The sequence below is a fragment of the Haloterrigena salifodinae genome (assembly GCF_003977755.1).
In the GTDB taxonomy this organism is placed as follows: domain Archaea; phylum Halobacteriota; class Halobacteria; order Halobacteriales; family Natrialbaceae; genus Haloterrigena; species Haloterrigena salifodinae.
In genome coordinates this window covers 1,002,320-1,116,906 of record NZ_RQWN01000001.1, presented here as the reverse complement: position 1 = coordinate 1,116,906, position 114,587 = coordinate 1,002,320, and the positions used below count along the sequence as shown (strand labels likewise).

Sequence of the window (114,587 nt, the reverse complement as noted above, 5' to 3'; positions counted from 1 at the left end):
GCGGACCTGGTTGCCCTCCACGCCCTCTCGGTTCCATACCTCTTCGCCTGCGGGGCCATCGGGCTGGTCGTTTCCGTCGTCGTCGACCGCGTCGGCATCGCCCAGCGGCTCGCCCTCGGGATCACCTTTGGGCTGTTCATGCTCGAGTCCCTCCTGACCGGCACCGACTACGAGGCAATCGGCGCCATCGCCCCCATGCGGTACTTCGATCCCAACGCCGTGTTGCTCGAGAGTTCGGTCGATCCCGTCCACGCCGGAATTCTGGTCGCGATGACCCTCGTCCTCGTCGTCGCCAGCCAGCGCTGGTTCGAACGGACCGATATCACCTCGTGAGAGGGCTCCTTCTCCGACGTTCAGGAGAGAACACGTCTAGAACACTGCTGTGTCAGTAGACGACGAACTGGAGTACCGCTCCGGACGAACACAGGATTGCACTACCAACAGCAATCACAACGTTTTGACCAGATTTGAGTTCTGCGGACTCCGCGACAACAAGGGAGTAGCCAGCGTGTACAAGAAGAACGAGAGCACCGACAGCCATCAGCGACGCTCCGAGGTGAACTCCCTGTGTGAGAATATGGATGAATTCGGCGAATCCAACACTCAGGCCGACGATTCCCATCGAGACGTGATAGAGCTGTCCCCTGTTCATGTCCCCAAGTTTACCAGTTATATACATATGGTTTTGTCTCCGGCGGGGACGCTACTATGTGGAAGGCTACCGCGTTCTCCCTCGAGTGAGCGGTCAAGGCGACGAATTCGCTCCCGAGAAGTGGGACCGGTTGGTTACCGAAACCCTACCCCAGTCGCTCGAGGACTGCGCTGCCTTCGAGGTAGGCGAAGTCGTGTCGGTTGGCGTAGGCGCGGGCGTCGGCGGGCGAGAGCGCCGCGCCGGTCTCGTCGTCGAGCATCTCGCAGACGACGACGGCCGACGGAAGGTCGGCGGCCTCGGCCAGCGCCAGGCCGAGTTCGGTGTGACCCTCCCGCTGTGCGAGCAGGTCGGGCGCAGCCTTCAGCAGGTGGACGTGGCCGGGGACGCGGAACTCGGCGGCGAAATCGGTCTCCGCGGGCGCGGTGGCGGCCTCGCCCAGCGCGCGGATCGTCGTCGAGCGGTCGTCGTCCGTGATCCCGGTGTAGGTGTCGCGGTGGTTGACCGTCAGCGAGAACGACGAGCGCTCGTCGTAGCCGAGTTCGTGGTCGCCCGTCGCGGGGTGGTCGACTTCCTCGGCGTAGAAGGGCAGGTCGAACGCCTCGGCGACCTCGTGGCCCAGCGCGACGCAGACGAGGCCGCCCGCGTCGTTGCGCAGGCGGGCGACGGCCTCGGGCGTGACGTAATCGGCGTGGTAGATCAGGTCCGTCTCGCCCTCGCGATCGGCCGCGTCGTGGACCAACACCGGCTCGCCGGCCCGCAGCGACTCGAGGGCGTCGTCGACGGCGTCGGCCCGCGCGGTCCGACTGGCACCGCCGTCGGCGCTCGCGTTCGGCTCGCCGTCCGCGGTCGATCGCGGCCCGGCGTGGTGACCGGTCATTCGCGACCACCCACGTAGACGACGACATGATCGTCGTCCTCGAGGCCGAGTTCCTCGCGGAGCTTGTGCGGGGCGATGACCTCGAGCTGGTCCTCGTCGTGGTGGGTCCGCTCGGGCGCGATGATGTGTGCGGTCTCGTACTGGCGGCCGTCGGCCGTCTCGATCGTCGCGGGATGGCAGACCGCGGGACCATAGGTGCGGTCGTCGTCCTCCCAACCGTCGATCGGCACGGGCTCGAGCGACGACATGGCGCCGCGCCGGCGGACGCTGTCGTCGCGCAGGTCGACGTTCAGCGTGCCGGGGAACGGCTCGTAGCCGAGTCGGTCCTCGAACTGGCGCTGGTAGCCCGGCAGGGAGATGTAGTGGCGGCCCTCGCCCATGCCGCTGGTGACGGTGCCGTCGAGTTCGATCTCCGAGTCCGTCTCGAAGATGCGGCGGTAGTCCTCGTACTCGGCGTGGAGCGCGTGTTCGCCATCGTCGGTGATCGCCACCCATTGGCCGTCGCTGACCGTATCGCGCTCGAGCAACTCCGCGCTCTCGAGGCGCTGGAGCCGGCGCGAGGCGGTCTGGTTCGACGCGTCCAGTCGATCCGCGAGGTGAGAACAGGAGATCTTCACGTCGCCCTCGAGACCGCCCTCGAGCGCGAGTAGTTTGAGCACGGCGAGTTCGTCGTGCCCGACGGCGGACTCAGCTGAGACTGACATACCCGATCCTATGGGCGGATTCCCTAAAAGCATACCGAATATGGTATGCGTACCAAAACTGTGATGGCGTTGTCGAGCGTTTATCGCGTGTCCTGTAATTCCGCGCCCGGCGCAAAAAGCCACCGGTCCCCCCGAGGTTTTCGGACTGATTTCCCTGCTCGACTCGCACCGCCGAAATTCGTGGCGTTCGACATCTCGACGGCATTCCTTGCACAATGCAAGCCGTCTGGTTTTACCGCGGTCTGTTGAGCGTTTAGGCGTACTTGCATGAAGCGTTTCGTCGAGGCCCTGTTCGGACTGGTCGCACTGACGGGCCTCCCGTACCTGATCTACCTGGGAGCGTACTATCTCCGGCGGCCGTCTGGCACGCCGGCGAACACGCGGCCCCGCGAACCGTCGGTTAGCATCGTGCTGCCGACGTACAACGAGGCCGCCATCGTCGAATCGAAACTCGAGGAACTGGTCGAACTCGACTACCCGATGGAGAAGGTTGAAATCGTCGTCGTCGACTCGAGCGACGACGGAACGGCCGAATTAGTCGAGACCTTCTTCGCGGGCCGTCCGGAGCCGGAACTGACGCTCATCCGCGAGGACGAGCGGCGCGGGCTCGCGACCGCGCTGAACGAAGCCTACGCCGCCGCGGAGAACGAAGTCGTCGTCAAGACCGACTGCGATTCCCGGCTGGCGCCCGACGCCGTCCGGAAGGCGGTCGCGAACCTCGCCGATCCCGACGTCGAGGCGGTGACCGGACGCAACGCCGACGTCATCGGCGGCAGCGAGGTCGAACAGAGCTACCGGGATATCCAGACGATGATCCAGATCCTCGAGTCCCACATCGACTCGACGCTGATCTTCCACGGACCGTTCTCGGCGTTCGAGCGCGACGCCATCGTCCCGATCGACGAGGATTCGATCGCCGACGACAGCGAACTCGCCCTGAAGATCCGACGTAACGGCGGCCGCGCCGTCTTCGATCCAGAGATCCACTACAAGGAGGCCGCCCACTCCGAGTTCGGGAAGCGCCGCGAGCAGAAGGACCGCCGCGCGATGGGCCTGTTACGCCTGCTCTGGCGCCAGCGCGACGCGCTCGGTCGCCACGGTAATTACGGCCGCGTCGTCTTGCCCTTCAACTGGTGGTTCATGATCGTCTCGCCGTGGCTCGTCGGCGCCGGCCTCGCGCTGGCGACACTCGGCTCGCTGGCGGTCCTCGGCCCCGCCGGGCTGCTCACGCCGGCCGGCGTCCTCGCCTTTACGGCGCTGGGGTCGCGGGACGCCCTCGGGCCGGTCCAGCCACTGTACTCGCTGTTCGACACCCAGATCTCGCTGCTGCGCGCCAGCGTCTCTCTCATCCGCGCCCGCGCCGACGGGGACGAGGAAACCCACGACGGCACCTGGTCGCCCGACGACGAACTCCGGGAGGTGTTACAGTGACCGACGCTGGCACCGACGCGAACGTCGCGATTCTCCACGACCGGTTCCCCGGCATCGGCGGCGGCGAGGAGTTCGCCATCGAGGCCGCCCGCGTCCTCGAGGCACCAATCTACACGACCTACGTCGCCGAGGGAACCGAGATCCCCGACGACGTCGAGGTGATCCCGTTCCAGCAGGCGAAGTACACCTCGCTGCCGTGGCGCCCGTTCCTCGAGTGGAAGAACGAGGGGATGAACCCCCTCGAGACGCTCAACGTGGCGCTGGACATGACCGACGCCCACCCCGCGTTGACGGAGTACGACGTGATCCTCGAGAGCGCGCCGCTCTCGAAGTACTACGTCCCCGAGGTGGGCCAGCGGATCGTCCACTACCCCCACAGCCCGCCGCGGTGGCTGTACGACCTCTATCGGGACCGGCTCTCCGGGTTCGACGCCCCGTTCGTCCAGACCGGGCTCAAGGCCTACGCCAAGGGCTGGCGGGCGCTGGACAAAGAGGCCAACGACTACGTCGATCAGTTCGTCGCGAACAGCGAACTCGTCCGCGACCGGATCCGGCGGTTCTACGACCGCGACGCGACGGTCGTCTACCCGCCGGTGACCGGCGACTGGCGCAACGAGGGCGACGACGGCTACTTCGTCACCTGGTCCCGGCTCGCCCCCGAGAAGCGGATCGACACGATCGCGAAGGCCTTCGCGGGGCTGGACGAACGGCTCGTGATCGCCGGCGACGGCGAGCAACGTGAGCAACTCGAGTCCTTCGCGGCGAACTACGACAACATCGAGGTTCGGGGCTACGTCGAGGACATCGAGTCGCTTGTCGCCCGGGCCACCGCGGTCGTCTACGCCCCCAAGCAGGAGGACTTCGGCCTCGTCGGGGCCGAGGCCATGATGGCCGGCAAACCCCTTCTCGGTGTCAACGAGGGGTTCACGCGCTATCAGGTGCAGGGCGCCCGGACGGGGCTGCTCTTCGAGCCGACCGTCGAGTCGATCCGCGAGACGGTTCGCCGGTTCGATCCCGACGACTTCGACTCGGCCGAGATCCGCGCGGAGGCCCGACGATACGAGTACGACCGCTTCGCGGCCGGGCTGCGCGAGGTCGTCGCGGAGACGGCGGCGGCCGAGATCGACGTGCCGGAACCAGCGTCGGAACCAGTGTCAAGGTCCGTTCCCGGATCCGAATCTGGGGCCGGACGCACGGATGACACTCGACGAGTCGAACAGCAACGCGACGATGAGCGCGCCGAGGGGGTGGCCGATCAGTGACGGCGAGCGCGACCGCTCGCGATCGGGGCGGCGACTCGAGGATGCGAACGGACGCCGAATCCACACGTTCGCGGGGAACGAAACCCGGCGACTGTTGTCTCCTCTACCAGAACAGCGACGCCCACCCCGCACACCGCGTGTTCGCCGACGCCGTCGGCGCCGACCGTCGCCACTTCGAGACCGGCGTCCGTCCGTCCGAATCGAACGGCAACACCGAGCGGATCGTCGACCGGATTCGGACCGGCGTGACGCTTCCCGCGTACGACACCGTCATCGCGGAGGGGAGCGCGCCGCTCCAGACCGGGCTCGCGTACAAACTCCGCCGGCCGGACGCGACCCTCGTCTACCTCGCCGCGGACGAGACCTTCTACACCCTCTCCGAACGGCCGACGCGCTACCTCTGGCGCGGGCTCGAGCCGCTCTCGAGGCGGCTGCTGGACGGCGTGATCGCGGTCGGCAGGGACGCCTACCGCTGGGCGCAACCGTACCTCGGCGATCCTCCGGTCGCCTACGTCCGGCCGCCGATCAGTGATGCGAAGTACGAGCGCCTCGCGTCTCTCTCGCCGAACTCGCCACGGGAGCCGTTCACGATCCTTTCCGCCGGCGAGGCCAAACCGGCCAACGGCTACGACCGACTGGCTCGAGCGGTCGGCAGATTCGCCCGAACCGTCGACGCCGACGTGCGACTGGTCATCCTCGGCGAGGGCCACGAGGCCGAAGGCTACGCGGACAGGTCCCACGTCCTCACGCCCGGCTTCGTCGACCTCGATACCTTCGCCGACTGGTTCGACCGCGCGAGCGTCTACGTCCAGTCCTCCCGGGGCGACGCCTTCCCCGTCGCCGCGCTCGAGGGGCTCCTCTCGGGCACGCCGACGCTGGTCACCGAGGCGACCGGCGTCCGGGAGCTCCTGCCGCCGCGGCAGGTCGTCCCGTCGACTGAGGCGGGTCTGTTCGAGGGACTGTGGGACGTCTTCGAGCGACCGCCGCACGAGCGACGGGCGGTCGCGAGCGAGCAGCGAGACCTCGTCGCCGACCTGACCGAATCGAATCAGGGCGACCGCTTCAGCGCTGCACTCGAGGGGTTCGCATGACCGGCAATCGCCAACCGAATATCGTCGTCCTCTGTCTGGACACCGTCAGAAAGGATGTCTACGACCGATTCGCGACCCGTCTTCGGGAGCGGGCGGCCGTCCGCTTCGAGGGAATGCGCGCGCTCGGCGGCTGGAGCGTCCCGAGCCACGCCGGCCTCCTGACCGGCTCGGTCGCATCGGAGACCGGCGTCCACGCTCACCAACGTCGGTTCGATCGGATCGACGCCGAAGACACCTGGATCGCGCCCCTCGAGCGACAGGGGTACGAGTCGGTCTGCGTCACGTCGAACATCTACGCCAGCCCCGTCTTCGGCTTCGACCGGTTCTTCGACCGGACGGTCCCCATCTCGCCGAGCCGTCGGCTGCCGGCGGGGATGGACGTCCAGGAACACATCTCCGACCGGTCGACCGACGGCGTCGAGGCCTACGCCGACTTCGTCCGCGAGGCCCTCGCCCACGACCACCCGCTGCGCTCGCTGGCCAACGGCGTCCTGCTCAAACTCGACGACGTGAGCCGGAAGCTGCCGATCGAGAAGCCGACTGACTTCGGCGGCCGGGCGATCGCCCGCACCCTCGAGCGGGAGGTCGCCGAGCCCGACGGGCCGGTCGTCGCCTTCGCCAACGTCATGGACGCCCACGGTCCCCACACCGCCTTTCGCGGGCTCGAGGAGTCAATTCACGGCGTCTCCGCGGACTTCCACTCGAGTTCGTTCCGGGACTCGGACGTCAACGTCGCGGACGGCCTTGGCGAATACGCCTCGGACGTCGAGCGCGTCCGTCGACTCTACGCCGCGACGGTCGACTACCTCGATCGGGTCGTTACCGACCTCCTGGACGCGTTAGCGCGCGAGGACGACCGCGAGTCGATCCTGATCGTGACGGCCGACCACGGCGAGAACCTCGGCTACGAGTCGGACGGCTACCTCATGAACCACATGAGCAGCCTCTCGGAGGGGCTGTTACACGTTCCGTTCGACGTCGTGGCCACCGACGACAGCGCCCTCGAGCTCGCGGTCGACGATACTTTCCGTCCCGTCGACGTCGACGGGCTCGCCTCCCACGCCGATCTCAGCGACGCGGTCCGGTCGCTCGCGGGCGAGGAGCCGTTCGATCCGTTCGCCCTCGAGCGCAAGCGCGCTCGCGCCGAGATCGTCGGCTCCGGTTCCGGCATCCCGGAGGGCGGGGACGAGTCCTACTGGGATCGGGGCCAGCGGGTCGTCTACGAGGGCGACCGGAAATACTACCGCGATCAGCTCGGCGACGAGGCCGTCTACGACGTCTCCGGACCGCCGTCGAAACAGGTCGAACTGCCTGACGAGACGGTGCCGGACGGGCTCTTCGAGTCCGCCTTCGGCGACTGGGTTACCGATGAGACGCGGGACGGTCGGGACCACGCCGAGGCGGTCGACGCGGCGAGTCGCGCCCGACTGGAGGATCTCGGATACCTATGAGCAGCCGATCGCTTCGCGCTACAGACGGAGGCTACGAACCACGCACATGACGGAAACCACCCTGCTAGTTACGGTCGATTCGCTCAGAACCGATCACGTCCAGTACATGCCGGAGACCCTGGCGTTTCTGGACGACACCCACGACGCCGCGTTCGCCACGAGCACCGCGACGCCCGGCAGCTTCCCGGCGATCATCGGCGGGGAGTATCCGGCCGGCAACGGCCTCGAGTCCGAGGCCAGCGTCGCCCACGAGTTCGACGCCCCCAGCGTCGGGGTCACGACGAACCACTTGCTCTCTCAGGAGTACGGCTACGCGGCCGGCTTCGACTCGTTCACGTCGCCGAAGGGTGGCGGCGAGTCGCTGAAGGACAAGGGCGCGATCCTCCTCGAGCGCGGCTCGCTTCCCTACAAGGTCGCCAGCTGGGGCTACAACCGCTACCAGCAGCTCCGGAGCTACATCGAGGAGACCGAGAAGTCGTTCCGCCCCGCTGCGGACGTCGTGGACCAGTTTCTGCACGCAGTCGACGGCCGCGAGGAGTGGTTTGGTTGGCTGCACTTCATGGAGCCCCATCATCCGTACGACCCCGATGGTGCGAACGTCGACCGCGCGACGGCCCAGCGGGTCACCCGCCGCGTCCTCTCGGAACGTGGCTCCGAGGAGGACGAGGCCCTCGTCCGAAATCTCTACCGGCAGGAGATCGCCGAACTCGACGCGGCTCTCGAGCCCCTCTGGAACGCGATCCCCGACGAGACTCGGGTCGTCTTCTGTGGGGACCACGGCGAGTTGCTCGGCGAGGACGGGCTGTGGGGCCACCCCGGCGAGATGCGCCCCGAACTGCTAAACGTCCCGTTCGGCACGCGGAACGCCCCCGACGTCGGCGAGGTCGTCTCCCTGATTGACGTGCCGACGGTCCTGACCGGTAGCGAACACCGCCAGGGCACGTTCGACCGCGACACCGCCTTCGCCGCCTACGGGGACCAAAAGGCCGCGATGACCGCCGAACACATCGCGACGGCGGACGGCACGTACCGACTCGACAACGGCGAACCGGTCGACGACCCCGGACTCGAGCGGGAACTCGAGCGGTTCGATCCCGCCTACGTCGTCAAGGAAGAGGCGCTGCAGGAAGACCTGGAGGACCTGGGATACGCATGACCGTCGTCGTACTGGCGCTCGACGCGCTCGATGCCGGACTGATCGACCACTTCGATCTCGACTCGTTCCGCCTCGAGTCGGGCGGCGAGATCGAGACGTTCGCGAACACGCAAGACGTCCCGTACACGCCGGAGGTCTGGGCGACCGTCGCGACCGGGCTCGAGCCGTCCGAACACGGAATTACGGGCGGCGGCACGAGCGAGTGGCAAAACCCCGCACTCGATCTCGCCTCGACGGTCACCGGTCACCTCGACGAGTCGACGCGGGGGACGCTCGGCAAACTGGTCCGTTCTCGAACCGGCACGCGCGAGCGCATCGGTGAGACGGATCGCGAGTCGATGTTCGACGCCGACGACGCCGTCGTCCACAACTGGCCGGGCGTCCACGACGGGACACCCCTCCAGCGGGCCTGGGACCTGATGAACGCCGTCGCGGAGGGGATGCCCCGAAGCGAGTTCGAGCGCGAGCTGTTCGGGCTCTGCGCCCAGCAGTTCGGCTGGGCTCGCGAGATGCTCGCACACCCGGTCTCGATCGCCGGCGTCCACGTCCACACGCTGGACGCGGCGGGCCACGCCTACGCCGACGACGAGGCCGCGCTGGGCCGCGCTTACGAACGCGTCGGCGAGTTCGTCCAGGAGATCGTCGCCGCCCTCGGCGAGGACGACGAACTCCTCGTTGTCAGCGATCACGGCATGCGAACCGAGTTCTACCCGCCCGACGCCGGCGAGAAGCCGGCGAGCCACTCCTGGCGCGCGTACGCGAGCTCCACGGCGGACACGTATCCGAAATCGGTCTACGACGTGCGCCGGTGGGTCGAAGAACGCGCGGCAGAATCCGGTGCTGGTGCGTCCGACAGCGACGAGGGGATCGACATGCCGACCGAACGCCTGCGTGAACTTGGCTATCTCGACTGATTGCTACATCGCACCGCATAGTGCTCATCGTCGCGATTCGTGCAATCGACGAATTCCACTCGGTATGGACGGGTGTCGTCTCCCCCCGGATCGACCATCCAACCTACGGTAGCGCGCGCTGACGGCTGACCGAGCGCGAGCGAGGACAGCCGTCGATACTGTGCGAGATCTTTGCGAGTAGTGCGGGACCTCCGGTCCCGCATATATGCGAACGGGCGCGAAGCGCCCATGTGCAGATAGTACGAGCGAATGGCTTGGAAGACGCGAAGCGTCTTCCAATGGATGCGTGAGCGACTGTCAGGAGCGAACGAATCGGCTGAGGAGGCCGTGGCAATTCCCCGCCGCCACGATAGCAGGGTGTTCCTCGTCACGGTTTGCACGGTACTGCTTCGCCGTTCCGCGTCGTTACTCCCTCGAGTTCATCGTTTCTGTGCGATACCACGAGTTACTGTTCGCCTCGAGAACCAGTGGGAGGTAGATTTGAACTACGCCGACTTCGGTCGCGTTGCTCCCTCGTCGTCTACCTCAAATCCACTCGTCGAATTTTCAGGGAGTCAGGACTCATTCCTCGCTTCGCTCGTCGTTCGTCGTTGAATCCCTGAAAAGTAGCGAGAGGTAGATTTGAACCACGCCAGCACTTTCGCTTTGCTCGAGCGCTGTCTGGTTCAAACGGCCACCGTGCTATGGATGGCGCTCACGAGTTTGTTCGCGCCAAAACATAGCGGGAGGTAGATTTGAACTACCGGTCTGCGGGTTATGAGCCCGCCGGAATCTCCTGGCTATCCCATCCCGCTATCTATCCCTCTCTGCTGGTCACGATTAAGGCTTGGTATTCGTCCTGTCTCGAGACGATTAGCTGACACTCGTCGCGTGGCCCAGTACGGAGACGTCAGCAACGGATTACCGTCTGCAATCTCCCACGGACCGTTCCGCTCGATGCAATTCGACTCGAGATCGGCATCTCCAATCCGCCATCCGGCGCCGAATCGGACTGTTGTATGACCGTAGTCTCCCCATAATTATGCCCTATTCCGGTGGAGACGGGCGCAATGAGAATCCTGCTTTTGCGGACGTGGACGACGAACATCGGGAACGGATTCATCGACTACGGGGCGAAGGCGATGCTCGAGCGGGCGTTTCCCGACGCCGAAATCGTCGAGACGGGCGGCTACCCGAACCACGCGGCGGACACCGCGGCGCTGTGGCGCGGGACCCGAAAGTTCGAACGGATGGCTGGCCACGGGGCAGACTACGAGTCGCCGACCCACCAGATTCGGCAAAACGTGGTGAACGTCAGCGAACTGATCGACGCCGATCTGGCGGTCCTGCCGGGCTGCGTGCTCTCCCGGCCGACGTTCCGGAAGTACTTCGATACGCTCACTCGCCTCAGGGAGCGAGATATTCCGATCGTTATCGTCGGCGGGGGCGGCGAGGAGTACGACGAGGCCGAGCGCAAGGACGTCGAGGCCGTCTTCGACGCGCTCGACATCGAGGTCCTGCTCACGCGGGATCGAACTGCCTACGAGGAGTACGGCGACCTCGTCGAGTACCTGTACGACGGCATCGACTGTTCGCTATTCTTGGGCGACGCTCACCAGCCGCCCGAGGCGAACCGGCAGTTCGACGTCCACACGTTCGATAAGGGTGGGGAGCCCGATATCGACGGCGCGTCGTCGACGATCATCAGGCCCGATCACGCGCCCTTCGACGAACCGTACCACTTCCCGGTCGGCGAGCGAGCGCGAGAGCTGCTCGGCCTCGAGACGCCGCTGTTCGAGGCGGAGAACGTCTTCATCTCCGATATGGTGACCGACTATCTCTTCCTCTACGCCAACGCCGACGTGGTGCGATCGGACCGGATCCACGCCTGCCTGCCCGCCCTGACCTACGGCAACCGGGCGCAGTTCTACTTCGACACGCCGCGGGCGAACCTCTTCGATCGGGTTCCAATCGACGGCGACGTCACGAGCGAGCCGGTCCGGTTCGACATGGACGAACTCGAGCGCGAGAAGGACGCACAGGTCGAGGCCCTCGAGGAAGGGGTCACGACGGTTCTGTGAGCGTGACCATTCCGACGACCGGCGGACGGACGGCTGACGATCCCGCAGTCGAGTCCATTGCCGGGACTAGGTTCTTTGGCGGAGGGCTGGTAGGATGAACGGACACGCAACCATGGGAGACGAGCCATCCATCGCCCTCGTCGTGCTCGATACCCTGCGGGCGGATTCCTTCGACGAGCACTTCGACTGGCTGCCTGGCGTGCAGTTCGCGAACGCGTGGAGCACGAGCCACTGGACGGCTCCGGCCCACGCCTCGCTGTTCACCGGCCGGTACGCGAGCGAGGCCGGCGTGACGATCAAATCCCAGGATTTCGATCGGGAGGCGACTCGCCTCCCCGAACTCCTCCAGGGTCGTGGCTACCGGACGCGGGCGTTCAGCTGCAACGTCAACATCTCGGAGCAGCTGGGCTGGCACCACGGCTTCGACGAGTTCGACGGCGGCTGGCGGCTCAGCGGCCTCGGCGAGGACGTCTTCGATTGGGACGAGTTCATCGCCGAACACCAAGCTGACGGCCCCGAACGGTATCTCCGGGCGCTCTGGCGGTGCGTCGACGGCGACTGCGATACGACCCAGTCGCTGAAACAGGGCGCCCTGATGAAGCTCCGGGATATGGGCCTCAAGGGGCGCCACCCCGACGACGGCGCGGCGGAGTTCCTCGAGTACGTCCGCGACGAGTCGTGGGCCCGGGACGGCGAGTTCCTCTTCGCGAATCTCATGGAGGCGCACCTGCCGTACGACCCGCCCGACGAGTACAAGACCTATCCGGACGAGGAGTCGCCGCACTTCGACAGCGTGAAGGCCACGCTCGGGGAGCCGTCGGCCGATCCGGAGCGGATCAGGACCGCGTACGACGACGCCGTGCGGTACCTGTCGGACATCTACCGCGACATCTACGCGGAACTCGCCACCGAATTCGACTACGTCGTGACGGTCGCCGACCACGGCGAAGCGCTCGGCGAGTACGGCGCGTGGCAACACGGCGGCGGCCTCCATCCGCCGGTGACCCGCGTTCCGCTCGTCGTCTCCGCACCCGGACCGAACGCCGACGACCGAACCCCCAACGCGGACGGCGCGGAGCGACCGACGCGGGACGCCCTTGTGAACCTGCTGGACGTCTACGCGACGGTGCTCGACCTCGCCGGCGTCGACGCTGCCCACCGCCGCGGCGAGTCGTTCCGGCCGCTGTGCTCGAGCGACCCGATCGACACCGAGTCACACTCGAGCGACACCGTCATCACTGAGCCGCGGTCGAGCGCGCTGCTCGAGTTCCACGGCATCTCGAAGCGACGCGCGCTCGCGCTCGAGGAGGACGGCTACGATATCGGCCCCGTCGACCGCGAACGCCACGGCGTCGCGACGACCGACTGTTACTACTTCGAGGGGCTGTCCGGGACCGAGCTGCTCGGCGACTGCGATCCAGCAACCCTCGAGTCGACGCTCGACCGGCTGATCGACGACCTCGAGCGCCGCGAGGGGCTCTCCGAGGCGGATATGGACGGTCTGGAATCCCAGCTCGAGGAGCTGGGATATCTGTGACGGTGGTCGCGATGCGAGCGGTAGCGATCGATCGACCGACGTCGGTTCCCGACGCGATCGAAGCGTTCGATTCTGCCTGTTTCCGCCACCATGAGTGACGCGACCTCCGTCAGTCTCGGCGGCGAGACGCTCAAAGCGACGGCCGCGAAGTTCTCGATGGCCGCGATCGGGTTCCTCGGAACGATCGTCTTCGCGCGGGTGCTCGGTCCGACCGGATTCGGCGGTTACTACCTCCTCTTCTCGCTGGTGAAGATCGCCGACCGGGCGGTCAACGGGTGGGGAACCGCGGTCAAGAAGCGGTTCTCGGAGTCGGATACCGAGGCGGGCGAACTGGTCGGCAGCCAGGCCCTGTTCACGATCGTCTGGATGGTGTTCGTCTGTGCGGTGACGCTCGTCGTGTCGAACCAGCTGGTCGACTACACGGGGCTCCCCGAGGCGCCGGTGTTGTTCGTCGTCCTGCTGTTCGCCGTCACCCTCTTTGAGCCGCTGGATCTGATGGTGCAGGCGCGGGGCCGCGTCGGGGCGTCGATGTGGACCGACGCGCTCCGGTCGCTGCTGACCTTCCCGCTCCAGTTGGGGCTGATCCTGCTCGGGCTCGGCGCCGCTGGCATGGCCTACGGGCTGGCCGCGGCGACGTTCCTGACGGTGCCGATCCTCTGGTACTTCGTCCGCGTGCGGCCGGTCGCGCCGGGTCGCGAGACCGTCGAAAACCTCTGGTCGTACGCGAGGTTCAGCATTCCGAACTCGCTGCTCAGTCAGGCCTACGACCGGTTCGACATCATCCTGCTGGGCTACCTGTTAGCGCCCGCCGCCGCCGGCCACTACGAGGTCGCGCTCAAACTCACGGTGCCGGCGACGTTCGTGACGATGGCCGCCTCGAGCAGCCTCATGGCTCGCGTCAGCCACAGACACAGCAAGGGCGAGGAGCTGGGGACGGACGTCTCGAACACGCTGGCGTTTACGAGCATCGTCGCGATCCCGATGTTCTTCGGCGCCGTCGCGATGCCGGAACAGCTCGTCGTGACCTTCTTCGGCCCGGAGTACGCCGAGGCCGCCGTGCTCCTCGTCGGACTCGCGCTCTACCAGATCGCGAAGACCCAGGCCGGCGTGCTCACGAGCGTGATCGACGGGATCGATCGGCCGGACATCAACACGCGCGTCTCGGCGCTGACGCTGGGGATCAACATCGTCCTCGGCGTCGCGCTGACGCTCGTCTACGGCGCGATTGGCGTCGTGGTCGCGACGGCGATCGCCGAGACGCTCCGGTACGTCTGTTCGGCGGTCGTCATCAAACGGCAGCTCCCGTCGGTCGTCCTCTTCCCGCGGACGCTCGGCGAGCAGTTCGTCGCCGGACTCGCGATGTTCGCCGTGATCGTCCCGGTCGAACGCGCCGTCGCCGTCGACCACTGGTACCAGCTCCTCGCGATCGTCGCGCTTGGCGCGGTCGTCTACGCCGTCACGCTGGCGGCGATCAGCCGAAAGCTTCGCATCACGATCAGGGGCGTTGTCCACAGCTCCCGCTTCGAGATCTAGTCTTCAGGGCATGCCCAGCGGACGTCCCGACAGCCAATCGGCGATCAACTCGCCGATCGCTGCAACCCGGTTCGGATCCGCCGTCCAGAACCCGTCCCAGACGCGCGGCTCGGTCTCGAGGCAGACGAGCGCGGCGGTGCTCGAGCGGCGTTCTCCCGTCAGCAGGGTGGCGTCTTCGGAACGACTGTCGACGGAGTCGGGGATACTCTCGACTCGTATACGTGGTTGTTACGGCTAATGTCTCCATAGGCGAAACGCTCTTGAATGTGTTCGATGGACATTTCCATGTGATATGCTACCACTAATCTTTTCCCAGTGGAATCGAGACACGCCGCAGCAGGGACGCACCGACGATCCACGAAGACAACCGTGTCCGTAGCTCGTCCAGACCCGCGACGCCGAAGCATCGAGGTCGAGTACTGGGTAATCGACGACGAGGGTCGGCTGACCGAGCCGGGGGAACTTGTCGCGGCGTCGCCGGGCGCCGAACGGGAGTTCGTCGAACCGGTGCTCGAGATCAAGACCACGCCCTGCGAGACGGCGTCCGAACTGCGCGCGGAGCTGTTCGACCGGATCGGCGCCGTCCTCGAGCAGGCCGATGAGCTCGAGAAGGGTCTCGTGCCGCTGGCGACGCCGGTGGGAGACGAGCGGATTCGCGAACTGCCGAGCGATCGGACGCGGATCCAGAACACGGTCGTCGGCGAGGACTTCGAGTACGTGCGCCACTGCGCGGGGACCCACGTCCACGTCGAGCAGCAGCCCGGACGCGAGATCGATCAGCTGAACGCCCTCGTCGCGCTCGACCCCGCGCTCGCGCTGGTCAACTCGTCACCGTACTACCGCGGGCGTCCGATGGCGGCCGGCGCCCGGTCGAAGTGCTACCGCTGGCTGGCGTACGACGACGTTCCCCACCAGGGCTGGCTGTGGCGCTACGTCTCGGATCGCGCGGAGTGGACGCGACGACTCGAGCGACGGCACGAGGAGTTCGTGACCGTAGCGACCGACGCGGGGGTCTCGCGGCGGACCCTCGAGTCGAACTTCGATCCCGAGAGCGCGGTCTGGACGCCCGTCCAGTTTCGCTCGTCGTTTTCCACCGTCGAGTGGCGCTCGCCGGACACCGCGCTGCCGAGCCAGGTCGTCAGCCTGGCGAACCGTCTGGCCGACCTCGTCGGGGACCTCGAGAACACCGACGTACGCATCGACGGCCAGGAGGGCCGCGTCACGGACGAGACGATCACGCTCCCCGAGTTCGACGCCGTCCTCGAGTACACCGACTCCGCGATTCGGTCGGGGCTCGAGTCCGACGCCGTTCGATCGTACCTCGAGCGGATGGGGTTCGACGTCGACGCCTACGCGCCGCTCTCCCACGAGATCGGCGGCCGGAGACACGTCGGACCCGACGCAGCGCGAGAACTTCGGCTCGAGTACGCCGAGCGACTTGAGCGGGACGTGCGGCGGGCGAAGCCGATGCACAGCGACTGAGCGCTGTGGCAGGTCCAATAACTGGAGCGATAGTCAGCACAACAATAGCTCCGACGGCTCGAGCTCCGGTCGATACAATCGCGTCGGCGACGCGACCGATCGACCGCGCGCTCAGTCGCCGACGACCGGATCACGCTCCCAGAACTCGCTGCCCTTCTTGAGTTTGGGAACCCAGGTGTCCTTTTGCTTCGCGAGGAGCGCGACGCGGGACTCTGGCACCCCTTGAGACTCGGTGAACTCGGGCATGTACGCCTTGACCTCGTCGGCGAACGCCATGACCTCCTCGTGGTCGGGCATCGCCGAGCGGTCGAGCCGGCCCTGCGAGTGGCCGACGTGCATGTACGCCTTCAACTCGACGAAGTCGGGGTCGGCCTGCTGGTAGAAGCCGGCGTACCAGTCGGGGTGGTGCATGTTCTCGCCCTTGACGAGGGTCGTCCGGAGGACGGTGCGGGTTTCGTCCTTTTCGGCGAGAACGTCCATCGTCTCGAGCAGCCGTTCCCAGGCGTCCTCTTCCGTCGCGCCGACGACCTGATCGAAGGTGTGGCGCTCGGGGGCGTCAACGCTGACGTACAGTTGCGTCGGATCGCACTCACGGAGCATCTCGGGCCGGGTACCGTTGGAGACGAGGAAGGTGGTGATATCGCGGTCGCGGAAGGCCTCGATGAGTTCGGGCAGATAGGGGTAGAGCGTCGGTTCACCGTCCAGCGAGATGGCGACGTGTCGGGGCTCCATCGCCTGCTCGAAGACCTCGCGGGGCACCTCGTCGTTGCCGCCGAAGCCCGAGAGCAACTTCTTCTGGAGCCGGATCGAGGCGTCGACGACCGCTTCGGGGTCGTCCCACTCGACGTCGTCCATCTCGTAGGTGTGGCCCTGGTGGTCGCGCCAGCAGAAGACGCAGCGCTCGTTACACCGGACGACCGGCGTCATCTGGATGCAGCGGTGGGACTCGATCCCGTAGTAGATGTACTTGTAACACTTCCCCTCGCCCCGGACGGCGTTGGCCGTCCAGCCGCAGGTCTGGGCGGCGGTGTGGTTCTCGCTGTGGTAGTCCGGACTCGAGACCTGCATCGCGCCGCCGTCTGCACCCTCCTCGCGGTCGGCGTCGGTGTCGGTCCCGCCCTCGACGCCGGTGTCGGCGGAGTCGCTCATGTTGCCCCCGCTTGGACGGGGTCGACCAAAAGGCGTGTGGTGTCGCGCGTCGAACGTGGCTGATTTCGCTCGCGGGACTAACTCGAACGGCGTCTACGTATTGGCCGTCTCGAGCGGCGCCTATTTGTGTGGTAACTTGCCCGGTTCGGCCGGCTCGTCGTCCTCGAGCGTGACCTCGCGTTCGAAGCCGTACAGCACCAGCCCGGTGTTGGCGGTCATGATCGTGCCGGTCGTCGGAGCGGACGTGAACAGGAACAGCCCCGCGCCGACCGCGACGGCGCCCCCGGAGAAGGCGGCCCACAGCAGGGGCCTCGAGACCCCGTTGGCCGTGGCGTCCCGGTAGGTCCAGGCGAAGAGCCCGATCGTCCCCACCACGCCGACGACGGCGACGAGGGTGTCGACTACCATACGTGAGCCTTCGTCGGCCGAAAGAAAAGCGTTCTGAGTGGCTCGTGGTTGGCCCCGCTCGAATCAATTGTTCGTCTACTCGCTCCGCTCGAGGTATCTCTCTGCGGTGGCGCACGCTGGATCACGGTGACCGGCGAGGGAACCGTGATCCGAAGCCGTGCGAGGGATGAGTGAGTGACCGATGGGAGCGAACGAATCGGCTGGGGAGGGCGTGGCACTCACCGTTGCCAGCGTGACGTTGTGTTATTGCTGTATTCGATCTCTGGAAGCAAGGAGTTCCACATTCCCCTCAGCCGATTCGCTCACCGTGATCCGATCCACTGCACATGATTCGATCGCTCCGAGATGAGTTAGTCGACCGACCCGCGAACTCGCTCGAGCACGGCCAGCGTGCCATCGGCGTGAACGTCCTCGAGCACCTCGTCGGCCGCGTCCCGCGCCAGGTCGTCGGCGTTGGCGACGGCGAAGCTCCGGCCGACGGCCTCGAACGTCGAGACGTCGTTGATCGAGTCGCCCACCGCGACGGTTCGCTCGAGGTCGATACCGGCGTGCTCGGCGATCGTCTCGAGGCCGTCGCCCTTGTTCGGCGCGGCGTCCTTGACGTGGTAGGCGTAGCCGGTGTCGATCACCTCGAGGCCGTAGTCCGCGGCGATCTCGCGCAGGGGTTCGACGGGCTGGTCGAGGTTCACGGCGATCTCGGTCTCGCGCCACCGATTGACGGTGTTCTCCGGCCCCCAGCCCGTCTCGTAGCCGGCCGCGCGGTAGTCCTCGAGGACGGCCTGGGCGGCCGCGCGGTCGGCGGTGAAGAAGACGTCGTCGCCGGTGTAGACGACGCCGCCATTCTCGGCGACGACGAGTTCGGGGATGCCCACGAAGTGACAGAGGGCGACGGGGTAGGGGAAGGCTTTCCCGGTGGCGATCACGACGGGCGCGTCCCAGTCGCGGAGGGGGTCGAAGACGCGCGGATCGATGCCCCACCCCTCCGGGCGGGTGAGCGTGCCGTCGATGTCGAGAACCAGCGGCGGATCGTCCGTCATGGCCGTCACTCGAGGGCTGGGCGACCTAAAGGAGTCGGTTCAGTGCGCTCGAGACCGAGAGATCGGTCAGTGACGACGTCCGGTCACCCGGTCTCATCCGAACGCCTGCCCGAGCAGTAGATCGGAGCGTGGTTTCGTTATTCATAGCCCTGTCTGAAACTGAATCGGGGCGGTTCGCTAAGTACGTGTATACGCTGACTGATGCGGACGCAACGGCGACATCGTGGCAGTCCGCACCCATCTACTCGACGGCTTCACGCTCCGAGCTGTGAATCCGTTCTCTGGTCAGGAGGCTCATATGAAGGATCGAAACCGTCTAAACGACGCTCATCGAGTCGAACCCGCGGTCACACAGTACTGTCTCGATCGGGACGTGCTTTTTCGCACATCGAACCAACTGCCGGTGACTTCGATCCCGAGTATCGGTAAAATCTTGATGAATCGAATCCTACAGGGGTGTCCCCCGAGGCAATTCACCTCGTTGCGTCGTGACGAACGAGCGTATCGTCAGCGAGGTACCGATCGAGGACGTGAGCGTCCGCTTCGAGCGTCTCGAGATGGCGGCGCAGGAGTTCGCTCGTCGCCGTATCCCCGAGTCGGTCCGCCAGTTCGATGTGTTCGCGCCACTGCACTGCGAGCGTCGCGTACCCATCGAGGTCACGCTCGAGCGACGACCGGATATCGTAGTGATGGGCGTCCTCGATGTATATCGGCGCGTGTTGGCGGATACCCATCGGCCCGCAGGCTGGGACACCGCCGAGCGCGGTGATCCGAATGGCGATGTCGTCGGTCATCTCCGTGAGACGGTTGGCAGCATCCTCGAGGAAGTCACTGATCGGCTTCGATTCGGTCCCCTCGACGAGCCAGTAATGCTTGCGCACCTGGTTGAAGAGGATATACAGTCCCGATACTTCGCTGTTCAAGGCCCTGACCAACTCTTCGGCAACGTTCTGTTCGAGTCGGAGCCCGTTGTCAGCTACCGTGTCCCATTCCTGACGGATGTGAGACGAGTCGGGGCTCCAGAGATGGGGTGTTCTCATCATCGTTCCTTCAGCACCTCAGCTCGAACGAGCGTGTCATCTTCGAGTAATTGCTCGATGATGTGAGCGTCCTCTTCGAGGCCTTCGAGGCGGTCACGGAGCAGTTCGGCCGTGCCCGGGTCGGCTTTCTCTTCCGCAAGAGCGACGTGTTCACGCATGCTGACGATCAGGGTCGAATATCCCTCGAGATCGCCCTTCAAAGAGGCACGAAGGTCGTAGAGATCCTCGGCCTCGAGGTGGACTTCGGCCCGTTCCTGCAGTGTCGGCGGTGTGTTCGGGGGAATCCCGCCCAGTTCAACGATCCGAATCGCGACCTCGTCGTTAACCTCGCGCACGCGCTTGTACGCGTCCTCGAGGAAGGTAGCAACCGCCTCGTGTTCGGCACCTGCAGCAGTCCAGTAATGCTTGCGAAGCAGGTAGAACAGGTTGAACGATCCCGCATGGTCGATGCTCAAGGCGTCGATGATCACCTCGGCATCGGCGGGGTGGATCCGGAGTTCGTTTTCGGCGATAGTGCCCCACTCTTGACGGCGCTCGCCCGTATCGGGTTCCCGAACGAGTCGGCCTTGTTTTTGTGCCATTTCGGTCACCTATTCAGTGAGTGGCACTCTCGAGGACCAGCGTGTCGTCTTCGAGGTAGTGCTCGAAGTGGTGACCGTCTTCCTCGAGGTGGACGAGGATCTCACGTAACATCTCGCCGGTCGCAGGGTCACCGAGGTTCTCGGCGAGTTCGATGCTGTCGCGCATCGACTCGATGATGTCGCCGTACATTTCAAGATCATTCTCGAACATCGTGCGGACGTCGTAGACGTCTTCTCCCTCGAACTCGACGGTGGCGCGGTCCTCGAGGTTTGTTGGGCCCGAGACGGGGACGCCGCCCAGCGCCTGCGCACGCTCGGCGATTTCGTCGGCCCCCTCTTCGACGTGTTCGTAGGCGTCCTCGAGGAACTCGTGAAGCGGGAGGAACTCTGCGCCTTCGACGACCCAGTGGTGTTTCTTGAGTTGGTGGTAGAGGACGTACGAGTTCGCCAGTTCGGAGTTTAGCGCCTCGACGACCTGCTCGGCTTTGTCTTGATCGAGTCGGAGAGCGTTTTCATCGACGGTGCCTGCCTGTTGACGGACGGTTGTCTCTTGGGAACTCATTGCATGGATGTAATCGCTCGACCTTCATATACCTTTCAGGTACTGAATACTTTTGGGGAGCCTAAATCTATTTTGTCGGTCCTGTACTATCAGAACACCTACTGAATTCCCCGGGATGAGTAGGTGTCCGCTCCCTCACGCGCTTCAAAATACACCGTAACACTACTGCTAGACCAGTGCGATCACGATGACGGTACTTCCGGCGGCGCCGGCGAGAACTCCGACTACTCGTGCTAGTTGCTCACCCCACGCGACCGTTCGCTCGAGCGAGAGCACGACCGCGATGAGCGCCATCCAGACGATATTCATCGAGCCCACGATCACCATGAATGCGAACAGCGCCCAACAACACCCGACGCAGAAGACGCTGAACTGCCAGCTCATCCGAACGGCGCCGCGCACTCCCGGTTGGTGATGACTCATGAGGAATCCGAGCGGCGACCGGCAATACCGCAGACACCGGTATTTGTACGGCGAGAGCTGGTACCCCGACAAGAGGAGCAACGACCCACCCATCAGGAGCCCGCCGTGGGCGTTCGCGAGGGTGACGATCGGTACCACCGCGTTAACGACGAGCGGGACGATTCCTGTCAGTGTCCACACGAGCGCGTACGTTCCGAGAAACGCCCCGACCCGTGCTCCTTTCCCCGCTATCGTCGTCCCCTCGAGCGTCTCGGCGTACAGCCGGAAGAGCGGGACCGACGAGGGGTACATCATGGCGATCATCATCACACCCCACATGAGCAGGTAGAGGCTGATACCGGTCAGCCCGTTCGAGACGGCCATCGCTTCCGGTGCTCCCGGGTCGGACATCTGCAGCCCCATCCGTCCGCCGGACATCGGGAGCCACCGACCCACGACCGCCGCCCAGGCGAGTAACGCGAGTACGTACGTGACGAGCGCGACGATCGGAACGCGTCGACGGGTGAACCGGTTTCGAAACGAGTCGTGTCTTCCCATGGTAGATCGTCCGTATCGCCGTCGTTCCGTTCTCAGGAGTTCGCCAGTTCGAAGTCCCCGAGGTAGGCGTTGTTCCCGGAAACGTCCCACGTAAACTGATCGTCGTAGGAGACGGTGGCCGTGGCCGACTTGCCGGTCTGCACCTCGAGGCTCTCCGTCAGCGGGTGGGGAGAGACCGTCCCGACCTCCTCGTTGAATCCGACCGCGCCGCTCGCGTCCATCTCGACGGCGTCCCCGATCTCGACGGAGAAGTCCGATCCGTCCCGCGAGAAGCTGATCGGAACGGTCGCAACGTCGGCGGACCGGACGTGCGTATCGGCGACGGGTGCCCAGATCCCACCGGCGCGGCCGGAATAGATGTCTTCGATGGCCTCGCGCTGGTCGTCATCGGCCGTTTCGTCGACGAGTAACACGATATCCCACTCCGTCTCGGGGGCGAACATGACGCCCTCATCGGTCGAAATGAGCATGCCGACATCCACCCCGCTCAAGTCGACATCGCCGTAGCTCCCTTCCTCGATGTGCCACGCCAGCGAGACGGTACAGACGTCGTCGTCCGGTGGTTCCATCCACACGCACTGACACGCGACGTCACAGTTGCAGGCTTCGACGTAGTCTCCCTTGATGATCCACTCGTTTGCCATTGCTGAACACCGTGTTATACGGCAGCAAGTGCCACGATAAAGCTATCTAGTGAAACTAGCCCACCCGATGAAAGCGCCGAGTTGGCCGTCCGATACGCGCCGCTCAGAAAACAGCCTCGCTCCCGTTGAGCGTCAATGGTACCGGAACCCAAATAGTATCCAGCAGAGTTGAAAGGCAGACCGCAGTCGAATTTCGGATTCCCTCAGAGCCCGAGATAGCCCGAGTTGGGGAGTAGCCCAGCCAGATACAGGAGGCCGAGGACGAACATGAACGCCGCGATAGCCATCGCTGGCGGGTCGACGTGGGTCCCGGAGTGCGAGTAGAACACGCGCTGGGACACCTCGCCGATGAGGCCGCTGATCGCGCCGAACGCGCCGGCAACGAGCAGGGCGATCGGTTCGCTCCCGATCGCGGGCATCGCGATCACCGCGCCGACGGCGCCCAGCAGCGTGATGTGGTGGGTGACCGGAATCTTCTCGACCCCGAGGTTGAGGAAGAGCAGGCTCATCGCCGAGATGCCGTAACCGAGGAAGATGCTACCGGTCTCGAGCCAGATGAAGCCGCCGAGGATCCCGCCGACGATGCCGATGGCGGTGACGCCGGACCACTCGTACTGGTGTGGCAGCCAGGGCTCGGTCGCCAGCCGGTCGGTCTGGGTCCCGCCGTCAGTGGCCATGCGCTTCTCCTCGCGCTCGAACGGGGACATGTCGAGGACGCTCGAGCCGCCGACCCGGCCGACTATCGGATAGCCGAAGGCGAGTCGAGCGAGGAACGCCGTCGCCACGACCGAGAGCGCGATGTTGTCCGTCGGGAAGCCGAGCCCGCCCATCACCTGGGTGATGAGCATCCCGAGCACGCCGAAGAGCGCCCCGACCGCGAGGATGTCGGGTTTGGTCCCGAAGGCGTAGAGGATGTTCTTCCCGAAGTGGTAGTCCCAGTCGGCGGGATCCATTTCGGGATACTTCTTCCCAGCGTAGGCCGTCGCGGCGACGCCGCCGGCGAAGGCGATGTGCGGCCCGGTGACCGCACCGAAGCCGATTACGTCAGTGATGCCCGTTGCAATGTCGCCGGCGCCGATCGCCTCGGCGGCGCCGATTTCGCCCTCGAGGACGGCGAGCCCTTCACCGAGGAAGACGACGAAGCCGGTGAAGACGAAGGAGGGAAGCGCGCCGAGAGCCGCGCCGAACGCCCCGCCGGCGAGCGCGGCGATGAGCAGGACGGCGAACGCTTCGGTCTCCATGCCGATAATCGGAATCTGGAGTATGGTTCCGAACATAGCTCACTCCTCGTCGTCCCGCGCCCAGTCGCGCGCTCGGTCGACCGCTTCCGTCCAGCGCGCGTAGCGGTTGTCGGCCCGGTTAGCGTCCATCTCGGGTTCGAACTCGCGGTCGATCTGCCAGTTGTCTCGCAGGCTGTCGACGTCGTCCCAGTAGCCCACGGCCAGCCCGGCGGCGTACGCGGAGCCGAGTGCCGTCGTCTCGTCGACGACCGGGCGGACGATCTCCGAGCCGATGATGTCGGACTGGAGCTGACAGAGGTAGTTGTTCTTGACCGCGCCGCCGTCGACCTTCAGCGAGGTCATCTCGATGCCCGAGTCGGCCTCCATCGCCTCCGCGACGTCACGGGTCTGGTAGGCGATCGACTCGAGGGTCGCCCGGACGATGTGTTCTCTCCGGGTGCCACGGGTCATCCCGACGATGGTGCCGCGAGCGCGCTGATCCCAGTGGGGCGCGCCCAGTCCGGTGAACGCGGGGACGACGTAGACACCGTCCGTCGAGTCAACGCTGCGGGCGAGTTCGGCCGTCTGGGCCGGGTTGTCGATCAGCGAGAGGTCCTCGAGCCACTCGATCGCCGCGCCGGTGATGAAGATCGACCCCTCCAGCGCGTACTGGACGTCCTCGCCCGAGCGCTGGAACCCGATCGTCGTCAGCAGGCCGTGGTCGCTCGTGACGGCCTCGCTGCCTGTGTTCATCAGGAAGAACGAGCCGGTGCCGTAGGTGTTCTTCGCGTCGCCGGCGTCGAAACAGGTCTGGCCGAACAGCGCGGCCTGCTGGTCGCCAAGCGCCCCTGCAACCGGAATCTCGTCCTCGAGGAAGCCGTCCGGATCGGTCGTCCCGTAGGTGTCGTCGTCGCTGGACGGGCGGACCTCGGGGAGCATCTCCTTCGGGACGTCGAACTCCGCGAGGAGGTCATCGTCCCACTCGAGGTCGTGGATGTTGTACAGCATCGTCCGCGAAGCGTTCGTGACCTCGGTGATGTGCTCGCCGGTCAGGTTGTAGATCAGCCAGCTATCGATCGTGCCGAACAGCACGTCGCCCTTCTCCGCGCGGTCGCGGATGTCCTCGGGCCGGGAGCGCTCGAGTTTGATCGGGTCGGCGTTGTCGAGCAGCCACTCGGCTTTCGTCGCCGAGAAGTAGGCGTCGGCCTCGAGGCCGGTCTTCTCGCGGATCGTCTCGACCTGTCCCTCCGCTTCGAGTTGCTCGACGCGGTCGGTCGTGCGCCGGTCCTGCCAGACGATGGCGTTGTGGACCGGCCGGCCGGAGTCGGCGTCCCACAGCAGCGTCGTCTCGCGCTGGTTGGTCACGCCGATGGCCTCGAGCTGATCGGGACTGATCCCCGCCTGACCGAGCGCCTGCGTGATGACGCTCTTGGTATTCTCCCAGATCTCCATCGGGTCGTGCTCGACCCAGCCGGGTTCAGGATAGATTTGTTCGTGCGTTTCGTAGGCGTTCGCGACGACCTGGCCGCCGTGATCGAACACGATAAAGCGCGTCCCGGTCGTCCCCTGGTCTACCGCACCGACGTACGTGGATTCTGTCACTGGTGATCTCCCTCGTTGCTCCGCGCGATGTCTTTACCGACGATCGCACGATACTGGTAAACAATACCTACTATCATTATAAAATTTGTTGAACTCCTAAATTGTATTTCATATACTATCTGATACCACCTGGCCAATTACCCCTGGTAATCGTCCGTTTCGGCTATTTTCAGGCTTCTCGACCGTTTCGGATGGTCAGTCGGCGTCACGTCGTTCGAGCGGCAATCTCGAGGCAACCGACTCGTTACGGACGTTCCGGAACCGTCGATAAAATAAAGGTCCGGGAGAGAGAGGGTTGAACGAAGGCATGGCAACGGACACCGAGGTCCTCGTTCTCGGAGGCGGGTCGACGGGCTGTGGCATCGCGCGGGATCTGGCGATGCGCGGCCTCGAGGTGACCCTCGTCGAGCGAGGCAATTTGACCGACGGCACGACCGGCCGTATGCACGGCCTGCTCCACAGCGGCGGCCGCTACGCCGTCTCTGATCGCGCCAGCGCGACGGAGTGTATCGAAGAAAACGAGATCCTCCGGGAAATCGCCGGCCACTGCGTCGAGGAGACCGGCGGCCTGTTCGTCCAGCGCCCCGAGGACTCGGACGACTACTTTCAGGAAAAACTCGAGGGCTGTCGGGACTGCGGGATCCCTGCGCGCGTCCTCTCGGGGCGGGAGGCCCGCGAGGTCGAACCCTACCTCGCGGAAGACGTGAAACGAGCCATCGAGGTCCCCGACGGCGCGGTCGATCCGTTCCGGCTCTGCGTCGCGAACGCGATCGACGCCGAGGCCCACGGCGCGCGCGTCGAGACCCACGCGGAGGTGGTGGACCTCTTACGAGACGGCGACGACGTCTACGGCGTCGAGGTGCGCCACGAGTCGGGGCCCGGCAAGCGGACGCACGCGGCGGCCGGCACGACCGAGGAGATCACCGCCGAGTACGTCGTCAACGCGACGGGCGCGTGGGCGGGGGAGATCGGCGCGATGGCCGACCTCGAGATCGAAGTTCGCCCCTCCAAGGGCGTCATGACCATCATGAACGTCCGGCAGGTCGACACCGTCATCAACCGCTGCCGGCCGAAGGGCGACGCCGACATCGTCGTCCCCCACGAGACGACGGCCATCCTCGGGACGACCGACGAGGAGGTCTCCGATCCGGACGACTTCCCCGAGGACCAGTGGGAGGTCGACCAGATGATCGACACCCTCTCGGAGCTCGTTCCGATCCTCGAGGAGGCGCGGACGATCCGCTCCTTCTGGGGCGTGCGCCCGCTGTACGAACCGCCGGGGACCGGCACGCAGGACCCGACGGACATCACGCGGGACTTCTTCCTGCTCGACCACGCCGACCGCGACGGCGTCTCCGGCATCTCGAGCATCGTCGGCGGCAAGTTCACCACGTACCGCGCGATGGCTGAAGAGATCTCCGACCACGTCTGCGAGAAGTTGGGCGTGAACGCGTCCTGTGCTACCGCCGACGAACCGCTGCCTGGGAGCGAGAACATCGAGACCCTCGAAGCCGGCATGGACGATTTCGGCCTCCGGTCGCCGGTCGCGCGCCGGAGCAAACAGCGCCTGGGGAGTCGGGCGAGCGAGGTCCTCGAGACCGACGAGGCAAACCCCGTGGTCTGTCAGTGCGAGGGCGTCACGCGCGCGGAGATCCGCGACGCGGTCGACCAGTCGGGGACGGACCTGAACGCGGTCCGCATCCGTACGCGGGCCTCGATGGGCAACTGTCAGGGCGGTTTCTGCTGTCAGAACATGGCCAACGAACTCCACCCCGAGTACGACGAGGAGACGGTCCGCGCAGCGCTGGACGAACTCTTTCAGGAACGCTGGAAGGGCGAGCGCCACGCGCTGTGGGGTGAACAGCTCTCACAGGCCATGCTCAACTACGCCCTCCACGCGACGACGATGAACCGGGATCGGGATCCCGCGGGCGAACCGACGGCAATCGAGTTCGCCGACTTCGACGGAGGGGCCTGAGATGGCCATCGAAGACGACGTTCTCGTGATCGGCGGCGGCCTCGCGGGCGCCACCGCGGCGCTTGCGGCCGCAGATGCCGCGCCCGACGTCCGCGTCCGACTAGTGACGTACAAACAGAGCACGCTCCGCCACGCCAGTGGACTGATCGATATCCTCGGCTACGCGCCTGGCTCGCCCGAGGAGGGACCGCTCGTCGATCCCTTCGACGCGCTTTCCGACCTCCCCGAGGGCCATCCTTACGAGCGCGTCGGGAGCGAGGCCGTCCGCGAGGCGCTGGCCTTCTTCGACGACGTCGCGGGCAACGCCTACGCGGGCGACCACACCGACGCGAACGCGCTGGTCCCGACCCACGGCGGCACCGTCAAACCGACCGCGCGGTATCCCGTCTCGACGGCCGACGGCCTGGCCAGCGACGACCGCGACGCGCTACTGGTCGGCTTCGAGACCTTGCCGGACTTCGAGGCGCCGCTGGCCGCCGCCCACCTCGAGGCCGCGGGCGCGCCGTTCTCGGCCCGCGGCGCGACGATTCCGTTCCCCGGAATCGTTCGGGACGACGCGAAGGTGACCCGCTACGCACACCTGCTGGATCAGGACGAGACCGTGACGACCGGCGCGCGCGAGGCGCTCGCGACGACGGTCGCCGAACGCCTCGCGGACGAATCCCGCGTCGGCTTCCCCGCCGTGTTGGGTGACGAGCACGCGGCCGAGGTCCGCGCCGACCTCGCGGATGCACTCGGCGCCGACGTCTTCGAGGTCCCCATGGGGCCGCCCAGCCTCCCCGGCATGCGACTCGAGGACCTGCTGTACGACGCGCTCGAGGACGCGGGCGTTCGCGTCACGTCGGGCGTGCCGGTGATCGATTACGAGACGGCCACCGAGGCGGACGCGGTGGCGGCAGACGGCGGCAGCGGCGCCGACCGCATCGATCGCGTCGTCGTCGACCGCAACGGCACCGAGATCCCCCACCGCGCCGACCAGTACGTCCTGGCGACGGGCGGGCTGGTCGGCAAGGGCGTCCGCTCGGAGCGCGAGCGGGTGTTCGAGCCGATCTTCGACTGCCACGTCCCCCACGCCGCCGACCGTTACGACTGGTTCGTCGACAACGTCTTCGGCGACCAGCCCTACGCGCGGTTCGGCCTCGCGTCCGACCGCGACCTCCGTCCGCTTGACGCCGGCGACGAACCGGAGTTCGCGAACCTGCGGGCCGCGGGCGCAGTGCTCGGCGGCTACGACTTCGCCGCCGAGAAGTCCGGCGCGGGCGTCTCGCTCGCGACGGGCTACGTCGCCGGGACGCGAGCCGGAGAGGAGGTGGGTGAATAACGATGACCAACTGGAGAACCGACGACCGGCCGAGCGACTCGAGAGCGAGCGAGACACGACGACCACGACTACACTCATGAGCGACGCAGAGCAACCGACCGACGATCACGTACCGGGAGCCGAAGAGGAGGAGTTCGAACCCATCCAGGTGTTCCCCGAGGCCGAGGAGATGGACCTCCGGCCGGGAGCTGACAACTGCTACAAGTGCTCGACCTGCGACACCAACTGTCCCGTCGCCGAGGTCGACGACGAGTTCCCCGGCCCGAAGTTCCAGGGCCCCGAGCAGTGGCGGCTCAAGCGCCAGGACGACCACGACGTCGACGACTCGGTGATGAAGTGTTCGAACTGCATGCGCTGTGACAGCGCCTGCCCCTCCGAGGTCCCCCTCTCGCAGATGCACAACACGGCCCGCGGGGAGTACGTCGAGGAGCAGATGGAGAAATTCTCTCGGGAGTACCTCCGCAATCGGATCCTCGCGAACTACCGGCGACTCGCGCCGCTGGCGGCGGCGTTCCCCCGCACGGCGAACTTCGTGATGGGGCTGTCCGTCACGAAGTGGATGGGCGAGAAGCTCCTGGGAATCACGAGCGAGCGGGAGTTCCCCGAGTTCGCGACCGAGACGTTCCGCGAGTGGTGGACGAAGCGCGGCGGCGCGAAGGTCGAAAACCCGGACAAGCGGATCGCCTACTTCCACGGCTGCTACTCGAACTACAACACGCCCGAGGTCGCGAAGGCGCTCGTCCGCGTCTACGAGCACTTCGGCTACGAGATCATGGTCCCCGACCAGTCCTGTTCTGGGACGCCGATGTTCGCCAACGGCATGCTCGAGGACGCACGGCGGGCCGCCGAGACCAACGTCCGCGAACTCGCCGCGGCACTGGAGGACGGCGCCGATATCGTCGCCTCCTGTAGCTCCTGTTCGATGTCGCTCCGCCAGGAGTACCCCGAACTGTTCGATTTCGAGAACACCGAGACGGTGGCCGAGAACACCTGGGACGCCGTCGAATACCTCCGAGTTCACGAGGATCTCGAGAGCGAACTCGAGGGGCGCTCGGTCGAGGGTGACGAGTTCGACGACTTCGCCTATCACGCACCGTGTCATTCACGTAACCAGGGGCTCGACGGACAGACGATCGAAGTGCTCAGCATGATTGACGGCATCGAGGCCCACGACGTCGGCGACTCCTGTTCGGGGATCTCCGGCACCTACGGCTGGAAGGAGGAGAACTACGAGACGTCGATGAAGATCGGCGAGGAGATGTTCGAGCACATGGACGCGGCCGACGCACAGACCGGGCTGACCGAGTGTCCGACCTGCTCGATGCAGATGGAACACGGTACCGGCTACGAGATCAAACACACGCTCGAGGTCCTCGAGGCGGCGCTGGTCGGGTCCGGCTCGGCTGCGGGCGGGCGCCGGGAGGCCGGGTAGATGGAGCTGCGGGAGCGCATCGCCCGACGACGATCGGCGCGACAGGACCGCGAGATCCTCGTTGACCGGGACTATCTCAGTCCGGTGGTCCACCCCGCGGACCCGATCGGTCGCGGCCCCGTCTTGGAACAGTTGCTCGACGCGCTCGAGGCGGTGTTCGACGGCGAGTTGCCGCCACCGATCGCCGTGGTCGGCCCGGCGGGCGCGGGCACGTCCGCGATCGTCACCGCCGTCTTCGACGCGTTGAACGAGCAGCTCGGCGAATCGTCTCGGTCGATCGGCACGACGACCCGGGCGGGTCGGGTCGGGTCCTCGACGTGGTTCGTCTACGTCGACGGCCGCCGCGTCGAGAGCGCCTTCGCCCTCTACCGGACCGTCCTCTCGGTGCTCTCGAGCGAACCCGTCCCCGAGAGCGGCGTCGGGACCGACGACCTTCGCGACCGACTTCAGCGGCAACTCGCGCGGCCGGATCGCCACGCGGTCGTCGCGGTCGACCACCACGACGAGCCCGAGACGCTCGCCTACGAGCGAGCCCGCGAGTTGCTCGCGCCCGTCACCGATAGCGTCTCGATCGTCGCCGTCGGCCGGGAGGCCCCCGACGAACTGGCGGCCGAGCAGCCGACCGTCACCGTCCCGGCCTACCGCGATCACGAACTCGTCGAGGTGATCTCCGATCGCGCGTCGACGGGGCTCGCCGCCGGCGCGCTCGATCACGAGTCCGTCCGCGAGCTGGCGGCGTGGGCCAACGGGAACGCCCACGACGCGCTCGCGGCTCTGTTCGGCGCCGCCGTCGTCGCGAGTCGGGACGGGAGCGACAGGGTCGCCGCGGAGCACCTCGAGCAGGCGAAAGCCGACGTTCCCGACGACTGCGTCCACCTCGATCGGGTGCTCTCGCTGTCCGAGACCCGCCAGCGCGTGCTGCTCGATCTCGTCGCCATCGACGCCGCCGACCGCCCGATCCGTGATCTCGCGACCGAGATCGCCGACCGATCGTCGCTGACCGCCGGCACCGTCAAACGATTCCTCTACGAACTCGCCGATCACGGCGTCGTCGAACGCGTCCCGCTCTCGACGACCGGGAGCGGCCGCCGCCCCAGCACCCTCGCGGTGCGGTTCCCGACGATCGCGTTCCGGACGCTCGGACCGAGCCCCAACGAAACCGACGAGCCCGCGGACGGGGACGATACTGCACCCGCGTCCTGATCGCTCCGCTCGAGTCTCCGCTGTCGAACCGAATCCTCGCTATCGTATTGGACGCTCCCCACCGAAGTCAGGTTCGCCGTCGCGGTCAGTTATCGGGCGGTATCGAAAATCAGTGCCGCTCCGTCTCGTGTTTCTCGTCGCCGCTCAGTACTCGAGGTCGTCGGTGTACCAGTCGACCAGTAACACGGCGCCAGCGCCGACGAACGCCATCGCGACGGCGATGCCCGGCGTTCCGAGCGACGTCTCGCCGAGGTTGCTCAGGACGCGCTCGACGGGCAGTCGCAACGCGCCCACCATCAGGCTCACCAGCGCGGCCAGCGTCGCGGCCCGGTAGTGCTCGAGGGCATAGCCGACCGCGTGGGCCATCGTGAACAGGCCGACGACCGCGCCGACGCCGAAGACGACGACGACCGTTCCGGTCTCGAGGACGGGCGCCAGCGCGCCGCCGTCGAGCAGGCCGAGGAGCGCGTCGATGAACCCGCTCAACGTCCCCGTCATGTACTCGTACTGGCCGAGGATCAGGAGGAAGAACGCGCCCGACACGCCGGGGAGGATCATCGCACAGATGGCGACCGCGCCGGCGACGAGGATGATCGGCAGCCCGTGCGGGACGTTCCCCGCGGTCGTCCCCGAGACCGCGAACGCGAGCGCGATCGCGCCGACCGAGATCGCCACGCGGCCGACCGTCCACCGGTCGATCTCGCCGTAGAGGACGACCGCCGACGCCGCGATCAGCCCGAAGAAGAAGCCGTACGTCGCCACCGGAGACGTCGTCGCCGCCTCGTGCATGAGACTCGAGAGGAGCACAATCGCCGTCCCGACGCCGAGTCCCAGTGACAGCAGAAACGGGATCTCCATTCGCTCGAGTTCCGTTCGGAGTTGCGCTCGAGCCTCGGGATCGTGAGGCCGCAACGCCGGGCGAAAGGCCCGGGGATCGATGGCGGTGATCGCGCGGATCAACCGGTCGTAGATGCCGACGATGAGCGCGATCGTCCCGCCCGAGACGCCGGGGACGACGTCGGCCGCGCCCATCGAGAACCCCTTGCAATACACGGCGAGAAAGTCCCGCATTACTGGAGCTATTTCGGACGGGGAGAAAAGCGTTCTCACTTCCGGAGGTCGCTGTAGGAGGTCGGATTTTGCGACGCGAATTCCGTTCGAAAATCGACTGCGACGACGGGGCTCGGGTCGCCGTTAGTTGTCCTCGGTTTCGGCGCCGTCGTCGGTTTGGTTGCCGTCAGTCTGGTTGCCGTCGCCGGTCTGGTTTCCGTCGGCAGTTTCGTTGCCGCCGTCAGTTTCGTTGCCGTCTGCCGAGCCGCCGTCGGTTTCGTTCCCGTCGGTCTCGTTGCCGTCCGACTCGTCGGGGTCCTCGAGTTCGGTCTGCTCGAACCCGTCGACGGTGATGGTCTCGCCCTTGACCACTTCGGTCTCGGGAACCGCCGTCTCCGTTGCGTAGCCGGTTTCGCCCGGCTCGCCGACGGTCACCTCGTACTCACCGGTCGCTTCGACGGAACTGTTCGTGTAGCCGTCCTCGACGCCGAGTTCGTCGTTGGTCGCGTAGGGGACGGTCAGTTCGAACGAGCCGTCCTCGGCGACCTCGGTCTCTTGGGTGTAGTTGAACGTCCGACCGGCGTTCGTCTCGAGTTCGACTTCGACGCTGGCCGTCGTCTCGTTCCCGAGCACATCGGCGTCGTCGTCGACGGTGCCGGTGAGCGTCGCGCCCTCGACGCGCTCGAACGTCTTCACCGCGGCGGCGCTTCGGGCGCCGAGCAGCTGCTGGGTCGGGTTCTGCTGGATGCTCTGGATCCGCTGGAAGCCCATCTGTTGTATCGCCACCGACGGCCGACCCTCGCCGGGAGCCGCGAGCTCGCCGTCCTGGTAGTAGATCACGTCGCCCTCCTGGTAGCCCAGTTCCTGCAGTTCCTGGCCGGCCTGTCCCTGAATCGCGGGAGTATACACCTGCGCGTAGGCGACGATCGTCGCCGTTCCGGCGTCGGCGTTCTCGTGGACGGTCCGGTAGTGCTCGAGCCCGTCAGCGTCGTCGAAGTACAGCTGGGACTGCATCGTGTCGTAGTACGGGATGGAGCCGTTCTGGTAGTCGTTGATGTTCACCGGTTGTCCGTCCTCGTGGCCCTCCGGCGTCACGTAGTGTTCGTAGTTCGGCCCGGACCACGCGGTGATCGCGGAGAACTTCCCGGCCGCCATCTCGTAGTCGATCATCACGTACCGCAGTTCCTCGTTGGTGGCGCCCTCGGACAGCGACTCGAGTTCCTCGGTGGACTTGTCGGCCGGGTTCTCGCCGGCGGCGATGGTATCCAGCACCAGTTCGCCGCGTTCCTCGGACTCGGCGGTCAGGAACGACGAGGCGGACGGCGCGTTCTGCTGGAACGGGTTCGCGTGGGGGATCCGCTCACCCTGCGTCGTTATCAGGTGGCCGTAGTCCCACCACGACATCACGCCGTAGGCCCCGTCCGGATAGTCGTAATCGCCGTCGGCGGGCGCTTGATACGTTCCGAAGTACTCGAGTTGATCGGCGTTTTCGTGCTCGCCCCAGTTGCCCGGCGCGGGCGTGTTGTTGGCGAGCCACTCGTTCGACCCCTCCCAGACAATCGTCGCATCGCTGGAGGGAGCGGTGTTGCTGGCCTGCTCCCAGCTGGTCGAGCTATCGGCAGCGATCGGCGGGAGCAGCGGCGCGAACAGCAAGATTACGACGAGGAAGAGCACGATCACCTGGTAGGTTTCGATCTGGCGGAAAGAGTCGATCCCACCGCGGATATCGAGGTTGAAGATCTCAACGACATCCGCGATGAAGACGGCGTTGACAACTGCGACTGCGAGCACGAGATAGTAGGTGAAACGAACCTGCGTCGCCGTCATGCTGATGAGGAACAGCGACCAGACGATGACCAGCGTGTACTCAGCCCGGAATTCGCGGTCGCGGAGCGGACGGGCGACGAGGAGTGCGAGTCCCACGAGCATGGAGTAGAAGGCCATGCCGAACTCCTCACGTACGTGATTTCCGAAATTGTCTGGTGGCTGTGCTTCTGAAATCGTGAGCGTCCCTGAACTCGGGTTCAGTGGGAGCAGTCGGCTCGTGAGGTTTCCGATTAGCGTATTGTATAGCCCGGGCAGCGCGAGCCACATAACGAGCAGAATCGCGACGGCGATACCGCCGATCGCGACGGGATAATATTGGCGCTCTATGCCGCGATTGTTCCACTCCCGAGCTAGCCAGGCCATGAAGACACAGCCGACGGCGATGAGGAGGGCAGTGAGAGGTTGTAGGTAGCTGAAGGTGGTGACACCGAATCCGGATCGCTCGATTAGCAGCGTTGTCGTCAGCGCGGTCACGCCGAGACTGACTGCGCCGACGAACGCGATATGATCCGGGGAAACGCCACGGAGGTAGTCCAGACAGAGCTGAATTGCAAAGAAGACGCCGAAGATGCCGACGAGAACGATCGCTGACGGCCACACCCAGATGTACAGCATCATCGCGATCCCCGCGAGGACGCTGTACATCGTCGGTGCGCGGAGCGCGTTCCAGTCGCGATCGACGATCAGTTCGTAGACGGGCTTTTGCTGTTCGCCCGAGCGAAGGGCGGCCATCATCGCGACGACGGCGATCGCCATGAACAGTACCTCGCCGACGTGGTGATCGAGTTGGCCGACCGTCGATCTGGTCAGAAACGTTCCCGGTGCGAGTGCGAGTATAGCGATGGCGACGAGTCCGCCGAGCGTGCCGCCGAGCCGACGACCCATGTAGAACACGGGAATCGCGACCAGTGCGGCCATCGCCGGGATCATCAGTAGCGCGACGGCGTAGACGGTCTCCGGTGACGGATCACCGAGACCGACGATCATCGCGACCGTGACGATTATTTGGTCGAACAGCGTCCCGAACTGCCCGACGTAGGTCCCTTCAGGAAATCCGGACCACACCTCGTAAGGCATCGTGTTCGGATAGTTCTCCGCCGTCCATTCGATCGTTCGCCACTGGTACCAAGAGTCGACGCCCGCGAGGGCAGGCGAACCGTCGTCGGTAACGAATTGATCGTACGCCTGGGTCCGTACCCAGAACATAAACAGCATCACAGCCCCGAGTACGGGGATGTGATACCAGTTACTCCACGTCTCGAGGAGAGAGGGTGACGTCTCGGACTCCTCGACGTGTTCGGTGTCCGTACTCATTAGGTTGCACCAGACCCAAGTCAAGAATAAGCCTTGTCATCTACTCGCGGTGCTTTCATGTATTGTTGTTGTTTGGCCCGAAATACTGACAGTGGCGTCTATGGAACACCTCCAATAGACATTTCGGCCATTCCGAGGGGAGTATCTATGTATCCGCCCTTACTTGTTCGCTGCCAATACTCGTTAGGAGACACCAATTCCAAGCGAAGAATGAGCCTATTCATTCATTTGTAGAAGTTGGTATTTAGGTCTATAACTGGAATGGCTTATTTTTCTAAGCGATAGCTATGACAATCTGGTTGAAGAAGTAGCTCAATCCGACAACGCGTCTGAGAGGATACCTCTGACAGTGATGCGGAAGGACTCACTGATAGCGACGAGTGCGGCAAAGTAGATTGCACCGCCAAGACTGATGAGGAACAGCAGCTCTCCCCACCATGAAATGCCGAGAACACCATGAGCGAACTCGACGGTGATGAACATGACTCCGCCCGCGAGAATTTGGTCACGGAACGGTTGTGTGAACACGGGGACGTCGGGGAGATACTGCTTGAGAGCGTACACGGTGAGAGTGTATTTCACGAACTCAGAGACAACCGTTGCGGCAACGACGCCGACAATGCCGTACCAACGAAGAAGGAGGTAACCGAGGCCGAGATTAAGAACAAGTACTACTGCTGACACACGTGTGTTAATGTCCGGACGGTCGATGCCACTAATTGTTGATTGGGCCTGACTCGTCTGCATACTTACTATCCGGAACAGCGCGATTCCAACGAATGCCAGTCCGACGCCGCTGTACTCGGATCCGAACACCGTCACGAGCAGGTCGTTCGGCATCGCTGCAGCGCCAAAGAAGATCGGAATCGCAATCACACTCGCGTGTCCAAGAGAGTTCTCAACATCAGTTCGGATGGATGTCTCGTCATTCCTGCTCTTGTACTCGCTCACGCGTCCCATCAGTCCCGCCGACGCCACGCCACCGATGAACGTGCCTGGCATCGTGAGTTGCATTGTCGCCTGATACTTTCCCACTGCTGCAGACGAGAGTAGTGCGCCGAGGAGGAGGATATCCATCCGGGACAAGGCCGTTCCGAGAAATCCGTTTGGGACGCTATACTTGGCGTACTGTCTGATGCTGGCGAGTGATTCCCATGAGGGAACCGAAGGCCGCAGGTGAATCTTCCAGAGTACGTATGGAACTGTCAGAGCCGTGGCTGCTGCGAGTCCGTACGCCATACCGGCAGCCCCGAACCCGAGCAACACGAATCCAAGCTGTAACGGTGTCGTCAGGAATGATCGGAGTGTATCAGACCAATCCGCTGCCGAGAAGTTCGAGCGCGCCGAGAGCACCCGATTCGTCGAAGCAAAGAGACAGACAAACATGAAGAGCACAGCAAACGGGACAACCATCCCGTCGATATTGTAGACGGTGGTCGTCCGGCCAAAGATGACAGCTAGCGGCACGACAACTAAAGAAGCGGCCACCGCACCGACGAGACTCGCACCGAGCGCTTCGTCCATTGGAAAACCAGCCTCCGTGATTCGCTTTTTGCAGGCGTCTCCCCACCCTGTTACAGGGTTGTCGAGAACTTCGACGAGCGTGAGGAGAAGATAGAATGCGCCATACCCTGTGGGACCGAGTACGCGGGCGAAAACGACTGAGCCGGCGAACCCGACCGCAGCCATGAAGAACTTCGCAAGAACGCCTTTTGAAATCTCAATGCCGAAATCCGCCTCCGCCGCACTCATATATACCCGAGGTCCCTGAGTCGCTGCTCGTCGATGTCCAGTCGTTCGTCTTCACTTTCCACCTGTGGGGCGTGCTCGTTGACCCACGACTTAACGTCGAGGATAGTATCGGGGACGGAGTCGGTCGTACTCGCTGCGTACGCTCGCCAAGAGTGCGCCCCGGAGCCGGAAGCGTGATCGTGTTCGTCAGAGTAGAAGTCGACTGTCATCCCATGGTCGCTCACCAGAAGTAGGTCGTCACTCGGATCTAGACGCTTACAGAGTTCGCCCACGAACTCGCCGGCGCGCTCGTATGCCGTTCTCAGTCGATCTCTGTCTTCCGTGTACGCATGTCCGGTTGCGTCGAGCAAATGAACGTGAACGCCTGCGACGGACACGTCATGCTGCAGCATCTCGCGCACCCAGCCGAACTGCTCTGCAGCGAGCCCTAAGATATCGCGTTCGAATTCAGCGTTGGTCTGACCCTCTCGCCACATGATGTCCCACGCACGCTTCAACTCCTCTCCATTCGAAACACCGGGCCAGTTGTGAACGATCCTGTCCTTACCATCGAACATCGTGGGTGAATCTACTTCAGCAATCGTGTACTCCGCACCGGTGGCTCCCTCGATCAAGTTTCCTAGATTAGACCGCATCGACATCGAGAGGTGGCCTGTGAACCGAGAGGCAAAGTCGACGAGCGGGTTACTCCACTTGCTCGTCCCACCGCTGACACCGTGGTCACTCGGATGCATACCCGTGGCTGCGGACGCCCACGCCTCGGGCGTGTACGGCTGCTCACGCATATGAGAGACGGTTTCCATACGCCCAGATGTCTCTAAGCGCAGGCGATCAGCGTCAAACTCGTCAACGAGTGCGGAGTCAAGTGCGTCGAGTGCAACGACAAGTAGCGTCATCGTTATGAGATGTATCCGAGATCGCGAAGTTGCTCTTCCGGAACCTCCATCTCCTCGCCTCGGCGACCGATGTCGTCAAGCCGCGACTCAACCCACTCTCGGACGTCGACAACGTCCATCGGGACGGAGTCGGCTGTGGATGCGACATGAGGTCGCCAAGAGTGCTGCCCTGCCGTGTCGTCACCGAGGAACTCTGCTTCCATCCCGTGGTCACCGAGAAGCAGCAATTCATCGTCCGTATCCAGCTGCGTTCGAATCGACCTTACCCGGTCTGCGACCCACTGGTAAAACTCTCTAAGTTTATCTTCATCCTCAGCGTAAATGTGACCTGCTGCGTCCAGAATGTGTGTATGGACGCCAAGAAGAGATGGATCAAATCCTACGCGATCACGGCACCGAAGTCGCTCCTCTACCCACTCAAACTCCTGGGCCGCGATTGAGTAGACCGCCGCATCGAATTCGGTGGTGACGAGTTCGCCGTCAATGGCCTTGTTGTACAATCCATGTACCTCGTCGACGTCGGAGTTGTCAATCCCCGGCCAGTTGTGAAGGTATCGGCCCTCCTCCGAGAACATCGTCTCCATGTCCGTCGCACCGAAGCCCCAGTCCTCGCCAGTGTGGGTCGTCACGAGCTGTCCAAGGCGGTAGCGCGTGTGTTCGCTGAGGTGACCCGTGAACTTCGAGGCGAATTCAAGGACGGGATTGCTCCACTCGCTCGTTCCTGCGTTCTTCACGTCGTGTTCCTCGATCGGCAGTCCCGTAGCGACAGTTGTCCAGACTTCCGGCGTGTACGGGACCTCTAGGGAGTAATTAAATGTCTTGATCTCTCTGTCGGTCTCTAGGCAGAGGGCGTCCAGACCGAAATGGTCGACCAGCGCGTGGTCGATCGCGTCAATTGCTAAAACAACGATCGTCATTGTCGTCGGATGTTCCTCCCATTGCTTAGTATGAACGGTTTTTGCTCCTACGTATTTGCCATCTCCCGGTATATGTCGAGATACCGCTGGGCTATTTCCGCATAGTCGTGATCCTTCTCGACTTTCTCTCGGGCGTTCCATCCCATCTCCTCAGCCAATTTGTCATCCGCGAGTAGTTCAACCATTGAATCTGCCAGCGCATCCGCGTCCCTGGATGGCACGATGTAGCCGTCGGTGCCGTGGCGGGTGAGGTCTCGCGCGCCCGAGACGTCCGTTCCGATTACAGGACATCCCGCGGACATCGCTTCCAGTCGGACATGGGAGAATCCCTCCGAGAGGGAGGAGTGTACGAACGCACGCGCACGGTGCAGCAATCTGAGGAGTTTCTCGTCCTCGACAAACCCGTGGAATATCACCGAATCCTCGAGGCCAGCCGTCGCAACTTGTGTCTCGAGGTCCTCACGCAACGGTCCGGTGCCGACGATGTGGAGTTCTATGTCTGGGAACTCTTCGGTCACCATCGTCATCGCGTCGAGCAGGTACCGGTGGCCTTTTCGCTCGATGAGATTTCCGACGGTGACGAACGACTGGTTCCCGGGACCAGCCTGGAACGGGAACTTCTGCATGTCGACGCCGTACGGAATCACGTCTATCTTCTCGGTATCGGTGTACTGCTCGAAGCATTCCTTCGCGTCCGAGTGTACGGCAACGATTCGGTCTGCTCGCTCGAGCGTCACGCCGAACAACCGCTCGCGAACCGGGTCGAGGCCGTTCCGCACGACAGGTTCTGCTGCACGTGCAGCGAACGTCTCGAGTACAGCTGGAATATTCCGATCTATCTGCCGCGCAAGCACTCGCTTGAACTCAGCTGACGGGACAGCGTGTCCTCCCTCTGCTGGACCGATGAGGAATGGTGTATCCGAATCTGGCGGAAGCAGGACGGCGGGGTTGAATTCCCGGAACCCGAGATTCGCGTGCTGGTAGACATCAACATTCTCGGAGCGAACAGTATCGTAGAGTTCTCGGTAGAGCGACGCAAAGTAGAAAAGTCGATTCGGCTTGTCGTGGGACCGAACAGAGACGTTTGACGGGAACGCGCTAGAGTCCGCGCTGAGATGGTTCACGTGCGCATTCACGCTGACATCGTCCGCATCGATCTCCCGGAGTAACCGGTATGTTCGGGCGTAACTTCCTGAATAGAGAACAATTTCAGTCGGTGCAGCAAGGACGCGTATCATTGCTTTCCGCGTTGGTTTCGGGTGCGATTAGATAAGCCCGTTGTAGTACTCCAAACGATTCGGCTTCGACGAGCGTTCGAGTGCCTGTTACGCCTTGTATCCGAGTGCCCGCAATCGGTCGTCCAGATCAGATTCATTCTCGTGTTCGTCCATGGCTTTGGGGATCCGCGTTTGGTTGTCTTCCGCGTCAACTTTGACCCAGGGAACGCGCTTCAGCCTTGGAATCGGCGCCCACCTTGGATGTTCATATAGCCCCCATTCGCCGAGAAGTTCCGCGTGGTCGGCTGAAAGATAGACATTTTCCGCTTCGAGATTCGCTGCAAGTACCTCCACTTCCTCCAGTCCCAGTTTCAGTGTCGCTTTGTAGCCGCTTCGAAGTTCCTCGTCGGACAGCACTCCGACGCGAGCGTACTCTGTCTCTGTCCAATCGTCGGTCACGCCACGCATATCGGTGTCGAACTCATACTCGACATTGATACTTGGGTGCGGCGTGTGCGGCTGCATGTACCAGACGAGCATTCGGTCTGGATTGTCATCGCGCCAACGGTTTATCGCGTGATTCGTAACCACTTCGGGCGGGAGAATGCCACGTTCTTCGTCCCAGTACGTCTGCAGGAGCGTCTCGACGGAGTGAAATTCCGATTCGTCGAGTTCTCTCTCGGTCCATCCGTTTCCGGAGACGATTGAGAGACCCTCTTTTTCTCCGGGGTGAAGCGTCTTGAGGCACTTGTTCACCCACTCGATGCTGGAGGACGCTGGCGAGTACTGAGTGTCTATTTCCTCGACCCAGTTGAGGTCCGCCTCCTGGTGCACCTGCCGAAGATAGTCAGGTCGACAGCTATCGAGGAGAATGAGTACATCCCAATCCTGCTCAAACTGTGACGTTCCGTAGTTGACGGATTGGCCAAGTCGCTTTGCGCCGCCGACCATCAACTTTGAGAAAGCCCCTCGGGCACCACTGATACCAAATTCAGTGACCTCTTTTTTCGACTCGTAAATCCATTCATTCAATCCCATTTTAATTAACCTGTGTTGGAAGAGCTACCTTAAAAGCCATCATATTTAAATTAAAACTGGGGAATTTCAATTTTTCGCGCCAGAAATTTCGGAAGTTCACCTTATCGTTGGAACACATCATGCGTAGCCATTTGCTTTGAGTCGTTCGAGTGCCGCTTGTGAGATATCCGGTCTATCCGCCGTTTCAGAATGTTTTTCAAGTTGTTCTACAAGGTCTTTCAATTCATTCTGCAATTTATTTGACTTATGGGAGCTATGTGATTCCCAACCATCTATGGATTCGTACTCGTAGCCGTCAGTTGTAACGATACCTCGGAATACAGAATCGTATCTCTCAACATCGTGTCCCATGTTAGAAAGCTTCAGAACCCTATCTTTGGGAAGTCCGTGACCTTCAGTCAGGTACGCCCGTCTCCCCATTTTGTCCTCTAATAACGGCTCTCCTCTTCGATTAGAGGGAATTCCGGCAAGTTTGAGCACAGTCGGATACACATCAAGGAGACTGACCACCGAATCAAGTTCCTTGTTTTCTAACCCCTCCCCCGATACCACCAAGGGAACATGAGTCAGTTCAGGAAATAGACCGTATTCGTGACCGTAGTATTCATGCTCCCCAAGTAGTTCTCCGTGATCTCCAAGTGTGATTACATAGTCCATTTGTCTGGTAAGATCTGCAAACAATGTCCTATAGGCGTCAGAGAGGTAGGAAACTGCTGCATTGTATGCCTCAGCCGTTTGAGATTCATCAAGTGGTTCGAAGTGGTGCTGGAGACCAAGTTCCCTTGGTGCCGAGCCAGAGACATACTTCTTAGGAATCTTATCGTAGGGAGCATGTGCCTCCATCAGATTGAAAAATACGAATTCATTTTCACTGAGCTTTTGGCTCTTGAACCACTCAATCGCTTCGGTAATGCCGCTATCTTTATCTTGACGGTCTCTAGCTTCACGCAGTTTTATTTGGAGACCGGTTTTGAGTGACTGAACGGCGTCTACGTCCTTCTGGAAACATTTCAATAATGCTCGCCCAAATCGGCGGATTCCTTCGTCTCCGTATTCCTCGTGGAACGCTCCCCAGTCGAGAATCTCGTCGAACATTGGGAGATTGTCGAAAGAACCGTCGAACGTCTCGAATCCTCTATCGAAATTGAAAGCTGGAGTGATGAATGGATTTGCAGAAAACCCCTTAGTAGAGAACCCTTCCGAAGCCAACGTTTCGGGTAGTGTCGAATCTCTACAAGAGAGTGCCTTGGAGTGTGCTATACTCCCATGCTCTGTCGGGTATTTTCCGGTAAACAACGAACCGTGTACGGGAACGGTCCAGTGACTTGGTGACCAGGCGTTCTCGAACCGCTGACCAGGAAGCCAGTCAAAATGGTTATCAAATGCATCCTTTCGGAGCGTATCTAGAACTACTAGGGCAATTTGAGTCATGAATTATCGACTTCCTTTCGTTTAGCGGTTATCACATAAACATCTTCCTCGGGGACTTCAGGAGAAATATCTTTTATAATATAACCTCTCTCCTCAACCTTTTGCTTCACGTCTTCGGTCGGGGATCCCAGTTGTCCGTGTGATTCAACTATGAGGGTTTCCGGAGTACAGTTAAATCTTGGGAGAATTACTTGTTCTGCTCCTTCACAATCAAGTACTAATACATCACAATTTGGAATCCTCTCTGGTTCGATGATCTCCACATTATCAGTCTTTCCCCAAACATCTCGATCCTCGCCCACAATTTTAAGTTGGATATCGACGAATTCGGAAACATTATTCAAATGCAGAGTTTCCTTTATTTTGCTAATATACTTGGGAGAGCCTTCGTACACAATTACGTGTCCCGATGGCTCAACTGCTCTGACAGCCGCAACAGTACTTGGACCCCGTCCTCCACCAATTTGGACTATAGTGTCCCCCTTGTTGGCATGACAACGAACACTCTCGATGAGTGGCTTTTCATAATCAGGAAAGGTTACTTGCTGATCAAGAAGTTTGACTGCTCGTATCGGTACACCATTGTAAACGGCTAGCTTTTTTGGCAAAAATGGTCTAAGAAACCGATTGTAGGCGGATTGAACTAGGGATTGAAGAGTGGAGTCAAGTGGTGGCATGCTTTTCAATTAATTGCTCTACCTCTTTTGCACTCTCCTCCCATGTAATTGGTTCGTAATCGGTGGAACAACCCGACGCTGATTGTACTAAACTTGCAACCTTTTTTGGATCATGGATAGAAAATGTATACGCAGCTGATCCTATATCAGCCGCTGATGGAATTGACTCATGGAGGACAACAGGTGTTCCACAAGCTGCTGCTTCAATCGGCGTGCGTCCATATCCTTCCTTTTCAGCAGGATGGAGGAGAACAGATGCGTTCGAATATAGACGGCGTAAGTCGGCTATAGGTACACGCCCAAAATGATGCACTTTGTCGGTTAATTCCTCTTTCTCAACCATTTGGCTAAATATTTCCGTATGTTCCTCTGAGTACTGGTTTCCACAAACTACAAGTTCTTTTTCGGGTAGACGTTTTAGAGTTTCAATTAATATATCTGGTCGTTTCCTAGGCATTAGTCCGCCGGCATATAGAATGTATTCGTCAGGGACATCGATGGATGGATCTGAGGAATCCTTATAAAAGTTTCCCGCACTAACTCCTTGTGTGAATACACAAATTGATGACTGAGGGACTCCAATTTGATTAACTATATCTGATTTCGTTTTTTCCGAAATGGCTAAAACTAAGTCGGCCTTTTTCAGGTTGCGTTTCATCAGACTTAATGTAATTTGGTAAATAATATCGTTATTCGGATTAGATAAATGGTCAAGGTCATGAACAATTGGGCAAATAGCTGCGTTGAATTTCTGGGGAGGTACACCAGCTAAGAGTACATCACGGGGAAAAATGATCGCATCATGCTTTTTTGAAGCCACTTTTACCACTTCACGTGTCTTCCGGAGAATTCTATCTGTTTCTGTGAAAATCGGTAACGGAGAGTCTGGTATGTCAAAACGGTCACCGTCTAATGAATCATATAATCTATCGGACACTAGCCCTATGCTTCCTTCGCCCATTGGACTTATTGAACAAATGTTGGCTTTAGTCATAATCTCTCATATATTTTAATGTACTCTTGAGATGTATTTTTCCATGTGAATTGTTCAGAGAGTTTGTAAGAACTCTCTTTCTTGTCTTGAATCCTACCACCAGAAATGAGGTTAATAGTTTCTGATGCCGACTTAGCCATAGACTCTACTGTAACCACTCCACTAGATCGCCTTGCAACGTCAAGTTGAGCAAATCCACAGGATTCAGTGATCACCAACGCACAGCTATTGGCAATTGCCTCTAATGCTGTTATCGAAAAATTCTCATGAACAGCTGGTACCGCTACAATATCGGCTTTTTTATACAGATGAGTCAATTTCTCACGGGAGACAAATCCATGATGATGGCCGTGCCACTCGGCCATTGACTCCCAGTACACTTCATCACTAACACCTCCGACAATATCGACTTGATAGTCCTCGCTCTCTGGATCAAGCCCATTTAGGAACACCCGTTGCCCTTTCTTCGGCGTGATTCGACCAGGCAGGAGGATACGGGGTGGGTCGGAAACTTTGGACGGCGGCGTTCGGGTTTCGGCACTGATTCCAAGTGGAACAACTGTATCAGGGGGGAACCACCAGTACTCCTTCATTTGGCGCTTGGTCTCCGGACTTGACGCAACGACTATGTCTGTCCGACTCGCTCCGATTCGATTCGCTATATTCAGCAGGATGTCGCCCGCGAAATAGCCATATCCTCGAAAGTCGTCCCGGCAGAGTCGCCAGCGTTCATAACTGTCTGATGTCCACTGAACCATCCGGATATCTGCTTTGAACGGATACTCCTCAAGCGGGTGAAACACGTCCGGATCGAGGTCACGTACATGACCCCGAACCCACTTGAAGTAGGAGAAAAAGCCAGAAATCGACTGCGGGGTCTTTTCGAAGCGAGTGACGTGCACGTCAGAGTGGGGGTGCTCTTCTCGGTCGCCGTGCGTAAACGCATGTACCTCGAGTCCAGTGTCTGCAAGCGCTTCCGATAATCCCTCTAGAACCCGTGAAGGTCCGGTGTCAGACGTGTTGAAAGTACCAGTGAGTGCGACGGTCTTCATCACTCGGGCTCCAGTTCGTCGACCGCATGTCTAATCGACGCAGGCAGGTTCTGCTCTTTACTGATCCCTGCTTCTAAACCGAGATTGTACGCGATAGTCGCACTCAGGATGTACGGCGCGTACCGGACGTGTTTCCCGCAGAGATACATGAGTCGCCACGCGCGGTCCCACGTCGTGATCGAACGCTCGTGATCCTCGTGATAGAACAGATGTCTCGGGACCGTCTTCACCGAATAGCCCGCATTGTGAGCTCGCAGCGAGAAGTCCGTGTCGCCGTTGTGGCTATGAAGACGTTCGTTGAAGCCGTCAATGTCGCGCCAGAGAGATTTATAGAAAATCATCACTCGACCAGCGACAAGTCCGAACTCCCAATCGGCTACTCCGAGCAGTACATCCTCGTCGACCTCGTCAACGAGAGCGTAGAACAACTCCTCCGAGAACGCGATGTCGTCGTCAAGAACGGCAACGATATCTGTCTCAGCGTTTTCTATACCCCGATTCCGAGCCTCATTCAGCGACCCCTCTCGCTCGACGGACACTGGAACGTCTTCGGGGACACTCTCCAGTGTCAACACGTCATCTTTGATAGAAGGAATGACAACAGACACATTCGATTTCATAACCATCAGGCGGTATGAACGCAGTCCTTATCGCTGTTTCCCTTCTCATGATTGTAAAATCGAGCGGCGAGGCATGTGCTGATCTCTGTCCATGTCTTGATGTCGCTATCCGGCGTCTGCGAGAGTGCGTTACGGAGTGCACTTGCGACCACCTCTGGCGATGTGGAAGAAACACCTTCCACGCCAGATTCGCTCATCCAATCTAGTAGTGCACTAGCCTCTCGCACTACACACGGTGTCCCTGCCGCTAGCGCTTCCGCAACAGTCATCCCATATGCTTCAAACGTTGAGAGAGTCACGTAGACATCTGCTCCGGCGTACAACCCCGGGAGTCGCTCGTCATCCACGAAACCAAGAAAGTCGACCCGGTCAGCGACACCCTCCTCATGAGCGATCTGTTCCAACTCCTCTCGATAGGGACCACTCCCCGCAACGAGGAGATCGTACTCGGGCAACTCCGAGAGCGCTTGAATCACATGCTGGATACCCTTGTACTCCTCTAGCCGCCCAACACACAGCAGGTAGGGTTGTGGACGTTCCTCCGGTTCGGCCTCCGCGAACCGTTCCACATTGAGGCCATTTGGAATTACTGTCGCGTTGACGCCAAAGTCTTCTTGAAGTTGGTTATGCTCCCACTCGCTGACTGCAACTATTTCATCTGCCTGCCGGATGGCCCGCCGACCAAGTGGTCGATAAAGGGACAGCAGCACGTTTCGAGGACTGCTCGCACTTGCACCGTGATAGTGTGTTGTCACGATAAATCGTTTATTGGATACACCGAGCGCTGCGAAGAACAGCGGGAAAGCGTGATAATTGTGCGCGTGGACGATATCGGCGTCAGCACGTCGGACCGCAAGTGCCATACGTGGGGCAGCGTAGAACGCACCATCGGGATTGAGGGAGTGAAATCGCCGAACACGAACTCCGTCACTAGTGCTTTCCGTTGGAACGTCAGGTCCGGCGTCTGCACTGTAGACAGTTACCTCATGTCCGCGATCGACGAGTCGCGTTGCAATCTCCTGAACGTGCGTTTCTACGCCACCGGCGTGGGGCGGGTAACGATGCGTGACGAACAGAATCCTCATTCGAACGCCTCCCGCAATTCGCTGTCAACGTCCCATGTCCCGTCGGAGTCACCGACTACCAGTTCCACGCTGGCCCGTAGCAGCGACACTTGCGCGTCGAAGACAGAATACAGCACCTGAACAGGGCCGAGGAGGTCTTTCTGACCCAGATACGCGAATAGAGTGATCACGATCGGAACCGCCAACCCGCCGGCGCCAAATAGCGAAACGGCCGCAGCAGTCCCGACCACGACCGTCACTGCGATCAACCATGGCGAGACCACCATAAACCACCAGTTGAACGGTAACACGACCTTGCCGTACCGCCCGTATCGGCCAAGGGCGTCCCGGTGCTGTGCTAACAACCGAATCAGTCCCATTCCGCGCCTGTCCTTCTGCTTGCGTCGTTTCACGAACTCAGAATGGCTCGCCTCCATGTACCTCACAGCCGGATCGAAGATCACGCGGCTTCTCTGTCGTCGGATTTTCAGTGCCAGCTCGGTATCGTCAGCAAGCGAGTTCGGGTCAATCGGCAGCAATGCGTCGTTCTCGAACGCGGAGAACGGTCCGTGAAAGATGAGCGTCGAGTCAAGGTGCGACTCCAGTTGCTGAATGTGACTCTGGACGCCGCGATAACCGGACTCGACTTCACTACCGCCGAGCACTTCGACGTTGCACCCCGTCACGGCCGCGATGTCGTTGTCCGCGAGATTTGCGGCGGCCTCGAGAAGCGCGTCCGGCGCGAGTTTGGAATCACAGTCGGTCTTCACGACCATTTCGTTCGACGCGGCGGCGTAGGCGTCGTTGAGCGCCGGTGCGAGTCCGCGGCGTTCGTCCTCCTCCAGCAATACCAAATCGGGCGCCTCCAAGCCCTCGAGGTACTCCCGGATGATCGCTCGTGTATCGTCGGTCGAGGAGTCGACGACGACGAGCTCGACCTTCTCCATCGGGTACTCGAGCCCGAGCAGATCGTCGAGTTTCGTTTCGACGATTTGTGCTTCATTGTACGTCGGCAGGACGATACTAACCGTCGGTTCTGCGGGTGTTTTGTCGGCGGGCGACCCCTGTGGTCGGACCCATGCATAGAGCGCGAGGTAGCAGAGATACGGGAACGCTGTAAGGAAGAGAAGTGCGACCGCAGCGACGGCGAGTACGTTCATGGACCTCCGTTATCAGCGTTCGATGAAAACCCCTTCGTAGTCAGAGTGTGTCGCATAGATCCGTTCACTCGTCTCTGGCTTCTGGAATTACGCTTCATTCCACAGTTGTACCGTTGGGACGCCGCACTGATCACAGACGATTGCAGTATTGCCTTTGTACTGATCACGAACGAGCGATCCGTCACTACAATACGTACAGTCGCGATGCTCGAGTTGAGCGAGGAGGTCGCGTTCCGAAGGAATCAGTGCACGATCCGATAAAGATGCCATTGCGCGACTAATTATTCACGGAACGCAAATACTTTCTGGGAACACCTTTCTGCTGGCGATCTTCCACGCCTGTCACCTCGTCCAGCCCAGCGACCGCGGCGAGTACGAACTGCCGGACGCAATCGACCTGCTGATCCAGTCGGGGCGGACTATCGACGCGATCCGGATGGACGGCTGGCGCATCGACGTGGGCTACCCCGAGGACCGCGAGGCGGCCGAAGAACGTCTGCAGGACGACGAGGCGGTCGAAGTAGCGGCGACGGCCGAGTGAGAACGCGATTCGGACCGCTCGGTCCGGTCGAACCAGATCGCATCGCACAGAAGAGTTCTCCTGCATCAGTACTATCCAGCCGAGTGGCGACACCCTCGAGGAACCACATCAACGAAAACTGTACGAAACACGATCCTCGACTCGAGGAGACAACCAAACGCCCGCCTACCAGGGCTCGTTCTTCAGCCCCAACTTGTACGCGATCATGTTGGTCGTTACGTGCAGGATCGGCGTGAGGATCACGACGACGGCAACGACCCCCACTGTGAAGACCTCGAAGAACCACTCCCGCGCCAGCAGCGCGGTCAGCGGCAGAGAGACGACGACGAAGTCGAGTTGATCGAGGCCGGGGAACATCGCGCCGCGCTGGCGACCGGAGCGTCGTTTCAGGAACGACGCGAGGATGTCGCCGAGCATGGCCCCGCCAGCGAGCCCCAGCGCGGCCAGCGGTTCGAATTCGGGGACGTCGATGCCGGTCGCGTCGGCGACGGCGGGCGCCACTACCGTCAGCAGGCCCGCCAGCGCGAGGCCGGCGACGATTCCGGCGGCGGTGCCCCGCCAGGTCTTGCCGTCGCCCAGCATGCGCTTGTCGCCCCACGTTCGACCGCCGTCGATCGGTCGTCCGCCGCCGGCCAACACCGCGGCGTTGTTCGGAACGTAAGCGGGCAACATCGCCCAGAACGCGATCACGATTGTCTCGAGGATTGCCATATCCGCCGGAACGAACCCGGGTCTCTTAACCGCCGGTGGTTTGGGGCGAACGGGCGCGTCGACGCGTCCGCCGACGTGGCTCCCGCGAGCGGGACCGCTGCGCCGCGGGCGCCAGCGTGTCCGCGTTCCAACGAACCCGCTCCCGTCCCACACCAAATGTAAACAGTATCCGTATCTACTATACACGAAAAACTTTTAGCAGTCCTCGTTGACCCTCTTCGCAAGGTCTGTTATCATGCCCCGAGATATTTTCGACGACGCCGAATACGAACGCCGGGTCTCCCGGACGAAAGAGCGGTTGCGCGAGGAGGATCTCGACGCGATCGTCGTCTCAGATCCGGCCAACATGAACTATCTCACCGGCTACGACGGTTGGTCGTTCTACGTCCACCAGGCGGTCGTCGTCACGCCCGACCGCGACGAACCGGTCTGGATCGGCCGCGAGATGGACGGCGGCGGCGCGCGAGCGACCACGTCCCTCTCCGACGAGAGCATCCTGTCCTACAGCGACGACCACGTCCACTCGCCCCACGACCTCCATCCGATGGACTACGTCGCGGGCATCCTCGAGGAACTCGACGTCGCCGACGGCCGTATCGGCCTCGAGATGGACGCCTCCTACTTCACCGCGAAGTCCTACACCCGACTGCAGCAGAACCTCCCCGAGGCGGAGTTCGAGGACGCGACGCTGCTGGTCGGCTGGGTGCGGATCAAGAAGTCCGAACGGGAACTCGAGTACATGCGCGAGGCCGCGCGCATCTCCGAGAACGCGATGCAGGCGGGGCTGGACGCCATCGAGGAGGGTGTCCCGGAGTACGAGGCCGCCAGGGCGATCTACGACGCCCTCATCGCGGGCACCGACGAGTATGGCGGCGACTACCCGTCGATCGTCCCGCTGATGCCGTCGGGCGACCACACCGACACGCCGCACCTGACCTGGACCGACCGCGAGTTCGAGGACGGCGATCCGGTCATCATCGAGCTCTCGGGCTGTCGCCACCGCTATCACTCGCCGCTGGCCCGCACCACGTTCGTCGGCGACCCGCCCGCCGAACTCGAGGAGACCGCCGATATCGTCGTCGAGGGGATCGAGGCGGCACTCGACGCCGTCGAACCGGACGTCACCTGCGAGTCCGTCGAGAAGGCCTGGCGCGAGACGATCGCCCAGTACGGCCTCGAGAAGGAGGACCGGATCGGCTACTCCATGGGACTGGGCTACCCGCCGGACTGGGGCGAACACACCGCCAGCATTCGCCCCGGTGACGAGACCGTCCTCGAGGAGGACATGACGTTCCACATGATCCCGGGCATCTGGACCGAGGCGGTCGGCATGGAGATCAGCGAGACGTTCCGCGTCACGAGCAACGGTGCGGAGACGCTGGCGGACTTCCCCCGGCAACTGTTCACGACCTAACTCGACCCACACCGACCATGGTACCGTCGACATACTACTGTCACCGATCTCACTAGCCGATAGATGACTACGACACCCCCAGAAGAGGCCGAGACCGGATCGGACGATGCCCCAGCGTCGGCGCTCGTCACGGCGCGTCGCCAACTCGAGCGGGCGGCGACCCACGTTGACGTCGATTCCGGCGTGATAGAGCGATTAAAACACCCGGCCAAGGTCCAGCAGGTCTCGGTACCCCTCGAGCGCGAGGACGGCTCCGTCGAGGTCTTCACCGGCTATCGCGCCCAGCACGATGACGTTCGCGGCCCGTACAAGGGCGGACTGCGCTTCCATCCCGAGGTGACCGCCGAGGAGTGCACCGGGCTCTCGATGTGGATGACCTGGAAATGCGCCGTGATGGACATCCCCTTCGGCGGCGGGAAGGGCGGCGTCGCCGTCGATCCCAAGACGCTCACCGAGGACGAGACCGAACGGCTCACCCGCCGATTCGCCGAGGAACTGCGCGACGTCGTCGGGCCGACGAAGGACGTCCCCGCGCCGGACATGGGCACCGACGCCCAGACGATGGCCTGGTTTATGGACGCCTACTCGATGCAGCAGGGCGAGACCATCCCCGGCGTCGTCACCGGGAAACCGCCGGTCATCGGCGGCTCCTACGGCCGCGAGGAGGCGCCCGGTCGCTCGACCGCCATCGCCGCCCGCGAGGCCGTCGACTACTACGACCGCGACCTCGAGGACACCACGATCGCCGTCCAGGGCTTCGGTAGCGTCGGTGCCAACGCGGCGCGCCTGCTCGAGGACTGGGGCGCGACCGTCGTCGCCGTCTCGGACGTCAATGGCGCGATCTACGACCCCGAGGGTCTCGACACGCACGCGATCCCGACCCACGAGGAGGAGCCGGAGGCCGTCCTCGAGCAGGACGCCTCCGAAACCCTCTCCAACGAGGCGATCCTCGAACTCGACGTCGACGTGCTGATCCCCGCGGCCGTCGGCAACGTGATCACCGCGGACAACGCCGACGCGATCGACGCGGACATCGTCGTCGAGGGCGCTAACGGTCCGACGACGTTCGCAGCCGACGCCATCTTAGCAGAGCGTGACGTCCACGTCATCCCGGACATCCTCGCCAATGCCGGCGGCGTGACGGTCAGCTACTTCGAGTGGCTCCAGGACATCAATCGCCGACAGTGGTCCCTCGAGCGCGTCAACGAGGAACTTGAGGAGCACATGCTCGAGGCGTGGGCCGACGTCCGCGAGGAGGTCGAAGCAAAGGACCTGACGTGGCGCGACGCCGCCTACGTCGTCGCGCTCTCGCGGATCGCCGAGGCGAAGGCGACGCGCGGACTCTGGCCGTAATTCGTTCGCGTGGCTCTGTTGAAATTCTCAGGGTGTTACAGGTTCGCGTAATAGTGTGACCGGATGCAGGCCCTCCCGAAATCGCGGTTACTCCGATTCGTGGAACAAGCATATCACTTAGCCCGCCGAGCTGTCACTCGTTACTCCTCAAAGTTCTCGAAACGCCAGTACATACTCCACCAGCACATCGTCCTGCTCTGCCTCAAAGTACGGAAGAATACGACGTATCGGATGCTTCTCGACGAACTCATGAGATGCCCCGGGTTCGGAATGCCATCGACCTTGAGGAACCCCCCTCTCGTTCGACGTTGTGTAAAGCGTTCAACCGACTCGACATGGCAGTCTGGCGTGTTCTTCTCAGTCTCTCAGTCACGCTTCTCCCGACCAACGGTGTCGGAGGGATCGACGCCTCCGTGCTCGACCGCAGTCACGCCTCAAATCACTACACAAAGCGAACGAAGTTGACGATTCAGCAATTGAAAGTCACGCTCCTCGTAGACACGAGGTCGAACGCAATTATCGACTTACACGTGACGACGACACGAAAACACGACTCGCAAATCGCGCCGTCGCTCATCAAGCGGAATACCAGTGATGTAGCGATTCTCCTCGGCGACAAAGGATACGATGACCAGGGGATTCGCACGTTAGCCCGTGAAAATGGTGTTCGTCCGCCTATTAAGCACCGGGAGTTTTCGTCGCTCCACAAGGCGTGGAACGCTCGGCTGGACGCCGATCTCTACGGCCAACGTAGTCAGAATGAGACGGTGAACTCTCGCCTGAAACGGAAATATGGCACGTTCATCCGCTCACGACACTGGTAGAAACAGTTTCGAGAACTCACAGTCGTCTGCTTTGCTCACAATCTCGACCGATCACTCTAACCAGTAGACACAGACCATCTGTCTATCACTGCCCCAGGTACTTGACTCATAATTGTCAGAAATAGTGTGCTGAATAGGGGTCGCGCCTTTCGCACGATAGTAGCCCAGAAGCGCGGCACGGGGATTGGTCAAACCGGCGTCTACGTATAAAAAAGGGGGCAGGCCAGATCAACGGTTTAGTTTGGTTTCCGCGCGAATAGTATCTCTGCTGCGTGTCGGTGGGGTTCACCGCCCGAATAGTCGTCGAAAATAATCTCCTCAGATTCGATGACCTCCCAATCACGATAGTATTCCATTAACTCGCCTTGTGCGTAGAAATACTCGCGTTCCGTCCAGTCCGGTGCCGTCGGAACGTCAGGATGGTCCACGAAAGCGAACATTGCGTGAATCCCGTCGGGAGTCGTTTTCTCTTTAAAATGGTCGAACTGTCGATCCCGGTTCTCCGGTCGGATATATTGAATCGCACCGGCCGAATACACTACATCGACCGCTTCGGAGAAGGTGGCGTCGTTTGCATCAGCTTCGATTGTCTGGAGGGGGACCTTTCGCTCGTTGGCAAGACGCTCAGCCTTTGCTAGGCCGTTGGGAGAAACCTCCATCGCATACACATTCCATCCCTGTTCTGCAAAAAACACGGCGTCCCGACCTTCACCGGCTCCAACGTCAATCGCCGTTATGTCAGAATTGGCCTGTGACGCAACCTCTATCGTCTTCTTAGCCATATCGTTTGGCTCTGTGCCCCAGTAATACTGCTCCCGCCCGTATACTTGTTCTCGGTCAGCGGACTTCATGACTCAATCTATCCGCCAGGTGTTTTAACATCCAGGATACTTTCGCACGTCTACCTAACAGCTGTTTCAATGGACAAAACATTTAATATATAGGATTTCAAGAGAGCCGTTCGCGTCAGTTTTCGGATTCCATTTCGGTTCGTATCGCACACGATTCGCTTGTAGTCGCGTTCGTCAGTAGACGTCCATGGGCTCTATCTGTCTCACTTTGGCTACCAATCCCGGACCGAACTACCGGCATGGTGGCGCGCGCTGGGACGCGATGAGTCGGTGACGAATCGCGTCCCGAAGCCGTTCGAGGTCTTCGCGAGTGAAACGAGCGAATGGCTTGGAAGACGCACAGCGTCTTCCAATGGATGAGCGAACGGAGTGAGCGTTAGCGCGGGGCCAGAGGTCCCGCGAACCATCCGAACGGGTGCTTCGCACCCGTGAGGAGCAATCGGCTGGGGAGGACGTGGCGCTCCCCCTTGCCACAATAGGAGGACAGTATTCTAATCCACTCTATTACAAGTCAGTTATTCAGTTACTGAACCAAGCCGTCCGAGCGTAGACGTGAACACGAAGCGTTCTGCCATATCTGGCGGTGAGGATTTACTACACCCTCCCCAGTTGATTCGCTCACTCCCTGCGGTCGCTCGCTCATCTCTCGCACAACTTCGAAACGCGACTCACTATCCGTTCGTCGCGTCCCAGCGCGCGCCACCCAGCATCGGATGCGTCGCCAGCAGCGATAGGGGAGGTCCCGTGAGACAGCCGAACCGCGATTCGAGAATAACGCCGATCACTACCCTATTACTGCGAGCGAAAACGTGATCAGTCCGATGGTTGAAATTTCGACATGGCCAGTCTCACTGGATACCTCTCGAAAGGGTTCGACCTCGCCGCCGCGGTCGGTACCCTCGAGGTCACCCGCCGAACCGACCGAGGTGTCGACCGCGAGTACCTCGTGCTGGGCTTCAGCCTCGGCATGGCGTACCGAATCCTCGAGGGGGAGTACGTCGGCCGGTTCCGGAAGCACCCGCTGCGATACCTGACCGTCCTGTCGCTGTGGCTCGCGATCACGCGGGCCGTCCTGCCGATGGATGACGAGTCGGGCAGCTACTCGGTCGGAAGCGGCGTCGGTATCGGCTCGCTCGTCTACAGTATCGTCGACCAAAAGCGGAAGTCGTAGCCAGCCGGAACTGTCCTCGAGTCCCCACGTCACTGATTCGAGTCAGCGGACCACGGCCGCGAGTTTCTCGACCGGGTGGGACGGATAGTCACCTTCGTGGCCCTCGAGTTGGGTGCGACAGGAGGCACCGGGCGCGACGACCTCGTCGCCATCGCTGTTGTCGACCTGTTCGAAGAGGATCGACCCGATATTCCGACTGAGCGAGTAGTGTTCAGCCTCGTAGCCGAAGCTCCCGGCCATCCCGCAGCAACCCGACTCGAGGGCGTCGACCTCGTAGCCGGCGGCCTCGAGGACGCTGGCAGCGTGGCCATCCTTCTTCGTCGCCTTCTGGTGGCAGTGGCCGTGGTAGGTCAGCCGGCCTCGAGCGCCTGGGTCGTCGACCGGCAGCGCCTCGAGCAGGTCGAACCGATCGACGTACTCCATGACGCCGTAGGTGTTCGCCGCCACCCGCTCGACGTCGGGACCGGAGAGCAGGTCCAGATAGTCCGACTGGAGCATCACGGCGTCGGAGGGCTCGACGAGGACGACCTCCCAGCCGTTCGCGACGAACGGCTCGAGGGCGTCGACATTCGTCCGCGCCCGCTCGCGGGAGAGATCGAGGAAGCCTTTCGAATGGGCCGGCCGCCCCGTCGACGTGACCGCGTCCGGGACCGTGACGTGCACGCCCGCAGCCTCGAGCACCCGAACCGTGGCCTTCCCCGCGTCGGGATGGTTGTAGTTCGTGTACGTGTCGGGGACGAGCACGACTCGCCGCGTCGCCGCGTCGCGTGGAACTCGACAGCCGTCTCGCTGCTCGAACCACTCCTCGAGGCTCTCGCTCGCGAACGCCGGCAGCTCTCGCTCGCGGGCGATCCCGAGGGTCTTCTCGGCGATGGCGTCCGATCCGGGAAGCGACGCCGCCCAGTTCGACAGCGGCGCGAGCGCGCTCCCGACGGCGTTTAACCTGTCGACGTTCGCGAAGAGCCGATCGCGCACGCTGGCGCCGTTCTCCTGGTGGGCGGCGTGCTCTACTTCGGCCTTGAGCTTCGCCATATCGACCTCGCTCGGGCAGTCCCGCGCACAGCCCTTGCAGCCGACACAGAGGTCCATGATCTCCGCTAAGAACTCCTCGTCGACGGCGTCGGTCTCGAGGTCGCCGCTCATCGCCTGTCGCAGCATATTCGCCCGCCCGCGAGTGCTCAGGCTCTCCTCCTCGGCCGCGCGGTAGGTCGGACACATCACGCCGCCGGTGGTCTCCTGCTCGCTCCGACAGCCGCCGCAGCCGTGACAGAGCTCGACCATTCCCTGGAAGCCGTTGTCGTTGTTCCACTCGAGGGCGGGCTCGAAGCCGGCCTCGAATTCGTAGTCGGGGTCGAATCGGAGTTGTTCGATCATGCGGTGGTCTCCGCAGACGTTGCCCGGATTCAGGAGCCAGTCGGGATCGAACGCCGTCTTCAACTCGCGGAACAGCTCCCAGACGTCGTCGCCGTAGAGCTTGTGGTTCCACTGGGTGCGGGCGCGGCCGTCGCCGTGCTCGCCCGACACGCTCCCGCCGTACTCGACGACGAGGTCGGTCACGTCGTCGGCGAGGGACTCGAATGCCTCGAGGCCGGCCGTGCTCTTGGTGCTGACCAGAGGTCGCATGTGCATGCAGCCGGGGCCGGCGTGGGCGTAGAAGCTCGCGAACGTGTCGTACTCCTCAAGGACTTCCTGAAAGTCCGCCACGTAGTCCGCGAGGTTCTCGGTGGGGACGGCGGTGTCCTCGATGAAGGAGATGTGCTTCTCGTCGGAGGTGCGAGAGAGCAGAATGGGCGCCGCGCTCTTGCGGAGCTTCCAGAGTTCGGCGATCCCCTCGGGGTCGTGGGCCTCGAGGGCGTCGAAGGCACGAACCGGCGCGGCGCTACCGGTTTCGGAGTCGCTCGGATCCGGTACCTCTTCGTCCGGCAGCCGATCGGCCAACAGGTCGGCGACCTGCTCGCGGCCGTGGTCGTCGTCCTCGGCGTAGAATTCCACGAGCAGCGCGGTCTCGGTGCCCGCGGGGAGTCGCTCGGCGACGGCGGCGAACTCTTCGGTGTTCTCCGCGAGGTCGATCAGCACGTCGTCGATCGCTTCGACGGCCGCCGGATCGTGGTTCCGGACGATGGTGTCGACGTCGGCCATCGCCTCGAGCAGGTCGCGGTAGGTCAACAGCACCACCGACGTGGTCTCGGGAACGGGCTCGAGTGAGACCGTCGCCGACGTGACGACACCGAGGGTCCCCTCGCTGCCGGCGAAGACGCGGGCGAGGTTGACCGTCGCGTCGGGGTCTGGGTCGGAGTCGGCGTCGATCGAGATTGAGTCCGCGGTAGTCTCGTCGAAGGCCTCGGGTTTCCCGTAGGCCTCCGCGACCAGCCGATCGAGGTTGTAGCCCGAGACGTTGCGCTTCAGTCGCGGGAAGACCTCGCCGATCGCGTTGGCCTCCTCGTCGATCACGCGGCGCAGCGCCTCGTAGATTCGCTCGAGCAGGTCGCCGTCCGGATTGGCCCGTTCGCGAAGTTCACCGACCGTCACCTCGCCGAAGCGCTCGACTGAGCCGTCGGCGAGGACGACCTCACACTCTTCGACGTAGGCGTCGGTCTTCCCGTATTGCAGGGAGTGAGCGCCCGTCGAGTTGTTCCCGATGGCGCCGCCGACGGTGCTGCGGTTGCCCGCCGCGGGATCCGGTGCGAACTTCAGTCCGTGGGACTCGAGGGCGCCGTTCAGATCGGCGAGGACGGTTCCGCCCTGCACGGTCGCCCGCTGCCTGTCGGGGTCGATCTCCAAGACCTCGCCCATGTGCGCCGTGAAATCGAGGACGACGGCCTCGTTGACCGCCTGTCCGGCGAGGCTCGTTCCGCCGCCGCGCGGGAGCACCGGGATCCCGTGCTCGGCGCAGTAGCCGACGACGCTCGCGACGTCGTCGGTCGAGCGCGGGAGGACGACGCCGACGGGCGTCATCTCGTAGGCGCTCGCGTCGGTCGCGTACAGCTGTCGGGAGTAGTCGTCGAAGCGCACCTCGCCGTCGATGCGCTCGCGCAGCGCCGCCACGAGCGCGGGGCGGTCGACGTCGCCGCCGACGTAGTCGTAATCGGCGCGCGAATCAGCCGCCGGATCGCTATCGCGCGGATCCGCCGGCGGCCCGAGTTGGCTCTCGTCCGGAGTCGACGTCTGGTCGCTATGGTCGGTCGTGGAACGCGTCTCTTCTGTGGCCATCGTGCTGTTAGCCCCCGTCGGGCTGATAGACGGCGTTCTCGAGGTCGTCTCCCTCGCCCGCCTCGAGTTCTTGGAGGTTGGTCGCGACGATGTCGGCCAGCCGGTCCCAGTGTTTCGGCGTGTGGCCGCCGGTGTGGGGCGTGAGCAGGCAGTTCTCGAGGTCCCAGAGCTCGTGGTCGTTCGGGAGCGGTTCGGGGTCGGTCACGTCCAGCGCGGCCCCGCGGATCCCCTCGTACTGCAGCGCCGAGACGAGCGCGTCGGTGTCGACGATGCCCCCGCGGGCCGCGTTGACGAGCACGGCCTCGGGCGGAAGCGTCGCCAGCGCGTCCTCGTCGACGAGCCCGCGAGTCAGATCGTTCAGCGGGCAGGCGAGCACGACGTAGTCGCTGCGCGAGAAGGCCTCGTGGACGTCGTCCTCGTCGAAGCCGAGTACCTCGTCGGTCGGGCCGCCCTTCTCGGGGGTGTACCGAATCCCGATCGTCTCGACCTCGAAGCCCTCGAGGCGCTGGACGACCGCCTGGCCGATCGAGCCGAGACCGACGACCGTGACCGTGCTGTCGGTGAATTCGTGGGACTGGAAATGGCGCCACTCGCCGTTTTCCTTGCGGCGCCAGCCCTCGTGGAGGTTCCGCGCGAAGACGAGCATGTTGGCGATCGTCTGCTCGGCGATGCCGGGCGCGTGGATCCCGCCCGCGTTCGTGACGGCGACGCCGTGATCCGCCAGCGCGTCCATCGGTACGTGGTCGGTGCCGGCGAACGTGCAGGCGAACAGCTCGAGGCGATCGGCCTCGGCGAGCAGGTCCTCGTCGATCGTGATGCCGATCACGACCCGCGCCTGCGGGACGAGCTCGCGCTCTTCCTTCGGCGTCCGCGCGAGCGCGACGGTGTACTCGGGCAACCGCTCGCGGAGGGTCTCGGCGTACGATTCCATCGACAGCCCTTCTGTTCCCTCTCTCAGAACGACGACGTCTGGATTCGTTCTCATGGGTGTGGTGCGTCACAGTGACGCGTTACCGTACGGTTGTCACGGATTCTCTTATCCTTTTTGTGTAGTCGACGTCAACACTGATTGTGTATAATTAAGTCACTGGGGCGCGTCATCGACTCGCATGTCCGAGCCGATACGGGACCGTCTCGTCAGCCTCCGCCGGAGCCTGCACCGCCACCCCGAACCCGCGTGGCGCGAGTTCTACACTACGGCCCGCCTCGTCGAGGAAATTCGGGCCGTCGGCGTCGACGAACTCGCCGTCGGACCGGACGCCTACGACCCCGCCGACCGCATGGCCGTCACCGACGACGACCTCGAGCCGTGGATCGAACGCGCCCGCGAGCGCGGCGCGGACCCGGCCCTCTTGGAGCGGATGACCGGCGGCAACACCGGCGCCGTTGCGGTGCTTGAGCGCGGCGAGGGGCCCGCGATCGGGCTGCGCGTCGACATCGATGGGCTGTTCATCGAGGAATCGACCGACGTCGATCACGACCCCGCCGACGAAGGCTTCCGCTCCGAAATCGAGGGCACGATGCACGCCTGCGGCCACGACGCCCACATGACCTGGGGGCTGGCCGTCCTCGAGGCGATCGCCGAGAGCGACTTTTCGGGCCGCTTCGTGGTCTTCTTCCAGCCCGCCGAGGAGACCGGTGGCGGGGGGTGTCCGATGGCGAAGAGCGAGTTCGCGGACGGACTGGACTACCTGCTCGCCGTCCACGTCGGCCTCGACCACCCGACGGGCGAAGTGGTCGCCGGGATCGAAAAGCCGCTGGCGATGTGCCACGTCGATCTGACGATCGAGGGCACCTCCGCCCACGCGGGGAAGGCGCCCAACGAGGGCGACAACGCGATGCACGCGATGGGGACGACGATTGAGAACGCCTACGGCATCCCCCGCCACAGCGACGGGATGACCCGGGTAAACATCGGCAAGGCCGAGGCGGGGACCGCGAGCAACGTCATCGCCGAGCGCGCCCACATGGAGGCCGAAGCCCGCGGCGAGACGACCGAGTTGATGGAGTACACGAAGAACCGACTCGAGCGAACAGTAAAGAACGCGGCCGAGATGCACGGCTGCCGGGCCGAGTTCGACGTCGTCAGCGAGTCGCCCCGCGCCGACAGCGACCCCGAACTGCAGTCGCTGGTCAGCGAGGTGGCTGGCGAGGTCAGGGGGATCGATCACGTGATTCCGGCCGCCGACTTTGGCGCGAGCGAGGACGCGACGTTCCTGATGGAGCAGGTACAACAACAGGGCGGCCTGGCGACGTACATGATCGTCGGCACCGATCATCCGACGAGCCACCACACGCCGACGTTCGACGTCGACGAGCGCAGTCTCGAGCACGGCGTCGACGTCCTCGTCGATTCGATCCGGGAACTCGAGCGCCGGCATCCGGTCGCGCGGACCGAGGCGGCGACTGAGCCGGTCGCGGACGCCGGGGAGGGCGGCGAATGAGCGGGGCCGACGGAACGGGTGAGCGCCTCGTCACTCGCGCGGATGTCGAGACGGCCCGCGAGCGCATCGACGACGTCGTCCATCGCACGCCGCTGGACACCTCGCGGACGTTCGCCGAGATGGCAGGCGCGGCTTCGGTCGGGCTCAAACTCGAGAACGTCCAGCGGACGGGGTCGTTCAAGATCCGCGGCGCGTACAACAAGATGGCCCAGCTTTCGGCGGCGGAGCGGGAGGCGGGCGTCATCTCCTCGAGCGCGGGTAACCACGCCCAGGGCGTGGCGCTGGCGGGGCAACTGCTCGATATCGACACGACGATCGTCGTCCCCGAGGTCACGCCCGCGGCGAAGATCGAGGCCACCCGCGGCTACGGCGCCGAGGTCGTCGTCGAGGGCGACATCTACGAGCGCTCCTACGAGTACGCCCTCGAGCGCGCCGACGAGACCGGCGCAACCTTCGTCCACCCCTTCGACGACGAGGCGATCGTCGCCGGCCAGGGAACGATCGGTCTGGAGTTGCTCGAGCAGTATCCCGAACTCGACACCGTTCTCGTCGCCATCGGCGGCGGCGGGCTCATCTCGGGGATCGGAACCGTGCTGAAAGCCGCCGAACGAGACGTTCGGGTGATCGGCGTCCAGCCCAAGGGCGCGGCCCATGCCAAGCCGTCGCTCGTGGCCGACGAGATCCGGGAACTCTCCGGCGTCGACACCGTCGCCGAGGGGATCGCCGACACCCGGATGCTCGAGACCACGTTCGCGATCGCCCGCGAGGTCGTCGACGACGTCGTCAGCGTGAGCGACCGGGAGATCGCCGCCGCCGTAGCGCTACTGGCCGAGCGCGCGAAGGCGGTCGCGGAGAGCGCTGGCGCGACGCCGCTGGCGGCCGCGCTGTCGGACGAGACGGACCTGAATCTCGAGGGCGAGCACGTCGGTGTCATCGTCTCCGGCGGAAATGTGAACCTCACCGAGCACGCGGAACTCGCCCGGACCGGACTCCACGAACTCGAGCGCTACGTCGAAGCCAGACTGGCCGTCTCGGGGTGGCCGACGAGGGTGAGCGAGGTGGTCGAAACGATCGAATCCGAAGGCGCGGAATTGGACGTCTTAGAGCGCGCCCGTCGGACGTCGGTCGACGAGCCGAATCGAGTGCCCGTGACCGTCGGCCTCGAGGGTAGCGGCCTGGAGCATCTCGAGGGGGTTCTGGACGGGCTGAATTCGCTCGAGGGCGTTTCGGTGCTCGAGCGGTCGTTCGGCTGAGCAATTCGACGAGGGCTCGACGACCTCGGCCGAACGGTCGACTCCCTCCGCTCGTCTCTGTGTTCGTTGCTCATCACGAGAGATCGAAGAAACGGAATCGGAAACGAGGACGGTAATCAGTCGCGACGAACCGTTCATCTGCGGTAACCGAGGGGCTTTGTAGCCCGCGCCGAAAGGCGGGAGTAGAATGGGATCGCCCTCCTCGACCGACCCCGGGGTTCAGGCCCGAATCCGACAGCAAGAGGTCATCGCGGAACTCGGACAGCGAGCGTTGGAGACGGACGACCTCGATCAGTTGATGCACGACGTCTCGGTCGCCGTCGCCGAGACGCTCGACAACGAGTACTGCGAGGTGCTCGAGCGGTTACCGGGCGGCGACGAAGTCTTGCTGCGACAGGGCGTCGGCTGGCGAGACGGGCTCGTCGGAACGGCGACGGTGTCAAGGGATCTCGACTCGCAGGCCGGCTACACGCTCCTCAGCGAGGAACCGGTCATCGTCGACGATCTCCGCGAGGAGGGGCGCTTCTCCGGCCCCGAGTTGCTCACGAACCACGACGTGGTCAGCGGCGTCAGCGTCATCATCGGTTCGGTCGAGGAGCCATGGGGGGTGCTCGGAACGCATACGACCGACCACGAGGAGTTCACCACGCACGAGGCCAATTTCGTGCAAAGCGCCGCGAATATCCTGGCGGCGGCGATCGAGCGCTCGAGCAAGGAAGACCAGCTCCGCGAGCGCGAAGCCCAGCTGAGCGTCGCGACCGACGCCGCATCGATCGGACTCTGGCTGTGGGACGTACAGGAAAACGTCTTCACCGCCGACGAGTTTCTCGCGGAAGCGTACGGAATGGATCCGGAGATCGTGACGACGGGCGCGCCGATCGAGGCGTTCTTCGAACCGGTCCCCGAGACCGACGAGGACGGAATTTGGGACCGACTCGACCGAGCGCTGGAGACGGGCGTGTTCAGCGCCGAATACCGCATCGAAAACGGCGACGGCGACGTCATGTGGGTCGTCTCTCGCGGCGAGGTGGAGTACGACGCGAGCGGCGACCCGGTTCGGATGCACGGCGCCGTCACCGATATCACGGAGCGAAAGCGCCGCGAGCAGCAACTCAGGGAGCGAGAGGCGCGGTATCGGGACCTGTTCACCTCGATGTCCGAGGGCTACTGCGTCATCGAACGGGTCGACACGCCGCCAGTGGAGCCGATCGATTTCCGCTATATCGAGGTGAACCCGGCGTTCGAGGAGCACACGGGATTGACCAACGTCGTCGGAAAGACGATCCGAGACCTGGTGCCGGAAGAGCGAGAGGAGTGGTTCGAGACCTACGATTCCGTCGTGGAGACCGGCGACCCGGTCAGGTTCGAGCGCGAACTGACGACGCAGGGACGGTTCCTCGAGTGCTATGCGTTTCCGGTCGGCGGCGAAACGGACGCGCAAGTGGGGGTCCTCTTCACGGACGTCACCGAGCGAGTGGAGCGCGAACGGCGGCTGGAGAAGCTCGTCGAACGGCTGGAGACCTCGAACGATCGCTTGGAGCAGTTCGCGTATGCCGCCAGCCACGACCTCCAGGAACCCCTGCGGATGGTCTCGAGTTACCTGCAACTCGTCGAGCGGCGGTACGGTGACGAGCTCGATGCCGAGGGGAGAGAGTTTCTCCAGTTCGCGGTCGACGGCGCTGATCGCATGCGCGAGATGATCGACGGGCTGCTCAAGTACTCTCGCGTCGAGACCGAAGGCGATCCCTTCGAGCCGGTCGATCTGAACGCGGTCCTCGAGGATGTTCTCGACGATCTCCAACTTCGGTTCGAAGAGAGTAACGGCGAGGTGACTACCGAGTCCCTCCCGACCGTCGAGGGCGACAGCGGGCAGTTACGACAGATCTTCCAGAATCTATTGGACAATGCCATCGAGTACAGCGGAGACGGCCCGCCGCGCATTCACGTCTCGGCCGAGTGCCGGTCCGGAGACGACGCCTGGGAGATCTCGGTCAGCGACGACGGAATCGGTATCGATTCGGAGTACAGCGACCAGATCTTCGACGTCTTCCAGAGCTATCACGAGGGGAAGGGGTACAACGGAACCGGGATCGGACTCGCGATCTGCGAGCGGATCATCGAGCGACACGGCGGGGAAATCCGGGTTACCAGCGAACCGGGCGAGGGCTCGACGTTTACGTTCACGCTGCCGGCAGCGAGCGATTCCGACTAAGGATCGTATCAACTGCGGCTCACAGGGACCGGCAACCATCCGACATCACAGGATTCGTTTATGAATCTCCTCGAGACGATCAGCGACCGCTCTCGAGTCGGCCGCGAAAACGAAAATCGAAAGCAAACGAATTAGTCGGCGACTTTCGCGCTCGGGCCGACGGCCTCGATGGCCTCAAGGAAGAGCCCGATCCCCAGTTCGATCTCGCGTTCGGTCGAGTCCAGCGGCGGGAGCAGTCGGATCGTCTTCTTCCCGCAGCCGAGGGTGAGCAGGCCGCGCTCGAGGGCAGCCTTGACCACGTCGGACCGACGCTCGGGGGTGTCGAACTCGACGGCGAGCATCAGGCCCTTGCCGCGGACGTCCTCGACGTAGTCGGGCGCGTCGTCGCGCAGGAGTTCCATGGCCTGCTCGCCCCGTCTGGTGGCGTTGCCCAGCAGGTCGTACTCGTCGATGGCCTCGAGGGTGAACGCGCCCATCATCGAGCCGAGCAGGTCGCCGCCGCCGAAGGTCGACCCCAGTCGGTTCTTCTCGCTGGGGAAGACCTCGGAGCGCGAAATCGTTGCGCCGACGCGAAGCGCCTTCGCGCTGGCGATGACGTCGGGTTCGATCGGGTAGTGATCCGAGGCCCAGATCTCGCCGGTGCGGCCGACCCCGGACTGGATCTCGTCGACGACCAGCGGGATGTCGTATTCGTCGGTGACATCCGCGACCTCTTGCATGAACGTCTCGCTGGGGAACCGGTAGCCGCCGACGCCTTGGATGGGCTCGAGCGTGAGGAAGGCGATCTCATCGGGGCTGACGTGGCCGCCCTCCGGCGAGAGCATCGAGCGGAGCTGCGAGCCGCCGCCCGCGAAGAAGCCGCAGTCACAGCTGTTGGCGTCACAGCCGCGATCGGCGCAGAACGGGACCGTCTCGATCCCGCTGATCTCGGGGTAGTGACGCGTGTAGACCTCCTTGGACTTCGTCAGCGAGAGGGTGCCGAGCGTGCGCCCGTGGAAGCTGCCGGCGAAGGAGATGCCGTATTTTGATGGCGCCCGATAGTCGTTCGTGATCTTCATCGCGTTTTCCATCGCCTCCGCGCCGGAGTTCGAGAGGAAGACCGTGTCCATCCCGTACTGACTCGAGACTTCGATCAGCTTCTCCATGAGGTGACTCGAGCCGGGGAACTCGGCCTCTTCCGGGTTCGGACCGGAGCCGAAGTACATGTCCTGGCCCGCGATCTTCATCGGTTCGACGAGGTCGAACTCGCGGACGTTCTCGAGGACCTTCTCGTTATTGTACCCCAGCGGCGCCGCGCCGATGTGACAGGTGAAGTCGAGCAAGACGTTCCCGTCGACGTCGGTGACGAACGGCCCATCGGCTTCCCGCGTCACGTCCCAGACGAACTCGTGGGAGTACTCGCTGGGCGCGGAGTACTCCTGGTGGAAGTCGACCCACTGCTGGGCGTTCGGACCCGGAAGCGCGTCCGTGTCGGGTTCCGCCGTGTCCCTATCCATACACAGTTTATGTGTACCTCGTACATTAAATCTTGTTATCGGTTAGCGGAGAGTGCGGCGCGAACCGCGAGCGAATCGGCCGCGAAAAATCGAACAGCATGACGGCCGCCGCGGATCGGTCGGCGCGGCGGAGGGCCGAAGCAGCTAGTCGTCGTCCGTCTCGACGGCACCGCCGGGACCGGACGGCGATTCCGTTTCCGGCTTCCTGCTCGAGCCGATGAGGACGGTTTCGTCCTGCAGTAACAGCCGACCCTCGGTCGAACTGAAGTGTTTGATCAGTCCGAGCATGGCGGCGAAGCAGACGAAGGCGAACGGCGCGCCGGTGATAATCGCGGCCGACTGCAAGGCGTCGACGCCGCCGAGGATCATGAGGATCGCGGCGGTCATCCCGAGCACGACGCCCCAGAAGATCCGGTTGATGTTCGACGGGTGTGCCTTCCCGCCGGTCGTCATCATCGAGACGGCGAGTGTCGACGAGTCAGCGGACGTGATGAAGAACGTCGTGACGAGGAACATGAACGCGACCATGAACACCGTCCCGAGCGGGAACGCATCGAACATGATGAAGCCGGTCGTTTCGGCACCGAGTTCGCCCGCCATCACCTGACTGAAGTTGGCGACCCCGTTGTGTTGCATCCAGACGGCCGTTCCGCCGAGCGAGATGAACCACGGAATCGTCGCCGCCGAGGTCGCGACGATCCCGGTGAACGCGACCTCGCGGACGCTTCGGCCGCGAGAGATTCGCGCGATGAATAGTCCCGCGAACGGAGACCACGAGAGCGCCCACGCCCAGTAGAAGACGGTCCAGGTGTTCGCCCACTCGGTGCCGCCTTCGACGCCGGCACCGGTAAAGAGGCTCATCGACACGAAGTCGGTGATCATCCCGCCGATCGCCTGCGTTCCGAGCAGGACCAGGAAGATCGACGGGCCGAGGATGAAGGTCGCAAGCAGCAAGACGACGAAGAGGATCATGTTGAAGTTCGAGAGCCGTCGGATCCCCTTGTCGACTCCGAGCACCATCGAGAGGGTAAACAGGAGTGTCATGGTCGTCACCACGAGGATGATCCCGGCGTTACCCAGGTCGATTCCCCACTGGTAGTTGAGGCCGCTGACGAACTGGCTCCCGATGAAGCCGAGCGACGTCGCGACGCCGCCGATGGTCGCGAAGACGGCGAGAATGTCGATGACCTTCGCGGCCGGCCCGTCTAAGTTCTCCTTCCCGAGGACCGGCGTGAGCGCCGAGGACACGCGGAGGGGGACGTTCTCGTAGTTGTACGCGAAGTACCCGATCGCGATCCCCATGATCGTGAACACGGCCAGCTGCGGCAGCGCCCAGTGGAAGAGCGTCTGTTGTATGGCAACGCTCATCGCTGCGCCCGACTGACTACCGACATCGAACAGCGGCGATGGATTATCGTAGTAGAACAGTGCCTCGGTCGGCCCCCAGAACACGACACCCGCCGCGAAGCCTGCAGAGTACAACATCGCGAAGAACGAGAGGAAGCTGTACTCGGGCGGATCGTCGCCGAAGCGAAGCTTCCCCCACGGGCTGACGATCAGGAATAACAGGAAGACGACGATCGTGAACACGATCGCCAGCAGTGCCCAGTTCAGGTACTCGAGCATCACGGTATTGAGCGTCGAAATCGTGTTCTCGACGAGACTCTGGTTGATGAAGAACGTCCCGATGACACCGACGGTCAACAACGCTCCGAACGCAAAGACGATCGGATCGATCTCCTCGAGGAACGTACCGACCGCCCCCTTCTCAGCGTCGCTCATCGTGTCACCCCCGCGATCGGCCGACAGCGTGCTGATTGAGCGTGCCTCCACCTGCCAACCGCCATGCTGCGTGATGGCATACCGGGTCAATCTACCGCGTACACAATAAGTGTTTCTCACTGTCCAAATATATCTACAAATTGTGTTTATTGGACGGTCACTCGTGAAGATCGGACTCTCTATCGTAATTTTAGATGTTCGTCCACTGCAGCCGGGAGTGAAGCATATTTATTATGTGATACGGCTCAAAAATGAGGTTCACAAACCGCTGCCAGAGTTGTGGTGTGGTTTCGAATCCACGACCTACAGAACGATTGACGGTCAAAGGATCCGGTACGTCGTTACGACAACCGCCGCCAGCGAGGGCGTACCGGCCGACGACCCGGCCGTCCTCGAGTCGGCCGAGCGACCGGGAGCCGATTCGGAGACGGGCGGCGTCGGTCGGCCGACGGTCAACGGTGATCGTATTCGCTAGTTCGTCAGTTCCTCGAGGTTCCGCTCGCGCGTCTCGGCGCTCTCGCTGACGCGCTCGGAGAACTCGTTGACCCGATCCTTGATCTCATCGCGGGTCGCCTCCGGCGAGAACCCGTCGGACATCGTCAGCAGCCGGACGAACGCCCGGAGTTCCTCGTCAGTCAGCTGGGCGAACTCCTCGTTGTCGAGTTTTTCGACGACCTCGTCGACGTCGATCTGGCCGACCGGTTCGACGTTGAACTCGACGTTGACCATCCGGTAGTTCGAGCCCGCGAGCCGCTGTTCGGCCTTGCCGACGCCCTCGGAGAGCATGTCCTTGAACGGCGTGTGGTACCCCATCGTTCCGAGGTGCAGAAAGGCGAGCATGTCGGTGATCCCCTGCGTGTAGGCGTCGCGGTCCTCGTCGTCGGGATCGAACACCGTCTCGCGGTCGCGCTCCTCCATGTACTCGAAGAGGATACTGAAATCGAGGATCGCGTTGCGCACCCGCCGCCGGATGCGATTTCGCTTCTGTTTCTTCGAGTGGTCCGTGTAGTCGGTCTTCCGACCGAGCAGGAAGTCGCGATCGGAGGGCGTGAGGATACCGCGCGGTCGATCCGAGTCGGCCGCCGTCCGCAGGGACTCCGGAACGTCGTCCTGGCTCATACAGGACACACAGTGGGCCTGTGAATTAACGTTTCTGTTGCGAAGAACGTGATGGGACGAACACAGGTTCGCGACTCGAGCCGCCCTCAGACCGGTCGCTTCGAGAGTTCGATGGCGGTGTCGGCCAGCACCGAGACGCCGATCTCGAGGCTCGCCTCGTCGATGTCGAACGTCGGCGTGTGGTGGTTCGTCGGGTGGTCGGTGCCGACGAGCACGTACGACGCGAGGCCGCCGCCGTCCTGGACGCGGTCCATGAGGTAGGTGACGTCCTCGCTGACACCGAACTCCTCCGTCGGCACGATGCGCTCGACGCCGTCGACCTCGCGGGCGACGCTGCCGACGAGGTCCCGCAGCGCAGGGTGGCTGTCCGCCCGCGGTGACTCGCTGATGACCCGCGGCGTCACGTCACAGTCGTGCATCTCCGCCGCCGCGTAGCAGACCCGCTCGAGTTCCGTCCGCATGTATTCCATGAGGCCGGTCGTCTCGCCGCGGACCTCCGCCTCGATGGTGACCTCCTCGGCGATGACGTTGCTCGCGGTGCCGCCTTCGATGTGGCCGACGTTCACGCGAGTCATGCCGTCGCTGTGCCGAGGGATGCCGTACGCGTTCTGGATGGCGGTCGCGGCCGCCTGCATCGCGTTGCCGCCCTCGTTGGGCGCCCTCCCCGCGTGGGCGCTCGCGCCCTCGAAGGTCGCCGTCAGGTGGGCCATCGCCAGCGGCTTCTCGACGCCAGCGACGATCTCGCCGGTCGGGTGGTCGAGGCCGACGTGGACCGCCAGCAGGTAGTCGACGTCGTCGACGTAGCCGCCCTCGGCCATCGCCTTCCCGCCGCCGGAGATCTCCTCGGCGGGCTGGAAGAAGACCTTCAGCGTCCCCGCAAAGCCGCTGTCCTGGACGGCTTCGATCGTCCCGAGAGCCATCGCGATGTGGGCGTCGTGGCCACAGGCGTGCATGTAGCCGTCGTGCTCCGAGCGGAAGCCCTCCGCGACCGGTCGGTGGTCGTCGGCCGACGACTCTGCCATCGAGATCGCGTCGAGATCGACTCGCAACCCCACGGTCGGCCCCTCGCCGCGGTCAACGACCGCGACGACGCCGGTGTGGCCCCCCGCGGTTCGCTCGAGGACGTCCTCGCGAACGCCCGCCTCGCGAGCCCGCTCGAGCCAGGGCTCGAGTTCGTCGTCGTCGGGGACGGCCATGCGGTCGTCGGTCGCCAGCGCCTCCCGCCCGACGGCGATTTCGTCGACGCCGAGTCGCTCGAGTTCGGAGACGACGCGGGCAGTCGTCTTGAACTCGCGCCACCCCGGTTCGGGGTGGCGGTGAAAGTCCCGGCGGAGATCGCGCAGTCTGGTTCGCACGTCGTAGGCCATTATTGCCGCATCTAGACGGCCGAACTACTTAATCGTAATCAATAATCGTATATATGCCACTCGCAGACGGTGTACGATAGCGAAACAAACCGGGTTCGACGGATCGTCTCGGCAGTTCTCTCCGCGAGCGGTCTCGAGCCCGACCGCTGCCGGCAGCGACGAGCGACGGACGCGACCGCCTCAGCCGACGTACGCCGTCGCATCCATCTCGACGCGGACGTCCTCGGGGAGCCGCGAGACCTCCACGCAGACGCGGGCCGGCGGTTTGTCGCCGAACTGCGCGCCGTAGGCCTCGTTGACCCGCTCGTAGTCCTCGAGGTCGGTCAGGTAAACGGTCACCTTGACGACGTCCTCGAGGCCGTTTCCGCCGGCCTCGTCGACCACGCTCTCGATGTTCGCCAGGACGCGCTCGGTCTGGACCTCGATATCGCCGTCGACGGTCTCGCCCGTCTCTGGATCGACCGGGCCGTAGCCGGAGACGTAGCACGTATCGCCGGCCACCACGCCCTGCGAGTAGGGGTTATCGTTGCTCGGTGCGCCGTCGGTCTCGATGGGGTCGGTGTCTGCCATGGTATCTCGAGTAGGGGTGGATCGAATTCGGCTTCAGGCGGTCTGCTTCGCTTCCGCGGTCGCGTGCTCGATCGCCTCGACGACGACGTCCAGCGCGGTCTCCGCGAGGTCGCGGGTGAGCACGAGCGGCGGGAGGAACCGCAGGACGTTGCCCTCTCGGCCGGCCGTCCAGACGAGGACGCCGTGCTCGAAGCAGTACTGCTGAATCGCGTCGACGAGGTCGCCGTCGGGCGTCCCGTCCGCATCGACGAACTCGGCGCCGATGAACAGGCCCCTGCCGCGGACGTCGGCGAGCCGTTCGGTTCCGTCGGCGGCCTCCTGTAGTCGGCCCTGGATGTACTCGCCGAGGTCACGGGCGTGGGCGAGCAGATCGTGGTCCTGGATGTACTCGATGGCGCGGGTGCCGGCGCGCATCCCGACGACATGGCCGCGGTAGGTGCCGGCGTGGTCGCCCGGCCCCCACGTGTCCAGTTCCTCCTTGTACATCGTCGCCGAGAGGGGGAAACCGACGCCGCCCAGCGCCTTCGCGGAGGTCATCACGTCGGGGGTGACGCCCTCCCAGTCGCTGGCCCACCACTCGCCGGTGCGGCCCAGCCCGCTCTGGATCTCGTCGAAGACGAGCGTGACGTCGTTGTCGTCGGCGATGTCTCGCAGCCCCTGGAGGAAGCCCTCCGGCGGCGTGACGATGCCGCCCTCGCCCTGGATCGGTTCGACGATCATGCCGGCCGGATTGGCCAGGCCGCCGTAGGGGTCCTCGACGATCGCCTGGACCTCCTCGAGGGCGTGATCGACCGCTTCCTCGGGCGTCTTGCCCTGCCGGAACGGGTGGGGATAGGGCGCGTGGACGACGTCCGAGAGCAGGGGCGTGTAGTGACCCTTGAACTTCTTGTTCGACGTGACGCTCATCGCACCCGTCGTCGCGCCGTGGTAGGCGCCACGGAACGCGATGAGGCCGTCGCCGCCGGTGTTGTACTTGGAGAGTTTGATCGAGGCCTCGATGGCGTCGCTGCCGGTCGGCCCGCCGAAGACCACCTTCTGGTCACCCTGCAGGCCGTCCGGGGCGATCTCGTCTAACTTCTCGATCAACTCGAGGCGGGCCTCCGTCGGGAAATCGACCGTGTGGACGAACTTGTCGGCCTGCTCGTGAACAGCCTCGAGCACGTACGGGTTCGCGTGCCCGACGTTCAGGACGCCGATGCCCGCGAAGAGGTCGATGTAGATGTTGCCGTCGGCGTCGCGGACCGTCGCTCCCTTCCCCTCCTCGAAGGCGATCGGGATGTCGTTGGGGTACGCGACCGCGCTGCTGTCGATCTCGCGCTGCTTCTCGAGCAGTTCTCGGGTGTTCGGTCCCGGGACGGAGTCGACGTTCGGTGCGTCATCGGAGTGGAGTTCGTCGATCGGCGGTCCGCGCGTCATACGTAGGCACAGGTGAAACGATTATAAATAACTTGTCCACAGTATCCATATAGGACATATACAGATATTGGGTATGGATACGGCTTCGAAACCCGTTGCTGCATGTGTGGGTGTCGAATATCGTAGACGCACTGCGACGGGTCGCGGTGGGGTAGCCCCAGTAGGAGAGAGTAGATCGACAGCCAATCCGTCGGGCATTTCCGCCGAACTGCGCGTTCGATTCCGAACGCTCGACGTCGGTAGGGAGGTCCGCCGGTCGGCGGGATCGACGGGACGGAACGTCTCACGCTGCGAACCGGACAAACTCCCTTAGGGACGGCCGTCGAACGGACGACCATGCTCCCGCCGATCGCGAACCGCTTCGTCGCCGGGGAGTCCCCGGCAACGGCCCTCGAGCACGTCCGACGCCTCAACGAGCGCGATATCGCGGGGATCGTCAACCACCTGGGAGAGCACTACGACGACCATGAATCCGTCCGGGCCGACGCCGCCGAGTACCGCGCGCTGGCTCGGGACATCGCCGCGTCGGACCTCCAGGCCTGCATCTCGGTCAAGCCGTCGCAACTGGGACTCGACCTCGGTGAGGATCTCTTCCGCGAGACCGTGACGAACGTCGTCGACGCGGCCGCCGCCGAGGACGTCTTCGTTTGGATCGACATGGAGGATCACACGACGACCGACGCGACCCTCGACGCGTTCGAGGAGCTCGCTCGCGAGCACGAGGGCGGCGTCGGCGTCTGCGTGCAGGCGAACCTCGAGCGCACCCGCGAGGACGTCGAACGGCTCGCGGACGTGCCGGGGAAGGTGCGGTTCGTCAAGGGCGCCTACGACGAACCGGCCGATATCGCCTACCGCGACGGCGACCAGATCGATCGGGAGTACGAGTCGCTGCTCGAGTACGCCTTCGAGCGGTACGACGGCGGCGTCGCCGTCGGCAGCCACGACCCGGCGATGATCGAGCACGCGATCGACTGTCACGAGCGGTACGGCACCGACTTCGAGATCCAGATGCTGATGGGCGTCCGCGAGGACGCCCAGAACGACCTCGCCGCCGAGTATCCCGTCTACCAGTACGTCCCGTACGGCAACCGGTGGAAATCGTACTTCTACCGGCGGCTGACCGAACGGACGGGGAACGTTCGGTTCGCGCTCCGCGCGCTTCTCGACCGCTAAAGGGAAGGGCTCATTAGCCCCTAGTGAGAGGTGCTCCACATGGCTTCGTGGAAGCGGGATTTCGCGAGCGGGCTGATCGTCCTCGGCCCGATCCTGGTCACCCTCTACGTCATCTACTGGCTCTACGGCCTCGTCGCCGGGCTGACGCCAGGGCTCATTCTCCAGCCCGAGGCGCTCAAGCCGTTTATTCCCGGCGACGGAGCGCAGGCCATCCAGACCCGCGAGCAACTCGCGCAGTTTCTCCGGGTCATCGTCGCGCTGACCGTCTTCACGATCCTCACCTTCTCCATCGGCTATCTCATGCGGACGACCGTCGGCGGGCTCGTCGAACGGGTTGTCGACAACGTCGCGAACCGCGTCCCCGTGATGCGGGTCGTCTACAACGCCTCGAAAATGGCCGCCGAGACCGCCTTCGGCGAACAGGACTCACTGCAGAAACCGGTCAAGATCGAGACCTGGAACGGGCTCCGGATGACGGCGTTCAAAACGGGAAAGGTGACCGACGACGGCCGCGAGGTGCTCTTCTTGCCGACGTCGCCGAACATCACGACGGGGTTCGTCGTCGAGGTCGAATCCGACCGGATCACGGAACTCGACGAGGACGTCGAGGACGCCCTGACGCGCGTTCTCAGCGCCGGATTCGGCGACGCGAGCCGCAACCGCGGGATGGACGCCGGCGTCTCGATCGACGTCGTCGACGAGACGAACGCCGGCGCGCTCGAGGACGCCGGCACCGAACGGGCTGACGACGACTGATTCGTGGCGTCGCCGTTTCGACGATCAAACGCGCGTCGATGTGACGGCCGAACGGCGGTCGGTACGATCTCGGCACAGCGCGGTTCGATCGGCGACTAGACGCCCTGACTCATCAGGTGGCTGCGAAGCACGTCTCCTTCCTTGTTACCGGCGGTCGTGTTGACGATGACGACCGTCTCGTCGCCGTCGAACTCGCCGCGCTCGGCCAGCTCCCACGCCCCGCTCGCCGCCGCGGCCGGGCTCGGCGCCAACTCGAGACCCTCATGGGTGGCGACGCGGACGCCGGACTCGAGGATGTCCCGATCCTCGGTTGCGACCGCGCCACCGTCGGTCTCTCGAACGGCCTCGAGGACGCGCGAACTCGCCGGCGGATCGGCGATTTCGATCTCGCCGCAGATCGTGTCGGGCCGGTCGATCGGCTCGTGATCGTCGCGGTCGTCCTCGAGGGCGTCGACGATCGGCGCACAGCCCGCGGCCTGGGCGGCGTACAGCGGCGGACGCTCGTCGATGAGCCCGAGTTCGCGAAGCTCCGTCGCTCCCTTGTACGCTCCCACCAGTCCGACGCCGATGCCGGTCGGGTAACAGATCGCGTCGGGAACCTCCCACTCGAGGGACTCGACGATCTCGAAGAGGGTCGTCTTCGCGCCCTCGTGGCGGTAGGGCGTCTCGAAGGGCTGCAGCGAGTACCAGTCGTCGTGTTCACCCATCCCCTCTTCGTAGGCGCCGACGGCGTCGTCGAACCGGCCGCCGACGACGTTCATGTCGCCGCCGTGGACGTTGATCATCGCCTTGTTCGTGAAACTCGAGCGCGAGGGCACGTAGACGTGGGACTCGAGGTCGGCCCGGCCGGCGTAGGCCGCGGCCGCCTGTCCGCCGTTGCCTGTGGACGCGAGCGCGACGTCGGTCGTCCCGTGCTGGGCGGCGGCCGTCGCGGCGACCGATGCCCCACGGTCGGTCGTCGATCCCGTCGGATTCCGGCCGTCGTCCTTGATCAGCACGCGTTCGACGCCGAGTTCGTCGGCCAGGTCGGGGCAGTCGACCAGCGGCGTCGCTCCCTCGTCGGTCGTCACCGCCGACTCGCGGGGGAACGGGAGCAGTTCCTCGTAGCGCCACTGCGAGTCGAACGGTCGATCCGCGAGGGCCTCGCGGTCGAGATCGATCGCGTCGTACTCGTAGACCGGATCGAGAAAGCCGTCGCAGTCGGGACAGCGGTGGGAGACCGCCTCGGCGTCGTGGATCATCCCGCAGTCGACGCACTCGAGCCCGGCGAAGGCGTCCGTCGTTTCCATACCGGAGTGTTCGCTGCCCGGGACAAATGGCTGTCCATCGGCGGGCGACCGTCGTTCGCTGCGGCTGACCGTCGTTTGACGGGGTACTGTATTCGACGGTGGAAAAACGAATGCGGTTCAGATCGCCGGGCGTTCGGCCGACGGCTGTTCTCGAGTCTCCTCGAGCGAGACGGGGTGGAGTCGCTCCCAGGTCTGCCCGATGACGTAGTAGGCGCTCACGAGCGCGTAGAACGACACGATCGTGCCGAGGACAGCCCCCAGAATCGGGATCTCGGTGAGAAGTCCGGAGAGCAACGCGCCCGCGAAGACGATCCCGACAGCCTGCAGCCAGCCGACCGCGTACGTTCCGGTCGTGAGACTCGGCCGCAATTCGCCGAACTCGAAGCCGGCGCCGAGTCGGCCCTCCGTCGCGAAGCGGGCCAGCGCGGCGGGGACGGTGTAGGCGACCGCGAGCATGGCCGCGAGCGTCAGCAGGCTCGCGATGCCGAACGCCGCGGTCCCGATCGTTCCCGGGTCGCCGCCGACCGCCAGCCAGACGCCCCCGAACAGGAGTCCGCCGACGACGAACGGAATCAGGCCGTACGCGAGGAGGATCGCGACCGCTTTCGCGCCGTCGATCGTCAGCGCCCGCCAGTCGTCGAACCGCGGCGCCTCGTCATCGCCGCGGCTCGTTCGCTCGAGCACTCGGACGACGTAGCCCCAGACGAGAACGGCGGGGAGCACCAGGACGCTCGCCAGTACGAGCAGCCCGCCGATGACCGTCGTCTTCCAGACGTCGTCGCTATTCTTCAAGTAGGTAACTGCATTAGTTAGCATGACTCATCCTAGACCGATTGCCGTCTCCAGCGTGGTCGTCCTAGTATACGATTGACAACTATATAAGCGTATGTCAAGCATGGAATTAGATATGTACGGGGCCTGTAGTTGAGGGATAGGATTATCGGATAACTCGCTCAGTCAGGAATCCAACAGTGTCTTGCGGCTTTCGTCGTGCCTCGAGTGCGAGCCGTCACGTCTCATACGTTACTCCCGCCTCGAGATCACACTGCAATGATTGGCCCGAGCCGCGCTGCTAGCGGACGGTGTAGTCGGAAGAAGGAAAGAGAAAACTCGTCAGTTGTCGCCGGTCTTCGACTGCCACTCGTAGTCGCGGCGTTTGGCGGATTTGCCGAAGCCACACGACGAGCACTCCTTCTTTCTGGTGTGGTAGGACTTCTCTCCGCAGCGACGACATTTGGTGTGCGTCGTCTTGTTCTTCTTTCCTTGGCTTGGGGTTCCTGCGCCAGTCATGGAGTGATCGAAACGACGTTGTCGCCGCGTATAATCGTTGTGTCTTCGGCCGGCGCCTCTTCGTCGACACCGGCTTCGGGGATCGTCACGTCCTCGAGCACGAGATTCATGTGCTGGTCGTAGCCGGCTAGATCGCCGACGTACTCGCCGCCACTCTTGAGTCGTACCGTGACGCGTTCGCCGAGCGACGCCTCGAGGACGTCCAGCGGTCGTCCACTCATACGAAAGACCGCAGGTGACGGACACTTAATCGTACCGGTCCTGTGTCCGTATTCCCGCCGTCGACGGAGGTGCGGTCGGGATTTTCCGTCGTGAAACACTAGTGGGATCGATCAGAAAACGACTCCAGCTCGAGAGCCCGCTGACTCGAGTCCGCTGTGCGACGTCCGGCAAACACTATAAGTGGCTACTCCACGAGACCCTATATATGGGCGACACGAAGTTCACCCTCGTCGAGTTGCATCTGGACGGCGACACCCAGTTCGGACCCGGATCGATCGGCAGCGCACTGCCGTTCGGTTCGAGCACCGAGTCCGAGGAGACGCCGGAGTACGAGACCGAAACCGATATCGACGAATCGGCGGACGAGGAGTCCGGCGGCAGCAAGGCTATCGGCGCCGTCGTCGCGCTCGTCGTCCTCGTGGCCATCGCCGCGGCCGCCAAGAAGTTCAGCGGAGACGACGAGGACGACCTCGAGGCCGAGGAGGAGCCGGACGTTATCGTCAACTGACTCGCCGAACGCCCGGTGATCGACCCACTGTCGGACGCCGTCCGACAGAACGCTTTTGCGCTTCCTGCACGTACTCCGCGGTGTGAATCTCTATCGTAGCGCCCGGGCCGTTGCCGGGGCGTCCGGTGACGATATGATCGACTGGCAGTCCGCAGCGGACGCCGCGAAGGCGGTAACCGAGCCCGGTTCCCTCGATCTCGAGCCGGGCGAGCGCGAGGCCTACGCCCGCGACGTGCGGGATGCTCGCGACGGCATCCGAACGGTGTCGGGCGTCGACTTCGACGTTCCCGACTCCATCGAGATTCAGAACCGTCACCACTGGATGGACGCGAACATCGCGACCTTCGAGCGCGTGATGGGCACCCTCGAGGAGCAGGTGCCGGCCGGCGCCTTCCCCGGCGTCGCCCGAACGATCAACACGGGGACGATGACCGTCCTGCTGGCCTTCCTCGGACGGAACGTCCTCGGACAGTACGATCCCCTGCTGCTGGCGAACGACCCCGAGGAGACCCATGCGCTGTACTTCGTCCGGCCGAACATCCTCGGTGCCGCCGAGAAACTCGACGTCGATTCCGACCGGTTCCGCCGCTGGATCGCCTTCCACGAGGTGACTCACGCCGCGGAGTTCGGCGCCGCGCCGTGGCTCTCCGACCACTTAGAGGAGCGCATGGAGGAGGGCATCGCGAAGCTCTCGGGCGGCTCGCTGGACCGCGCGTCGTTCCGGGAACTCGACGCCGCGATGACCGTCGTCGAGGGGTACGCCGAACTGCTGATGGACCACGCCTTCGACGACGAGTACGCGGATCTGCGCCGGAAACTCGACGCTCGCCGGCAGGGTCGGGGACCGCTCCAGAAGCTGCTCCGTCGCCTGCTCGGCCTCGGACTCAAGGAACGGCAGTACGAGCGCGGGAAGCACTTCTTCGAGACGGTCGTCGAGAACCGCGACCTCGAGACCGCGGCGCTCGTCTGGGAGGGGCCCGAGAACCTCCCGACGCAGGACGAACTCGACGCGCCGACGATGTGGCTCCAGCGCGTCGATCACTGATCGCCGTCGGCCCGGGCCAGCGTCGATTGCCGAGCACCGACCGATCGATACGCCGTTTCTGTCTCGGCTCGAGGCGTTCCTAGCCGCGGCTCCCTAGCCCAGGATCCAGAGCAGATACCAGAGTAACGCGGCGCCGGCGACGACGCCGCCGACGGTCAACAGCCCGACGGTGAGCGGCGACGCGCCGCCCCCGAGCGCCATCGTGCCGCCGGAGAGACCGACGAGCAGCACGAACAGGGCCTTGAATCGGGCCGACGGCTCCGTCAGCGAACTCGAGCCCGCGGACCGACGCCTCGAGTCGCGGTCGGGGCCGCGACTCATAGCTCGTCGGCCGTACTGACGTGCATCGTTGCGAATCGCCACGATGGCTCCGCTTCGGCCCCGGCCGCATCCGTGTCCTGCTCGCTGCTCCCGTCTCGAACGAGCGTCCCGCTCCATCGCGTCTCGAACCGCCGGTTCGCGCCGTTCTCGGTGTCCGTCCACGCCATCGTCACCTCGTCGGCGAACGTCGCGAACGCGTCGCGCTCCGAGACGACGAGATGCCCGCTCTCGACGGTCCAGTCCGCGGTCGTCGCAGTCTGTTCCTCCAGCGCCTCGCGGACCGACTCGAACCCGAACAGGGCCTCGCTGATTCCGAATTTGACGGTCGACTCGTCCTCGAGAAAGTACGGCTCGAGGGGGTCGCCGCTCCGGAGCGCGTCGTAGTAGTCGCGGACGACGGCCTCGGCTCTGTCAGCGTCTCCGTCGCTCATATCCGAGGCGTCGGAAGCCGACCCCATAGAGTCACCGGACGCAGTCGCAGGCGCATTCGGTGGACTCGAAGTGAGAAGTACGTCCGCTCGTTGAGCGACGAGAGCTCTGTGCGAGCGTTCGCGAACGAAGTGAGCGATTACCCGCCGGAGCGGGGCAACGCCCGGCGGAGGCGGCCTTTTTCATCGAAGTTTTTGCGCCGAGCGGTTCGCCGAAGGCGAACCCGAGGCGGAAAAAGTTCGGTTTACATAAAACCCCGATCGACTTCGTCGGTCTCGATCAGGTCCTCGAGTTCCGCGTTCAGCAGTTCGTCGGCCTCCTCGAACCGCTCCGAGAGGTCCTCGAGTTCGTCGGGACGGTCGTACTGGTCGTACTCCATCGGTCCGAACGCGGGGCTCTCTACGGCTTCCATGACGTCGTCGAACAGATCCTGGGGCCGCGTCGGTGCGTCGGCGTGGGTCTCGAGGATAGTCTCGAGGCGCTTCGAGACCGTTTTGGCCTGCTCCTCGTCCTCGGGAGGAGACTGGACAGCGAACCGCCCGCCGGTGTCTTCCTCGGGGAGGAAGGCGCCGATCTCGTCGTCGAGGTTGCGGGCGACCCGCGTGCCGACCCCGTGGACCTCGAAGGGGTTCTTCGCATAGGTCTTCAGGAAGAAGACCCCGGCGCCGGGATGCGCGAGGTACATGTCTTCGCCGACGCCGGCGGCGCGATCACCGGCGACCGCGCGCCACTCTTCCGGGTCGACGTCTCGCTCCGTGACGTCCTCGAGTATGTCCTGCCACTCGCGAATCCGCATACGTGTTGGTTGTGACGCGGACAGAATGAACGTATCGGTCGCGCCGACCGTCGCCACTGGCGCTGATCGGGACCGTTTTCGTCACCGCCGCCGAAACGAATCGAACCAAAAGGGATACGATGCCTCCTCTCGGCAAAATGAGTAACCGACGCTTTCCATATGTCTGTCCGGCAACCACTCTCGCTCGTCGAACTGTTTCTCGCTACACCAGCGAAGAGTTCCCTCCTCGCGCTCGGCCCGCTCGCCTTAGCGCTCGGTCAAATCGGGAACAGCTACGTGAACGGCATCTCTCCCGCCGTCTCGGTCGGCTTCGCCGTCGTCATGATCGGCTTCGCCGTTGTCGCGACGCGCCACCACGCTGCCGAACACCGGCTCCGGCGACTCGAGGGCGACCTCGAGTCCGATGTCCGGTCGACGCGGTAATCAGCAGTTAGCGTCGATCCCCGTCCCGTACTCTCGTTTCTACCCGACCACTCGGGCATAGGTCCGTGCCCGTGCCGCCTGGATTCAGGCCCGAGCGGAGTCCGTCGCGACCGACCGCGCCTCGCGCGCGTCGTAAGCGTTGTAGCCCGCCAGGGCCGCGATCAGTAGCCCAGAGGCGAGCGTGCTCCAGAACGGGCTCTCCGTCAGCCCGAGTCCGGCCGACATCTCCAGCAGCGCGGGCGCGACGATCAGCCAGATCCCGAGCAGCGCGACTAATCCCGAGACGCCGACGCTAAGCGGGATGTCGTTGGCGAGCCGGTAGTAGTTGTAGGCCCCCGCGGCGAAGACGACGGTCCCGACGAGCACGTTATTCCAGAACGCGGCCGACGAGACGTCGTAGAGGATCACGACCGACAGGGCTACCCACGCGCCGATAACGGCGATGATCCCGCTGCTGACCGAGATCTTTCGCCGGCGCTCCTCGTTTGCGACCTGGGTCGTCTCGTTGCGGCGATCTCGCCCGGGATCGTCCCGGTCTCCGACCCCGGTGCCGGAGTCGACGTCGTCGGACGGCGACCGCATCCCCTCGTCGCGGTCGGCTCCCCCCTCGGCGCCGTCCGATCGGTCTCGATCGCGGTCGTCGCCGTTCGAGTTGCTCATATGGGCCGTCGATTCGATCGGCTCGGCAAAAACGGCGACGACTGTTCCAGTGACTGGAACGACTACTCGCCGGTAATAAATCGTTACACCGTCGAATGGCGGCGATTCGATATATAACGGTCGGCGCGGGGACGCCCCCTCATCGGAACTCGGCCGCGACCGATAGCGTTTTTGACGGCTCGGCCGTGACAGATAGCCGTGCACGTACGCGGAACCGTCGCGGGCGAGGTCGAGACGAAGTCGGTCAGCGGGAGCGAACTCGCCGAGGTGCCGGTGCGCCTCGCGGACGACGACGCCGGCGAGTCCCCGAACGGCGAGACGCTGGCTCGAGACGGCGGCGCGGCGACGACGGCCCTCGAGGGCGATCACGAGACGACGCAGGTGACGCTGTGGGGGAAGTGGACCGAGTCGGCCGAGCACCTCGAGCCGGGGATGGAACTGCTCGTCACGGACGCCGAGGAGACGGAGTTTCAGGGCGAGACGCAGTACGCGACGACCGGCGACTCCTACGTCGTCGTCGAGCCCTCCTTCCTCGTGAACGTGACGTCGCTTCGCAACTGGGTCGAGTGCCCCCGGCTGTACTACCTGAACAAGCTCTCGGGGGTCCCGCTGAACTACCCCGTGGTGAAGGGGACGCTCGTCCACGAGGTCTTCGGCGACCTGCTACGGGGCCGCGACCTCGAGGAGTCCATCGAGGCCCGCGTCGAGGAACGAGGCCTCCAGATCGGGCTGCTCGGCGAGACCCCCGAGGCCGTGGCGGAGGACGTCCGCGAGAACGCGAAAGCGATCGAGGGCTGGCTCGAGCAGGGTCGCCTAACTGAAGAAGACAGTTGGCGCTCGGAGCAACTGCTCATCAGCGAGACGTTCGGCATCCGCGGCCGCGCCGACGCGATCCGCCGGGGCGCGCCGGTCGAACTCAAGACCGGGAAGAACCTGAAGAAGGAGCCCCGGTTCAAGGACAAGGTGCAGGCCGCCTGCTACGCGCTCCTGCTCGAGGAACACGGGGGAGACGTCGACACCGGCACGCTGCTCTACACCAAGAACTCCACGCTGGAGCGCAACGAGGAGACCGGCGACCTCACGCCGGCCAAGGAGTTCTCGATGGGGCAGGGACTACTGAAGTTCGTCGTCCGCCTGCGCAACGAACTCGCCGCGATGGAGATCAAGGGCGAGGTGCCGACCGGCTACGAGGGGTCGGCCAAGTGCGAGTACTGCTTCGAGCAGGACACCTGCATGGTCGTCTCTGGACGGCTCGATCAGGAATCCAAGGCCGGCCAGATCGGACAGGCCCTACCCAACGAGGAACGCGAGTACTTCGACCGCTTCTACCGCGCCATCGAGGAGGAACGCCGCGAGGTCCACCGCGAGTACGCCAAGCTCTGGGAGCAGACGGCCCAGGAGCGGGCCGACGACGACCGCGCGCTGATCGACCTCGAGTTCCTCGAGCGACGGAAGCTCTCGGAGGGTCGCTGGGAACTGCGCGCCCGACGAACCAGCGGCGCGAACTCGAAACTCCGGGAGGGCGATCTGGTGCTGGCCAGCGACGGCGACCCGGTGCGGGGCGACTCGGAACTCGCCCGCATCGAACGGTTGGACGACGAAATCGTACTGACGGCCGACGAACCCGTCGAGGTGACCCGGCTCGACGTCTATCCCTCCGAGCTGACGACCGATCGGCTGCTCGTCGCCATGCACGACTTCCTCCTGAAGGGCAGCGATCGACGCAAGGATGTCCTCTTCGGCCGTGCTGAACCCGAGTTTGAAGCCATCGACGAGACCTTCATCGGCAACAACGACGCGCAGGACGAGGCCGTCCGGCTGGCCGTCGGCGCCGAGGATGTCGCCTTGATCCACGGCCCGCCGGGCACCGGCAAGACCTACACCATCGCCCGGGCCATCCGCGCGATGGTCGAACGCGGCGAACGCGTCCTCCTCTCCGCCTTCACGAACCGCGCCGTCGACAACGCTCTCGAGGCGCTGCTCGAGCAACTCGGAGATGTGATCGACGAGGAGCAAGTCGTCCGCGTCGGCTCCGAGAGCGGCGTCCGCGAGGACATGGAACCGTATCGCCTCGAGCGCGCCGGCGACCCCGAGGACCGCGTGGCCGAACTCGAGAACGCACAGGTCGTGGCCGCGACGACGGCGACCTGCGGCTCTCGAATCATGAAGGAGCAGTCGTTCGACGCGGCGCTGGTCGACGAGGCCGCCCAGTTGACCGAGCCCGGAACGCACGCAGCGACGAACCTGGCCGAGCGGTTCGTCCTCGTCGGCGACCACGAGCAGCTGCCGCCCGTCGTGCGGGCGGAGAACGACCTCACCGAGTCGCTGTTCGAACGGCTCGTCGACCGCCACCCCGACGCCGGCGTCATGCTTGACCGCCAGTACCGGATGAACCAGCGCATTCAGGCGTTCGCCTCCACCGAGTTCTACGACGGGGAGCTGCGCCCCGCCGAGCCCGCGGTCGCCGCTCGGACCCTCGACGACCTCGAGGGCGTCTCCCGGGAGGGGCTTCCCGCCGCCCTCCGTGATCCGGTCGCGTTCGTCGACATCGAGGGCGACGGCGGGCAGTACACCGACAGCGAGGAGGCCGCGCGAATCGCCGATCTGATCGAGACCTACGAGGCCGCGGGGCTCGAGCGCACGGATATCGGCGTCATCGCGCCCTTCCGTGCACAGGTCTCAGAGATTTCGAAACACGTCCCCGACGAGGTCGCCGTCGACACCGTCGACCGCTTCCAGGGCTCGAGCCAGGAGGTCATTATCGTCTCCTTTACTGCGACCGGCGCGCTCGAGGGGCCGATCTTCGAGGATTACCGGCGAATCAACGTCGCGCTCACGCGACCCAAGCGTGCGCTGGTGCTGGTCGGCGATGCGAACGCGCTGGCGACGGACCCCGTCTACGAGCGGATGCTCGAGTGGGCGAGCCGCTGACGGAGCGGCGTTACAGTCGGATTTTGGCGGCTCTCACGTCGATTCGCGGACGACGATCTCTCCCGTTTCGGAAACGTAGATATCGTAGTCGTCGACGGTGAACCGGATCTCCGCTCCGCCGCTTCCCTCGTGTTCGATCAGTAGATCGAGCGCTTCGGGATTCACGTAGTCGTATAGCGTGAACTCGAGGGCGGTCGGATCGATGTTCTCGATCGCGGCGATCGTGCGGACGATCGCGATGCTGATCGGCGTTCCGTCGTCGGGCGCGTATTCGATCACAGTCGATCCGTCCCCGTCGGTTGGGGGCCAGCGATCGGTGGCCATCTACGGACCGTTCGTGGTACGCGTCCGTGATGCTATCATGCGGATGGTCAGGGTGTTCAAGTCCCCTCGAGAACCGACCTGCCGTCGGCGCTCGGATTCGCGATGCGAGGGGCGTCCGTCACCGGTCGTCGGCGCGAGAGTTCGCGTCGGCCACGTTCAGTTCCGTCGCCAGAATTTCCGAGGACGCGCGGCGGAGGCGTTCGGAGACCGATTGGTCCGAAATATCGAACTCGTCGGCCAGTTCCTGTACCGACACCTCCCGCGGAACCTCGTAGTAGCCGCGCTCGACGGCCGCTACGAGCGTCTCGTACTGCTCGACGGTCAACCCGGGTCGTTCGGGCCCGGTCTTCGGTCCCTTCCGGAGGCTCGCGACGTCGACGTCGACGTCTCGCTCGAGGAATCGACGGTAGGTCCGGGTTGCGCTCTCGTGATCGGGGAATCGCATTCGGATCGACCAGACGCCGCAATCGGCCGAGGCGGCGAGTATCGTGCCGCCCTCCTCGAACGGCAGCGCCCCGATCTCGTAGATCTCGGCCGCGAACCGAATCTCGTACAACCACTCGTCGGAGGCCGCCCGTATCCGCGAGTGCGCGTCGACGGTGGCGTCCGCCTCGAGAGCCGCTTCGATCACCGATCGTTCGGCGCCGCCGAACCAGAGTCCCGGCGTCTCGCTGACGACCGCCTGTTCGAGGTAGCAGTAACACGATCGGACGCGGTCGAACGTCTCGCCCAATGCGGTTTCGGCCGCCGGCAGTTCCAACTCGACGAACGTGGCCATTCCGTGGCAACGAGTGCCATTCGTGGTCGGATAAAGAAGATGCTTGCAGCCGGGACCGGAGAGCGAGAAGAAACGAACGTTTACTTTCGGGGATGAGAAACGGCACTCGACATGCGCCTCGAGGAGCAAAGCGTGATCGTCCGCGACCTGTTTCCAGCCGAGTACGCCGACCTCGTCGTCGCCGTCACCGAACTCGGTGGAACGACGGTTCTGATGGTCGTCCTCGCCGTCCTGTTCTGGTCGGGGTGGCGTCGCCAGAGCGCACTCGTGATCAGTTACGCGGTCGCCGGGCTCGCCCTCCTGCTCTCGATTAAGGCCCTGTTAGGCCTGCCGCGGCCGCCGGAGGACGCCCTGCTGATCCCCCTCGAGGAGGAACGCGAGGGGTACGGCTTCCCGAGCGGCCACGCCTTCGCCGCCACGGTCGTCTACGGCGGGCTCGTCGCCGCGTACGACCGAACGCGGGACGTCCGCTCGCTGGCGGCCGCCGGCACGCTCGTCGCGCTCGTCTCGCTCTCCCGGGTCGTGCTCGGCGTCCACTACCTCGGCGACGTGATCGTCGGCGCGGTCCTCGGCGTCGCGTTCCTCGTCGCCATGGCCCGCCTTACGGGGGGCGATCCCCGCCGCGGCTTCGCGATCGCGTTCGGACTCGCGCTCGTCACCGTCGTCATCGCGGGGGCCAGCGAGGACTCGCTGCTGGGCCTCGGCGGGGCGATCGGTGGCCTCTGTTCTGCGGGGTGGATCGATCGCCTCCCCGACCTCCGCACTCGCCTCGAGACGGGCGCCCTCGTCGCCGTCGGTAGCGGCGGCGCCGCTGCGATCCAGGTCGCCGAGGCGGCCGTCTCCTTCGTGCCGGCGCTCGTCGCGCTCTACGCCGCACTCGTCGCGTGGGTGTTCCTCGCGCCGATCGCGGTCGGCCGCCTCGGCATCGGTGCGACCGGGACGTTCCGGGCGTAGCCGCTCCTTTTCGCGCCGTCGGTCGTCCCTGGCGAGAATCGGCGACGCTTTTCACGATCCGCGTGCGAACCGAACGCATGGACCTCCCCCTCGGAACCGGTACCATCGACGTTTCTCTTCCTGACTGCGGGGTCACGGTCGCGCGACCGACCGGCGGCACCACCGTCGACGTTCGCGCGGCCGCCGAACGCGCGCTCGAGGACCCAATCGGCCCGCCGCTCGCGGACCGCGTCGATCCCGACGACGACGTCGCGATCGTCGTCACCGACATCACCCGCAAGGCGCCCGATGACGTGTTGCTCGACGTGTTGCTCGAGCGCCTCGAGCGCTGCGGCGTGGCTCGAGAGCAGGTGACGGTGGTCGTCGGACTCGGCCTCCATCGACCGATGACCGACGACGAGATCGAAGCGATGCTGGGACCGCACGCCGACTTGGCGGTCAACCACGATCCCGAGTCGGTTGTCGAGGTCGGCACGGTGAGTACGGACGACGTGCCGGTCGAGATCGGCGAGCCGGTCGCCGAGGCCGACGCGGTACTCTCGACGGGCGTCGTCGAACCCCACCAGTACGCGGGCTTCAGCGGCGGCGCGAAGACCGTCGTCATCGGGGCCGGCAGCGAGTCGCTCATCCGCTACACGCACGGCCCCGAGATGCTCGCCCGCGAGGGCGTCCGACTGGGTCGCGTCGAGGACAACCCCTTCCGCGAGACGATCGACGCGGCCGGCGACCTCGCGGGACTGGACTTCTCGATCAACCTGAGCTACGGGCCGGCGGGCGTCCTCGGTGTCCGCGCCGGCGAGGGGCGGCGCGTCGTCCGCGAACTCGCGTCGATCGCCCGCGACGCCCTCTCGGTGCCGATCGACCGCGAGTACGACGCCGTCGTCTGCGGCGTCGGCGCGCCGAAAGACGCGAACCTCTACCAGACGACCCGCGCCGCGACCTACGTCGCGCTCGGCGACCGAAATCCGCTCCGTGAGGGAGGCCGGCTCGTCGTCCCCGCCGCGCTCCCGGAGGGGGTCGGCGACGGAACCGGCGAGCAGCGGTTCTACCGACGGTTGAGCGACGCGAGCGATCCGGAATCGCTCTACGAGGAGATGCGTACGGGGTACGAGCCCGGCGCCCAGCGAGCGTTCGTCGTCGCGCGAGTCCTCTGCGATCACGACCTCTCCGTGACGAACAGCGACGCGCCCGAGGTCGTCGAGGAGTGTCTCATGCACGCCGCGGACGGCGTCGCGGACGCCCTCGAGCCCGGCAGCGAGGTCCTCGTGATTCCGGACGCCCTGAACACGCTGCTCGTCGACGGCTGAGCGGGTTCGCGTCCGGGTCGCTCGAGTCGCTTACGCCGACTCGTCGGCCGCGGGCAGCGTTATGGAGAACGTCGAGCCCTCGCCCGGCTCCGACTCGACCCAGATCTCGCCGTTGTGGCGCTCGACGATGCGTTCACAGAGCGCGAGGCCGATGCCGGTGCCGTCGTACTCTTCGCGGCTGTGCAGGCGCTGAAAGACGTCGAAGACGCGGTCCTGGTCGGCGGGGTCGATCCCGATCCCCTCGTCGATAACCGAAATCTCCCACCGCCCCCTCTCGCGCCGCGTCGTTTCAACGTGGATCCGCGGCGGCTCGTCGCCGCTGTACTCGAGGGCGTTCGACAGCAGGTTCTGGAACACCTGCCGCAGCTGGCTGGCGTCGCCCTGCACGCGGGGCAGCGGCTCGGTCTCGACCTCGGCGTCGGTCTCTTCGAGCTGGAGCGAGAGGTCATCGAGGACGTCCTCGAGCAGCCGATCGAGGTCGACCGGTTCGAACGGATCGCCTCGCGTTTCGACACGGGAATACTCGAGCAGGCCGTCGATCATCCCGCGCATGCGCTCGGCGCCGTCGATCGCGTACGCGAGGAACTCCTCGCCGTCCTCGTCGAACGCGTCGCCGTACCTGCGTTCGATCAGCTGGAGGTAACTCGAGACCATCCGCAGCGGTTCCTGCAGGTCGTGGCTGGCGGCGTAGGCGAACTGTTCCAAGCGCTCGTTCGACGCCTCGAGTTCGCGTTCGCGCTCTCGATGTTCGGTGATATCGCGGGCGATTGCGATCATGTACTCGCGATCCAGTTCGACGTGGGCGACGTTGACCTCCGCCGGGAAGGTCGTCCCGTCCTTCCGGACGTGTTCGCCGGTGATCGTCATCGAGTTCTCGGTCTTCACGTCCTCGACGTGGGAGCGCCAGTCCGCGATGTCGTCGAACACGTGATCCATGTCGGGCACCGTTAGCTCGAGCAGTTCCTCCCGGTCGTAGCCGAGGGTGCGACAGGCCGTCTCGTTGGCGTCGAGGAACCGGCCCGACTGCGGGTCGATTACCAGCACGCTGTCGGTGGTGTAGTCGAGCAGCGTCCGGAACAGTTCGAGTTCCCGCTCGCGCTCCTTGCGCTCGGTGACGTCCCGGAAGTACACCGACAGCCCCGTCTCCGAGGGGTAAGCCCGTACCTCGAACCAGCTGTCGAGCGGCTCAGGGTAGTACTCCTCGAACGAGACGGTCTCCTGATCGTACATCGCGCGCTCGTACTTCAGCTTGAACTGCTGGCCCATCGCCTCGGGGAACTCGTTCCACACTCGCGTTCCGACCAGCGTTCGCCCCTCGGGATTGATCAGTTCGTGGGCGCGCTCGTTGAGGTACGTGAAGTTCCACTCCTCGTCGAGGGCGAAGAAGGCGTCCGAGATGCGGCCGTAGATCTCCTCGAGTTCCCGCCGCGTCCGCTCGTTCTCGAGGGCCGACGCGAGGATGTTCGCGACGCTCCGGAGGAAGGTAGCGTCGCCCTCCGCGAACTCGCGGCGCTCGCTCGCGTACGCGCCCAGCACGCCCCACGGGTCGTCGGCCGGGCCGACGGTCACGCTGATGCCGCTCGTGACGTCGTGGTCGTCGAGTAACGCGGGCTCGGTGAGCCGCTTCTCGGTGCGGAGATCGTCGACGACGATCGGCGCCTCGGTGCGGAGCGTGATCCCCGCCTGCGAGTTCGTATCCGCGGGCACCGTCGCCGACCCCACCAGTCCCTCGCGCCAGCCGACGCCGTCGCGCAGGAAGAGTTCGTTCCCTTCGGGCAGTAGTTCGAGCAGATTCGCGTACTTGGTCTCGAGGACGTCCGAGACGGCGACGACGGCCTCGTGCAGCAACCGGTCGAGGTCGTCGGTTTCGAGGGCCCGTTGTCCGAGTTCCGCGACGACTTCCTGTTGCCGAACCCGACGGCGGAGCTCCGCGTCGGCGTCGGGCGTCGAATCCATTGGGGAAGTATAAGGTGAAGGCCCGGGTAAAACCTTCTACCATAGTTTCATCTGGAATAGGGGTTACGGGTCGTCGACCCGCGCCCGACGGAGCCCGGCGCAACGCGAGACGGCGTCCGGTCCGCCGTCGGGTCGCCGATCGAGTACCTCGGCAAAACCGAGTTCGAACCGCAGCGACGACCATTCCTACGCCGACGAGTAGTCGGCCTTCCCCTCGTCCTCGCTCATCCGGACCCAGTACACGCGGGTGTAGGGTAGGTGGATGTAGCCGTCCTCGAGTTTGAGCCGAAGGCCCTGAACCTTGCCCGAATCGGTGATGTTGCCGACGTCGACCGTTTCCTCGGCGGTTCCGTCTGGTCCCTCGTACGCGATTGTCGCCATGATCGTGGAAACGTAGCCGTGCCAATAAGCCGCATGCAAGCGAATTCGGGCACACGACGGCGCCCCCGAGCGCCCCGGGATTTACCGCCATCGGCGGTGTGGGACCGGTATGTTCGAGACGTTGCACCCGTCTCAAGCGGACCGTCGGATCACGGTCCGGCTCGTCGTCGCGATCGCGCTCGCGTCGATCGCCACCGGCGTTGTCGCCATTCTCACCCAGCCGGCCGTCGAGGCCGATGGCTTGCTCGGGCAGCTCCAGTCGGTAGCGGAGTTCAGCGGGACCGTCGTCGGCTTCGCCCTCCTCGCCGCCGCGTGGGGAATGCGCCGCGGCTATCGGCTCGCGTACGCTGCGGCCGCGGGCCTCGTAGCCCTCGCTGCGGCCCACGGCGTCGTCCAGTTCCGGGCGCTGGCCGTCCCGCTGGTCGTCCTCTCGACCGTCGGGCTCCTCGTTCTCGCGGCGACGAGCCAGCGGTTCACGCGGTCGGTCGTGCTCGACGCGACGCAGGTCGGTGCGGCGCTGGCGATCGTCGGCGTGTTCTGTTACGGGACCGCCGGTGCGTACACGCTCAGGGCCCAGTTCGACGGCGTCGAGACCGTCGTCGACGCGGTCTACTTCACCGCCGTGACCGCCAGCACCGTCGGGTACGGGGACGTGCACGCGGCCACGGAGACGGCGCGGCTGTTCGCCGTTTCGCTGGTCGTGCTCGGACCCGCCACTCTTGCAGCTACCGCCGGCAGCCTGTTCGCACCGCTGCTCGAGACGCACTTCGAGCGGACCGGACGCCGGGCGGCCGCGCACCTCGAGCCGGAATCCGGTGTCGACGATCCCGGTGGTGTGGCCGGGAACGGAACCGCGCGACCGGCGCGGGTCGTCGCGCTCGGCTTCGACGCGACGCTCGCTCCCGTCGTCGAGGCGCTTGCGGAGCGCGCGTCGGTCGCGGTCGTGACCGACGAGGAGACGGCGCCGCGACTCCCCGAGGGTGCGGCCCCGATCGTCGGCAATCCGACCGCCGACCGGACGCTCGAGCGGGCGGGTCTCGAGGCGTGCGACGCGGTGCTTGTCGTCGCGGGGATCGACGCGGGCGAGACCGTCGCCGCGGCCCGGTCGCGCACGGACGCTCGCATCGTCGTCGTCGAGGACCGGGAGTCGAGAACCGAAGCGGCCGGGGCCGGGGCCGGCGAGTCGCTCGAGCGGGCCGGGGCGGACGCCGTCGTCGATCCAGCGGCCGTGCTGGCCGACGCGACCGTCGACGCGCTCCTCGGATCCGACGGGACCGGCGCTCAGTCGTCCGCGTCGGCCCCTTCCCACAGGGGGTAGAGATCGTCCGCGATCGGCTCGGTGATCGCCTCGCCGTCGAGGACGAGCGCCGGATCGCCCGCCTCGACCGTTCCGATCTCGCTCCCCTCGAGGCCGGCCGCCTCGAGCGCCGCGAGGCAGTCGTCGACCGCGTCGCCGGGAACGGTCGCGAGCAAGGCGCCGGAGCCGAAGATCCGCAGCGGGTCGACGCCGGCGGCCTCGCACAACCGCGCCGTCTCCTCGCGAATCGGGATCGCCTCGCGGTCGACGTCGAGTCGAACGCTGGAGGCGCGGGCGATCTCGAGCAGGCCGGCCGCGACGCCGCCCTCGGTCGGGTCGTGCATCGCGGTCGCGTGCTCGCGGACCGCGCGGGCGTCGGGGACGACGCTGATCTCGTCGAGAAATTCCTCGGCGCGCTCGCGGACGGCCTCGTCGACGTCGAGCGCGTCGCCGAAGTCGGTCGCGAGGATGGCCGTTCCTTCGAGCCCCGCGGCCTTCGTGATGAGCACGCTGTCGCCGGGCTCGGCACCGCCGGTCGGGACGAACGACTCGGCGGTTCCCATCGCGGTCAGCGACAGGAGGGGGCGCTCGAGTTGGTCGACGTACTCCGAGTGGCCGCCGACGATCGTCGCGCCGACGTTCCGGGCCGCGGCGTCGAGGTCGCTAGTGATCGCCTCGAGGTCTGTCTCCTCGTCGGGGAGCATGATGACGACGGTTAGCCACCGCGGGTCGGCGCCGGAGGCGGCGACGTCGTTGCAGGCGATTGGCACCGCGAGGGAGCCGACGCCCGCCGCGGCCAGCGAGATCGGGTCAGAGCTGACCACGAGCGTCTCGTCGCCGCCGAACGGGGCGATGGCGGCGGCGTCCTCCCCGTTGGCCGGCCCCTGAAGGACCGTCTCGTCGTCGGTTCCCGTCCGCTCGAAGACGTGCGCGAGCAGGTCGTCCGGACTCACCTTGCCGGGCATACCACGAACTCCGTCGATCCGCGGTTTGTAGCTGTCGAAGAACGGAGTGTCGTCGAGGAATCGGTCAGGCGTCGGGCGCCACCGCGTCCATCGTCCGCCGAATCTCGTCTTCGTCGGCGCCCCGCGGGAAGCTGACCGCGACGGCGTCGATCCCGTCGACCGCCTCGTAGCGCTCGAGTCGCTCCCGTGCGGTCTCGGGATCGCCGAAGGCACAGAGATCCTCGAGGACGGTTTCATCGACCAGCTCGAGGGCTCGCTCGCGGTCGCCCGCTTGCCAGGCGTCGTGGATCTCCCCGGCCGCGTCGTAGCCCTGTCGCTCGAGGGCGTCCCGATAGAAGGTGCCCATCCCGCCGACGTAGAAGGCGACGTGCTGGCGGGCGAGTTCGCGCGCTCGCTCGGCGTCCTCGAGGGCGCAGCAGGTGACCCCGGCGGTGACCTGCACCTCGTCGGGGTCGCGGTCGCCGAGGTCGGCGCCTCGCTTGATGTCCTCGATGCGGTCTGCCATCCCCTCGGGGGTGAGCATGATCCCGTGCCAGCCGTCGGCGAACCGGCCGGCGAGTTCAACGGCCTTCGGTCCCATTCCAGTGACCTCGACCGGCGGCTGGGGGTCCGGAGCCTCGCAACGCAGGCGGAAGCCGGAGAGCTGGAAGTCGTCGCCGTCGTAGTCGACGGTCTCGCCCGAGAGGACCTGTCGGACGATTTCGACGGTCTCGCGGGTGCGCCGGAGCGGATTGCCGTACTCCATCCCGTGCCAGTTCTCGATGACCACGGGGCCGCTGGGGCCGAGTCCGAGTCGGAACCGCCCGTCGGAGACCTCCTGGAGCGTCGCCGCGGTCTGGCCGAGCAGCGCCGGCGACCGGGAGTAGGTGTTGAGGATGCTCGAGCCGATATCGATCTCCGCGGTGCGTTCGGCCATCGCCGTCAGGACGGTGACGCCGTCTCGTCCCCACGTCTCAGGGAGCCACGCGCAGTCGTAGCCGCCCTCCTCCGCGCGTTGCGTGTAGTCGACGATCGAGTCGACGGTCGGCTGGGCCGCGACCGGCAGGTGAACGTCTCTGTTAGTCATCGTCATTCACAGACGGAACGCGACCTTTTGGGTGTATGGAAACCGGAGCCGACGGGCCGAGCGTTGTAACCGGAAGGCGACGGGCCGAGCGTTGTAACCGGAAGGCGACGGGCCGAGCGTTGGAACCGGTAGCGACGAGCGAGGGTCGGCGTCGCGTCGCCGTTCGGAACGGCTGCTAGACGAGAACGCACCGCTCGGACGGTTCGATTCAGAGGGACTAAATGGCCGTCTCGGCTTCCCCGTAGGGGTAGCAAATGAAGATACGCGAATCGCTCGTCGCTCTTTTCGATCTCGACGATAGCGTCACGGATCTCCGAACGGAACTCCTCGCCGGGCTGACGACGTTCCTCACGATGTCGTACATCGTCGTCGTCAATCCCGCGATTCTCGCCGCGAGGGGCGAAAAGCCCGGTATCGACGTCTCGGGTGCCACGTACACCGAGACGGTGCAGATGCTGGCCGTCGTGACGATCCTCTCCGCGGCGGCGGCGACGCTCGTCATGGCCGTCTACGCGGACCGACCGTTCGCGCTCGCGCCCGGAATGGGACTCAACGCCTTCTTCGCCTACACCGTCATCGGCGCGATGGGGGTCCCGTGGGAGACCGCGCTCGCGGCGATCGTCATCGAGGGCGTCCTCTTCATAGCGCTCACGCTCGCGGGGGCTCGAGAGTACGTCATCCGGCTCTTTCCGGAGCCGGTCAAGTTCGCCGTCGGCGCGGCGCTGGGGCTGTTCCTCGCGTTCATCGGCCTGCAGGAAATGAAGGTCGTCGTCGCCGACCAGGCGACGCTGGTGCAACTCGGTTCAATCGTCTCCGATCCGGTCGCGCTCCTCTCGGTCCTCGGTCTTTTCCTCTCCTTCGGGCTGTACACCCGCGGCGTCCGCGGGTCGATCATCGTCGGCGTCCTCCTCACCGCCGTCGCCGGCTGGATCGCCGCATCGGCCGGCGTGCAGAGCCCGCATCCCGGGACGCCGCTCGCTCCGTCGATACCCTCGCCGCAGTACGACATCTCGCCGCTCGCCGGCGCGTTCGTCGAGGGCCTTCGAAACGTCGAGGCGCTCTCCGTCTCGCTGGTGGTCCTCACGTTCTTCTTCGTCGACTTCCTGGAGACGGCGGGGACGCTCACGGGCGTGGCGCAGGTCGGCGGAATGCTCGACGAGGACGGGAACCTTCCCGAGATGGAGAAGCCGCTCATGGCCGACGCGGTCGGGACCACCGTCGGCGGCATGCTCGGGACCTCGACGGTCACGGCCTACGTCGAGTCCGCGGCCGGGATCGAGGAGGGCGGCCGGACGGGGCTGACTGCGCTCGTCGTCGCCGCGCTCTTCCTCGCGTCGCTCGCGATCGTCCCGCTGGCCGCGGCGATCCCGCTGTACGCGTCACACATCGCACTCGTCGTCGTTGCGGTCCTGATGCTCGGCAACGTCGCCGACGTGGACTGGCACGATCCAACCCACGCCGTCCCGGCGGGCCTGACGATCATTGCGATGCCGCTGACCCTCTCCATCGCGTACGGTATCGCGGCGGGGATCATCGCCTATCCCGTCATGAAACTCGCGGCGGGCGAACGCCGCGAGGTCTCGGTCGGCCAGTGGCTGCTCGCGCTCGCGTTCGTCGGGTACTTCGCCCTCCGGACGAGCGGGGCACTCACCGCGGTCTGAGTCCCATACTCACCGGTGGCGAAGCGACAAAAGTCGGGAAAGCGGGACGGCTCAGATCTCGTGCTCTTCGCTGATCTGCGGGACGCCCTGGGCCGTGACAGTCTCGCCGACGATGTACGACGAGGCCGGACTGGCGAGGAACTGGGCGAGGTCGGCGATTTCCTCGACGGTGCCGATGCGGCGGGCGACCTCCTCGCGGTCGATGTTGTCGGCGGAGACGCCCATCTGGCTCTCGACGCCCGGCGTGGCGACGAAGCCGGGGGCGATGCAGTTGACGCGGACGTCGTCGTCGGCCCACTCGTAGGAGAGCGTCGTCGTGAGGTTGATGACCGCGGCCTTGGCGGCGCCGTAGGGGCTCATCATCGGCGAGCCCCGCTGGCCGGCGACGCTGGCCAGGTTGATCACGCAGCCGCCGCCGTCCTTCAGGTGCTCCGCGGCGGCGTGGGTGCAGTGGTAGGTGCCGTTGACGTTGATGTCCATGATCGTCTCCCAACCGTTCGGCGAGATGTCGTCGAAGTCGGCCATGAACGACGCGCCGGCGTTGTTGACCAGCACGTCCAGCCCGCCGAACTCCTCGACGGTCGCCTCGACCAGCGCCTCGACGGCGTCGCGGTCGGTCACGTCGCACTCGACGGCCAGCGCCTCGCCGGGACGCTCGCTCTCGTTGATCTCCTCGGCGACGGGGTCGACGTTCTCCTGTTCGCGCGAACAGACGACGACGTCGACGCTGTCCGCGGCGAACCGCTCGGCGATACCCCGCCCGATGCCGCTCGAGGAGCCCGTAACGATGGCGACGTCGCCGTCGACGCTGAACTGCTCAGTACTCATTCGCGACCACCCGTAACTCGCTGTTTTGCTTCCATTGTTAGCTTCACATGGGTATACACACAGTTTGGTAATAAAGGTGGGTATAGATACCGTACCGTTAAGTGAGTGGCAATCGGTGACACGGGTACGCAGACAGCGGCGGGTCGGACGCGGAGACCGGCAGCGACGGCCCGCGAATCCCCAGCTATGACAGACGATACTCCACGGAACGATTCGGCGGACGAGGCTCCGGACGACGCGCCAACGGGCGAGACCCCCGACGACGCACCGCGGTACGGCCCGAACCGACAGCAGGAGGTCTACAGCCAAGGGATGCTCGAGGACGAACCGCCCGAGTTCCCAGTTTCCTACGAGGATCTCGTGGAACGCGCCCGTGCGGAGCTCAGCGAGGAGGCGTTCGCCTACGTCGTCGGCGGCGCCGGCTCCGAGTCGACGGTCCGGGCGAACGATCGCGCCTTCGAGACGTGGCAGATCGTTCCTCGAATGCTGCGCGACGTCTCGGACCGGGACCTCTCGGTCGACCTCTTCGGCACCGAGTACCCCGCGCCCGTCCTGCTGGCGCCGATCGGAGTCCAGGAAATCCTCCACGAGGAGGCCGAACTCGCCGTCGCCCGCGCGGCCCGCGAGTTCGAGCTTCCGATGGTCCTGAGCTCCGTCTCCTCGCACACATTCGAGGACGTCGCGGACGAACTGGGCGACAGTCCGGGCTGGTTCCAACTCTACTGGAGCGCCGATCGGGACGTCGCCGCGAGCTTCGTAGAGCGCGCCGAAGACGCGGGCTACGAGGCCGTCGTCGTCACTCTCGACACGCCGAAGATGGGGTGGCGCGAGCGCGACATCGAACTCGGCTATCTCCCCTTCCTCGAGAGCCACGGCCTGCAGAACTACTTCGCCGATCCCGCGTTTCGAGACCGGCTCGAGGCCGATCCCGAGGACGACCCCGTCTCGGCGATCCGCTCCTGGAAGGAGTGTTTCGGCGACGCCTCGCTCACGTGGGACGACCTCGACTGGCTCGACGAGCAGACTGACCTGCCGATCGTTCTCAAGGGCGTGCTCCACCCCGACGACGCCCGCGAGGCGGTCGACCGTGGTGTGGACGGTCTGATCGTCTCGAACCACGGCGGCCGACAGGTCGACGGCGCGATACCGGCCCTCGACGCGCTGCCCGACGTGGTCGACGCCGTCGACGACGCCACGGCGGCCGACGAGGAGTTCCCGGTCCTCTTCGACAGCGGGATCCGCCGCGGGAGCGACGTCTTCCGCGCGGTCGCGCTCGGCGCCGACGCGGTCCTGTTGGGCCGACCCTACGCACTGGGGCTGGGCATTGGCGGCGAAGACGGCGTGCGCGCGGTTCTCGAGAACCTGCTGGCCGACGTCGACCTGACGGTCGGCCTCTCGGGCTGTGCGAGTATCGACGAGGTCGACCGCTCGAACCTCCGGAGGGCGGAGCGATGAGCGCCGATGAGCGCACGATCGACGACGAACCCGCCGACTGGGAGGCCGTCTTCTGGGACATCGGCGGCGTCATCCTCGAACTCGAGTCCGTGCAGGGCGCCCACGCGGCGTTCGTCGAGGGGCTGGTCGAGGAGCATGGCCTCGAGTTGAGCGTCGAGGAGGCCGTCGACGTCTGGCGGACGGCCGTCGGCGACTACTTCCGCGAGCGCGACGGCACAGAGTTTCGCTCGGCCCGCGAGGGGTACGCGAGGGGCGTCGAGGCCCTCGTCGGCGAGGAACTGCCGCGAGAGACGTGGGAACCCGACTTCGAGGCACACGTCGAGTCGTCGATCGAACCGATCTCGGGCGCTCCGGAGACCATCGCGGCACTCGCCGACCGCGACATTCACGTCGGCGTCATCAGCGACGTCGACGACGAAGCGGGGAAGGAGATGCTCGAGGCGTTCGGCGTCCGCGACCACTTCGACTCGATCACGACCTCGGAGGAGGTCGGCCGGACGAAGCCCGATCCCGAAATCTTCGAGACGGCCCTCGCGAAGGCCAGCGTCGCTCCCGAGCGATCGCTGATGATCGGCGATCGGTACGACCACGACGTGAAGGGCGCCGACGAGATGGGTATACACGGCGTCGCGTTCGGCGCCGCGGACGGCCCGGCCGTCTCCTACCGGATCGAATCGCCGGAGGAGGTGCTCGAGATCGTCGACGGGACGTGAACGCGGGCCGGCTCAGCAGCGGCCGTGAATCCGGAACCGCGACGGCGATCAAATAGTTCCCCACCGTCGCACCCACGCGGGTTGATAACTCGCATCGTATGAACATTGTAAGAAAGAATTTCCAGCGAAACTATTTTCGTAAAGGAGAGTAGCGTTAGTACTGTCCACAAATGTCGAGCGCGCATCGCGATCCGACGGAATTCGCCGTATCGGCTCCCCTCAGTACGCCATGAGCGACGAGTACTACGAGCGGCTGGTCGACGAGGACGCGCTGGTTGCCTACCTCGAGGAGCACCTCGGCGAGGTCGACGACTACGAGATCGAGCGCCACCAGGAGGGCCACTCCAACGAGACCCTGTTCGTCACCTGGGGCGGCGAGGACCTGGTCATCCGGCGGCCGCCGCCGGGCGAGACCGCCGACACCGCCCACGACGTCCTCCGGGAGCACCGGGTGACGGCGGCCCTGGCCGATACCGACGTTCCCGTCCCCGAGACGAGGGTAGCCTGCGACGACCACGACGTCATCGGCAGTGACTTCTACGTGATGGAGCGTCTCGAGGGCGACGTCCTCCGGGAGGACGAACCGGAGCGGTTCGCCGACCCCGACCACCGCCGCCGGATCGGCGAGGAACTCGTCGACACGCTGGCGAAGATCCACCGACTGGACTACGTGGAAATCGGCCTCGGCGAATTTGGCCGGCCCGCGGGGTACACTCAACGGCAGGTCGATCGCTGGGGCAAACAGCTCTCGTGGGCGTTCGAGGTCACGGAAGACGAGCGTGAGGTGCCCGTCCTCTACGAAGTCGGCGACTGGCTCGGGGCCAACGTCCCCGAGGACCACCCGCACTCGCTGGTTCACGGCGACTACAAGTTAGACAACGTCATGTTTGCCCGCGAGCAGCCGCCGGAACTCAACGCCGTCTTCGACTGGGAGATGGCGACGCTCGGCGATCCGCGGGCCGACCTGGGCTGGATGCTCTCCTACTGGCGTGATCCGAAGGATCCCGAGCCCGAGATCCCGGAACTGGTCACGCAGTTCATGGAACGCGAGGGCTATCCCACCCGCGTCGAACTCGTCGACCGGTGGGAGGAACTGACCGGCCTCGAGTTCGAACACGAGCGGTTCTACCGGACGCTGGCGGTCTACAAACTGGCCGGCCTCGGCGAGATGTTCTTCCGCCGGCACCTCGAGGGTAACGCGGACAACCCGCTGTACCCGAAGATGGAGGACCGCGTGCCAGCGCTGGCCGCGCGCGCAAAGCGGATCCTCGAGGGCAACGAACCGCTGTAGTCGGGCCGGGCCTCTGACGGCGGTTTCGCGTTTCGATGGGTGCGCTTCTCGAGCGCGATCAGTCCGGCGTTCGTCTGGAGGAGGTGTGAATAGGGAACGGAATTGGTAAACTAGCCCCGTTTGTCCCGGAGGATCTGCGTTGAAGCAGCCGACCAGTAGAACTGCGAAGTGAACGAAACATTTGGAGGGAGTGATCGAAAACGAGTGTTCTCTGCTATCGCGGCAACAGGGAATCGCCACGTCCTCCCCAACCGACTCGCACGAAGTCGTCGGTGACCCTCGCCCTGCTCGGTTCACCGACAGCGCGCGCCACCGCACGTCGGATGGTCGGACCGAAGCGAGATGATGGCGGCGATACTGCACAGAAACGTGCTTGTCTCGGTTGCGCGTGCGACGGACGGCCACAGCGTTATCCCGCTCGCTGTCCTAATTTGGAGGATGGCAGACGACAAGAAGGGCCGAAACAAGCAAGCCGACGACGAAGAGCGACGCCAGCGGGAGCGAGAACTTCAGGAAGCGCGCGAGCGCAACGACGAACCCGAACCGGTTGACCCCGCGCTCGACGATGAACTCGAGAACCGCGAGTATCCGACGACGGCCGGCGAACTCGTCGGCGCTCACGGCGACTTGGAAGTCGGCACGCAAGACGGATCGAAACCCCTCGAGGACGTGTTCGCCCCGGTCGAGGACGAATCGTACGATTCCGCCGACGCCGTCCGGGCTCGGATTCGGGAACTGACCGATCGTTGAGCGGAAGATCGGTCGCCGGGCGGAGTGACTGCCGCGAGAGAACCGGCAGTCAGTCGCAGCCCGTAGGGATAAACTCGAGTCAACGTTACCGAAGTTCATCGAAAACCGGAATCGACGAACGTGCTGTACAACCGGGGACAACTCACTTAACATTGCTAAGTAGGTGTCGGTGGTATTAAGACGATTCCGAGCGACACCACGACCATGTCACTCGACAGCATCGACCGCGTCGCTGTGCTGGGCGCGGGGAACATGGGACACGGGATCACCGAAGTGACCGCGATGGCCGGCTACGACGTCACGATGCGGGACATCAAAGACGAGTTCGTCGAGGACGGCTACGAGTCCATCGAGTGGAGCCTGCAGAAACTCGAGGAGAAGGAGCTGATCGATGAATCCGCCGACGAGGTCCTCGAGCGGATCGACACGACGACGGATCTCGAAGACGCCGTCGCCGACGTCGACCTCGTGATCGAGGCCGCGCCCGAGGAGCTGGACCTGAAACACGACATCTTCAGCGACTTAGAGGAGTACACCAGCGAGGACACCCTGCTGGCGACGAACACCTCGAGCCTGCCGATCACGGACATCGCGGAGGCCGTCGACACGCCCGAGCGCGTGCTCGGCCTGCACTTCTTCAACCCGCCGGTGAAGATGGACCTCGTGGAGGTCATCTACGGGCAAGACACCAGCGACGAGACGGCCGAAGCGGGCTACGAGTGGGTCGAGTCGATCGGCAAGACGCCGATCTACGTCCGCAAGGACGTCCGCGGCTTCGTCGTTAACACCATCGTCGGCCCCTTCGGCGGCGAGCCCGCGTTCATGGTCTCCAACGGCGAGACCACGATCCGGGAGGCCGACGCCACGATGGTCCACGAGCGGGGCTATCCCATGGGGCCGTTCGAACTCGCCGATCTGACCGGCATCGACGTCGGCTACCACGTCCGCAAGGAGGGTGGCAGCCCGATTCCGCCGATCACGGAGGAGAAGGTCGAGGCCGGAGACCTCGGCCAGAAGACCGGCAAGGGCTTCTACGACTACGAGGACGGCGACGGCGCCGACTACGAACCCGAAGACGCGGGCGACTTCGACTGGCTCCGCGCCGAGGCCCGGATGATCAACCGCGCCGCCTTCCTCGTTGGCGAGGACGTCGCCACGCCCGAGGAGGTCGACACCGGCGTCCAGCTCGGGCTGGGCTTCCCCGAGGGCATCTGCCGGCGTGCCGACAAGCTCGGCCTCGATACGGTCCTCGAGAAACTCGAGGAGCTGTACGAAGAGACGGGTTCCGACCGCTTCGAGCCCCACCCGTACCTCGAGGAACTCGTCGCGGAGGGCAAGACCGGCGAGGACGCCGGCGCGGGCTTCTACGATTACGGCGACGACGAACTCGGTCCCTACCACGACCTGAACTACGAGATCGAGGACGGCGTCCTGCAGGTCGAACTCGACCGTCCCTCGCGGATGAACGCCCTCTCGGGTGACCTGCTCGCAGAGATCGACGACCTGTTCTCGTCGATTGACGCCGACGAGGTCCGGTGTGCGACCATCGAGGGCACGGGCGACCGCGCGTTCAGCGCCGGCGCCGACATCTCCGAATTCAGCGACGCCGAGCCGACGGACCTGATGGACGTCACGCCCGCGTTCGAGACGGTCAACGAGTTCCCCCGTCCCGTCCTCGCGAAGATCGACGGCTTCTGTCTCGGCGCCGGCCTCGAGCTCGCGCTCGCCTGCGATCTGCGCGTCGCGACCGAGCGATCCGCGTTCGGCGCCCCCGAAATCACCCTCGGGCTGATCCCCGGCGGCGGCGGCACCCAACGGCTCCTTCGCGTGCTCGGCGAGACCCGTGCGAAGGAACTAGTCTTCCGCGGCAACCACATCGACGCCGACCGCGCCGAAGAGTGGGGACTGATCAACCGCTCGGTCGAGCGCGACGACTTCGACGACACCATCGAGGAGTTCGTCTCCGACCTCCGAAACGGGCCGCCGATTGGCCTCGAGGTCGCCAAGAAGGTCATGAACGAAGGCCAGGACGCGAGCATGGCGGCCGCCCTCACGATGGAGAGCCAGGGCTTCGGCCTGCTGTCAAGCACCGACGACGTGCTAGAGGGCACGACGGCCTTCGCCGAGGACCGCGATCCCGAATTCGAGGGCGAGTAACGAGATGCAGGACCCCGAGGACCTGACGGACGCGGACGACGCCACCGATGCGCCCGAGACGGAAGCGACGGCCGACGCCGCCGACGTCCCCGATGCGGACGACGCCACCGGCTGGCCCGAATGGGCGTCGTTCGTCGACAGCCACGGCTACCTCTCGTGGCTCGACGTCCGCGTCGAATCCCTCGAGGAGGGTCGTGCGATACTCGCCATCGACCACGACGAGGAGTTCGAGAACCCGGTCGGTTCGGACGGCTACGACCCGATCCACGGCGGTATCGTCGCCACACTGATCGACACCGCCAGCGCGTTCGCGCTCCGGTCGACGTTCGACGACCCGAGCGGGGCCGGGCTGACGACGACCGACCTCAACGTCTCCTACCTCCGGCCGGCGACGGGCGATCTCCGGGCCGAGGCGGAGGTCGTTCGCGCGGGCAAGACGTCCGGCGTCACGCAGGTCTCGGTCACCGGCGCCGACGGCGAGGCGGCCGTCGGCCGGACGACCTACCGGCTGTTCCGGAGCGGCGGCGGCGAGAGCGCGGGCGATCGCTAATCCGCAGCGGCCGTCGGTCGGCGTGGGACCGGCCACTCCCTACTGACCGGCGTGGAATTGACGAAGTCGGGATCGAAACCGCGTTCTATTCGGTCTGGTCGCCGCGCAGATCCTCGTAGATCTGCGGATCAGTCCGGAACTTGAGCACGTTGTGGACCGAGGAGTTCCGGATGTTCGCGATGACGTCGCCGTATTCCTTGTAGCAGTTGTGGATCCACTTCGAGATCTGCTCTGAGCTTCGGAACATCATGACGGTCTTCCACTGGTACTCCCCGTCGGAGAGAAAGTAAAACAGCGTGTGTTTGCTGCCCTGAATGTACTCCATCGCGTCGCGCCAGCCGTCCTCGAAGTGTTCGGTGTTGAATTTGAACTCGAACAGCGCGAAGGTGTAGTACTCCTCGTTGGGGATGATCGCCTCCCTGAACACGCCCTCGTCGCGCATCCGTCGGATCGACTCGCTGACGGTGACGTGCGAGACGTCGATGTCGTACTCGGCCTTGAGCACGCTCGTCAGTTCCCGCGAGGAGAGCTGCGGGTCCTTCGAGAGCTCACAGAGGATGGCGATGTCGCGATCCTTGAAATCCCAGTTCGGTTGCTCGTCGTCAGTCATATAGTCGGTCCGTTTTATCCGCTACCGTTATGTGTCCATTCATTTCAGGAAGTCGATCAAATGATCAGCGTAGGCGTCGGGTCGGTCCTCGGGAACCCAGTGATAGGCGTCCGACAGCGGCGCGAGCGCGGCGTCGTCGAGATCTTCGGCCAACCGTTCGGCGTAGTCGTAGGGCTGCATGACATCGTCTTCGCCCCACAGCAACAGCGTCTCGGCCTCGATCGCACCGTAGTCGATCTCGGTCGTGTGATTCGTGTTCGTCGCGACGGCGTCGCGAACCAGCGATACGCGGCCCTCGTCGGTCAGCCACGGCGCCTTCATCCCCGCGACGAACTCGGGATCGGCCTCGCCGTAGGTGCCGTCGACGAACGCCGACTCGAGGCGGGCCTCCAGTTCTTCGCGCTCGAGGTCGGCCGTCGACGGCAGTCCGAGATTCGAGACGAACTCGACGGGCCAGGAGTCGTAACAGACGGCGTTCGAGAGTACTAGCCGCTCGACGGTGTCCGGGTTGTGCGCGGCAAAGCGCAGCGCGACCCCGCCGCCGATATCGTGGGCGACGAGGACGACCTGGTCGACGTCGAGATCCTCGAGCAGTCCCTCGAGCATTACCTCCTGGGCGCGGATCGAGCGGTCGAAGCCGTCTCGCATCGCGGAGTTGCCGTAGCCGACCAGATCCGGCGCGATCGTCCGGCGCTTCTCGGCGACCGCCGGAACGATATCCCGCCAGAGAAACGACCAGGTCGGGATTCCGTGGACGAAGACGACCGGCGGTTCGTCGTCTCCATCGTCCGCGCCCGTGTCCGGGCCATCCTCGTGGTAGGCGACCTCGAGGTCGTGGCCGTCGACGGTGACGGTGGTCGTCGCCTGTTCGTCGCCCCAGGTCTCGTGGTCGACCATTTAGCCACCTCCGCCCGCAGTTGCGAGCGTCGTCGCGGGCTGGCCGTCCGAGATCGTTCGTGCCTCCGATCGTGCCATACACCCGATTTGGTTTCCATTGTAAAGTTAGTTTGGGGCCTCAGCTTCGGACCGCCGACCGGCGAACGTATGGGAATTACTGTGCATCGTGGCCACAAGAACAATATCCTATCCGGTAGGATAGAAGAACCATCGTAGCAATGTCATATTACATCTGGAGTCAAGTAGTAGTCGAATTGAACTCGACGGAACGCTATTCGACAGCAGCTCTCCACTCGTAAGGGCTAGGATCGATATCTCGGGATTTCAGGCGCACTACGCGGCAGATAAGGCAAAATAGGCGCAGATAGAGAGACAGATCATCGACTGCAATATGGTTATGGTCTCGAAGGCGAGACTACTACGATACCGGTATCTGTACTCCGTTTACCGCCGATACACGAGCTCGCGATCGAAGTCCCTCATCGCGATCGCTGCTCGGTGTGTACGGCGAAGTATGGTCAGTTCTCTCGAGTTCATCCCGAACTAAATACCAGATAGACAACTATGTGTGGTATATTATATAGATGCCGCCAGGTGACCGCGCTCGCGTCGGAGTCGGGACAGTGGTCACGTGCGGTTTTGGAGACGCGATCGGACGCCGGTAACGGCGAAACGTCGGCGACGAATCACTGGAAAGCGAGCGTCGGACGGTTCGGGACCAGCCCTCGCGCGCTGCGGTCGGATAGCTGTCGCTCTCGCATCGCCTGGTCGCCGCCGAGTATCGGACCGAGGCGACGCCGACTGTGAGCGGGCAGTTCCGATGACCGGATCGATACGGATGTGACTCCGACGAACGGGTCCGCGCCGACGGCCTCCGTCGGCGACGCCGCGTTCTGCGCGCTATTCCTTCCGTTTGATGAGGAACTTCATGTCGCCCTGAAACACGACGATGCCGTCCTGGTTCGTCATCTCGGTGTCGAGGACGACGATACCGGCGTCGTCGTGTTCGACGTCCTTCTTCTCGCTGACCTCCATCTCGAGCGAGAGCGTGTCTCCGATGTAGACCGGGTTCGGGAGATCCATGTAGTTCATCCCGAGGAAAGCGTACGCTGTGCGCTCGACGATCCCGGTGCGGTAGACGAAGCCCGTTGCCTGGACGAACGTCATCGGCCCGTGGGCAATCCGGCCGTCGAAGGGACCGTCCTCCGCGTACTCTTTGTTCGTGTGCAGTTCGGTCCAGTCACCGGCCAGCGCCGAGTGCATGACGAAATCGGATTCCGTGACGGTCCGGCCGACGCTCTCGAACTCCTGGCCGGGTTCGAAGTCCTCGAAGTGATGCGGCTCGTAGCTATATGCCATACGTGACCATCCCTCTCATGACACAAATAATTTACCTCAGTGACGGGAACCGGAGACGCGACCGAGAATCGATGCGAGCTCGCGGTCGCCGCTGCTCGAATCGACAACTCCGCTGCCGGAGCACCTGTACGCCGCGGAGATATCACTACAGTCGGTCGACGCTGTCGGCGTCGGGTCCGACACGGGCCGGTCGACTTTCACCTGTATCCGATCGACGGTGCGACTCGACTCGACGCGACGTCCCGAAGGGGCTATCGGTGGTCGTACACGCGTTTCACTTTGCCGACCTTCGTGCGCTCGATACTACCCGGTTCGACGACGTTCAGTTCGTCCGGCGTAAACGAGAGGACGTTTGACAGCCGAGTGAGGATTCGGTCTCGAAGTTCCGCGACGTCACCGTCGAACCCCTCCACCAGTTCGATCGTGAGCTCGAGGGTGTCGAGGTTGTCCTCGCGATCGAGGTCGATGCGGTAGTAGGGCGCGACCGCCTCAAACTCGAGGACGATGGCCTCGATCTCGCTGGGATAGAGGTTGACGCCGCGCACGATGATGAGGTCGTCCGCGCGGCCGGTGACGTTATCCATTCGGACCATCGTGCGGCCGCAGTCGCACTCGTCGGTCGTGAGCGTGGTGAGGTCGCCGGTGCGGTAGCGGAGCACGGGCAAGGCCTCCTTCGTGAGCGTCGTCAAGACGAGTTCGCCCTCCTCGCCCTCCGGCAGGGGTTCTCCCGTGTCCGGGTCGACCACTTCGGGATAGAAGTGGTCCTCCCAGACGTGCAGTCCCTCCTGGGCTTCGTGACACTCGTTGGAGACGCCGGGACCGATAATTTCGGACAGTCCGTAGATGTCGATCCCCGTGACGTCGAGGCGCTCTTCGATCTCCTCGCGCATCGGATCCGTACAGGGTTCCGCCCCGAAGATGACCGTCGACACCGGCAGCTCGCTGACGTCGACGCCCATCTCCTCGGCCGTCTCCGCGAGGTACAGCGAGTACGACGGGGTGCAGGTGAGGACGTCGCTCTCTAAGTCCTGTAACAGCTCCACCTGCCGCTGGGTCTGCCCGCCGCCGATCGGGATGACCGTCGCACCGAGTTCTTCGATCCCGTAGTGGAGGCCGAGCCCTCCCGTGAACAGGCCGTAGCCGTAGCCGTTCTGGACCGTCTCCCCCGGTTCGACGCCGGAGGCGGCGAGACACCGGGCGACGACTTCGCTCCACACGTCCAGATCGTCCTCGGTGTAGGAGACGATCTTGGGTTTGCCCGTCGTGCCCGAGGAGGCGTGAATGCGTCGGATGTCGGCGTCGTCGACGGCGAAGAGGCTGTCGGGATACTCGTCGCGGAAGTCTTCTTTCGTCGTGAACGGAAGCTTCCGGATATCGTCGACCGTCTGTACGTCCTCCGGCGCGATGCCCGCGGCGTCGAGTTCCCGGCGGTAGTAGTCGACGTTCTCAGAGGCGTGGCGAACCGTTTCGCGGAGCCGTTCGTTTTGCAACGCTCGGATCTCCGACCGAGGCGCTGTCTCTATCTGCTTATAACTCATCCTCACTCAACAATCCGGAGTCCCCCGATAAAAATCATGTGGTGAGTGCACATGCCACTGAGAGACAACGGAATTGACAGGACGGAGTCGACTGAGACTCACCTCGAGCGGCGGACGATTCAGCCGCTCGAGTCCCGTCGCGACGCCCGTCGGCCCCATCGCACTCGCTGCCGAACCGAACCGCGCCGCTACGGCGGTCGGACGACGGTCGGCGGGTCACTCCTCGGGGCTGACGGTGACGACGGGCCTGTCGGTTCCGAGGATGACCGACTGGGTCACGCTCCCGAAGAGCACTTTCCCCGTCGGCGTCCGTTTCCGGCCGGCGAGACAGATCATGTCGACGTCCATCTCGTCGGCCGCCGCGATGAGCTCCGACGCCGGGTCGCCGCTCGTCTCGTAGTACTCGTAGTCGACGCCGCTCTCGTCGAGGGCCGTAGCGACCTGGCGGACGCCGGCGAGTTGCTGGACCGATCGCCCCTCAGGGTTCTCCTGGAACACGTGCGCGAGAACGGCCGTGATCTCGTCGGTCGAACCGGGGAGCGATTCGATCATCGATGCCTGCTCTCGCGCGCGGTTTTCGTCGGTATCGAGTCCCACCAGTATCCGAAACATATCTCGCGGATAGACACCAATACACATAATACTCCGGTTCGGTCCCGCGCATCGAGTCGTCCGAGCGGACACCTCGGTCGGCCGTTTTTCGGTTGCGATCGAGAACGGAACCGCCGAGCGTCGAGGATCGGCTCCGGACGACGGGGACGGCATGTATAAAACCGCCATAAAACGGGGTCGATTTTTATAGGATGATGTAATCTACTGAAGGTATGGCTCGAGATAACAGGCCACGTGGCCGGAGGCGTGATATTCTAAAAACAATTACCGTTGGCGGTGCAATCGGGATATCCGGATTGGCCGGCTGCGTCGGCGATCCGGACGAGTTGGGTGGCGGAGACGACGAGAACTTCGACACGGTCCAGTTCGGCGTTCTCGAGCCGAGGACGGGCGAGTTTAGCGCTCTCGCGAAGGAACACTACCAGGGAACCGAACTGGCGATCCAGCAGATCAACGACAGCGACGAGTACGACTTCACGATCGAACACGAGGAGTACGACACGCAACTCGACCCGGCGACGGCGACCCAGCAGGCCCAGCAGGCGGTCCAATCCGACGGCGCACAGTTCATCAGCGGCTGTATCTCGAGTTCGGCCGCGCTCGCGATCAACAGTTTCGCCGCCGATAACGAAGTCGTCTACACGCCCGGCGCGGCGGATATTTCGATCACCGGCGAGAACTGCAACGAGTACGTGTTTCGGTTCGAGACGAACACCGCACAGATCGCGGCGGTGATGTCTCAGTGGACCGCCGACGAACTCGGCGATCGGATCGTCTATCACATCGCGGATTACGCCTACGGCGAGTCGGTACTGAACGAAGTCGAGACGCGAATGGAGTCGATCAGCGACTCCTACGAGCGGGTCGGCGTCACCCGGTCGGATCAGGGCTCGACGAACTTCGAGGCGTTCATCAGTCAGATCTCGAATGTCAGCGACGAAGCCGATGCGCTCGTCGTGGGGATGACCGGATCCGACCTCGCGATTTTTCTCTCGCAGGCCAGTTCGCGCGGCCTTCCGGACGAGATCCCCATCGTGACGACGACCGGATCGTTCCGGGCCGTGCGAGCGGGCGGTGGAGAGGGCGTGTACAACACCTACAGTGGTGTTCGATACGTTCCAGAGATCGAAACCGGAGACAATCAGGCGTTCGTCGAGGCCTACGAAAGCGAGTACGACGCCCCGCCGGACAACTTCTCGCGCGTCGGCTACGAATCGATCCGCATGGTCGCCAACGGCATCCGTGAGGCGGGGTCGCGCGATCCCACGACGGTCAGGGAGTCGCTCTCGGGCATGGAACACGACACGATCTTCGGCCCCAACCGGTTCCGGGAGTGCGACCAGCAGGCGATGAATCCGGTCTGGATGGGCGAGTGCGTCGAACCGGACTCGGGGGAGCTCGCCGACGTCGAACTCCTAACCCAACTCTCCGGCGAAGAGGCCGCACCCGACTGCGGGGAAACCGGCTGTGAACTGTAACGCGCTCATGACGAACACCGCTCGATAACCAATGGTCGCTGGAATCTTACAACAACTGGTGGACGGGTTGACGATCGGCGTGGTATACGTCCTCTTAGCCGCCGGCCTGTCGGTCATCTTCGGCGTCATGCACGTCATCAACTTCGCTCACGGCGAACTGTTCGCGCTGGGAGCGTACTTCGCCCTGGCGCTGATCGCGCCGTTCGGTGGAACGGCGTTTTTCGCCGCGTTGTTCGTCGCACCGCTGCTCGTCGGTATCCTCGGCGTTGCGATCGAACGGTTTACGGTGCGACCGTTGTACGGACGGAACCCGCTGTACCACATTCTGTTGACGTTCGGGCTGGTGCTGGTCATCAACGACCTGATTTACCTGATCTGGGAGCCCGGCAACGTCAATCTCCCGACCCCGGCGATCCTCTCAGGAACGATCGATGTCGTCGGACTCAACGCCAGCGTGTACAACGTATTCGTCATCGTCTTCGGCGCCGCGATGGCGCTCTCCGTCTGGGCGATGCTCGAGCACACGAAGTACGGTCTGATCATTCGCGCGGGTTCCCAGGACCGGCAGATGGTCCGGAACCTCGGCATCGATATCGACCGCTACTACTCGCTGGTCTTCGGAATGGGGGCGGCGCTCGCCGCCGTCGCCGGGATCATCCTCGGCGGCTACCAAACGGTCAGCCCCGAGATGGGGATGTCGGTCATCATTCCGGCGTTCGTCATCGTCGTCCTCGGCGGCCTGGGCAGCTTCAAGGGGGCCGTCGCCGGCGGACTCCTCGTCGGCATCATTCAGACGCTCCTGCGGACGTACGCGCCGATCCTCGAGGGAACGGTGATCTTCCTGCTGATGATCGGTATTCTCCTCGTCCGGCCCCGCGGACTGTTCGGCGTCGAGATGGAAGAAGAGGGCGGCGAACTGCTGACCGGGTCCGGCGGCGTCCTCGACGATCGGACCCGCAAGTGGGTCGGACTCGCGGCGGTCGGGCTACTCGCCCTGCTCCCGCTCGGGGCGGGGACGTTCTATTCGACGTATACGGTCACGCTCGCGATCGAGATCCTCGTCTGGGCGCTGTTCGCGCTCAGTCTGGACTTCGTGATGGGGTACACCGGACTGGTCTCGCTCGGTCACGCGCTGTTCTACGGGCTCGGCGCGTACGCCGTCGCGATCGCGTTACTACACGTGAGTCAGTCGGCGTTCGTCGCGATCGGCCTCGCGATCGTCATTTCCGCAGCCATCGCGTGGGTCGTCGGCTACCTCTCGATCCGCGTCTCCGGCGTCTACTTCGCGATGATCACCCTCGCTTTCGCCGAACTGTTCTACAACATGTTGTACCGACTCGAGATCACCGGCGGCTCCGAGGGGCTGTTCGGCATCTCGACGTACTACGGGATCGCCGGGGTGGGAATCGCGCTCGACGAGATCGGACTCTTCCTCGGTCCGGTCGCCCTGACCGGGCAGTCGCTGTTCTACTACATCGCGCTGGCAGCCCTGATCGGGTCGTTCCTCCTCACCCGACGAATGCTCAACTCGCCGTTCGGGTCGGTCCTCAAGTCGATCCGCGAGAACGAACAGCGAGCGACGTTCCTCGGCTACGAGACGACGCGGTACAAACGCCGCGCGTTCGTTGTCAGCGGGGCGCTGGCCGGTCTGGCCGGCGGACTCTTCACGCTCAACTCGGGGTACGCGGCGCCGTCGTTCGCCTACTGGCTCCACTCCGGCGAGGTGATCGTGATGGTCATCCTCGGCGGGATGGGGACGCTCTACGGACCGATCGTCGGATCGACCGTGTTCTTCGGCCTCGAGGAGATCCTCACCGGCTTCACGCCGCGGTGGCGACTGGTGCTCGGGACGATTTTCCTCCTGTTCGTGATCTTCCTCCCGCGCGGACTGGTCTCGCTTCCGGCGCGGCTCAAACCCCTCGTGACGAGGGACTCCGGTCCGGGTGCAGAACCGGCGCCGGACGACTCGCACATGAGAGGTGACGACTGATGGCTACGGAACCGGTCGAAACGGACGAGCGAGTCGCGGACGAGACGATCCTCCGAACGGACGAGTTGGTCAAGAAATTCGGGCAGTTCACCGCGACCGATCGCGTCGATCTGACGGTCGAACGCGGCGAGTTCCGCAGTATCATCGGCCCGAACGGCGCGGGAAAGACCACGCTGTTCAACCTCGTCACCGGCGCACTGCCAGTCACCGACGGGCGGATCTACTTCGACGGCGAGGATATCACGATGCTCTCGCCAGCGGAACGCGTCCGCCGCGGCATCGGCCGCTCGTTCCAGATCTCGAATATCTTCGGCGGACTCAGCGTCCGCGAGAACGTCAGGTTGGCGGCCCAGTCGACCGACCGCGATCGGTACGGGTTCGTCGAATCGCTGTTCAAACCGACTGACCGGTACAAGGGGATGAACGACCGGACCGACCGGATCCTCGAGCGCATCGGACTGAGCGACGTCGCCGACGAGGAGGCGAACGCGCTCGCGTACGGCGACAAGCGACGCCTCGAGATCGGCGTCGTCCTCGCGACCGAACCCGACCTGGTGCTGTTCGACGAGCCGACCGCCGGCATGAGCGTCGAGGAGACCCAGGAGACGATCAAACTGATCGAAGACGTGCTGGTCGACCAGACGTTGCTGCTCATCGAACACGACATCGAACTCGTCATGGAACTCTCTAACCGCATCACCGTGTTGAATCGCGGGCAGATCCTCGCGGAGGGGACGCCCGACGAAATCGCCGCGAATCAGGACGTCCAGGACGCCTATCTCGGGGGGATGATGGAATGAGCGCCGAACCGCTGCTCTCGGTCGACGCGATCGATGCGGGATACGGGGACACGCAGGTGCTTCGCGAGCTATCGCTCTCGATTGACGAAGGCGAGATCGTCTCGCTGGTGGGCCGCAACGGCGCCGGCAAGACGACGACGCTGCGGACGATCATGGGCATTCTCACTCCGACGAGCGGCGCCGTCCGCTATCGAGGCGAGGATATTTCGACGCTCGACGCGACGGAGACGGTCACGCGCGGGCTCGCGCTCGTCCCCGAGGAGCGCCAGATCTTCCCCGAACTGACCGTTCAGGAGAACCTGCAGATCGCCGACTACGGCGGCGCCTCGGACGTCGATTCGCTGTCGATCGAGGAAGCCCTCGAGATGTTCGAGAACCTGAACGCGCGGACGGAGAACGCCGGCTCGTCCCTGTCCGGCGGCGAACAGCAGATGTTGGCAATCGCCCGCGCGCTCGTCGGCGGCGCCGATCTCATCCTGCTCGACGAGCCGACTGAGGGGCTCGCGCCGTACATCGTTCAGGACGTGATGGACATCGTTCGCGAACTCAACGACCGGGGTATCACCGTCTTGCTCGTCGAGCAGAACGTCCACGTCTGCCTCGAGCTCGCGGACCGGAACTACGTCATCAACCAGGGCGAGATCGTCTACGAGGGGACCGCCGAGGATCTCGAGGCGAACGACGAGATCCTCGATCGGTATCTAGGCGTCACCGCGTAATCGACGTGCGGACGCGCTTTCTACGGAGATACGTCCACAGCGATTTCGTCTCGTCGGCCTCGAGTCGACGGCCAGTCACGGTTTGTAGACGCGTCCTCGAAACGTCGCGATTCGATCGTCGGCCCCGTCCGTGACGACGACCTCGTACTCGGCCGTCCGACCGCCGCCATGGGTCTCCGCCGCGGTCGCGGTGAGGACAGTGCCGACCTCGACGGCTTCGAGGTACGAGACGTTCGTCTCCAGTGCGACCGCGGTCTCCCCGTAGGAGTTCGACGCCGCGGCGAAGGCCGCGTCGGCCAGCGAGTAGATCGCCCCGCCGTGGGGCGTGCCGTGGAAGTTCGTCAACTCCTCGCTCACTTCGAGGCGGGTGCTCGCGGCTCCCGGCTCGAGGTCGACGAGTTCGATTCCGAGGGTCTCGCAGTAGGCGTCGCTCTCGATGCGCCGGCGAACCGTTTCGATGTCTGCCATACGGTATCACACCGATACGGAGGTAAAAGTATCTAGCGGCGGACTCTCAGCTGAAGATCTGGCGAAACAGCGCCGCCTCGCCGCGTCGGAGCCGCTCGAGAAACGCCGATTTGCTGATCCCGAGCTCGTCGGCGACCGCCTCCGACGAGGCGTTCCGGGGGATGGTGAAGTACCCCATCTCGAGGGCCGTCCGAAGACACTCCTCTTGGGCCGGCGTGAGGTCCCATCGGTGACCGGGGGATTCCTTCGCTTCGGCCTGCAGAGGATAGACGCGCTCGAGCGTGACCCCGACGGTCTCGCCGGCGGCCTCCATGACGCCCTTGAGGACGTCGCGACCGACGACCGCGCCGAAAATCATCGCTGCGCCGTCGCGGTATCGCAGCGTCTCGACGATGAGTCCGCCGTCGATCAGTCGGTGGACGACACAGGGCTCTTTCGACAGGCAGCGGTACCGATAGCGCCCGTCTGTCCGCGAGACGTGCAGGTACGAGATTCGGTCGTCGTCGTCGAGTAATTGAGTGAGCCGGTCGCTCTTGGGCGAACTGAACTGGAGGAGATCGTAGCCGTCGCTGCGGTGCTGTGGCGGCTGCGCACCGATCTCGACGTCGACTTCCCGCGTCGCCTCCGCAAGCGGACAATCGTCGTTCTGAACGCGGAATTCGACCGCGAGACATTCGTCGATCATACCGAGATATGTTCCCCGTTACCACCCACCAGTATTTAAAACCGCGTTATACGGCGGTTAACCCCTAAGGGTCTATCCAGCGTTCATTCGGATGAAACGATGGACCTGGAAACAGCGAAAGAACGCGCGGGGCCGCGGGAGTTCAGCCCCGCCGACGGCCTCCCCGAGGAGTACCGGAAAGCGGCCACGCGGATGATCGAGTTCCACGCGAACAGCGAGATCATGGGCGCGTACCTCGAGCGCCCGTTCATCCGCCAGGCGCCGAGCATCGATCGCAAGCTGGCGTTCTCCGCGAAGGTGCAAGACGAGATCGGCCACGGACAGCTGCTCTACCGCGCCGCCGAGTCGCTGGGCGTCAAGACGCGCGAGGAGATGTTAGACGACCTCGCGAACGGCGACGGGAAGTTCTTGAACTGCTTCCACTATCCGATGGAGAACTGGGTCGAGACGCCGATGATCGCCTTCTTCGTCGACGGCGCGGCGATGCGTCGTCAGGCGACGCTCCGACGGACCAGCTGGGAGCCGTACGCCCACGCGATGGACAAGGTATGTTTCGAGGAGGGGTTCCACGTCAAACACGGCGAGGACATCCTCGCGGAACTCATGTCGGGGTCGAAGAAGGAACAGCGGATGACTCAAGAGGCCTTCGAGGAGTGGTGGCCCCGCATCATCCAGTTCTTCGGTCCGACCGACGACAAGAGCACCCACCACGACTTCGCGGCCTCGGTGGGGCTCAAACAGCAGTCCAACGACCAACTGCGCAACGCGTTCCTCGATCAGTACATCCCCAAGGCCCGAAAGTACGGCCTCGAGATCCCCGACGAGCCCCGGATTCGCGAGCGGGACGACGTCACCTACGAGGTCGCGGAGGACGATCTCGACTGGGATGAGTTCTTCACGATCGCAAAGAACGACTACGAACCCGGTCTGGATCAGATCAACGGCCGCAAGGCCGCACAGGAGGCCGTTCAGTGGGTCCGTGACGCGATCGAAGGAGACGCTTCCGCCGCCGGCGGCCACGCGCCGCAGGCGGCCGACTGACCATGATTTGGGAAGTATTCCGCCAGGAGAAAACCGGCCGGTATCACACGCACTGCGGCAACGTCCACGCGTCGGACCGCGAGA

103 protein-coding genes, 1 tRNA gene and 2 pseudogenes (2 of these 106 running past the window's edge) are annotated in these 114,587 nt (G+C 64.1%); 45 read left to right on the top strand and 61 right to left on the bottom strand.

Going from position 1 to position 114,587, the window contains the following annotated elements; all coding sequences use genetic code 11:
• Positions 1-333 carry the end of an ABC transporter permease subunit gene (locus EH209_RS05635; protein ID WP_126661936.1) on the top strand. It extends 465 nt beyond the left edge of the window, so 333 of the gene's 798 nt are visible here — the last part of the coding sequence; the start codon falls outside the window, past its left edge; the stop codon is at positions 331-333.
• A gap of 52 nt (positions 334-385) precedes the next feature.
• Here the strand turns inward: EH209_RS05635 and EH209_RS05630 are convergent, their stop codons facing one another.
• The 3 genes from EH209_RS05630 to EH209_RS05620 form a co-directional block, all read right to left on the bottom strand.
• Positions 386-652 carry a hypothetical protein gene (locus EH209_RS05630; protein ID WP_126661935.1) on the bottom strand — a complete coding sequence of 89 codons (267 nt, stop codon included), beginning with the start codon at positions 650-652 and terminating at the stop codon, positions 386-388.
• Between the two features lie 145 nt (positions 653-797).
• Positions 798-1,529 carry a 3,4-dihydroxy-2-butanone-4-phosphate synthase gene (ribB, locus tag EH209_RS05625; RefSeq protein ID WP_126661934.1) on the bottom strand — a complete coding sequence of 244 codons (732 nt, stop codon included), beginning with the start codon at positions 1,527-1,529 and terminating at the stop codon, positions 798-800.
• A complete protein-coding gene (locus tag EH209_RS05620) occupies positions 1,526-2,233 on the bottom strand; it encodes a DUF120 domain-containing protein (RefSeq protein ID WP_126661933.1) in 708 nt (235 codons plus the stop codon). The genes ribB and EH209_RS05620 overlap by 4 nt, the downstream gene beginning before the upstream one ends.
• A gap of 267 nt (positions 2,234-2,500) precedes the next feature.
• Between EH209_RS05620 and EH209_RS05615 the strand changes: the two genes are divergently transcribed.
• The 6 genes from EH209_RS05615 to EH209_RS05590 are packed head-to-tail and all read left to right on the top strand — an operon-like array spanning position 2,501 to position 9,538.
• The gene (locus tag EH209_RS05615) at positions 2,501-3,664 is read left to right on the top strand and encodes a glycosyltransferase (RefSeq protein WP_126661932.1); all 1,164 of its coding nucleotides are present in this window, start codon (positions 2,501-2,503) and stop codon (positions 3,662-3,664) included.
• Positions 3,661-4,926 carry a glycosyltransferase gene (locus tag EH209_RS05610; RefSeq protein WP_126661931.1) on the top strand — a complete coding sequence of 422 codons (1,266 nt, stop codon included), beginning with the start codon at positions 3,661-3,663 and terminating at the stop codon, positions 4,924-4,926. Before EH209_RS05615 ends, EH209_RS05610 begins: the two co-directional genes overlap by 4 nt.
• Positions 4,923-6,017 (top strand): glycosyltransferase, encoded by a 1,095-nt coding sequence (locus tag EH209_RS05605; protein WP_211338324.1) that lies wholly within the window; start codon positions 4,923-4,925, stop codon positions 6,015-6,017. The genes EH209_RS05610 and EH209_RS05605 overlap by 4 nt, the downstream gene beginning before the upstream one ends.
• Complete coding sequence (locus tag EH209_RS05600) at positions 6,014-7,468, top strand: sulfatase-like hydrolase/transferase (protein ID WP_126661930.1); 1,455 nt, start codon at positions 6,014-6,016, stop codon at positions 7,466-7,468. The genes EH209_RS05605 and EH209_RS05600 overlap by 4 nt, the downstream gene beginning before the upstream one ends.
• Positions 7,469-7,514: 46 nt before the next feature.
• Entirely contained in the window at positions 7,515-8,624 is a 1,110-nt protein-coding gene (locus EH209_RS05595) for a sulfatase-like hydrolase/transferase (RefSeq protein ID WP_126661929.1), read from the top strand.
• On the top strand, positions 8,621-9,538 hold the full coding sequence (locus EH209_RS05590) for an alkaline phosphatase family protein (protein WP_126661928.1): 918 nt from the start codon (positions 8,621-8,623) through the stop codon (positions 9,536-9,538). Before EH209_RS05595 ends, EH209_RS05590 begins: the two co-directional genes overlap by 4 nt.
• A gap of 719 nt (positions 9,539-10,257) precedes the next feature.
• Here EH209_RS05590 and EH209_RS05585 read toward each other — a convergent pair.
• Positions 10,258-10,332, bottom strand: a tRNA-Met gene (locus EH209_RS05585).
• 255 nt (positions 10,333-10,587) lie between these two features.
• On the opposite strand from EH209_RS05585, the gene EH209_RS05580 reads away from it, so the two are divergent.
• The 4 genes from EH209_RS05580 to EH209_RS05565 all read left to right on the top strand — a co-directional run bounded on the left by EH209_RS05580 (position 10,588) and on the right by EH209_RS05565 (position 16,150).
• Complete coding sequence (locus EH209_RS05580) at positions 10,588-11,598, top strand: polysaccharide pyruvyl transferase family protein (RefSeq protein WP_126661927.1); 1,011 nt, start codon at positions 10,588-10,590, stop codon at positions 11,596-11,598.
• Positions 11,599-11,692: 94 nt separating this feature from the next.
• The gene (locus tag EH209_RS05575) at positions 11,693-13,135 is read left to right on the top strand and encodes a sulfatase-like hydrolase/transferase (protein ID WP_126661926.1); all 1,443 of its coding nucleotides are present in this window, start codon (positions 11,693-11,695) and stop codon (positions 13,133-13,135) included.
• 90 nt (positions 13,136-13,225) lie between these two features.
• Complete coding sequence (locus EH209_RS05570; protein WP_126661925.1) at positions 13,226-14,668, top strand: lipopolysaccharide biosynthesis protein; 1,443 nt, start codon at positions 13,226-13,228, stop codon at positions 14,666-14,668.
• Positions 14,669-15,037: 369 nt separating this feature from the next.
• Positions 15,038-16,150, top strand: a complete 1,113-nt coding sequence (locus EH209_RS05565; RefSeq protein ID WP_126661924.1) for a glutamate-cysteine ligase family protein — start codon at positions 15,038-15,040, stop codon at positions 16,148-16,150.
• Positions 16,151-16,261: 111 nt separating this feature from the next.
• Here EH209_RS05565 and twy1 read toward each other — a convergent pair whose 3' ends face one another.
• The 10 genes from twy1 to glpK all read right to left on the bottom strand — a co-directional run bounded on the left by twy1 (position 16,262) and on the right by glpK (position 25,353).
• Positions 16,262-17,299: a 4-demethylwyosine synthase TYW1 gene (twy1, locus tag EH209_RS05560; protein WP_126661923.1), complete on the bottom strand. Its 1,038-nt coding sequence runs from the start codon at positions 17,297-17,299 to the stop codon at positions 16,262-16,264.
• 120 nt (positions 17,300-17,419) lie between these two features.
• Positions 17,420-17,707: a hypothetical protein gene (locus EH209_RS05555; protein WP_126661922.1), complete on the bottom strand. Its 288-nt coding sequence runs from the start codon at positions 17,705-17,707 to the stop codon at positions 17,420-17,422.
• Positions 17,708-18,057: 350 nt separating this feature from the next.
• Positions 18,058-18,744, bottom strand: coding sequence for an HAD-IIB family hydrolase (locus EH209_RS05550; RefSeq protein ID WP_126661921.1), 687 nt, complete (start codon positions 18,742-18,744; stop codon positions 18,058-18,060).
• A 473-nt stretch (positions 18,745-19,217) separates the two neighbouring features.
• A complete protein-coding gene (gene dpsA / locus EH209_RS05545; protein ID WP_126661920.1) occupies positions 19,218-19,787 on the bottom strand; it encodes a DNA starvation/stationary phase protection protein DpsA in 570 nt (189 codons plus the stop codon).
• A complete protein-coding gene (gene dpsA, locus EH209_RS05540) occupies positions 19,784-20,365 on the bottom strand; it encodes a DNA starvation/stationary phase protection protein DpsA (RefSeq protein ID WP_126661919.1) in 582 nt (193 codons plus the stop codon). Before dpsA (EH209_RS05540) ends, dpsA (EH209_RS05545) begins: the two co-directional genes overlap by 4 nt.
• A 13-nt stretch (positions 20,366-20,378) precedes the next feature.
• Positions 20,379-20,927 carry a DNA starvation/stationary phase protection protein DpsA gene (gene dpsA / locus EH209_RS05535; protein WP_126661918.1) on the bottom strand — a complete coding sequence of 183 codons (549 nt, stop codon included), beginning with the start codon at positions 20,925-20,927 and terminating at the stop codon, positions 20,379-20,381.
• A gap of 168 nt (positions 20,928-21,095) precedes the next feature.
• Positions 21,096-21,887: a DUF2182 domain-containing protein gene (locus EH209_RS05530; protein WP_126661917.1), complete on the bottom strand. Its 792-nt coding sequence runs from the start codon at positions 21,885-21,887 to the stop codon at positions 21,096-21,098.
• A gap of 32 nt (positions 21,888-21,919) precedes the next feature.
• Positions 21,920-22,531 carry a DUF1326 domain-containing protein gene (locus EH209_RS05525; protein WP_126661916.1) on the bottom strand — a complete coding sequence of 204 codons (612 nt, stop codon included), beginning with the start codon at positions 22,529-22,531 and terminating at the stop codon, positions 21,920-21,922.
• A gap of 203 nt (positions 22,532-22,734) precedes the next feature.
• A complete protein-coding gene (locus EH209_RS05520; RefSeq protein ID WP_126661915.1) occupies positions 22,735-23,808 on the bottom strand; it encodes a hypothetical protein in 1,074 nt (357 codons plus the stop codon).
• A gap of 3 nt (positions 23,809-23,811) precedes the next feature.
• Positions 23,812-25,353 carry a glycerol kinase GlpK gene (gene glpK / locus EH209_RS05515; protein ID WP_126661914.1) on the bottom strand — a complete coding sequence of 514 codons (1,542 nt, stop codon included), beginning with the start codon at positions 25,351-25,353 and terminating at the stop codon, positions 23,812-23,814.
• A 307-nt stretch (positions 25,354-25,660) separates the two neighbouring features.
• Here glpK and glpA point away from each other — a divergent pair, with 307 nt between their 5' ends.
• From glpA to EH209_RS05495, 4 genes are all read left to right on the top strand, one after another.
• The gene (glpA, locus tag EH209_RS05510; RefSeq protein ID WP_126661913.1) at positions 25,661-27,331 is read left to right on the top strand and encodes an anaerobic glycerol-3-phosphate dehydrogenase subunit GlpA; all 1,671 of its coding nucleotides are present in this window, start codon (positions 25,661-25,663) and stop codon (positions 27,329-27,331) included.
• A gap of 1 nt (position 27,332) precedes the next feature.
• Positions 27,333-28,652 (top strand): glycerol-3-phosphate dehydrogenase subunit GlpB, encoded by a 1,320-nt coding sequence (gene glpB, locus EH209_RS05505; protein ID WP_126661912.1) that lies wholly within the window; start codon positions 27,333-27,335, stop codon positions 28,650-28,652.
• 76 nt (positions 28,653-28,728) lie between these two features.
• A complete protein-coding gene (locus tag EH209_RS05500) occupies positions 28,729-30,084 on the top strand; it encodes an anaerobic glycerol-3-phosphate dehydrogenase subunit C (protein WP_126662528.1) in 1,356 nt (451 codons plus the stop codon).
• Positions 30,085-31,287 (top strand): Cdc6/Cdc18 family protein, encoded by a 1,203-nt coding sequence (locus EH209_RS05495; protein ID WP_126661911.1) that lies wholly within the window; start codon positions 30,085-30,087, stop codon positions 31,285-31,287.
• 144 nt (positions 31,288-31,431) lie between these two features.
• On the opposite strand, the gene EH209_RS05490 is transcribed toward EH209_RS05495, so the two are convergent.
• The 15 genes from EH209_RS05490 to EH209_RS24550 all read right to left on the bottom strand — a co-directional run bounded on the left by EH209_RS05490 (position 31,432) and on the right by EH209_RS24550 (position 48,566).
• Complete coding sequence (locus tag EH209_RS05490; protein WP_126661910.1) at positions 31,432-32,358, bottom strand: DUF368 domain-containing protein; 927 nt, start codon at positions 32,356-32,358, stop codon at positions 31,432-31,434.
• Positions 32,359-32,481: 123 nt separating this feature from the next.
• Complete coding sequence (locus tag EH209_RS05485; protein WP_126661909.1) at positions 32,482-35,478, bottom strand: oligosaccharyl transferase, archaeosortase A system-associated; 2,997 nt, start codon at positions 35,476-35,478, stop codon at positions 32,482-32,484.
• 312 nt (positions 35,479-35,790) lie between these two features.
• Complete coding sequence (locus tag EH209_RS05480) at positions 35,791-37,230, bottom strand: oligosaccharide flippase family protein (protein ID WP_126661908.1); 1,440 nt, start codon at positions 37,228-37,230, stop codon at positions 35,791-35,793.
• A complete protein-coding gene (locus EH209_RS05475; protein ID WP_126661907.1) occupies positions 37,227-38,126 on the bottom strand; it encodes an alkaline phosphatase family protein in 900 nt (299 codons plus the stop codon). Before EH209_RS05475 ends, EH209_RS05480 begins: the two co-directional genes overlap by 4 nt.
• Before the next feature lie 2 nt (positions 38,127-38,128).
• Positions 38,129-39,043: an alkaline phosphatase family protein gene (locus EH209_RS05470; protein WP_164722001.1), complete on the bottom strand. Its 915-nt coding sequence runs from the start codon at positions 39,041-39,043 to the stop codon at positions 38,129-38,131.
• A gap of 47 nt (positions 39,044-39,090) precedes the next feature.
• Entirely contained in the window at positions 39,091-40,281 is a 1,191-nt protein-coding gene (locus EH209_RS05465) for a glycosyltransferase family 4 protein (protein WP_126661905.1), read from the bottom strand.
• Positions 40,282-40,368: 87 nt separating this feature from the next.
• On the bottom strand, positions 40,369-41,298 hold the full coding sequence (locus EH209_RS05460) for a hypothetical protein (RefSeq protein ID WP_126661904.1): 930 nt from the start codon (positions 41,296-41,298) through the stop codon (positions 40,369-40,371).
• 117 nt (positions 41,299-41,415) lie between these two features.
• Entirely contained in the window at positions 41,416-42,729 is a 1,314-nt protein-coding gene (locus tag EH209_RS05455) for a sulfatase (protein ID WP_126661903.1), read from the bottom strand.
• Entirely contained in the window at positions 42,726-43,406 is a 681-nt protein-coding gene (locus tag EH209_RS05450; protein ID WP_126661902.1) for a hypothetical protein, read from the bottom strand. The genes EH209_RS05455 and EH209_RS05450 overlap by 4 nt, the downstream gene beginning before the upstream one ends.
• A complete protein-coding gene (locus EH209_RS05445) occupies positions 43,393-44,367 on the bottom strand; it encodes a glycosyltransferase (protein WP_164722000.1) in 975 nt (324 codons plus the stop codon). Before EH209_RS05445 ends, EH209_RS05450 begins: the two co-directional genes overlap by 14 nt.
• A 29-nt stretch (positions 44,368-44,396) precedes the next feature.
• Complete coding sequence (locus EH209_RS05440; protein ID WP_126661900.1) at positions 44,397-45,452, bottom strand: glycosyltransferase family 4 protein; 1,056 nt, start codon at positions 45,450-45,452, stop codon at positions 44,397-44,399.
• Positions 45,452-46,060 carry a glycosyltransferase family 2 protein gene (locus EH209_RS05435; protein WP_164721999.1) on the bottom strand — a complete coding sequence of 203 codons (609 nt, stop codon included), beginning with the start codon at positions 46,058-46,060 and terminating at the stop codon, positions 45,452-45,454. The genes EH209_RS05440 and EH209_RS05435 overlap by 1 nt, the downstream gene beginning before the upstream one ends.
• Positions 46,061-46,077: 17 nt before the next feature.
• A complete protein-coding gene (locus tag EH209_RS05430; RefSeq protein ID WP_126661898.1) occupies positions 46,078-47,157 on the bottom strand; it encodes a glycosyltransferase family 4 protein in 1,080 nt (359 codons plus the stop codon).
• Positions 47,154-48,296: a glycosyltransferase gene (locus tag EH209_RS05425; RefSeq protein ID WP_126661897.1), complete on the bottom strand. Its 1,143-nt coding sequence runs from the start codon at positions 48,294-48,296 to the stop codon at positions 47,154-47,156. Before EH209_RS05425 ends, EH209_RS05430 begins: the two co-directional genes overlap by 4 nt.
• Positions 48,297-48,383: 87 nt before the next feature.
• Entirely contained in the window at positions 48,384-48,566 is a 183-nt protein-coding gene (locus EH209_RS24550) for an HVO_A0556 family zinc finger protein (protein WP_126661896.1), read from the bottom strand.
• A 43-nt stretch (positions 48,567-48,609) separates the two neighbouring features.
• On the opposite strand from EH209_RS24550, the pseudogene EH209_RS05415 reads away from it, so the two are divergent.
• Positions 48,610-48,837, top strand: a pseudogene (locus EH209_RS05415) (UTP--glucose-1-phosphate uridylyltransferase); the annotation flags it as partial.
• A 165-nt stretch (positions 48,838-49,002) separates the two neighbouring features.
• Here EH209_RS05415 and EH209_RS05410 read toward each other — a convergent pair.
• The gene (locus EH209_RS05410) at positions 49,003-49,548 is read right to left on the bottom strand and encodes a CDP-2,3-bis-(O-geranylgeranyl)-sn-glycerol synthase (RefSeq protein ID WP_126661895.1); all 546 of its coding nucleotides are present in this window, start codon (positions 49,546-49,548) and stop codon (positions 49,003-49,005) included.
• 235 nt (positions 49,549-49,783) lie between these two features.
• On the opposite strand from EH209_RS05410, the gene EH209_RS05405 reads away from it, so the two are divergent.
• From EH209_RS05405 to EH209_RS05395, 3 genes and pseudogenes are all read left to right on the top strand, one after another.
• On the top strand, positions 49,784-50,962 hold the full coding sequence (locus EH209_RS05405) for a M24 family metallopeptidase (protein ID WP_126661894.1): 1,179 nt from the start codon (positions 49,784-49,786) through the stop codon (positions 50,960-50,962).
• 63 nt (positions 50,963-51,025) lie between these two features.
• A complete protein-coding gene (gdhB, locus tag EH209_RS05400; RefSeq protein ID WP_126661893.1) occupies positions 51,026-52,315 on the top strand; it encodes a glutamate dehydrogenase GdhB in 1,290 nt (429 codons plus the stop codon).
• A gap of 63 nt (positions 52,316-52,378) precedes the next feature.
• Positions 52,379-53,139, top strand: a pseudogene (locus EH209_RS05395) (IS5 family transposase).
• 236 nt (positions 53,140-53,375) lie between these two features.
• Here the strand turns inward: EH209_RS05395 and EH209_RS05390 are convergent.
• Positions 53,376-53,990, bottom strand: coding sequence for a methyltransferase domain-containing protein (locus tag EH209_RS05390; RefSeq protein ID WP_126661892.1), 615 nt, complete (start codon positions 53,988-53,990; stop codon positions 53,376-53,378).
• Positions 53,991-54,828: 838 nt separating this feature from the next.
• On the opposite strand from EH209_RS05390, the gene EH209_RS05385 reads away from it, so the two are divergent.
• Positions 54,829-55,161, top strand: coding sequence for a hypothetical protein (locus tag EH209_RS05385; RefSeq protein WP_126661891.1), 333 nt, complete (start codon positions 54,829-54,831; stop codon positions 55,159-55,161).
• A 42-nt stretch (positions 55,162-55,203) separates the two neighbouring features.
• Here the strand turns inward: EH209_RS05385 and EH209_RS05380 are convergent, their stop codons facing one another.
• A complete protein-coding gene (locus EH209_RS05380; RefSeq protein WP_126661890.1) occupies positions 55,204-58,371 on the bottom strand; it encodes an FAD-binding and (Fe-S)-binding domain-containing protein in 3,168 nt (1,055 codons plus the stop codon).
• Positions 58,372-58,378: 7 nt separating this feature from the next.
• Positions 58,379-59,356: an NAD(P)-dependent oxidoreductase gene (locus EH209_RS05375; protein ID WP_126661889.1), complete on the bottom strand. Its 978-nt coding sequence runs from the start codon at positions 59,354-59,356 to the stop codon at positions 58,379-58,381.
• Positions 59,357-59,480: 124 nt separating this feature from the next.
• Between EH209_RS05375 and EH209_RS05370 the strand changes: the two genes are divergently transcribed.
• The 3 genes from EH209_RS05370 (at position 59,481) to EH209_RS05360 (ending at position 64,280) form a co-directional block, all read left to right on the top strand.
• Positions 59,481-60,815 (top strand): amidohydrolase, encoded by a 1,335-nt coding sequence (locus EH209_RS05370; protein ID WP_126661888.1) that lies wholly within the window; start codon positions 59,481-59,483, stop codon positions 60,813-60,815.
• Positions 60,812-62,068: a threonine ammonia-lyase gene (gene ilvA / locus EH209_RS05365; RefSeq protein WP_126661887.1), complete on the top strand. Its 1,257-nt coding sequence runs from the start codon at positions 60,812-60,814 to the stop codon at positions 62,066-62,068. The genes EH209_RS05370 and ilvA overlap by 4 nt, the downstream gene beginning before the upstream one ends.
• Positions 62,069-62,255: 187 nt before the next feature.
• A complete protein-coding gene (locus EH209_RS05360) occupies positions 62,256-64,280 on the top strand; it encodes an ATP-binding protein (RefSeq protein ID WP_126661886.1) in 2,025 nt (674 codons plus the stop codon).
• A gap of 131 nt (positions 64,281-64,411) precedes the next feature.
• On the opposite strand, the gene EH209_RS05355 is transcribed toward EH209_RS05360, so the two are convergent.
• The 6 genes from EH209_RS05355 to EH209_RS05330 all read right to left on the bottom strand — a co-directional run bounded on the left by EH209_RS05355 (position 64,412) and on the right by EH209_RS05330 (position 72,030).
• Entirely contained in the window at positions 64,412-65,776 is a 1,365-nt protein-coding gene (locus EH209_RS05355; protein WP_126661885.1) for an aminotransferase class III-fold pyridoxal phosphate-dependent enzyme, read from the bottom strand.
• Positions 65,777-65,920: 144 nt separating this feature from the next.
• Positions 65,921-67,558 carry a BCCT family transporter gene (locus EH209_RS05350; protein WP_126661884.1) on the bottom strand — a complete coding sequence of 546 codons (1,638 nt, stop codon included), beginning with the start codon at positions 67,556-67,558 and terminating at the stop codon, positions 65,921-65,923.
• Between the two features lie 471 nt (positions 67,559-68,029).
• Entirely contained in the window at positions 68,030-68,677 is a 648-nt protein-coding gene (locus EH209_RS05345; RefSeq protein WP_126661883.1) for a hypothetical protein, read from the bottom strand.
• Between the two features lie 86 nt (positions 68,678-68,763).
• Positions 68,764-70,044: an amidohydrolase gene (locus EH209_RS05340; protein ID WP_126661882.1), complete on the bottom strand. Its 1,281-nt coding sequence runs from the start codon at positions 70,042-70,044 to the stop codon at positions 68,764-68,766.
• A 180-nt stretch (positions 70,045-70,224) separates the two neighbouring features.
• Positions 70,225-70,614 (bottom strand): Rid family detoxifying hydrolase, encoded by a 390-nt coding sequence (locus EH209_RS05335; RefSeq protein ID WP_126661881.1) that lies wholly within the window; start codon positions 70,612-70,614, stop codon positions 70,225-70,227.
• 33 nt (positions 70,615-70,647) lie between these two features.
• Positions 70,648-72,030 (bottom strand): aspartate aminotransferase family protein, encoded by a 1,383-nt coding sequence (locus EH209_RS05330; protein WP_126661880.1) that lies wholly within the window; start codon positions 72,028-72,030, stop codon positions 70,648-70,650.
• A gap of 336 nt (positions 72,031-72,366) precedes the next feature.
• Between EH209_RS05330 and EH209_RS05325 the strand changes: the two genes are divergently transcribed.
• Positions 72,367-73,203 (top strand): proline dehydrogenase family protein, encoded by an 837-nt coding sequence (locus EH209_RS05325; protein ID WP_126661879.1) that lies wholly within the window; start codon positions 72,367-72,369, stop codon positions 73,201-73,203.
• Between the two features lie 39 nt (positions 73,204-73,242).
• Entirely contained in the window at positions 73,243-73,959 is a 717-nt protein-coding gene (locus EH209_RS05320) for a DUF502 domain-containing protein (RefSeq protein WP_126661878.1), read from the top strand.
• A 95-nt stretch (positions 73,960-74,054) separates the two neighbouring features.
• On the opposite strand, the gene EH209_RS05315 is transcribed toward EH209_RS05320, so the two are convergent.
• The 4 genes from EH209_RS05315 to EH209_RS05300 all read right to left on the bottom strand — a co-directional run bounded on the left by EH209_RS05315 (position 74,055) and on the right by EH209_RS05300 (position 76,759).
• A complete protein-coding gene (locus tag EH209_RS05315) occupies positions 74,055-75,248 on the bottom strand; it encodes a threonine synthase (protein WP_126661877.1) in 1,194 nt (397 codons plus the stop codon).
• 117 nt (positions 75,249-75,365) lie between these two features.
• Positions 75,366-76,064, bottom strand: a complete 699-nt coding sequence (locus EH209_RS05310; protein WP_126661876.1) for a DUF4013 domain-containing protein — start codon at positions 76,062-76,064, stop codon at positions 75,366-75,368.
• 297 nt (positions 76,065-76,361) lie between these two features.
• Positions 76,362-76,538 (bottom strand): 50S ribosomal protein L37e, encoded by a 177-nt coding sequence (locus tag EH209_RS05305; RefSeq protein ID WP_008894158.1) that lies wholly within the window; start codon positions 76,536-76,538, stop codon positions 76,362-76,364.
• Positions 76,535-76,759: an LSM domain-containing protein gene (locus tag EH209_RS05300; RefSeq protein ID WP_126661875.1), complete on the bottom strand. Its 225-nt coding sequence runs from the start codon at positions 76,757-76,759 to the stop codon at positions 76,535-76,537. The genes EH209_RS05305 and EH209_RS05300 overlap by 4 nt, the downstream gene beginning before the upstream one ends.
• 206 nt (positions 76,760-76,965) lie before the next feature.
• Here EH209_RS05300 and EH209_RS05295 point away from each other — a divergent pair, with 206 nt between their 5' ends.
• The gene (locus EH209_RS05295) at positions 76,966-77,268 is read left to right on the top strand and encodes a hypothetical protein (RefSeq protein ID WP_126661874.1); all 303 of its coding nucleotides are present in this window, start codon (positions 76,966-76,968) and stop codon (positions 77,266-77,268) included.
• 82 nt (positions 77,269-77,350) lie between these two features.
• Positions 77,351-78,313, top strand: coding sequence for a zinc-dependent metalloprotease (locus EH209_RS05290; protein WP_126661873.1), 963 nt, complete (start codon positions 77,351-77,353; stop codon positions 78,311-78,313).
• A 93-nt stretch (positions 78,314-78,406) separates the two neighbouring features.
• On the opposite strand, the gene EH209_RS05285 is transcribed toward EH209_RS05290, so the two are convergent.
• The 3 genes from EH209_RS05285 to EH209_RS05275 all read right to left on the bottom strand — a co-directional run bounded on the left by EH209_RS05285 (position 78,407) and on the right by EH209_RS05275 (position 79,859).
• Complete coding sequence (locus EH209_RS05285; RefSeq protein ID WP_126661872.1) at positions 78,407-78,634, bottom strand: hypothetical protein; 228 nt, start codon at positions 78,632-78,634, stop codon at positions 78,407-78,409.
• Positions 78,631-79,065 (bottom strand): nuclear transport factor 2 family protein, encoded by a 435-nt coding sequence (locus EH209_RS05280; RefSeq protein WP_126661871.1) that lies wholly within the window; start codon positions 79,063-79,065, stop codon positions 78,631-78,633. Before EH209_RS05280 ends, EH209_RS05285 begins: the two co-directional genes overlap by 4 nt.
• Before the next feature lie 242 nt (positions 79,066-79,307).
• Positions 79,308-79,859 carry a hypothetical protein gene (locus tag EH209_RS05275; RefSeq protein WP_126661870.1) on the bottom strand — a complete coding sequence of 184 codons (552 nt, stop codon included), beginning with the start codon at positions 79,857-79,859 and terminating at the stop codon, positions 79,308-79,310.
• Positions 79,860-80,018: 159 nt separating this feature from the next.
• Between EH209_RS05275 and EH209_RS05270 the strand changes: the two genes are divergently transcribed.
• Complete coding sequence (locus EH209_RS05270; protein ID WP_126661869.1) at positions 80,019-80,282, top strand: hypothetical protein; 264 nt, start codon at positions 80,019-80,021, stop codon at positions 80,280-80,282.
• An 84-nt stretch (positions 80,283-80,366) separates the two neighbouring features.
• Here the strand turns inward: EH209_RS05270 and EH209_RS05265 are convergent, their stop codons facing one another.
• On the bottom strand, positions 80,367-80,942 hold the full coding sequence (locus EH209_RS05265) for an SPW repeat domain-containing protein (protein ID WP_126661868.1): 576 nt from the start codon (positions 80,940-80,942) through the stop codon (positions 80,367-80,369).
• Between the two features lie 198 nt (positions 80,943-81,140).
• Between EH209_RS05265 and EH209_RS05260 the strand changes: the two genes are divergently transcribed.
• Positions 81,141-83,873, top strand: coding sequence for an AAA domain-containing protein (locus EH209_RS05260; RefSeq protein ID WP_126661867.1), 2,733 nt, complete (start codon positions 81,141-81,143; stop codon positions 83,871-83,873).
• Between the two features lie 33 nt (positions 83,874-83,906).
• Here EH209_RS05260 and EH209_RS05255 read toward each other — a convergent pair whose 3' ends face one another.
• Positions 83,907-84,197, bottom strand: a complete 291-nt coding sequence (locus EH209_RS05255; RefSeq protein WP_126661866.1) for a HalOD1 output domain-containing protein — start codon at positions 84,195-84,197, stop codon at positions 83,907-83,909.
• 118 nt (positions 84,198-84,315) lie between these two features.
• Positions 84,316-84,975: a helix-turn-helix domain-containing protein gene (locus EH209_RS05250; RefSeq protein WP_126661865.1), complete on the bottom strand. Its 660-nt coding sequence runs from the start codon at positions 84,973-84,975 to the stop codon at positions 84,316-84,318.
• Between the two features lie 111 nt (positions 84,976-85,086).
• Between EH209_RS05250 and EH209_RS05245 the strand changes: the two genes are divergently transcribed.
• A complete protein-coding gene (locus tag EH209_RS05245) occupies positions 85,087-85,929 on the top strand; it encodes a phosphatase PAP2 family protein (RefSeq protein ID WP_126661864.1) in 843 nt (280 codons plus the stop codon).
• A 77-nt stretch (positions 85,930-86,006) separates the two neighbouring features.
• The gene (locus tag EH209_RS05240) at positions 86,007-87,236 is read left to right on the top strand and encodes a lactate racemase domain-containing protein (RefSeq protein WP_126661863.1); all 1,230 of its coding nucleotides are present in this window, start codon (positions 86,007-86,009) and stop codon (positions 87,234-87,236) included.
• A 30-nt stretch (positions 87,237-87,266) separates the two neighbouring features.
• Here EH209_RS05240 and EH209_RS05235 read toward each other — a convergent pair whose 3' ends face one another.
• Entirely contained in the window at positions 87,267-89,192 is a 1,926-nt protein-coding gene (locus EH209_RS05235; protein ID WP_126661862.1) for an ATP-binding protein, read from the bottom strand.
• Positions 89,193-89,378: 186 nt separating this feature from the next.
• Positions 89,379-89,573 (bottom strand): hypothetical protein, encoded by a 195-nt coding sequence (locus EH209_RS05230; protein ID WP_126661861.1) that lies wholly within the window; start codon positions 89,571-89,573, stop codon positions 89,379-89,381.
• Between the two features lie 109 nt (positions 89,574-89,682).
• Between EH209_RS05230 and EH209_RS05225 the strand changes: the two genes are divergently transcribed.
• On the top strand, positions 89,683-90,891 hold the full coding sequence (locus EH209_RS05225) for an ion channel (RefSeq protein WP_126661860.1): 1,209 nt from the start codon (positions 89,683-89,685) through the stop codon (positions 90,889-90,891).
• Here EH209_RS05225 and EH209_RS05220 read toward each other — a convergent pair.
• Positions 90,855-91,835, bottom strand: a complete 981-nt coding sequence (locus tag EH209_RS05220) for an AIR synthase family protein (RefSeq protein WP_126661859.1) — start codon at positions 91,833-91,835, stop codon at positions 90,855-90,857. The two genes, EH209_RS05225 and EH209_RS05220, sit on opposite strands and share 37 nt — an antisense overlap.
• A 64-nt stretch (positions 91,836-91,899) precedes the next feature.
• A complete protein-coding gene (locus tag EH209_RS05215; protein ID WP_126661858.1) occupies positions 91,900-92,901 on the bottom strand; it encodes a TIGR04024 family LLM class F420-dependent oxidoreductase in 1,002 nt (333 codons plus the stop codon).
• Positions 92,902-93,155: 254 nt separating this feature from the next.
• On the opposite strand from EH209_RS05215, the gene EH209_RS05210 reads away from it, so the two are divergent.
• On the top strand, positions 93,156-94,562 hold the full coding sequence (locus EH209_RS05210) for an NCS2 family permease (protein ID WP_126661857.1): 1,407 nt from the start codon (positions 93,156-93,158) through the stop codon (positions 94,560-94,562).
• Between the two features lie 51 nt (positions 94,563-94,613).
• Here EH209_RS05210 and EH209_RS05205 read toward each other — a convergent pair whose 3' ends face one another.
• A complete protein-coding gene (locus tag EH209_RS05205; RefSeq protein ID WP_126661856.1) occupies positions 94,614-95,390 on the bottom strand; it encodes an SDR family NAD(P)-dependent oxidoreductase in 777 nt (258 codons plus the stop codon).
• Positions 95,391-95,576: 186 nt separating this feature from the next.
• On the opposite strand from EH209_RS05205, the gene EH209_RS05200 reads away from it, so the two are divergent.
• The 6 genes from EH209_RS05200 (at position 95,577) to EH209_RS05175 (ending at position 102,306) form a co-directional block, all read left to right on the top strand.
• Positions 95,577-96,845 (top strand): alpha-hydroxy-acid oxidizing protein, encoded by a 1,269-nt coding sequence (locus tag EH209_RS05200; protein WP_211338323.1) that lies wholly within the window; start codon positions 95,577-95,579, stop codon positions 96,843-96,845.
• The gene (locus tag EH209_RS05195; RefSeq protein WP_126661855.1) at positions 96,842-97,558 is read left to right on the top strand and encodes an HAD family hydrolase; all 717 of its coding nucleotides are present in this window, start codon (positions 96,842-96,844) and stop codon (positions 97,556-97,558) included. The genes EH209_RS05200 and EH209_RS05195 overlap by 4 nt, the downstream gene beginning before the upstream one ends.
• Before the next feature lie 229 nt (positions 97,559-97,787).
• On the top strand, positions 97,788-98,849 hold the full coding sequence (locus tag EH209_RS05190; protein ID WP_126661854.1) for a phosphotransferase family protein: 1,062 nt from the start codon (positions 97,788-97,790) through the stop codon (positions 98,847-98,849).
• A gap of 438 nt (positions 98,850-99,287) precedes the next feature.
• Positions 99,288-99,599, top strand: coding sequence for a DUF5789 family protein (locus EH209_RS05185; RefSeq protein WP_126661853.1), 312 nt, complete (start codon positions 99,288-99,290; stop codon positions 99,597-99,599).
• 204 nt (positions 99,600-99,803) lie between these two features.
• A complete protein-coding gene (locus tag EH209_RS05180) occupies positions 99,804-101,756 on the top strand; it encodes a 3-hydroxyacyl-CoA dehydrogenase/enoyl-CoA hydratase family protein (protein WP_126661852.1) in 1,953 nt (650 codons plus the stop codon).
• 4 nt (positions 101,757-101,760) lie between these two features.
• Positions 101,761-102,306 carry a PaaI family thioesterase gene (locus EH209_RS05175; RefSeq protein WP_126661851.1) on the top strand — a complete coding sequence of 182 codons (546 nt, stop codon included), beginning with the start codon at positions 101,761-101,763 and terminating at the stop codon, positions 102,304-102,306.
• Positions 102,307-102,391: 85 nt separating this feature from the next.
• Here the strand turns inward: EH209_RS05175 and EH209_RS05170 are convergent, their stop codons facing one another.
• From EH209_RS05170 to EH209_RS05150, 5 genes are all read right to left on the bottom strand, one after another.
• The gene (locus tag EH209_RS05170; protein ID WP_126661850.1) at positions 102,392-102,916 is read right to left on the bottom strand and encodes an Lrp/AsnC family transcriptional regulator; all 525 of its coding nucleotides are present in this window, start codon (positions 102,914-102,916) and stop codon (positions 102,392-102,394) included.
• Between the two features lie 39 nt (positions 102,917-102,955).
• Positions 102,956-103,813: an alpha/beta fold hydrolase gene (locus tag EH209_RS05165; RefSeq protein ID WP_126661849.1), complete on the bottom strand. Its 858-nt coding sequence runs from the start codon at positions 103,811-103,813 to the stop codon at positions 102,956-102,958.
• 900 nt (positions 103,814-104,713) lie between these two features.
• Complete coding sequence (locus tag EH209_RS05160; RefSeq protein WP_126661848.1) at positions 104,714-105,172, bottom strand: MaoC family dehydratase; 459 nt, start codon at positions 105,170-105,172, stop codon at positions 104,714-104,716.
• A 251-nt stretch (positions 105,173-105,423) separates the two neighbouring features.
• The gene (gene paaK, locus EH209_RS05155) at positions 105,424-106,710 is read right to left on the bottom strand and encodes a phenylacetate--CoA ligase PaaK (protein ID WP_126661847.1); all 1,287 of its coding nucleotides are present in this window, start codon (positions 106,708-106,710) and stop codon (positions 105,424-105,426) included.
• Positions 106,711-106,926: 216 nt separating this feature from the next.
• Positions 106,927-107,322: a universal stress protein gene (locus EH209_RS05150; RefSeq protein ID WP_126661846.1), complete on the bottom strand. Its 396-nt coding sequence runs from the start codon at positions 107,320-107,322 to the stop codon at positions 106,927-106,929.
• Positions 107,323-107,534: 212 nt separating this feature from the next.
• On the opposite strand from EH209_RS05150, the gene EH209_RS05145 reads away from it, so the two are divergent.
• The 4 genes from EH209_RS05145 to EH209_RS05130 are packed head-to-tail and all read left to right on the top strand — an operon-like array spanning position 107,535 to position 112,309.
• On the top strand, positions 107,535-108,800 hold the full coding sequence (locus EH209_RS05145) for an ABC transporter substrate-binding protein (RefSeq protein ID WP_211338322.1): 1,266 nt from the start codon (positions 107,535-107,537) through the stop codon (positions 108,798-108,800).
• Between the two features lie 31 nt (positions 108,801-108,831).
• Entirely contained in the window at positions 108,832-110,790 is a 1,959-nt protein-coding gene (locus EH209_RS05140) for an ABC transporter permease (RefSeq protein ID WP_126661845.1), read from the top strand.
• Positions 110,790-111,590, top strand: a complete 801-nt coding sequence (locus EH209_RS05135) for an ABC transporter ATP-binding protein (protein WP_126661844.1) — start codon at positions 110,790-110,792, stop codon at positions 111,588-111,590. Before EH209_RS05140 ends, EH209_RS05135 begins: the two co-directional genes overlap by 1 nt.
• On the top strand, positions 111,587-112,309 hold the full coding sequence (locus tag EH209_RS05130; protein WP_126661843.1) for an ABC transporter ATP-binding protein: 723 nt from the start codon (positions 111,587-111,589) through the stop codon (positions 112,307-112,309). Before EH209_RS05135 ends, EH209_RS05130 begins: the two co-directional genes overlap by 4 nt.
• A 75-nt stretch (positions 112,310-112,384) precedes the next feature.
• On the opposite strand, the gene EH209_RS05125 is transcribed toward EH209_RS05130, so the two are convergent.
• Entirely contained in the window at positions 112,385-112,777 is a 393-nt protein-coding gene (locus EH209_RS05125) for a PaaI family thioesterase (protein WP_126661842.1), read from the bottom strand.
• Between the two features lie 46 nt (positions 112,778-112,823).
• Positions 112,824-113,462, bottom strand: coding sequence for a helix-turn-helix domain-containing protein (locus EH209_RS05120; protein ID WP_126661841.1), 639 nt, complete (start codon positions 113,460-113,462; stop codon positions 112,824-112,826).
• A gap of 99 nt (positions 113,463-113,561) precedes the next feature.
• On the opposite strand from EH209_RS05120, the gene paaA reads away from it, so the two are divergent.
• Complete coding sequence (gene paaA / locus EH209_RS05115) at positions 113,562-114,503, top strand: 1,2-phenylacetyl-CoA epoxidase subunit PaaA (protein WP_126661840.1); 942 nt, start codon at positions 113,562-113,564, stop codon at positions 114,501-114,503.
• A gap of 2 nt (positions 114,504-114,505) precedes the next feature.
• A protein-coding gene (gene paaB, locus EH209_RS05110) for a 1,2-phenylacetyl-CoA epoxidase subunit PaaB (RefSeq protein WP_126661839.1) crosses the window boundary here: on the top strand, positions 114,506-114,587 show its 5' end (the start). It continues 236 nt past the right edge of the window; the window shows 82 of its 318 coding nt (coding positions 1-82); its start codon is at positions 114,506-114,508; the stop codon falls past the right edge of the window.

Excerpts from the sequence above, each read along its gene's own strand:
- EH209_RS05630 (WP_126661935.1), bottom strand. The coding sequence starts at position 652 with ATGAACAGGGGACAGCTCTATCACGTCTCGATGGGAATCGTCGGCCTG.
- ribB (WP_126661934.1), bottom strand. The coding sequence starts at position 1,529 with ATGACCGGTCACCACGCCGGGCCGCGATCGACCGCGGACGGCGAGCCG.
- EH209_RS05620 (WP_126661933.1), bottom strand. The coding sequence starts at position 2,233 with ATGTCAGTCTCAGCTGAGTCCGCCGTCGGGCACGACGAACTCGCCGTG.
- EH209_RS05615 (WP_126661932.1), top strand. The coding sequence starts at position 2,501 with ATGAAGCGTTTCGTCGAGGCCCTGTTCGGACTGGTCGCACTGACGGGC.
- EH209_RS05600 (WP_126661930.1), top strand. The coding sequence starts at position 6,014 with ATGACCGGCAATCGCCAACCGAATATCGTCGTCCTCTGTCTGGACACC.
- EH209_RS05595 (WP_126661929.1), top strand. The coding sequence starts at position 7,515 with ATGACGGAAACCACCCTGCTAGTTACGGTCGATTCGCTCAGAACCGAT.
- EH209_RS05590 (WP_126661928.1), top strand. The coding sequence starts at position 8,621 with ATGACCGTCGTCGTACTGGCGCTCGACGCGCTCGATGCCGGACTGATC.
- EH209_RS05580 (WP_126661927.1), top strand. The coding sequence starts at position 10,588 with ATGAGAATCCTGCTTTTGCGGACGTGGACGACGAACATCGGGAACGGA.
- EH209_RS05575 (WP_126661926.1), top strand. The coding sequence starts at position 11,693 with ATGAACGGACACGCAACCATGGGAGACGAGCCATCCATCGCCCTCGTC.
- EH209_RS05570 (WP_126661925.1), top strand. The coding sequence starts at position 13,226 with ATGAGTGACGCGACCTCCGTCAGTCTCGGCGGCGAGACGCTCAAAGCG.
- twy1 (WP_126661923.1), bottom strand. The coding sequence starts at position 17,299 with ATGAGCGACTCCGCCGACACCGGCGTCGAGGGCGGGACCGACACCGAC.
- EH209_RS05555 (WP_126661922.1), bottom strand. The coding sequence starts at position 17,707 with ATGGTAGTCGACACCCTCGTCGCCGTCGTCGGCGTGGTGGGGACGATC.
- EH209_RS05550 (WP_126661921.1), bottom strand. The coding sequence starts at position 18,744 with ATGACGGACGATCCGCCGCTGGTTCTCGACATCGACGGCACGCTCACC.
- dpsA (WP_126661920.1), bottom strand. The coding sequence starts at position 19,787 with ATGATGAGAACACCCCATCTCTGGAGCCCCGACTCGTCTCACATCCGT.
- dpsA (WP_126661919.1), bottom strand. The coding sequence starts at position 20,365 with ATGGCACAAAAACAAGGCCGACTCGTTCGGGAACCCGATACGGGCGAG.
- dpsA (WP_126661918.1), bottom strand. The coding sequence starts at position 20,927 with ATGAGTTCCCAAGAGACAACCGTCCGTCAACAGGCAGGCACCGTCGAT.
- EH209_RS05530 (WP_126661917.1), bottom strand. The coding sequence starts at position 21,887 with ATGGGAAGACACGACTCGTTTCGAAACCGGTTCACCCGTCGACGCGTT.
- EH209_RS05525 (WP_126661916.1), bottom strand. The coding sequence starts at position 22,531 with ATGGCAAACGAGTGGATCATCAAGGGAGACTACGTCGAAGCCTGCAAC.
- EH209_RS05520 (WP_126661915.1), bottom strand. The coding sequence starts at position 23,808 with ATGTTCGGAACCATACTCCAGATTCCGATTATCGGCATGGAGACCGAA.
- glpA (WP_126661913.1), top strand. The coding sequence starts at position 25,661 with ATGGCAACGGACACCGAGGTCCTCGTTCTCGGAGGCGGGTCGACGGGC.
- glpB (WP_126661912.1), top strand. The coding sequence starts at position 27,333 with ATGGCCATCGAAGACGACGTTCTCGTGATCGGCGGCGGCCTCGCGGGC.
- EH209_RS05500 (WP_126662528.1), top strand. The coding sequence starts at position 28,729 with ATGAGCGACGCAGAGCAACCGACCGACGATCACGTACCGGGAGCCGAA.
- EH209_RS05495 (WP_126661911.1), top strand. The coding sequence starts at position 30,085 with ATGGAGCTGCGGGAGCGCATCGCCCGACGACGATCGGCGCGACAGGAC.
- EH209_RS05490 (WP_126661910.1), bottom strand. The coding sequence starts at position 32,358 with ATGCGGGACTTTCTCGCCGTGTATTGCAAGGGGTTCTCGATGGGCGCG.
- EH209_RS05485 (WP_126661909.1), bottom strand. The coding sequence starts at position 35,478 with ATGAGTACGGACACCGAACACGTCGAGGAGTCCGAGACGTCACCCTCT.
- EH209_RS05480 (WP_126661908.1), bottom strand. The coding sequence starts at position 37,230 with ATGAGTGCGGCGGAGGCGGATTTCGGCATTGAGATTTCAAAAGGCGTT.
- EH209_RS05475 (WP_126661907.1), bottom strand. The coding sequence starts at position 38,126 with ATGACGCTACTTGTCGTTGCACTCGACGCACTTGACTCCGCACTCGTT.
- EH209_RS05470 (WP_164722001.1), bottom strand. The coding sequence starts at position 39,043 with ATGACGATCGTTGTTTTAGCAATTGACGCGATCGACCACGCGCTGGTC.
- EH209_RS05465 (WP_126661905.1), bottom strand. The coding sequence starts at position 40,281 with ATGATACGCGTCCTTGCTGCACCGACTGAAATTGTTCTCTATTCAGGA.
- EH209_RS05460 (WP_126661904.1), bottom strand. The coding sequence starts at position 41,298 with ATGGGATTGAATGAATGGATTTACGAGTCGAAAAAAGAGGTCACTGAA.
- EH209_RS05455 (WP_126661903.1), bottom strand. The coding sequence starts at position 42,729 with ATGACTCAAATTGCCCTAGTAGTTCTAGATACGCTCCGAAAGGATGCA.
- EH209_RS05450 (WP_126661902.1), bottom strand. The coding sequence starts at position 43,406 with ATGCCACCACTTGACTCCACTCTTCAATCCCTAGTTCAATCCGCCTAC.
- EH209_RS05445 (WP_164722000.1), bottom strand. The coding sequence starts at position 44,367 with ATGGGCGAAGGAAGCATAGGGCTAGTGTCCGATAGATTATATGATTCA.
- EH209_RS05440 (WP_126661900.1), bottom strand. The coding sequence starts at position 45,452 with ATGAAGACCGTCGCACTCACTGGTACTTTCAACACGTCTGACACCGGA.
- EH209_RS05430 (WP_126661898.1), bottom strand. The coding sequence starts at position 47,157 with ATGAGGATTCTGTTCGTCACGCATCGTTACCCGCCCCACGCCGGTGGC.
- EH209_RS05425 (WP_126661897.1), bottom strand. The coding sequence starts at position 48,296 with ATGAACGTACTCGCCGTCGCTGCGGTCGCACTTCTCTTCCTTACAGCG.
- EH209_RS24550 (WP_126661896.1), bottom strand. The coding sequence starts at position 48,566 with ATGGCATCTTTATCGGATCGTGCACTGATTCCTTCGGAACGCGACCTC.
- EH209_RS05410 (WP_126661895.1), bottom strand. The coding sequence starts at position 49,548 with ATGGCAATCCTCGAGACAATCGTGATCGCGTTCTGGGCGATGTTGCCC.
- EH209_RS05405 (WP_126661894.1), top strand. The coding sequence starts at position 49,784 with ATGCCCCGAGATATTTTCGACGACGCCGAATACGAACGCCGGGTCTCC.
- gdhB (WP_126661893.1), top strand. The coding sequence starts at position 51,026 with ATGACTACGACACCCCCAGAAGAGGCCGAGACCGGATCGGACGATGCC.
- EH209_RS05390 (WP_126661892.1), bottom strand. The coding sequence starts at position 53,990 with ATGAAGTCCGCTGACCGAGAACAAGTATACGGGCGGGAGCAGTATTAC.
- EH209_RS05385 (WP_126661891.1), top strand. The coding sequence starts at position 54,829 with ATGGCCAGTCTCACTGGATACCTCTCGAAAGGGTTCGACCTCGCCGCC.
- EH209_RS05380 (WP_126661890.1), bottom strand. The coding sequence starts at position 58,371 with ATGGCCACAGAAGAGACGCGTTCCACGACCGACCATAGCGACCAGACG.
- EH209_RS05375 (WP_126661889.1), bottom strand. The coding sequence starts at position 59,356 with ATGAGAACGAATCCAGACGTCGTCGTTCTGAGAGAGGGAACAGAAGGG.
- EH209_RS05370 (WP_126661888.1), top strand. The coding sequence starts at position 59,481 with ATGTCCGAGCCGATACGGGACCGTCTCGTCAGCCTCCGCCGGAGCCTG.
- ilvA (WP_126661887.1), top strand. The coding sequence starts at position 60,812 with ATGAGCGGGGCCGACGGAACGGGTGAGCGCCTCGTCACTCGCGCGGAT.
- EH209_RS05360 (WP_126661886.1), top strand. The coding sequence starts at position 62,256 with ATGGGATCGCCCTCCTCGACCGACCCCGGGGTTCAGGCCCGAATCCGA.
- EH209_RS05355 (WP_126661885.1), bottom strand. The coding sequence starts at position 65,776 with ATGGATAGGGACACGGCGGAACCCGACACGGACGCGCTTCCGGGTCCG.
- EH209_RS05350 (WP_126661884.1), bottom strand. The coding sequence starts at position 67,558 with ATGAGCGACGCTGAGAAGGGGGCGGTCGGTACGTTCCTCGAGGAGATC.
- EH209_RS05345 (WP_126661883.1), bottom strand. The coding sequence starts at position 68,677 with ATGAGCCAGGACGACGTTCCGGAGTCCCTGCGGACGGCGGCCGACTCG.
- EH209_RS05340 (WP_126661882.1), bottom strand. The coding sequence starts at position 70,044 with ATGGCCTACGACGTGCGAACCAGACTGCGCGATCTCCGCCGGGACTTT.
- EH209_RS05335 (WP_126661881.1), bottom strand. The coding sequence starts at position 70,614 with ATGGCAGACACCGACCCCATCGAGACCGACGGCGCACCGAGCAACGAT.
- EH209_RS05330 (WP_126661880.1), bottom strand. The coding sequence starts at position 72,030 with ATGACGCGCGGACCGCCGATCGACGAACTCCACTCCGATGACGCACCG.
- EH209_RS05325 (WP_126661879.1), top strand. The coding sequence starts at position 72,367 with ATGCTCCCGCCGATCGCGAACCGCTTCGTCGCCGGGGAGTCCCCGGCA.
- EH209_RS05320 (WP_126661878.1), top strand. The coding sequence starts at position 73,243 with ATGGCTTCGTGGAAGCGGGATTTCGCGAGCGGGCTGATCGTCCTCGGC.
- EH209_RS05315 (WP_126661877.1), bottom strand. The coding sequence starts at position 75,248 with ATGGAAACGACGGACGCCTTCGCCGGGCTCGAGTGCGTCGACTGCGGG.
- EH209_RS05310 (WP_126661876.1), bottom strand. The coding sequence starts at position 76,064 with ATGCTAACTAATGCAGTTACCTACTTGAAGAATAGCGACGACGTCTGG.
- EH209_RS05305 (WP_008894158.1), bottom strand. The coding sequence starts at position 76,538 with ATGACTGGCGCAGGAACCCCAAGCCAAGGAAAGAAGAACAAGACGACG.
- EH209_RS05300 (WP_126661875.1), bottom strand. The coding sequence starts at position 76,759 with ATGAGTGGACGACCGCTGGACGTCCTCGAGGCGTCGCTCGGCGAACGC.
- EH209_RS05295 (WP_126661874.1), top strand. The coding sequence starts at position 76,966 with ATGGGCGACACGAAGTTCACCCTCGTCGAGTTGCATCTGGACGGCGAC.
- EH209_RS05285 (WP_126661872.1), bottom strand. The coding sequence starts at position 78,634 with ATGAGTCGCGGCCCCGACCGCGACTCGAGGCGTCGGTCCGCGGGCTCG.
- EH209_RS05280 (WP_126661871.1), bottom strand. The coding sequence starts at position 79,065 with ATGAGCGACGGAGACGCTGACAGAGCCGAGGCCGTCGTCCGCGACTAC.
- EH209_RS05275 (WP_126661870.1), bottom strand. The coding sequence starts at position 79,859 with ATGCGGATTCGCGAGTGGCAGGACATACTCGAGGACGTCACGGAGCGA.
- EH209_RS05270 (WP_126661869.1), top strand. The coding sequence starts at position 80,019 with ATGTCTGTCCGGCAACCACTCTCGCTCGTCGAACTGTTTCTCGCTACA.
- EH209_RS05265 (WP_126661868.1), bottom strand. The coding sequence starts at position 80,942 with ATGAGCAACTCGAACGGCGACGACCGCGATCGAGACCGATCGGACGGC.
- EH209_RS05255 (WP_126661866.1), bottom strand. The coding sequence starts at position 84,197 with ATGGCCACCGATCGCTGGCCCCCAACCGACGGGGACGGATCGACTGTG.
- EH209_RS05250 (WP_126661865.1), bottom strand. The coding sequence starts at position 84,975 with ATGGCCACGTTCGTCGAGTTGGAACTGCCGGCGGCCGAAACCGCATTG.
- EH209_RS05245 (WP_126661864.1), top strand. The coding sequence starts at position 85,087 with ATGCGCCTCGAGGAGCAAAGCGTGATCGTCCGCGACCTGTTTCCAGCC.
- EH209_RS05240 (WP_126661863.1), top strand. The coding sequence starts at position 86,007 with ATGGACCTCCCCCTCGGAACCGGTACCATCGACGTTTCTCTTCCTGAC.
- EH209_RS05235 (WP_126661862.1), bottom strand. The coding sequence starts at position 89,192 with ATGGATTCGACGCCCGACGCCGACGCGGAGCTCCGCCGTCGGGTTCGG.
- EH209_RS05230 (WP_126661861.1), bottom strand. The coding sequence starts at position 89,573 with ATGGCGACAATCGCGTACGAGGGACCAGACGGAACCGCCGAGGAAACG.
- EH209_RS05225 (WP_126661860.1), top strand. The coding sequence starts at position 89,683 with ATGTTCGAGACGTTGCACCCGTCTCAAGCGGACCGTCGGATCACGGTC.
- EH209_RS05220 (WP_126661859.1), bottom strand. The coding sequence starts at position 91,835 with ATGCCCGGCAAGGTGAGTCCGGACGACCTGCTCGCGCACGTCTTCGAG.
- EH209_RS05215 (WP_126661858.1), bottom strand. The coding sequence starts at position 92,901 with ATGACTAACAGAGACGTTCACCTGCCGGTCGCGGCCCAGCCGACCGTC.
- EH209_RS05210 (WP_126661857.1), top strand. The coding sequence starts at position 93,156 with ATGAAGATACGCGAATCGCTCGTCGCTCTTTTCGATCTCGACGATAGC.
- EH209_RS05205 (WP_126661856.1), bottom strand. The coding sequence starts at position 95,390 with ATGAGTACTGAGCAGTTCAGCGTCGACGGCGACGTCGCCATCGTTACG.
- EH209_RS05200 (WP_211338323.1), top strand. The coding sequence starts at position 95,577 with ATGACAGACGATACTCCACGGAACGATTCGGCGGACGAGGCTCCGGAC.
- EH209_RS05195 (WP_126661855.1), top strand. The coding sequence starts at position 96,842 with ATGAGCGCCGATGAGCGCACGATCGACGACGAACCCGCCGACTGGGAG.
- EH209_RS05190 (WP_126661854.1), top strand. The coding sequence starts at position 97,788 with ATGAGCGACGAGTACTACGAGCGGCTGGTCGACGAGGACGCGCTGGTT.
- EH209_RS05185 (WP_126661853.1), top strand. The coding sequence starts at position 99,288 with ATGGCAGACGACAAGAAGGGCCGAAACAAGCAAGCCGACGACGAAGAG.
- EH209_RS05180 (WP_126661852.1), top strand. The coding sequence starts at position 99,804 with ATGTCACTCGACAGCATCGACCGCGTCGCTGTGCTGGGCGCGGGGAAC.
- EH209_RS05175 (WP_126661851.1), top strand. The coding sequence starts at position 101,761 with ATGCAGGACCCCGAGGACCTGACGGACGCGGACGACGCCACCGATGCG.
- EH209_RS05170 (WP_126661850.1), bottom strand. The coding sequence starts at position 102,916 with ATGACTGACGACGAGCAACCGAACTGGGATTTCAAGGATCGCGACATC.
- EH209_RS05165 (WP_126661849.1), bottom strand. The coding sequence starts at position 103,813 with ATGGTCGACCACGAGACCTGGGGCGACGAACAGGCGACGACCACCGTC.
- EH209_RS05160 (WP_126661848.1), bottom strand. The coding sequence starts at position 105,172 with ATGGCATATAGCTACGAGCCGCATCACTTCGAGGACTTCGAACCCGGC.
- paaK (WP_126661847.1), bottom strand. The coding sequence starts at position 106,710 with ATGAGTTATAAGCAGATAGAGACAGCGCCTCGGTCGGAGATCCGAGCG.
- EH209_RS05150 (WP_126661846.1), bottom strand. The coding sequence starts at position 107,322 with ATGTTTCGGATACTGGTGGGACTCGATACCGACGAAAACCGCGCGCGA.
- EH209_RS05145 (WP_211338322.1), top strand. The coding sequence starts at position 107,535 with ATGGCTCGAGATAACAGGCCACGTGGCCGGAGGCGTGATATTCTAAAA.
- EH209_RS05140 (WP_126661845.1), top strand. The coding sequence starts at position 108,832 with ATGGTCGCTGGAATCTTACAACAACTGGTGGACGGGTTGACGATCGGC.
- EH209_RS05135 (WP_126661844.1), top strand. The coding sequence starts at position 110,790 with ATGGCTACGGAACCGGTCGAAACGGACGAGCGAGTCGCGGACGAGACG.
- EH209_RS05130 (WP_126661843.1), top strand. The coding sequence starts at position 111,587 with ATGAGCGCCGAACCGCTGCTCTCGGTCGACGCGATCGATGCGGGATAC.
- EH209_RS05125 (WP_126661842.1), bottom strand. The coding sequence starts at position 112,777 with ATGGCAGACATCGAAACGGTTCGCCGGCGCATCGAGAGCGACGCCTAC.
- EH209_RS05120 (WP_126661841.1), bottom strand. The coding sequence starts at position 113,462 with ATGATCGACGAATGTCTCGCGGTCGAATTCCGCGTTCAGAACGACGAT.
- paaA (WP_126661840.1), top strand. The coding sequence starts at position 113,562 with ATGGACCTGGAAACAGCGAAAGAACGCGCGGGGCCGCGGGAGTTCAGC.